At 70.1% G+C, this 114,711-nt stretch carries 103 protein-coding genes, 4 tRNA genes and 1 riboswitch (2 of these 108 cut by a window edge); of the genes, 68 read left to right on the top strand and 39 right to left on the bottom strand.

Annotated elements, in window-relative coordinates; all coding sequences use genetic code 11:
- The 3 genes in view from QQX02_RS04205 to QQX02_RS04195 are tightly spaced (at most 26 nt apart) and all read left to right on the top strand, a layout consistent with a single transcriptional unit that may run on beyond the window.
- Positions 1 to 31: the 3' portion of a hypothetical protein gene (locus tag QQX02_RS04205; RefSeq protein ID WP_301141423.1), read on the top strand. The gene continues 374 nt to the left of window position 1, outside the view; 31 of the gene's 405 nt are visible here — the last part of the coding sequence; the start codon falls outside the window, past its left edge; the stop codon is at positions 29 to 31.
- Positions 32 to 57: 26 nt separating this feature from the next.
- On the top strand, positions 58 to 663 hold the full coding sequence (locus QQX02_RS04200; protein ID WP_301141421.1) for a signal peptidase I: 606 nt from the start codon (positions 58 to 60) through the stop codon (positions 661 to 663).
- Complete coding sequence (locus tag QQX02_RS04195; RefSeq protein WP_301141419.1) at positions 660 to 1,484, top strand: hypothetical protein; 825 nt, start codon at positions 660 to 662, stop codon at positions 1,482 to 1,484. Before QQX02_RS04200 ends, QQX02_RS04195 begins: the two co-directional genes overlap by 4 nt.
- Here the strand turns inward: QQX02_RS04195 and QQX02_RS04190 are convergent.
- On the bottom strand, positions 1,481 to 2,152 hold the full coding sequence (locus QQX02_RS04190) for a uracil-DNA glycosylase (RefSeq protein WP_301141417.1): 672 nt from the start codon (positions 2,150 to 2,152) through the stop codon (positions 1,481 to 1,483). The two genes, QQX02_RS04195 and QQX02_RS04190, sit on opposite strands and share 4 nt — an antisense overlap.
- A 104-nt stretch (positions 2,153 to 2,256) precedes the next feature.
- Here QQX02_RS04190 and QQX02_RS04185 point away from each other — a divergent pair, with 104 nt between their 5' ends.
- From QQX02_RS04185 to groL, 3 genes are all read left to right on the top strand, one after another.
- On the top strand, positions 2,257 to 2,553 hold the full coding sequence (locus QQX02_RS04185; protein WP_301141415.1) for a DUF3263 domain-containing protein: 297 nt from the start codon (positions 2,257 to 2,259) through the stop codon (positions 2,551 to 2,553).
- A 9-nt stretch (positions 2,554 to 2,562) separates the two neighbouring features.
- Positions 2,563 to 3,189 (top strand): LytR C-terminal domain-containing protein, encoded by a 627-nt coding sequence (locus QQX02_RS04180; RefSeq protein ID WP_301141414.1) that lies wholly within the window; start codon positions 2,563 to 2,565, stop codon positions 3,187 to 3,189.
- A gap of 270 nt (positions 3,190 to 3,459) precedes the next feature.
- Entirely contained in the window at positions 3,460 to 5,085 is a 1,626-nt protein-coding gene (gene groL, locus QQX02_RS04175; RefSeq protein WP_301141413.1) for a chaperonin GroEL, read from the top strand.
- Positions 5,086 to 5,268: 183 nt separating this feature from the next.
- Here the strand turns inward: groL and QQX02_RS04170 are convergent, their stop codons facing one another.
- From QQX02_RS04170 to QQX02_RS04160, 3 genes are all read right to left on the bottom strand, one after another.
- Entirely contained in the window at positions 5,269 to 5,544 is a 276-nt protein-coding gene (locus QQX02_RS04170; RefSeq protein ID WP_301141411.1) for a DUF4031 domain-containing protein, read from the bottom strand.
- A 40-nt stretch (positions 5,545 to 5,584) separates the two neighbouring features.
- Entirely contained in the window at positions 5,585 to 5,878 is a 294-nt protein-coding gene (locus QQX02_RS04165) for a WXG100 family type VII secretion target (protein ID WP_301141409.1), read from the bottom strand.
- Positions 5,879 to 6,028: 150 nt separating this feature from the next.
- The gene (locus tag QQX02_RS04160; RefSeq protein ID WP_301141407.1) at positions 6,029 to 6,748 is read right to left on the bottom strand and encodes an HD domain-containing protein; all 720 of its coding nucleotides are present in this window, start codon (positions 6,746 to 6,748) and stop codon (positions 6,029 to 6,031) included.
- A gap of 160 nt (positions 6,749 to 6,908) precedes the next feature.
- On the opposite strand from QQX02_RS04160, the gene QQX02_RS04155 reads away from it, so the two are divergent.
- Both QQX02_RS04155 and QQX02_RS04150 read left to right on the top strand, forming a co-directional pair.
- On the top strand, positions 6,909 to 7,292 hold the full coding sequence (locus tag QQX02_RS04155; protein WP_301141406.1) for a cold-shock protein: 384 nt from the start codon (positions 6,909 to 6,911) through the stop codon (positions 7,290 to 7,292).
- An 8-nt stretch (positions 7,293 to 7,300) separates the two neighbouring features.
- Entirely contained in the window at positions 7,301 to 8,311 is a 1,011-nt protein-coding gene (locus tag QQX02_RS04150) for a DUF3027 domain-containing protein (RefSeq protein ID WP_301141404.1), read from the top strand.
- Positions 8,312 to 8,355: 44 nt separating this feature from the next.
- On the opposite strand, the gene QQX02_RS04145 is transcribed toward QQX02_RS04150, so the two are convergent.
- Positions 8,356 to 9,192: a CAP domain-containing protein gene (locus QQX02_RS04145; RefSeq protein ID WP_301141402.1), complete on the bottom strand. Its 837-nt coding sequence runs from the start codon at positions 9,190 to 9,192 to the stop codon at positions 8,356 to 8,358.
- A complete protein-coding gene (gene serC / locus QQX02_RS04140; RefSeq protein ID WP_301141400.1) occupies positions 9,189 to 10,313 on the bottom strand; it encodes a phosphoserine transaminase in 1,125 nt (374 codons plus the stop codon). The genes QQX02_RS04145 and serC overlap by 4 nt, the downstream gene beginning before the upstream one ends.
- Positions 10,314 to 10,355: 42 nt before the next feature.
- Between serC and manA the strand changes: the two genes are divergently transcribed.
- The 11 genes from manA (at position 10,356) to QQX02_RS04085 (ending at position 25,716) form a co-directional block, all read left to right on the top strand.
- Positions 10,356 to 11,522 (top strand): mannose-6-phosphate isomerase, class I, encoded by a 1,167-nt coding sequence (gene manA / locus QQX02_RS04135; RefSeq protein WP_301141398.1) that lies wholly within the window; start codon positions 10,356 to 10,358, stop codon positions 11,520 to 11,522.
- 5 nt (positions 11,523 to 11,527) lie between these two features.
- The gene (locus QQX02_RS04130; RefSeq protein ID WP_301141396.1) at positions 11,528 to 12,862 is read left to right on the top strand and encodes a UDP-glucose dehydrogenase family protein; all 1,335 of its coding nucleotides are present in this window, start codon (positions 11,528 to 11,530) and stop codon (positions 12,860 to 12,862) included.
- Positions 12,859 to 13,581: an iron dependent repressor, metal binding and dimerization domain protein gene (locus tag QQX02_RS04125; protein ID WP_301141394.1), complete on the top strand. Its 723-nt coding sequence runs from the start codon at positions 12,859 to 12,861 to the stop codon at positions 13,579 to 13,581. The genes QQX02_RS04130 and QQX02_RS04125 overlap by 4 nt, the downstream gene beginning before the upstream one ends.
- A 150-nt stretch (positions 13,582 to 13,731) precedes the next feature.
- A complete protein-coding gene (locus tag QQX02_RS04120) occupies positions 13,732 to 14,397 on the top strand; it encodes a C40 family peptidase (RefSeq protein ID WP_301141392.1) in 666 nt (221 codons plus the stop codon).
- Positions 14,398 to 14,509: 112 nt separating this feature from the next.
- A complete protein-coding gene (locus QQX02_RS04115; RefSeq protein ID WP_301141390.1) occupies positions 14,510 to 15,493 on the top strand; it encodes an aldo/keto reductase in 984 nt (327 codons plus the stop codon).
- A gap of 46 nt (positions 15,494 to 15,539) precedes the next feature.
- Positions 15,540 to 15,612, top strand: a tRNA-Arg gene (locus QQX02_RS04110).
- Positions 15,613 to 15,714: 102 nt separating this feature from the next.
- The gene (locus QQX02_RS04105; protein WP_301141388.1) at positions 15,715 to 17,007 is read left to right on the top strand and encodes a lycopene cyclase family protein; all 1,293 of its coding nucleotides are present in this window, start codon (positions 15,715 to 15,717) and stop codon (positions 17,005 to 17,007) included.
- Between the two features lie 53 nt (positions 17,008 to 17,060).
- Positions 17,061 to 17,135, top strand: a riboswitch (cyclic di-GMP riboswitch).
- Between the two features lie 72 nt (positions 17,136 to 17,207).
- The gene (locus QQX02_RS04100; RefSeq protein ID WP_301141387.1) at positions 17,208 to 17,594 is read left to right on the top strand and encodes a DUF7793 family protein; all 387 of its coding nucleotides are present in this window, start codon (positions 17,208 to 17,210) and stop codon (positions 17,592 to 17,594) included.
- Positions 17,591 to 18,361, top strand: coding sequence for a diguanylate cyclase domain-containing protein (locus QQX02_RS04095; protein WP_301141386.1), 771 nt, complete (start codon positions 17,591 to 17,593; stop codon positions 18,359 to 18,361). Before QQX02_RS04100 ends, QQX02_RS04095 begins: the two co-directional genes overlap by 4 nt.
- A gap of 443 nt (positions 18,362 to 18,804) precedes the next feature.
- Positions 18,805 to 20,973 carry a DEAD/DEAH box helicase gene (locus QQX02_RS04090; RefSeq protein ID WP_301141385.1) on the top strand — a complete coding sequence of 723 codons (2,169 nt, stop codon included), beginning with the start codon at positions 18,805 to 18,807 and terminating at the stop codon, positions 20,971 to 20,973.
- Between the two features lie 210 nt (positions 20,974 to 21,183).
- Positions 21,184 to 25,716: a PDDEXK-like endonuclease domain-containing protein gene (locus QQX02_RS04085; RefSeq protein ID WP_301141384.1), complete on the top strand. Its 4,533-nt coding sequence runs from the start codon at positions 21,184 to 21,186 to the stop codon at positions 25,714 to 25,716.
- 34 nt (positions 25,717 to 25,750) lie between these two features.
- Here QQX02_RS04085 and QQX02_RS04080 read toward each other — a convergent pair whose 3' ends face one another.
- Complete coding sequence (locus tag QQX02_RS04080; RefSeq protein ID WP_436968499.1) at positions 25,751 to 25,957, bottom strand: FmdB family zinc ribbon protein; 207 nt, start codon at positions 25,955 to 25,957, stop codon at positions 25,751 to 25,753.
- A gap of 9 nt (positions 25,958 to 25,966) precedes the next feature.
- A complete protein-coding gene (locus QQX02_RS04075) occupies positions 25,967 to 26,593 on the bottom strand; it encodes a 5-formyltetrahydrofolate cyclo-ligase (RefSeq protein ID WP_301141383.1) in 627 nt (208 codons plus the stop codon).
- Between the two features lie 110 nt (positions 26,594 to 26,703).
- Between QQX02_RS04075 and QQX02_RS04070 the strand changes: the two genes are divergently transcribed.
- Genes QQX02_RS04070 through QQX02_RS04060 form a run of 3 tightly spaced genes read left to right on the top strand, consistent with a single transcriptional unit; the run spans position 26,704 to position 29,590 of the window.
- Entirely contained in the window at positions 26,704 to 27,930 is a 1,227-nt protein-coding gene (locus QQX02_RS04070; protein WP_301141382.1) for a molybdopterin molybdotransferase MoeA, read from the top strand.
- 3 nt (positions 27,931 to 27,933) lie between these two features.
- Positions 27,934 to 28,509, top strand: a complete 576-nt coding sequence (locus QQX02_RS04065) for a GNAT family N-acetyltransferase (protein WP_301141381.1) — start codon at positions 27,934 to 27,936, stop codon at positions 28,507 to 28,509.
- Positions 28,510 to 28,561: 52 nt separating this feature from the next.
- Positions 28,562 to 29,590, top strand: coding sequence for a hypothetical protein (locus QQX02_RS04060; protein WP_301141380.1), 1,029 nt, complete (start codon positions 28,562 to 28,564; stop codon positions 29,588 to 29,590).
- Between the two features lie 60 nt (positions 29,591 to 29,650).
- On the opposite strand, the gene QQX02_RS04055 is transcribed toward QQX02_RS04060, so the two are convergent.
- From QQX02_RS04055 to QQX02_RS04045, 3 genes are all read right to left on the bottom strand, one after another.
- Complete coding sequence (locus QQX02_RS04055; protein ID WP_301141379.1) at positions 29,651 to 30,931, bottom strand: glycosyltransferase; 1,281 nt, start codon at positions 30,929 to 30,931, stop codon at positions 29,651 to 29,653.
- Positions 30,928 to 33,183, bottom strand: coding sequence for a glycoside hydrolase domain-containing protein (locus QQX02_RS04050; protein WP_301141378.1), 2,256 nt, complete (start codon positions 33,181 to 33,183; stop codon positions 30,928 to 30,930). The genes QQX02_RS04055 and QQX02_RS04050 overlap by 4 nt, the downstream gene beginning before the upstream one ends.
- A 122-nt stretch (positions 33,184 to 33,305) precedes the next feature.
- A complete protein-coding gene (locus QQX02_RS04045; RefSeq protein ID WP_301141377.1) occupies positions 33,306 to 33,944 on the bottom strand; it encodes a DUF308 domain-containing protein in 639 nt (212 codons plus the stop codon).
- A 172-nt stretch (positions 33,945 to 34,116) separates the two neighbouring features.
- Here QQX02_RS04045 and QQX02_RS04040 point away from each other — a divergent pair.
- A tRNA-Ala gene (locus QQX02_RS04040) sits at positions 34,117 to 34,192 on the top strand.
- Positions 34,193 to 34,290: 98 nt separating this feature from the next.
- Here QQX02_RS04040 and QQX02_RS04035 read toward each other — a convergent pair.
- Entirely contained in the window at positions 34,291 to 34,647 is a 357-nt protein-coding gene (locus QQX02_RS04035; RefSeq protein WP_301141376.1) for a GntR family transcriptional regulator, read from the bottom strand.
- Between the two features lie 178 nt (positions 34,648 to 34,825).
- Between QQX02_RS04035 and QQX02_RS04030 the strand changes: the two genes are divergently transcribed.
- The 5 genes from QQX02_RS04030 (at position 34,826) to QQX02_RS04010 (ending at position 40,734) form a co-directional block, all read left to right on the top strand.
- Complete coding sequence (locus QQX02_RS04030; protein WP_301141374.1) at positions 34,826 to 36,412, top strand: HNH endonuclease signature motif containing protein; 1,587 nt, start codon at positions 34,826 to 34,828, stop codon at positions 36,410 to 36,412.
- A gap of 91 nt (positions 36,413 to 36,503) precedes the next feature.
- Positions 36,504 to 37,295: a transglutaminase-like domain-containing protein gene (locus QQX02_RS04025; protein WP_301141373.1), complete on the top strand. Its 792-nt coding sequence runs from the start codon at positions 36,504 to 36,506 to the stop codon at positions 37,293 to 37,295.
- Positions 37,296 to 37,322: 27 nt separating this feature from the next.
- Complete coding sequence (locus tag QQX02_RS04020) at positions 37,323 to 38,564, top strand: glycosyltransferase (protein WP_301141372.1); 1,242 nt, start codon at positions 37,323 to 37,325, stop codon at positions 38,562 to 38,564.
- Positions 38,561 to 39,727 (top strand): polysaccharide pyruvyl transferase family protein, encoded by a 1,167-nt coding sequence (locus QQX02_RS04015; RefSeq protein ID WP_301141371.1) that lies wholly within the window; start codon positions 38,561 to 38,563, stop codon positions 39,725 to 39,727. The genes QQX02_RS04020 and QQX02_RS04015 overlap by 4 nt, the downstream gene beginning before the upstream one ends.
- Positions 39,724 to 40,734, top strand: a complete 1,011-nt coding sequence (locus QQX02_RS04010) for a lysylphosphatidylglycerol synthase domain-containing protein (RefSeq protein WP_301141370.1) — start codon at positions 39,724 to 39,726, stop codon at positions 40,732 to 40,734. Before QQX02_RS04015 ends, QQX02_RS04010 begins: the two co-directional genes overlap by 4 nt.
- A 49-nt stretch (positions 40,735 to 40,783) precedes the next feature.
- Here the strand turns inward: QQX02_RS04010 and ocd are convergent, their stop codons facing one another.
- Positions 40,784 to 41,815 (bottom strand): ornithine cyclodeaminase, encoded by a 1,032-nt coding sequence (gene ocd, locus QQX02_RS04005; RefSeq protein WP_301141369.1) that lies wholly within the window; start codon positions 41,813 to 41,815, stop codon positions 40,784 to 40,786.
- Positions 41,816 to 41,976: 161 nt separating this feature from the next.
- On the opposite strand from ocd, the gene QQX02_RS04000 reads away from it, so the two are divergent.
- On the top strand, positions 41,977 to 42,423 hold the full coding sequence (locus QQX02_RS04000) for an Lrp/AsnC family transcriptional regulator (protein WP_301141368.1): 447 nt from the start codon (positions 41,977 to 41,979) through the stop codon (positions 42,421 to 42,423).
- Between the two features lie 102 nt (positions 42,424 to 42,525).
- Entirely contained in the window at positions 42,526 to 43,500 is a 975-nt protein-coding gene (locus tag QQX02_RS03995; RefSeq protein ID WP_301141366.1) for an FKBP-type peptidyl-prolyl cis-trans isomerase, read from the top strand.
- A 70-nt stretch (positions 43,501 to 43,570) separates the two neighbouring features.
- Here QQX02_RS03995 and QQX02_RS03990 read toward each other — a convergent pair whose 3' ends face one another.
- Positions 43,571 to 45,088 carry a dolichyl-phosphate-mannose--protein mannosyltransferase gene (locus tag QQX02_RS03990; RefSeq protein ID WP_301141364.1) on the bottom strand — a complete coding sequence of 506 codons (1,518 nt, stop codon included), beginning with the start codon at positions 45,086 to 45,088 and terminating at the stop codon, positions 43,571 to 43,573.
- Between the two features lie 64 nt (positions 45,089 to 45,152).
- Here QQX02_RS03990 and rsmI point away from each other — a divergent pair, with 64 nt between their 5' ends.
- The 7 genes from rsmI (at position 45,153) to QQX02_RS03955 (ending at position 52,304) form a co-directional block, all read left to right on the top strand.
- Positions 45,153 to 46,004: a 16S rRNA (cytidine(1402)-2'-O)-methyltransferase gene (gene rsmI / locus QQX02_RS03985; RefSeq protein ID WP_301141363.1), complete on the top strand. Its 852-nt coding sequence runs from the start codon at positions 45,153 to 45,155 to the stop codon at positions 46,002 to 46,004.
- 109 nt (positions 46,005 to 46,113) lie between these two features.
- Positions 46,114 to 46,890 carry a M15 family metallopeptidase gene (locus QQX02_RS03980; RefSeq protein WP_301141361.1) on the top strand — a complete coding sequence of 259 codons (777 nt, stop codon included), beginning with the start codon at positions 46,114 to 46,116 and terminating at the stop codon, positions 46,888 to 46,890.
- 56 nt (positions 46,891 to 46,946) lie between these two features.
- On the top strand, positions 46,947 to 48,743 hold the full coding sequence (gene metG, locus QQX02_RS03975; RefSeq protein WP_301141359.1) for a methionine--tRNA ligase: 1,797 nt from the start codon (positions 46,947 to 46,949) through the stop codon (positions 48,741 to 48,743).
- On the top strand, positions 48,740 to 49,576 hold the full coding sequence (locus QQX02_RS03970; protein WP_301141357.1) for a TatD family hydrolase: 837 nt from the start codon (positions 48,740 to 48,742) through the stop codon (positions 49,574 to 49,576). The genes metG and QQX02_RS03970 overlap by 4 nt, the downstream gene beginning before the upstream one ends.
- A 125-nt stretch (positions 49,577 to 49,701) precedes the next feature.
- Complete coding sequence (locus QQX02_RS03965) at positions 49,702 to 50,499, top strand: aggregation-promoting factor C-terminal-like domain-containing protein (protein ID WP_301141356.1); 798 nt, start codon at positions 49,702 to 49,704, stop codon at positions 50,497 to 50,499.
- 3 nt (positions 50,500 to 50,502) lie between these two features.
- Entirely contained in the window at positions 50,503 to 51,378 is an 876-nt protein-coding gene (gene rsmA, locus QQX02_RS03960) for a 16S rRNA (adenine(1518)-N(6)/adenine(1519)-N(6))-dimethyltransferase RsmA (protein WP_301141355.1), read from the top strand.
- Positions 51,375 to 52,304, top strand: a complete 930-nt coding sequence (locus tag QQX02_RS03955) for a 4-(cytidine 5'-diphospho)-2-C-methyl-D-erythritol kinase (RefSeq protein WP_301141354.1) — start codon at positions 51,375 to 51,377, stop codon at positions 52,302 to 52,304. Before rsmA ends, QQX02_RS03955 begins: the two co-directional genes overlap by 4 nt.
- Before the next feature lie 159 nt (positions 52,305 to 52,463).
- Here QQX02_RS03955 and mscL read toward each other — a convergent pair whose 3' ends face one another.
- Both mscL and QQX02_RS03945 read right to left on the bottom strand, forming a co-directional pair.
- Positions 52,464 to 52,859 carry a large conductance mechanosensitive channel protein MscL gene (gene mscL / locus QQX02_RS03950; protein ID WP_301141353.1) on the bottom strand — a complete coding sequence of 132 codons (396 nt, stop codon included), beginning with the start codon at positions 52,857 to 52,859 and terminating at the stop codon, positions 52,464 to 52,466.
- A gap of 94 nt (positions 52,860 to 52,953) precedes the next feature.
- Positions 52,954 to 53,568, bottom strand: a complete 615-nt coding sequence (locus QQX02_RS03945; protein ID WP_301143654.1) for a TetR/AcrR family transcriptional regulator — start codon at positions 53,566 to 53,568, stop codon at positions 52,954 to 52,956.
- A gap of 95 nt (positions 53,569 to 53,663) precedes the next feature.
- Between QQX02_RS03945 and QQX02_RS03940 the strand changes: the two genes are divergently transcribed.
- The 3 genes from QQX02_RS03940 (at position 53,664) to QQX02_RS03930 (ending at position 56,528) form a co-directional block, all read left to right on the top strand.
- Positions 53,664 to 53,735, top strand: a tRNA-Gln gene (locus QQX02_RS03940).
- Positions 53,736 to 53,988: 253 nt separating this feature from the next.
- Positions 53,989 to 55,551 carry a bifunctional UDP-N-acetylglucosamine diphosphorylase/glucosamine-1-phosphate N-acetyltransferase GlmU gene (gene glmU, locus QQX02_RS03935; protein WP_301141351.1) on the top strand — a complete coding sequence of 521 codons (1,563 nt, stop codon included), beginning with the start codon at positions 53,989 to 53,991 and terminating at the stop codon, positions 55,549 to 55,551.
- Positions 55,548 to 56,528, top strand: coding sequence for a ribose-phosphate diphosphokinase (locus tag QQX02_RS03930; RefSeq protein WP_301141350.1), 981 nt, complete (start codon positions 55,548 to 55,550; stop codon positions 56,526 to 56,528). Before glmU ends, QQX02_RS03930 begins: the two co-directional genes overlap by 4 nt.
- A gap of 3 nt (positions 56,529 to 56,531) precedes the next feature.
- On the opposite strand, the gene QQX02_RS03925 is transcribed toward QQX02_RS03930, so the two are convergent.
- Both QQX02_RS03925 and QQX02_RS03920 read right to left on the bottom strand, forming a co-directional pair.
- Entirely contained in the window at positions 56,532 to 57,290 is a 759-nt protein-coding gene (locus tag QQX02_RS03925) for a phosphatase PAP2 family protein (protein ID WP_301141349.1), read from the bottom strand.
- 7 nt (positions 57,291 to 57,297) lie between these two features.
- Entirely contained in the window at positions 57,298 to 58,092 is a 795-nt protein-coding gene (locus QQX02_RS03920) for a DUF1206 domain-containing protein (protein WP_301141347.1), read from the bottom strand.
- Positions 58,093 to 58,346: 254 nt separating this feature from the next.
- Here QQX02_RS03920 and QQX02_RS03915 point away from each other — a divergent pair, with 254 nt between their 5' ends.
- The 4 genes from QQX02_RS03915 (at position 58,347) to QQX02_RS03900 (ending at position 63,078) form a co-directional block, all read left to right on the top strand.
- Entirely contained in the window at positions 58,347 to 58,979 is a 633-nt protein-coding gene (locus QQX02_RS03915) for a 50S ribosomal protein L25/general stress protein Ctc (protein ID WP_301141346.1), read from the top strand.
- Positions 58,980 to 59,055: 76 nt separating this feature from the next.
- Positions 59,056 to 59,628, top strand: coding sequence for an aminoacyl-tRNA hydrolase (gene pth, locus QQX02_RS03910; protein WP_301141345.1), 573 nt, complete (start codon positions 59,056 to 59,058; stop codon positions 59,626 to 59,628).
- 148 nt (positions 59,629 to 59,776) lie between these two features.
- A complete protein-coding gene (locus tag QQX02_RS03905) occupies positions 59,777 to 60,520 on the top strand; it encodes an HAD family hydrolase (protein WP_301143652.1) in 744 nt (247 codons plus the stop codon).
- Positions 60,517 to 63,078 (top strand): glycoside hydrolase family 65 protein, encoded by a 2,562-nt coding sequence (locus QQX02_RS03900; protein WP_301141344.1) that lies wholly within the window; start codon positions 60,517 to 60,519, stop codon positions 63,076 to 63,078. The genes QQX02_RS03905 and QQX02_RS03900 overlap by 4 nt, the downstream gene beginning before the upstream one ends.
- An 8-nt stretch (positions 63,079 to 63,086) precedes the next feature.
- Here the strand turns inward: QQX02_RS03900 and QQX02_RS03895 are convergent, their stop codons facing one another.
- The 6 genes from QQX02_RS03895 to QQX02_RS03870 all read right to left on the bottom strand — a co-directional run bounded on the left by QQX02_RS03895 (position 63,087) and on the right by QQX02_RS03870 (position 68,915).
- The gene (locus tag QQX02_RS03895; protein WP_301141343.1) at positions 63,087 to 63,839 is read right to left on the bottom strand and encodes an amino acid ABC transporter ATP-binding protein; all 753 of its coding nucleotides are present in this window, start codon (positions 63,837 to 63,839) and stop codon (positions 63,087 to 63,089) included.
- Entirely contained in the window at positions 63,836 to 64,705 is an 870-nt protein-coding gene (locus QQX02_RS03890; RefSeq protein ID WP_301141342.1) for an amino acid ABC transporter permease, read from the bottom strand. Before QQX02_RS03890 ends, QQX02_RS03895 begins: the two co-directional genes overlap by 4 nt.
- A gap of 12 nt (positions 64,706 to 64,717) precedes the next feature.
- Positions 64,718 to 65,599, bottom strand: coding sequence for an ABC transporter substrate-binding protein (locus tag QQX02_RS03885; protein WP_301141341.1), 882 nt, complete (start codon positions 65,597 to 65,599; stop codon positions 64,718 to 64,720).
- A gap of 66 nt (positions 65,600 to 65,665) precedes the next feature.
- On the bottom strand, positions 65,666 to 66,109 hold the full coding sequence (locus QQX02_RS03880) for a cupin domain-containing protein (protein ID WP_301141340.1): 444 nt from the start codon (positions 66,107 to 66,109) through the stop codon (positions 65,666 to 65,668).
- Positions 66,106 to 67,434 carry an amidohydrolase family protein gene (locus QQX02_RS03875; RefSeq protein ID WP_301141338.1) on the bottom strand — a complete coding sequence of 443 codons (1,329 nt, stop codon included), beginning with the start codon at positions 67,432 to 67,434 and terminating at the stop codon, positions 66,106 to 66,108. Before QQX02_RS03875 ends, QQX02_RS03880 begins: the two co-directional genes overlap by 4 nt.
- Complete coding sequence (locus QQX02_RS03870; RefSeq protein WP_301141337.1) at positions 67,431 to 68,915, bottom strand: adenosylhomocysteinase; 1,485 nt, start codon at positions 68,913 to 68,915, stop codon at positions 67,431 to 67,433. The genes QQX02_RS03875 and QQX02_RS03870 overlap by 4 nt, the downstream gene beginning before the upstream one ends.
- Positions 68,916 to 69,062: 147 nt before the next feature.
- Here QQX02_RS03870 and mfd point away from each other — a divergent pair, with 147 nt between their 5' ends.
- The 10 genes from mfd to QQX02_RS03820 all read left to right on the top strand — a co-directional run bounded on the left by mfd (position 69,063) and on the right by QQX02_RS03820 (position 79,866).
- Complete coding sequence (gene mfd, locus QQX02_RS03865; protein ID WP_301141336.1) at positions 69,063 to 72,542, top strand: transcription-repair coupling factor; 3,480 nt, start codon at positions 69,063 to 69,065, stop codon at positions 72,540 to 72,542.
- 5 nt (positions 72,543 to 72,547) lie between these two features.
- Positions 72,548 to 73,171 (top strand): hypothetical protein, encoded by a 624-nt coding sequence (locus QQX02_RS03860; RefSeq protein WP_301141335.1) that lies wholly within the window; start codon positions 72,548 to 72,550, stop codon positions 73,169 to 73,171.
- Positions 73,168 to 73,827: a nucleoside triphosphate pyrophosphohydrolase gene (locus tag QQX02_RS03855; RefSeq protein ID WP_301141334.1), complete on the top strand. Its 660-nt coding sequence runs from the start codon at positions 73,168 to 73,170 to the stop codon at positions 73,825 to 73,827. The genes QQX02_RS03860 and QQX02_RS03855 overlap by 4 nt, the downstream gene beginning before the upstream one ends.
- A gap of 77 nt (positions 73,828 to 73,904) precedes the next feature.
- Positions 73,905 to 75,188 (top strand): phosphopyruvate hydratase, encoded by a 1,284-nt coding sequence (gene eno, locus QQX02_RS03850; RefSeq protein WP_062136076.1) that lies wholly within the window; start codon positions 73,905 to 73,907, stop codon positions 75,186 to 75,188.
- Between the two features lie 445 nt (positions 75,189 to 75,633).
- The gene (locus QQX02_RS03845; protein ID WP_301141332.1) at positions 75,634 to 76,140 is read left to right on the top strand and encodes an FtsB family cell division protein; all 507 of its coding nucleotides are present in this window, start codon (positions 75,634 to 75,636) and stop codon (positions 76,138 to 76,140) included.
- On the top strand, positions 76,137 to 76,697 hold the full coding sequence (locus QQX02_RS03840; RefSeq protein WP_301141330.1) for a DUF501 domain-containing protein: 561 nt from the start codon (positions 76,137 to 76,139) through the stop codon (positions 76,695 to 76,697). The genes QQX02_RS03845 and QQX02_RS03840 overlap by 4 nt, the downstream gene beginning before the upstream one ends.
- Positions 76,697 to 77,653, top strand: coding sequence for a Ppx/GppA phosphatase family protein (locus tag QQX02_RS03835; protein ID WP_301141329.1), 957 nt, complete (start codon positions 76,697 to 76,699; stop codon positions 77,651 to 77,653). The genes QQX02_RS03840 and QQX02_RS03835 overlap by 1 nt, the downstream gene beginning before the upstream one ends.
- 180 nt (positions 77,654 to 77,833) lie before the next feature.
- Positions 77,834 to 77,910, top strand: a tRNA-Leu gene (locus tag QQX02_RS03830).
- 76 nt (positions 77,911 to 77,986) lie between these two features.
- The gene (locus tag QQX02_RS03825; protein ID WP_301141328.1) at positions 77,987 to 78,799 is read left to right on the top strand and encodes a Bax inhibitor-1/YccA family protein; all 813 of its coding nucleotides are present in this window, start codon (positions 77,987 to 77,989) and stop codon (positions 78,797 to 78,799) included.
- Between the two features lie 80 nt (positions 78,800 to 78,879).
- Complete coding sequence (locus QQX02_RS03820) at positions 78,880 to 79,866, top strand: acetylxylan esterase (protein ID WP_301141327.1); 987 nt, start codon at positions 78,880 to 78,882, stop codon at positions 79,864 to 79,866.
- 80 nt (positions 79,867 to 79,946) lie between these two features.
- On the opposite strand, the gene msrA is transcribed toward QQX02_RS03820, so the two are convergent.
- A complete protein-coding gene (msrA, locus tag QQX02_RS03815; protein WP_301141326.1) occupies positions 79,947 to 80,573 on the bottom strand; it encodes a peptide-methionine (S)-S-oxide reductase MsrA in 627 nt (208 codons plus the stop codon).
- 106 nt (positions 80,574 to 80,679) lie between these two features.
- Here msrA and QQX02_RS03810 point away from each other — a divergent pair, with 106 nt between their 5' ends.
- The gene (locus QQX02_RS03810; RefSeq protein ID WP_301141325.1) at positions 80,680 to 82,026 is read left to right on the top strand and encodes an AI-2E family transporter; all 1,347 of its coding nucleotides are present in this window, start codon (positions 80,680 to 80,682) and stop codon (positions 82,024 to 82,026) included.
- A 2-nt stretch (positions 82,027 to 82,028) separates the two neighbouring features.
- On the top strand, positions 82,029 to 83,228 hold the full coding sequence (rlmC, locus tag QQX02_RS03805) for a 23S rRNA (uracil(747)-C(5))-methyltransferase RlmC (protein ID WP_367304227.1): 1,200 nt from the start codon (positions 82,029 to 82,031) through the stop codon (positions 83,226 to 83,228).
- 83 nt (positions 83,229 to 83,311) lie between these two features.
- On the opposite strand, the gene greA is transcribed toward rlmC, so the two are convergent.
- The gene (gene greA / locus QQX02_RS03800; protein ID WP_301141322.1) at positions 83,312 to 83,794 is read right to left on the bottom strand and encodes a transcription elongation factor GreA; all 483 of its coding nucleotides are present in this window, start codon (positions 83,792 to 83,794) and stop codon (positions 83,312 to 83,314) included.
- A 90-nt stretch (positions 83,795 to 83,884) separates the two neighbouring features.
- Positions 83,885 to 84,283, bottom strand: a complete 399-nt coding sequence (locus tag QQX02_RS03795; RefSeq protein WP_301141320.1) for a DUF4307 domain-containing protein — start codon at positions 84,281 to 84,283, stop codon at positions 83,885 to 83,887.
- Positions 84,284 to 84,321: 38 nt separating this feature from the next.
- Here QQX02_RS03795 and QQX02_RS03790 point away from each other — a divergent pair, with 38 nt between their 5' ends.
- Entirely contained in the window at positions 84,322 to 84,525 is a 204-nt protein-coding gene (locus QQX02_RS03790) for a hypothetical protein (RefSeq protein WP_301141319.1), read from the top strand.
- Between the two features lie 31 nt (positions 84,526 to 84,556).
- Positions 84,557 to 84,745, top strand: a complete 189-nt coding sequence (locus QQX02_RS03785) for a hypothetical protein (RefSeq protein WP_301141318.1) — start codon at positions 84,557 to 84,559, stop codon at positions 84,743 to 84,745.
- Positions 84,746 to 84,791: 46 nt separating this feature from the next.
- On the opposite strand, the gene trhA is transcribed toward QQX02_RS03785, so the two are convergent.
- Complete coding sequence (gene trhA, locus QQX02_RS03780) at positions 84,792 to 85,451, bottom strand: PAQR family membrane homeostasis protein TrhA (protein ID WP_301141317.1); 660 nt, start codon at positions 85,449 to 85,451, stop codon at positions 84,792 to 84,794.
- 84 nt (positions 85,452 to 85,535) lie between these two features.
- On the opposite strand from trhA, the gene QQX02_RS03775 reads away from it, so the two are divergent.
- Positions 85,536 to 86,300, top strand: a complete 765-nt coding sequence (locus QQX02_RS03775) for an isoprenyl transferase (protein WP_301141315.1) — start codon at positions 85,536 to 85,538, stop codon at positions 86,298 to 86,300.
- Between the two features lie 193 nt (positions 86,301 to 86,493).
- Positions 86,494 to 87,852, top strand: coding sequence for an RNA 5'-3' helicase PhoH2 (phoH2, locus tag QQX02_RS03770; RefSeq protein ID WP_301143648.1), 1,359 nt, complete (start codon positions 86,494 to 86,496; stop codon positions 87,850 to 87,852).
- Between the two features lie 77 nt (positions 87,853 to 87,929).
- Here the strand turns inward: phoH2 and QQX02_RS03765 are convergent, their stop codons facing one another.
- The 6 genes from QQX02_RS03765 to QQX02_RS03740 form a co-directional block, all read right to left on the bottom strand.
- Entirely contained in the window at positions 87,930 to 88,769 is an 840-nt protein-coding gene (locus QQX02_RS03765) for a siderophore-interacting protein (RefSeq protein WP_301141313.1), read from the bottom strand.
- 76 nt (positions 88,770 to 88,845) lie between these two features.
- Positions 88,846 to 89,946: an ABC transporter substrate-binding protein gene (locus tag QQX02_RS03760; protein ID WP_301141311.1), complete on the bottom strand. Its 1,101-nt coding sequence runs from the start codon at positions 89,944 to 89,946 to the stop codon at positions 88,846 to 88,848.
- Positions 89,947 to 90,018: 72 nt separating this feature from the next.
- On the bottom strand, positions 90,019 to 90,813 hold the full coding sequence (locus tag QQX02_RS03755; RefSeq protein WP_301141309.1) for an ABC transporter ATP-binding protein: 795 nt from the start codon (positions 90,811 to 90,813) through the stop codon (positions 90,019 to 90,021).
- Positions 90,810 to 91,841 (bottom strand): FecCD family ABC transporter permease, encoded by a 1,032-nt coding sequence (locus QQX02_RS03750; RefSeq protein WP_301141307.1) that lies wholly within the window; start codon positions 91,839 to 91,841, stop codon positions 90,810 to 90,812. The genes QQX02_RS03755 and QQX02_RS03750 overlap by 4 nt, the downstream gene beginning before the upstream one ends.
- A complete protein-coding gene (locus QQX02_RS03745; protein ID WP_301141305.1) occupies positions 91,838 to 92,833 on the bottom strand; it encodes a FecCD family ABC transporter permease in 996 nt (331 codons plus the stop codon). The genes QQX02_RS03750 and QQX02_RS03745 overlap by 4 nt, the downstream gene beginning before the upstream one ends.
- Positions 92,834 to 93,009: 176 nt before the next feature.
- Positions 93,010 to 94,326, bottom strand: coding sequence for a glutamyl-tRNA reductase (locus tag QQX02_RS03740; RefSeq protein ID WP_301143646.1), 1,317 nt, complete (start codon positions 94,324 to 94,326; stop codon positions 93,010 to 93,012).
- Between the two features lie 52 nt (positions 94,327 to 94,378).
- Here QQX02_RS03740 and hemE point away from each other — a divergent pair, with 52 nt between their 5' ends.
- From hemE to QQX02_RS03720, 4 genes are all read left to right on the top strand, one after another.
- On the top strand, positions 94,379 to 95,470 hold the full coding sequence (gene hemE, locus QQX02_RS03735) for a uroporphyrinogen decarboxylase (RefSeq protein ID WP_301141304.1): 1,092 nt from the start codon (positions 94,379 to 94,381) through the stop codon (positions 95,468 to 95,470).
- Positions 95,463 to 96,767, top strand: coding sequence for a protoporphyrinogen/coproporphyrinogen oxidase (locus tag QQX02_RS03730; protein ID WP_301141302.1), 1,305 nt, complete (start codon positions 95,463 to 95,465; stop codon positions 96,765 to 96,767). The genes hemE and QQX02_RS03730 overlap by 8 nt, the downstream gene beginning before the upstream one ends.
- A gap of 62 nt (positions 96,768 to 96,829) precedes the next feature.
- Complete coding sequence (gene hemQ, locus QQX02_RS03725; RefSeq protein WP_301141301.1) at positions 96,830 to 97,504, top strand: hydrogen peroxide-dependent heme synthase; 675 nt, start codon at positions 96,830 to 96,832, stop codon at positions 97,502 to 97,504.
- Between the two features lie 8 nt (positions 97,505 to 97,512).
- Positions 97,513 to 98,685, top strand: a complete 1,173-nt coding sequence (locus QQX02_RS03720) for a ferrochelatase (RefSeq protein WP_301143644.1) — start codon at positions 97,513 to 97,515, stop codon at positions 98,683 to 98,685.
- A gap of 155 nt (positions 98,686 to 98,840) precedes the next feature.
- Here the strand turns inward: QQX02_RS03720 and QQX02_RS03715 are convergent, their stop codons facing one another.
- Positions 98,841 to 100,508, bottom strand: coding sequence for an FAD-dependent oxidoreductase (locus QQX02_RS03715; RefSeq protein ID WP_301141300.1), 1,668 nt, complete (start codon positions 100,506 to 100,508; stop codon positions 98,841 to 98,843).
- A gap of 110 nt (positions 100,509 to 100,618) precedes the next feature.
- Between QQX02_RS03715 and QQX02_RS13445 the strand changes: the two genes are divergently transcribed.
- Positions 100,619 to 100,777, top strand: a complete 159-nt coding sequence (locus QQX02_RS13445; RefSeq protein WP_496111626.1) for a DUF8730 family Cys-rich protein — start codon at positions 100,619 to 100,621, stop codon at positions 100,775 to 100,777.
- Between the two features lie 26 nt (positions 100,778 to 100,803).
- Positions 100,804 to 101,067, top strand: a complete 264-nt coding sequence (locus QQX02_RS03710; protein ID WP_301141298.1) for a metal-sensitive transcriptional regulator — start codon at positions 100,804 to 100,806, stop codon at positions 101,065 to 101,067.
- Positions 101,068 to 101,183: 116 nt separating this feature from the next.
- Here QQX02_RS03710 and QQX02_RS03705 read toward each other — a convergent pair whose 3' ends face one another.
- Positions 101,184 to 102,494, bottom strand: a complete 1,311-nt coding sequence (locus QQX02_RS03705) for an NAD(P)/FAD-dependent oxidoreductase (protein ID WP_301141297.1) — start codon at positions 102,492 to 102,494, stop codon at positions 101,184 to 101,186.
- A gap of 194 nt (positions 102,495 to 102,688) precedes the next feature.
- Here QQX02_RS03705 and QQX02_RS03700 point away from each other — a divergent pair, with 194 nt between their 5' ends.
- Entirely contained in the window at positions 102,689 to 111,430 is an 8,742-nt protein-coding gene (locus tag QQX02_RS03700; RefSeq protein WP_301141295.1) for a family 43 glycosylhydrolase, read from the top strand.
- Positions 111,431 to 111,526: 96 nt separating this feature from the next.
- Here QQX02_RS03700 and QQX02_RS03695 read toward each other — a convergent pair whose 3' ends face one another.
- The 3 genes from QQX02_RS03695 to QQX02_RS03685 form a co-directional block, all read right to left on the bottom strand.
- Positions 111,527 to 112,939, bottom strand: a complete 1,413-nt coding sequence (locus tag QQX02_RS03695) for a class II fumarate hydratase (RefSeq protein WP_301141294.1) — start codon at positions 112,937 to 112,939, stop codon at positions 111,527 to 111,529.
- A 75-nt stretch (positions 112,940 to 113,014) separates the two neighbouring features.
- Positions 113,015 to 113,947, bottom strand: a complete 933-nt coding sequence (locus QQX02_RS03690; protein ID WP_301141293.1) for a carbohydrate kinase family protein — start codon at positions 113,945 to 113,947, stop codon at positions 113,015 to 113,017.
- Positions 113,944 to 114,261 carry an exodeoxyribonuclease VII small subunit gene (locus QQX02_RS03685; protein WP_301141292.1) on the bottom strand — a complete coding sequence of 106 codons (318 nt, stop codon included), beginning with the start codon at positions 114,259 to 114,261 and terminating at the stop codon, positions 113,944 to 113,946. The genes QQX02_RS03690 and QQX02_RS03685 overlap by 4 nt, the downstream gene beginning before the upstream one ends.
- A 90-nt stretch (positions 114,262 to 114,351) precedes the next feature.
- On the opposite strand from QQX02_RS03685, the gene QQX02_RS03680 reads away from it, so the two are divergent.
- A protein-coding gene (locus QQX02_RS03680; protein WP_301141290.1) for a hypothetical protein crosses the window boundary here: on the top strand, positions 114,352 to 114,711 show its 5' portion. The gene runs 81 nt beyond the window's last position; only the first 360 of its 441 coding nucleotides appear in the window; the start codon lies at positions 114,352 to 114,354; the stop codon falls past the right edge of the window.

Below are 114,711 nucleotides of genomic sequence, written 5' to 3'. Positions count from 1 at the left end.
CCTCGGCGACGTCGTCGTCATCATCGGCTAGCAGACCGTCGCAGAAGACGGGCTCTGATGGCAGCCATGCTCGACGCCAGTACCGACGCCACTCGTGTGCGTCGGTACTGGCGCGTGCTGGTGCAGGGCCTCTCATGGGTCCTCCTCGCCATCGCCGTCTATGCTCTGTGGCCCGCGTCGTTGGGTGGCGGCACCTCGCTCGTGATCGTCTCGGGCCAGTCGATGGAACCCACGTACTCGTCGGGCGATCTCGTGGTGGCGCGCAAGGGTGACCCGCAGATCGGGGACGTCATCATCTACGCCCCTGAGGACCTGGGAGGCGCCCAGGTGGTTCACCGCATCATCGGTGGTGACGCCGCCTCGGGGTGGGTGCTCCAGGGCGACAACAACGACTTCATCGACCCCTTCTATCCCGCGGGCGCCGAGGTGCGCGGGATCGTGCACCTGCACGTCCCGAACGCCGGCGTCGTCACCATGTGGCTGCTCAACCCGCTGCTGTGGTGCGGCGTCATCCTGCTCGCGATGGTGATTGCGCTGTGGCCGTCTGCGGGCGACGAGGACGACGACGAGCCTGAGGACGGCGCAGAGGACGGCGCGGACGACGAGGCGGCAGACCAGGCAGCGCCGGTGACGCTCAACGACGCGAAGACGAGCGGCGCGTGATGCGCAGAATCCTGGCAGCGGCCACCGCGATCCTCGCGATGGCGGTGGGTCTCAGCGTCACGTCGGCGAGCGCCGCGCAGATGCCGGTGTTCGCCGGCCTGCAGACCTCATTCGCCGACGCATCGGCATGCGCCCCCGCGAACGAAGGCGGCGTGCCCGTCGTGAAGACGACCGCGTCGAGCTCGGGCTCTGCGTCAGCGGTGGCCCTGAGCGGCATTCCTGCCGGATGCCACGATCTTAGCCTCGAGGTGTTCGTTCACGACGCGTCGGGGACGATCATCGCCTCGGGCGCTGGCACGGCCGCAGGCAGCTTGGCGATCGGGGTCGGGACGTACGCCACCACCTCAGTCGCCACAGTGATCGCGCGCATCGGCGGCTGGATCTTCCCGACGGAATGGACCGCGCCGCCTCCCGCCACAGGCCCAGCGGCCACCTGCCAGGCGATCAACCCGGGCGGCCAGGTCAGAGACACGGCGACGTGCTCCGTGACCCTGTCGCCGAACGGGGGCCCGCCATGGGGCCACCAGGGCTCGCAGCTGTGGAACTTCACCTTCAATGTCACGTGGGACACGCAGCCGCCCAACAGCAACTGGACGTGGCGCGTCACCTTCGACCTGGCGCAGCCGCCATTCCCGGGATTCACGCCGCAGTGGGTGGGCACCTACAGCAACTCCGGGATCGGCCTCGCGCCCGGCTACTCGTGCGCTCAGCTGCCCACGCTGACCATGCAGAGCACGTCGCAGAACGTGTGGGGCGGAACGCTCGAGATCTCGGACGGCCCGGCTCCGGGCTACTTCTCCGGTCAGAGCTTCTGCAACTAGCTCGGCTCGCCCCACCGAATGGGACGTGCGCCTTGCTGCTCCAAGAGCGTGTTCACCTGCGAGAACGGCCGTGAGCCGAAGAATCCACGCGAGGCGCTGAGCGGGCTCGGGTGGGCGCTCGCGACCTGCGGCACGCCGTCGAGCATCGGAGCGAGCGACTGGGCGTCGCGTCCCCAGAGGACCGCCACGAGCGGTGCCGGCCTCTCCGCCAGCACCCGGATCGCGTGCTCGGTCACCTCCTCCCACCCGCGACGGCGGTGTGAGCCGGCAGCGCCGGGCGAGACGGTCAGCACCCGGTTGAGCAGCATCACGCCCTGATCGGCCCAGTGAGAGAGGTCGCCGTCGGTCAGGGTCTCACCCGTGTCCTGCTGGAGTTCGCGAGCGATGTTGACCAGTGACCGCGGCATCGGCCTGCCCGGCGCGACTGAGAAGCTGAGGCCGACCGCGTCGCCCGGCGTCGGGTAGGGGTCCTGCCCGACGACCAGCACGCGCACCTCGGCGAGCGGAGCCTCGAACGCCCGGAGGACTGCGTGTGCGTCGGGGAGGTAGCCTCGGTCAGCGGCGATCTCGTTCCTCAAGAAGTCGCCGATGCGTGCGAGACGCGGTGCCACGGGCGCCAGGGCCTCGGCCCAGTCGCCCGCGACCTGAGTGCGCCACGCCTCCGACATACGCGTCACTGTAGCGACGTGCTCGCGGCCGATGCGTCTGAATGACATCTGTGTAGTTCGCCGGTAGTCTGATGGACACGTCAACGAGCAGGAGGAGGCCGCCCATGGGTGAAGTCGCACGCGTGGATGACGCGCCAGTCGTCGACCAGCTGTCCGAGCGCGACGCCGAGATCCTCCGCTTCGAACGCAAGTGGTGGAAGTTCGCAGGTGCCAAGGAAGACGCCATCCGCGACATGTTCGGCATGAGCAGCACGCAGTACTACCAGGTGCTGGGCGCGCTGATCGACGATCAGGCCGCGTTGGCGTTCGACCCGATGCTCGTGAAGCGACTGCGCCGCATGCGGTCGGCCCGCCAGCGCGGACGCGCCACGCGCGCGTTCGATGCGGCCGCGCTTCGCTAGAGTGACCCCGTGCCCCAGCAATATGAGCGCGACGAGTTCGACGAGATAGCCGCCGAGGGCGGCCCCGTCGGCGTGCACCGCGCCCCCCGCCCATGGTGGACCCGCGTGCTCCCGCCGCTCCTGGCCTTCATCATCGCCGGCGCCGTCGCCTTCGGCATCGCCACACTGCTCTGGAACCGGGACATCGTGGGAGGGGCTGACCCATCGCCCACTCCGACCGTCACCGTGGCTCCCACGGACGAGCCGTCCGGCACGCCGAGCCCCACGGCCACTGCTCAGCCGCCCGTCGAGTCTGAGGCCCCGGAGCCTTCTCCCACGCCGAGCGAGACGGAGGAACCCGAGCCCGCGATCCTGTTCGACGCACAGGTGCACGTGCGCAACGGGGCCGGCGTTCAGGGCCTGGCAGGCGACCAGCAGGCGATTCTGGTGGACGGCGGCTACACCAACACCGAGGCGAACAACATTTCGTCGAGCCTGATCCCAGACGACGCGAACATCGTGATCTACTCCGAGGAGCGGCTGGCCGACACGGCCGCTGACGTCGCGGAGCGACTGGGCATCGACCGGGTCGAGATGGATGACACCCCTGGCGGTGCGGAGATCGAAGTGCTGCTCGCGTCAGAACCGGGCGCCTGACCTCCTCCCCGCTGCCACGAGTAGCCTCGCCGCCGCGCGCCCGACTGGGTGAGCGCATCGGCGCTATGCCTCACGCGAAACCGCCGGGGCAGGGTTTGCACTCGGAGGGGGAGAGTGCCAGAATCGCACTTAGCACTCTCGACATGAGAGTGCTAAAAATCGGCTCCCGGGTCGAGGTGCAGGTTCGTGGCGTGAAGGGAACGCTTCGAGCGGCATCGTCCGTCGCGGGCGACTCGGAGCCACCACGCATCGAAAGAGGACTACTGACCCATGGCAAAGATTATTGCCTTCGATGAGGAGGCCCGCCGCGGCATGGAGCGGGGCATGAATGCCCTCGCCGACGCCGTCAAGGTGACCCTCGGCCCCAAGGGCCGCAACGTCGTGCTTGAGAAGAAGTGGGGAGCCCCCACGATCACCAACGACGGCGTCTCGATCGCCAAGGAGATCGAGCTCGAGGAGCCGTTCGAGAAGATCGGTGCCGAGCTCGTCAAGGAGGTCGCCAAGAAGACGGACGACGTCGCTGGCGACGGCACCACCACCGCCACCGTGCTCGCTCAGGCGCTCGTCCGCGAGGGCCTGCGCAACGTCTCGGCCGGCGCCAACCCGATCGCACTCAAGAAGGGCATCGAGAAGGCGGTCGCGGCCGTGACCGAGGAGCTTCTCGCTTCCGCTGTGGAGATCGAGACCAAGGAGCAGATCGCGGCCACCGCCGGCATCTCCGCCGGTGACCCCGACATTGGCAACCTCATCGCCGAGGCGATGGACAAGGTTGGCAAGGAAGGCGTCATCACCGTCGAGGAGGCCTACCAGTTCGGACTCGAGCTGGAGCTGACCGAGGGCATGCGCTTCGACAAGGGCTACCTCAACCCGTACTTCGTCACTGACGCCGAGCGCCAGGAAGCCGTGCTCGAGGATTCCTACGTGCTGCTGGTCGAGTCGAAGATCTCGTCGCTCAAGGACCTGCTGCCCATCCTCGAGAAGACGATGCAGGCGGGCAAGCCGCTCACCATCGTCGCCGAGGACGTGGATGGCGAGGCCCTCGCGGCGCTCGTGGTCAACAAGCTGCGCGGCAACCTCAAGGTCGTCGCCGTCAAGGCTCCCGGCTTTGGCGACCGCCGCAAGGCGATGCTGCAGGACATGGCGGTCCTTACGGGCGGCCAGGTCATCTCGGAGTCCGTCGGCCTGTCGCTGGAGAGCGCTGGTCTCGACATGCTCGGCCAGGCCCGCAAGGTCGTCGTCACCAAGGACGACACGACCATGGTGGACGGCGCTGGTGCAGAGGACCAGGTCGAGGGGCGGGTCAACCAGATCCGCGCCGAGATCGAGAACTCGGACTCGGACTACGACCGTGAGAAGCTCCAGGAGCGTCTCGCCAAGCTCGCCGGCGGCGTCGCCGTCATCAAGGCGGGCGCGGCCACCGAGGTCGAGCTCAAGGAGCGCAAGCACCGCATCGAGGACGCCGTGCGCAACGCCAAGGCGGCTGTCGAAGAGGGCATCGTCGCCGGTGGTGGCGTGGCCCTGATTCAGGCAGGCACCAAGGCGCTCGCCGGCCTGCACCTCGAGGGTGACGAGGCCACCGGTGTTCGCATCGTGGAGCTCGCCATCACCGCACCGCTGCGCCAGATCGCCGTGAACGCCGGCCTCGAGGGCGGCGTCGTGGTCGAGAAGGTCAAGGGACTGCCGATCGGTCACGGCCTCAACGCCGCGACCGGCGTCTACGAGGACCTGCTCGCTGCGGGCGTCAACGACCCGGTCAAGGTCACGCGGTCTGCTCTGCAGAACGCCGCGTCGATCGCCGGCCTGTTCCTGACCACCGAGGTGGTCGTCGCGGACAAGCCCGAGCCGGAGCCGTCAATGCCCTCCGGCGGCGGCGACATGGGCGGCATGGGCTTCTAAGCTCGTCCGCACGCGCTGTACTCGAAGGCCCCCGGGAGCGATCCCGGGGGCCTTCGTGCGTCTGGCGTGAGGCCAGGCGGCCGATGCGCGGCACACGGATGGTTGACGCCCGCGGGTGCCCTCTTCTGCGCTGTCCGGCGCTGTCCCGTGTCCGCCGCGCGATCGCCGTCAGGCAGTCGTCCCTCAGCTGCGACCGTGCCTCTCGGCTGCCGTCACCCGCAGCCCCGACGCGCGCAGGCGACGGACCAGCTCGCGCGAGTCCACCGGCACCGCACCCATCTCGACCAGACGCGGGTACATCTCTGCGGGCACGTCGACATGATCTCTGTCGAACGCTCGTTCAGGTATCCCAGCCCTCGCCGCGAACGCGAGCAACTCGTCGACAGAGGAGTCGGATACCAGGTGCCCCCACACCTTTCCGTGGCGGGGCCACAGCGGCGGATCGAGGTAGATGGCCATCCGGCGAGAGTACGCCCACGACCCGGCGCCTGACGGCTCGCTACCGTGCAGTGAACAGCCGTGCCGCGGTGTCCTCGGCGGTCTGATACTGCTCCGCGGCCTGGGACAACGCGACGGTGAGCGCATCGAGCGCCTGCTCGACCTGCACCTGGGCGCCCCGCCACTGGTCGAGAACTCCGGCGAAGGCCGCCGCCGCGCCGCCCTGCCAGGAGCCCTCGAGGGCGGTCAGGTGGCCCATCATGGCGGCCACTTCGCCACGGATGCTCTCGGCGGAGCCGGAGGCGAGGGCCGATGCGGCGGCCACCTCGGCGGCGTCGACGTGATAGCGGGTCATGGGGCGTCCTCCTCGGGTCGAAGCGCGACGGTCGTCGCGACTGGACCCGACGCTAGGGGAGCCCGCGGATGCGCGAGAGGGCGGGGACCCAGGCCTGTGGACAACGCCCGGACCCTGGGCGCGGTGACGCACCGGGGCTCGGCAGGCGCGCTAGGTGGCGCGCGAGGAGGTTGCCATCTCGCGGTCGATGCGCGTCAACTCCGCCGTCAGGTTCTCTCTGGCCTGACGCTCCCACCCGCGACCGAGCGGGCTCGTGTAGAGCGGCGACCGGGAGAGGAGGCGGCCCACGATCGCCCGTCGGGCCTCGAGATAGTCGTGCGCGGGGATGTGCGCATACTCCTCGCGCACCTTGTTCAGGTACTGCCGGTAGCGCTGGGGATCCGACGCGAGAATCGCGAGATCTGCGTCCGACAGCACCGCGCTGTCGCTGCCGTCGCCCGGTGCGGAGTGGCGGGCCAGCCCCTCCACCATGGTGGCGACGGCCTCGACGGCCGCCGCGGGCACTCCGAGACCTGCCAGCTCGGTTCGTGCCAGCTCGGCGCTCGCGGCCTCGTCCTCTCCTCCGCGGTGCGCGTAGGCCGCGGACTCGGCGGCGTCGAAGATTGCGCCGTGGTACCACGCAGCCAGCCGGACGGCGTCAAGGTTGTGGGTCTCCTGCTTGAGCTCGTCGACATGCTGCAGGAGGTCGACCAGGTGAGCGACGCCGTGGTAGCTCCGCTCGGGCTCGCTCCATCGCTCGAGCAGGCGGCGCGCGGCAGCCTCGACCTCGTGCAGCGGGGCGGTGCCGCCCGCGCCGGTCACCGAGCGCGCAAAGGATGGGACGAGCCACGAGGAGACCTCGGACGGGGACATGTGAACCTCAGTTGCCATCGACGTGCATGATCCCCTCAGTGTGGCCCCGACCGCCCGTGCTGGCAACGCACGCCGCGGCGCGCCTCAGTGGCGCCTCCGCGCATCGGGCGTCTGGCCGCCCATGGGTAGACTGGGAGTGCGCCGAATTCGCGGCGCCTGAGCAATACGCGAGGTTGATGTGCCCACCGGCAAAGTGAAGTGGTTCGACACCGACAAGGGGTTCGGCTTCATCGCGAGCGACGACGGCGATGAGGTCTTTCTGCACGCCTCGGCGCTGCCGGCCGGAGTGACCGCACCCCGCCCCGGCTCCCGCGTCGACTACTCGGTCGCCGACGGCAAGCGCGGTCCGTCCGCCATGACCGTCACGATCCTCGAGTCGGCTCCCACCGTGTCTCAGGGCATGCGCAAGAGCCCCGATGACATGACGGTGATCGTGGAGGATCTCATCAAGATGCTCGACGGCGTCTCGACGGCGCTTCGCACGGGCCGCTATCCCGACCAGGCCAAGGGGCAGAAGGTCGCATCCGTGCTGCGCGCCGTCGCCGACCAGTTGGAGGCTTGAGCCCGCCGATGGATGCTGTGCTGGAGAAGGCCGTCGACCTCGCCTATGACGCCGCAGTCGAGGCTGCGGGGGACCGTGACGCCGTGGGGGCGCACGTGTCGGCCTCTGACGACGCCGACCGGCTCCTGACTCACCTCTTCGCGTGCACCCTTCCGGGGTACCGCGGCTGGGTCTGGGCCGTGACGCTCGCCCGCCCCCCGCGCGGCCGGGACGCGACCGTCTGCGAGGCTCACCTGATCCCTGCGGACGACGCGTTGCTCGCACCGTCATGGGTGCCGTGGGCCGATCGCGTGCGCCCGGGGGACCTCGAGCCCTCCATGGTCCTGCCGATGATCATCGAGGACCAGCGACTGATGCCGGGCTACGAAGCGACCGGCGAGGACGCCGACGCACTCGAGATCTGGGAGCTGGGACTCGGCCGCGAGCGGGTGCTCGCCCCCGAAGGTCGCGACAGCGCTGTGGAGCGCTGGTACCGCGGATCGCACGGCCCCACCGCGGCATCGGCGATCGCCTCGACCGCGCCCTGCTCGACGTGCGCCTTCTTCGTTCCGCTGTCAGGCGCGATGCGTGTGGCCTTCGGAGCATGCGCGAACGAGTGGTCGCCGTCGGACGGCCGAGTGGTATCCATCGACCACGGCTGTGGAGCCCACTCGCAGACGGATGTCGAGAAGCAGGTCTCGAAGTGGCCGGCGCCCGATCCCGTGATCGACACCGACGCGGCGGATGCGGTCCGCTTGGACGAGGCAGACAACGCAGGCGAGGCAGACGAGCCCGAGCAGTCGGAGCAGCCGGAGCCGACAGATCAGTCGGACGAAGCCCCGCAGCCGGAGTCGAGCCCGACTGATGGCGTTGTCCCGGGCGACGATGCTGGCGCCCGCGAGGCCTCGCAGGCTGCAGGGGAGTCGCTCGACCAGACGGATCATGCACCCGAGGCGCAGTCAGAGCCCGATGCGCACGGTGCTGGTGTCGATGACGTGGACAGCCCCATCGACGATGAGGCTCAGCGCGACGATCGCTGATCCGTTCCGATCGTGACGCGCAGGCGACAGGTGCGCGCGTCAGGTCAGCGGAAGTTCGCGGTGGTGTAGACGGCGTTGCCGTTCGCCGTCGTCGCGGTGCCCGCGCCCATGGTGGAGTAGCTCGGGTTCATGATGTTGCGGCAGTGGCCGCCTGAGTACATCCACCCCGCGTGGGCCTTGTTGACGGCGGTGCCCACCGAGATCCCGCCCGAGGAGCCGCTGACGGCGACGTTCTCCGCACCGGGACGGTTCGGGTTGTGCGCCAACGCGCCGCCGGTGCCCGAATCGTCACGGCCCGCCATCGACTGCGACCAGCTGGTCGCGGCGGACGCGAGGCTTCCCGACCAGGACATGGCGCTCACGCCGATGCGCGCGCGCTCCTTGTTGGCAGCGGTCAGCAGGCCCTTGACCGAGCCGCCTGCGGAGTAGGGCGACGAGGGCGAGGCGCAGTACGCGTCGGAGGACTGGCGCGGGGCCGGCTTCGAGGCCGACCCGGACCCGGACGAGGCGGAGGTGGAACCGGACGATGCGGAAGCGGAGCCGCCCCCGGACCGCGTTGCTGCGGCCTGCGCGACGGGCGCCGGCTCGGGTTCGGGCGCGAACGACACAGAGATCTGCGGAACGGCGTCCGCCGCGCTCGACTCGACCTGCGGCGCGACGACTGCGGGGAGCACGTCGCTGGTGTCCTCGAACACCGCCACCTCTTGTGCGGTCTGGTCGGCGGGCGCAGTGGCGGGGGTGGTCACCGTGTCGGGCGCGAAGTTCGCGGCGAGCGTTCCACCGACGCCGGCGATGACGAGCGGAACGGCCGCCAGCAGGAAGGTCGAGAGGGGTCGAAGACGGGGTCGTCCGGTCCCTGGGACCTCCTGCGGTGCGCTCATGTCCTCAATCTCTCCACTATCCAGTCGATGCTGCTCGTGAGCGCGGAGACGTCGTCCGGATCGACGGCCGGGAACATTCCGACACGGATCTGGTTGCGCCCGAGCTTGCGGTACGGATCGATATCCACGACCCCCTGACGGCGGAGAATCGTGCGCAGAACGGACGAATCCACCGAGGGGAGCAGGTCGACAGTAGCCACGACGGAGGAGCGTGCAGAAGTCCTTGTGACAAAGGTCTCAGCGTATTCAGCGGCATCCGCCCACTGATAAATGCGGCGAGCCGACTCGCTGGTGCGTCCGGTGGCGAACGCCATGCCGCCGTTCTCATTCAGCCACCGGAGCTGCTCAGCCATCATGACCAGCGTGGCGACGGCGGGGGTGTTGAGGGTCTGGTTGGCGCGGGAGTTCTCCAGCGCGGTGGCGAGGTCCAGCGTCGCGGGGATCCAGCGGTCGGACGCGGCGATCCGTCCGATGCGCTCGATGGCAGCGGGTGACACCAGAGCGAGCCACAGCCCACCGTCGGAGCCGAAGCTCTTCTGGGGGGCGAAGTAGTAGACGTCGGCCTGGGTCACGTCGAGCGTCAGTCCGCCCGCCGCCGATGTGCCGTCGATCACGGTGAGAGCGTCGCCGATTCCGTCCGGACGCACGGCCGGTGCCATGGCGCCTGTGGAGGTCTCGTTATGGGGCCATGCGTAGACGTCGATCCCCTCGGAGGGTCGGGGAACGGCGATGTCGCCCGCAGGAGCCTCGATCACATCGGAGTCCTCCAAGAAGGGCGCGGACGCGGTGGCCTTGGCGAACTTCGCGCCGAACTCTCCGAAGGCGCAGTGCTGGGCACGCCTCTCGACCAACGAGAACGTGGCCGCATCCCAGAACGATGTCGAGCCGCCATTGCCGAGGATCACCTCGTAGCCGTCGGGCAGCGAGTAGAACGCGCTCAGACCGGCGCGCACCGCACCGACGAGGTCTTTGACCGGCGCCTGGCGGTGTGAGGTGCCGAGTATGCGCGGCTGCGAGTCGACGATGGCCTGGACCTGTGCGTCTCGCACGCGCGACGGGCCCGACCCGAAGCGGCCGTCGCGAGGCAGGAGGTCGGCGGGAATGACGAGTTCTGGCGACATGGGCTCAGAGTAGTGGCGGTCACGCCTGGCACACTGTCGTGCATGCACCGAATCACGCCTGCACTCCGCGATTACGCCTGGGGAACGACAGACGACATTCCGCGCCTCCTGGGCATCGATCCGACAGGCGGGCCCGTGGCAGAGGCGTGGTGGGGCGGGCACCGAGACGCGCCCTCGTTGGCGAATGTCGGGGGAGACCTGATCGGCCTCGACTCGCTCATCGCGGCCGACCGTGACTCGTGGCTCGGCACTGACGCGGCATCCCGATGGGACGGGCGCCTGCCGTTCCTCCTGAAGGTCCTGGCGATCGCGCGGCCATTGTCGATCCAGGTGCATCCCGACCTCGAGCAGGCACGGGCCGGCTTCGAGCGCGAGCGCACCCGCGATTCCGATGCCCCACGGGACTTCCATGACGCATGGCACAAGCCGGAGATGGTCGTCGCGCTCACGCCGATGACGGTGCTTGCCGGCGTACGCCCGATCGACGACCTTCGCGCGGATCTCGACGCGCTCGGCACGGCTGGTGCGGCTCGGCTCGCCGCGGCGCTCTCCGGCGATGTGTCGGACTTCATCTCTCTCGCGCTCACCGGAGGCGGGGATGAGGAGACGCTCGCCGCTCTCGCAGCACGCGGCCGCTCGGCGCCTGCGGGTTCGTCCTTGCGCGTGAGCGCCGATGCGCTGGGCGAGTTCCCCGGTGATGCCGGTGCGCTCGTGGCGCTCGCACTCAATGTCGTCCAGCTGCGTCCGGGGGACGCCGCCTACACCGGAGCGGGAGTTCTTCACAGCTACCAGTCGGGCGTAGGGATCGAGGTCATGGCGAACTCCGACAACGTGGTTCGCGCCGGGCTCACTCCCAAGCACGTCGACGTCCCGCTCCTCCTCGAGCTCGCGTCGACGTCTCCTGCGCCCGTCGCACGCCCCCAGGTGATGCAGGACGGGCCCGTGACCACCTACCTGACCCAGTCGGACGAGTTCGCGCTCACGGTGGTCAGCGACGGTCGGGTGGAGATCCCCGCAGGTCCGCGCGTCGCGCTCGTGGTCGAGGGGGAGGCGTCCATCTCATGCGACGACGCGAGCGAACGGCTGGCGTGCGGGCAGGCCGTCGTCGCGGGCCACAGCGACGGGACGATGCGCGTGAGCGGCCATGGAATGACAGTGATCGCGCACCTTCCCCAGAGTTCACCAAGACTCGGTGCGGCGGTATCGTAGGCGGCATGTCAGAACGCATCTCCGTCATTGGCACCGGCTACCTCGGAGCCACCCACGCCGCAGGAATGGCCGAGTTGGGTCATGAGGTGATCGGGGTCGACGTCGACGCCGAGAAGATCGAGCGGCTGAGTCGCGGCGAGGTGCCGTTCTATGAGCCTGGCCTGCCCGAGCTGCTCCGCAAGCACGTCGAGTCCGGGAGGCTGCGCTTCACGACGGACATCCGCGAGGCCGCGGAGTTCGCCGACGTCCACTTCATCGGCGTCGGCACCCCGCAGCTCAAGAGCGGCTACGGCGCGGACATGGTCTATGTCGATGCAGCGATCGACGCTCTCGCGCCGCTGCTCACGCGACCCTCCGTCATCCTGGGCAAGTCGACCGTGCCCGTGGGAACGGCCGCACGGCTCGCCGCACGGGTGCGTGAGTTGGCTCCCGTCGGCGATGACGCCCAGCTGGGGTGGAACCCGGAGTTCCTGCGCGAGGGGTTCGCCGTCGAGGACACTCTGCGTCCCGACCGGCTCGTCCTGGGAGTGGACCCGGTCCAGCCTGGGCGGATCGAAGAGGTGGCCCGACGCGTGTATGCGGACGCCCTCGCACGGGAGACGCCGATCGTCGTGACGGATCTGGCGACTGCCGAACTCGTGAAGGTCTCCGCGAACGCCTTCCTCGCGACCAAGATCTCGTTCATCAACGCCGTCGCCGAGGTATGCGATGCGACCGGCGCGGATGTGAAGGACCTGGCGGACGCGATCGGATACGACGACCGCATCGGCCGGAAGTTCCTGGGCGCCGGTCTGGGTTTCGGAGGCGGCTGCCTGCCGAAGGACATCCGGGCCTTCATGGCGCGCGCAGGCGAACTCGGGGTCGATCAGGCGCTGACGTTCCTGCGCGAGGTGGACGCCGTCAATCTGCGGCGTCGCCAGCACGTGGTCGAGCTCGCGGAGCGGGAAGTCGGCGGAAGCCTGGTCGGCGCGCGCATCGCGGTCCTGGGTGCGGCCTTCAAGCCCGACAGCGACGATGTGCGGGACTCGCCGGCTCTCGACGTCGCCGGCCAGCTGCACCTCGCTGGGGCACACGTCCGGGTCCATGACCCCGAGGGCATGGTCAACGCCGCGCGCGTGTGGCCCACGCTCGACTTCGCTGAGTCGCCGCAAGGCGCGGTCCAGGACGCCGACCTGGTGATCCTCGCGACCGAGTGGCGCCAGTTCCGCGACCTCGATCCCGAGGAGGTGGGACGCCTGGTGGCTCACCGCCGCATCATCGACGGCCGCAACTGCCTCCCCGCTGAGCGATGGATTGCGGCAGGCTGGACGTACCGGGGGTTGGGACGGCACTCGGGTTGAGCGACCTGATCGACACCACCGAGATGTATCTGAGGACCATCTACGAGCTCATCGAGGATGGTGTGACGCCGATGCGCGCACGCATCGCGGAGCAGCTCGGGCACTCGGGGCCGACGGTGTCGCAGACCATCGCGCGGATGGAGAGGGACGGACTCGTGGTCGTCTCGTCGGACCGCCGCCTCGAGCTCACCGATGTGGGGCTGCAGACGGCCGTGCGGGTGATGCGCAAGCACCGCCTCGCCGAGCGCCTGCTCATCGACGTCATCGGGCTCGAGCTGCCGTACGTCCACGAGGAGGCCTGCCGGTGGGAGCACGTGATGAGCGACCGGGTGGAGCGCCGGCTGCTCGAGCTGCTGGACACCCCGAGGTTCTCGCCGTACGGCAACCCCATCCCTGCACTGGGCGAGTTGGGGGTCATGGATGACCCTGATGGGCCTCCAGCGGCCGAAATCTCGCTCGATTCGGCCGCAGAATCGGGAATTTTCGAACTGACTGTGACGCGCATCGGCGAGAACCCGCAGGCTGCTGACGGGTTCCTCGTCGAAGCGATCAGAGCTGGACTGGTACCAGGGGCGACGGTGCGAATCATCCTTGAGGATGATGCGGTGCTGGTGACCACCCTGACGGGGTCGGTGGCAGTGTCGAGGGAGGCCGCGCGGCACCTCTTCGGCCATCCTCGACTTGGCGAATCATCACGAATTGGTAACATGGACGTCTAGTACATAGAAGAGCACGCACCCGCGGGCCCCGGAGATGGCATTGGAACTGACGAAAAGTTTCACTCGCTGGGCCTCGGAACATCAACGCACGGACTGTGCGGAAGGAACGTGATTTTGAAGTACGGATACATGCGCGCCAAGACGCGCGCGGTGGCTGCAGCAGCAGGCGCCGCACTTGTGGTGGTTCCCCTGACGGGTGCCGCAGCGGCCGCTCTGGTCGCCCAGGACATGACGGTCGACTCCGTCACCCCCGACACTCTCGCGATCGAGACTCAGGCAGAGGCCGCGTCCGCGGACCTTGCCGCAGTCTCGGGAACTGTCACCGCGTCTGACGACGCCGAATTCGAGCTTCACACGCCCGAGATCGACGTCGAGGCGGACCCCGAGCCCGTCGTCGTGGCCCCCGCTCCGGCGGCGAACACGTCCAGCTCGTCGAGCTCCGGCGCACGGCCCGTCGCCCAGTCCACCAACGTCAAGGCCGCGATCTCCGGCTCGGCGATCATCGCTGAAGCCGCGAAGCACGTGGGCGACCCCTACGTCTCCGGTGGATCCGCTCCGGGCGGCTTCGACTGCTCGGGCTTCACGTCCTACGTGTATGGGCAGTTCGGCATCTCGCTTCCGCGGTCGTCGGGCGCCTACTACAACGTGGGCACCCGCGTGTCGTCGCCGCAGGCCGGCGACATCATCGTGTCTCCTGGCCACGTCGGCATCTACGCCGGCCCGAACCTGCAGATCGACGCGCCGACCCACGGCAAGACGATCCAGTTCCGTGGCATCTGGCAGAACAACCCCACGTACGTGCGCGTCACGGGCTAGTCCCCAGCGCTTCGCGAGAGCCGCCGCCGCCTTCGGGCCGCGGCGGCTCTTCGCATGTGAGGCTCCGTCACCCGAGTCGCTCGGCTCCCCGGGCGCGCATAGGGTGGGGGGCATGCGCACTTCATTCGTACCGCGGCTCGGCCGCGAGATCTCGCTCATCGGACAGGGCTGCTGGCAGCTCGGCGCGGACTGGTCGCACGTGGCCGACGACACGGCGCAGGACATCCTGCGTGCGGCGGCCGATGCGGGCGTCACCTTCTTCGACACCGCGGACGTCTACGGGGACGGGCGCTCGGAACGAGCGCTGCGCGACTTTGTGGCCGACCGCGGGGCAGAGGGCATCACCATTGCCACCAAGATGGGTCGGCGCGCCGATCCCCACGAGGCGTCGCAGTACACCCTCGACAACTACCGACGCTGGACTGACCGTTCGCGCGAGAATCTGGGCGTCGACACACTGGACCTGGTGCAGTTGCACTGCCCTCCGTCTGAGGTGTTCGCGAACCCGCAGACCTACGACGACCTCCGCACGCTCCAGCAGGAGGGTCGTATCGCGCACTACGGCGTCTCTGTCGAGACGTGCGACGAGGCGCTCGACGCACTGCGGGACCCCGACATCGCGACCGTCCAGATCATCCTCAACGTGTTCCGACGCAAGCCGCTCGAGCACGTCCTGGGCACCGCCCGCGAGAACGGCGTGGGCATCATCGCTCGCGTCCCGCTGGCCTCCGGATTGCTGACCGGCAAGTACGACGAGCACACGACGTTCGGTGAGAAGGACCACCGCCACTTCAACCGCGACGGCGCCGCCTTCGATGTAGGCGAGACCTTCGCGGGCGTGCCGTACGAGGTTGGAGTCGAGGCTGCACGCGAGGTGGCCGCGCTGACCCCTGAAGGCTGGACCACGGCGCAGTTCGCGCTGGCGTGGATCGGCGCTGTAGGCGCCTCCACCATCATCCCCGGTGCGTCGCGGCCAGAGCAGGCGCAGGCGAACGCTGCGGCCGCAGACATGCCTCCCTTCGACGAGGAGACCCTCGCCGCTCTCGCACACGTCTACAACGAGCGGATTCGCGAGCACGTCCACGCCAAGTGGTGAGATTCCGGTGACAGGCGCGGTGCGGGTACCCTCGTAGGTGCCCCACGCGCCTGTAGCTCAGGGGATAGAGCACCGCTCTCCTAAAGCGGGTGTCGGCAGTTCGAATCTGCCCAGGCGCACGACGTCTCGGAGCGCGCCCGTCCTGCTGCGCGGGACCATCGTCCTCGCCGTTCGGTGCGAACGCGGTGCCACACTGGCGGAGGATGTCCAGGAGGCCCGCGATGGACGACACAGGTGCGCACCCGCTGGATACTCGCCCTGCGGACACGCACCCCGTCCCCACCTCAGCAGCTTCCGCTCCGGCGCCTCGGGGAACGTTCGACGCCGTGATCGCGGGGGCCGGCGCCGCGGGCCTCTCGCTCGCGTGTCACCTTGCCAACGCGGGGTGGGGCGACCGGGTCCTGCTCGTCGACGACGGATCTCATCCCTTGGAGCATCGCTCGTGGGCATGGTGGAGCACCGGAGCGGAACTGCTCGCACCCTTCGCGTCGTCTGCTGTGGAGCATCTGTGGCTGGCTGGTGAGGGGTGGCGGCGGCGGGTGGCGCTCGAGCCCTATGCCTACCGCCGCATCACCGGACCTCAACTCTCCGCTGCGACCGACCGACTCATCGGCGGACGTCAGGGGTACCGCCGCGTGGTGGGGTCCGTGCGGTCGGCCTCCCGAGACGGGACCGGCTGCCGCGTCGAGATCGAGCTGACGGAACCCGACGGCAACCGTACGGTCGAGGTGACTGCCCGCTGGGTCTTCGACAGTGTGGGGCTGGGAGCTCAGGCGCAGTCACGCTCGCCGGAGGCCTATCTGGACTTCTACGGATTGCACGTCGAGTGCGAGACGGATGCATTCGACCCGGGCACGGCCACGCTCATGGACTTCCGCACCGACCAATCTGCCGGGGCGGCGTTCGTGTACGTGCTGCCCACCTCGGCCCGCCGTGCGCTGGTGGAGCGGACGGTCTTCGCGTTCTCCGACACCTATGACCGCGACGCCGAGATCACCCGCCACGAGGACCGTGTCCGTGAGTACGTGCGTGCGCACGTGAACACGCTTGACTATCGGGTCACCGGGCGGGAGATCGGCACCATCGCGCTCCCGCGCGGCCCGGCCGCGACGCCCGCAGGGCCGGTGATCCCCATCGGGGCGAGGGCGGGCATGGTGAAGGCGAGCACGGGGTACGGCTTCGAGAGGATTCAGCGTCACAGCGCCGCCATCGCTGGGTGTCTGGATCGGGGCGTGAGCCCGGGCAGCGCCGCGAGAGACCACCGATGGAGCCGCGCCCTGGACCACGCGCTGCTCCGCGTCATCCGCCACGACCCGACCACCGCTGTCGAGATCTTCGCGGCGCTGCTGACGCGCAACTCGGGGCCTCGCATCCTTGCCTTCCTCGACGAGGACGCCTCGCTGATCGCCCAGCTCCGGCTGTTCGCCACTCTTCCGTTGGCCCCCTTCGCCCGCGCTCACGCGCACCTGCTGAGCGGTGGCCGCCCGCGAGGTGCGCCAGCGCACCGCATTTGACGCCACTCACAGCACGTCATGGCGGCACTGCTGCGAGCGTAGACTTCCCAGTGTTACGAAAAGGGCAAACCCGTCGCGAGGCGGGGACGCAAAGCCACGGGACCCACGAGGTCAGCCGAGCCACCGAGCAAGGGAACGCCGATGTTCAGCACTGAGCCGATCCGCCCCACCCCCGCCGCGCTTCTCACGGTGGTGACGAGGTGAGCGCCCCCGGCCCTGAGATCACTCACGAGAAGTTCCGGATCTGGCTGCGCCCCGATGGGCTGGTGGAGATCGCCTGGGTTCCTCATGTTCCGTCGGGTCTCGCGGACGCTGTCGCATCCATCGACGCGATGACCGAGCTCACGGGAGGGAAGCCCGCTCCGCTCCTGGTGGACACCACACACGCGGGGCCGCAGGACCGTGAGGCGCGGATGGAGTACATCCGTCGGCAGGGGATCGTGACGGCGGTCGCCTTGATCGTCGGCAACCCGCTGAGCCGGATGATGGCGACCTTCTTCATCAACGTGAGCAGGCCCGAGGTGCCGGTAAGGCTGTTCGAGGACGAGGCCCGTGCTGTCGCCTGGCTCAAGGAACACCTGGTGTGACGGTGCCCGGCGCGCACGCGAACGCAGACCACGCTCCGGACCTGGAGCGCCGGCTCGAAGAGGTGGTGGGCGTCATCCAGGAACTTGCCGCGCTCCGCTTCGACGCGCGCGCCACCGTGGGCACCGCCGGCGACATCGTCGACGCCGTGGCGGCCGGGGTGAACTCTCTCGGCGAGGAGCTCGAGGCGTCCTATCAAGAGATCGAGCGTCGCGTCGCCGACCGCACCGCCGAGCTCGCGATCGCCACCCGGGAGCTGAGCCGGCGTGCGCTGCATGACGACCTCACCGGACTCGCGAACCGTGCGGCATTCTGGGACCGGCTGTCCCAGCGACTGCACGCGGCGGACAGGCGCGCGACCAGCTTCGCGATCCTCTTTCTCGACCTCGACGACTTCAAGGCCGTGAACGACACGCTCGGCCACGCCGCCGGCGACCAGCTGCTGATCGATGCTGCGCGCCGCCTCCGCGGCGAGCTCAGAGCAGGCGACACCGCCGCGCGCGTGGGCGGAGACGAGTTCGTCGTCCTGCTGGACGAGGTCGCTTCCCCTGAGGCTGCGCTCGCGACGGCCCGCCGCATCGGCGACACGCTCCGGCTCCCGTACGACTTCGGGGGCCACCGATACGCCACCTCAAGCAGCATCGGAGTGGCAGTGCACTCTGACCGGCCGACGACCCCCGACGCGATCGTGGCTGCGGCGGACGCCGCGATGTACGACGCGAAGCGCAGTGGTCGGGGGGTGTGCGTGCTCTCCAGCGGCGACCGCTAGGGCCACGGGTCGCACTGCTCATGGGCGAGCGTGCCCTGGAGGACGGCCTGGTCGCAAGGGTCGCTCGGGCGACAGTGGGGTGCCATCGCACCCCGAGGTGGTCACGCACCCGTCGCTCCGCATGGGGCAGTACGATGGTCGTCAGACGAGCTCTCCTCGTACGGGCGCCGGCAGGTCGAACCTGCGCGGGTGCACGGATATCTTCGCGGCCAGACCGATGCGCCAGTACGGGCACGGGGGGCGCAGGAGCCGGAGCAGCGTGAGCGGGGCTCGTGATCAGCAGCCGTTCGCACAAGGTGGACGGCCCGCCGCACGGCGAGAGCAGCCGGACCGGCCTCGGGCGAGTGCTCGTCGGGCGGCCGCAGTCGTCGTGGGCGTGGAACCAGGCACGCAGGCGCGGCGCATCCGTGTCTCGTCGTGTCGAACGTGCTCTCGGAGGATATGTGGCAAGAGCAGGCCAGCGCCGATCCGGTCGAGCGCGCGCGGATTCGGGAGGTCAGCGACGGCGCACGCCCCGCGCCCAGGAGCAGGGCCTGATCCCGGTGCTGGCGGGTATCGCCCGCGAGGTGGACGGCACGGTCAAGCGCCCCCCGGCGCGGTCACCGGCCCGCAACAAGTTCCAGGTCGTCGCACTTCTCGTCCAGGAGGAGCGGGCCCGGCTGATGGCCGATGCCACATTGAGCTCGGCCAAGAGGTCGCAGGAGTTGCGCCGGCTCGACGGCGTGGCCACTCAACTCGCCAGGATCGCAGCCCGCGACACGTCGCTCCTTCAACTGCTGGCCGAGGACGCTCAGCTGTCCGAATCGGCCCGCGAATACAAGGCGACGGTCATGCGCGCCGCAGGTCTCGAGCCGCCGGAGGAGCCTGAGCCCGTCGCTCCGGAGCCCGTCGTCGAGAAGAAGGTCGTCCCGCAGTCGGTGATCTCACGGCAGATGGCGAATCCCTTCCTGGCTCCGGAGTTCGCGAAGGCGAGCGAGCGGAGCACCCCACGATCCCAGCGCCTGGTGGGATGGGAACTGCTCGAGCCGCTGTTCCGGGCCTTCGAGAAGAGCTCTCCGGGCACGCCTGCGTGCATGCCGTTGCCCGAGCCGGGGCCTGCGCGAGTCTTCCACGGCGACACCCTGATGCCGCACCAGGCCCAGGTCGTCGCGGCTGCGGCGCGCGGACATCGGACCTTCCTGCTCGCTGACGAGCCTGGTCTGGGCAAGACTGCGCAGGCATTGCTCGCCGCGCAGGCGGCCGATGCCTATCCCTTGCTGGTCGTGGTGCCCAACGTCGTCAAGGCGAACTGGGCGCACGAGGTGGGCCTGTGGACCCCGCAGCGTCGGGCGACGGTCGTGCATGGCGATGGTGAGCGTGTGGACGGGTTCGCGGACGTCGTGATCGTGAACTACGAGCTCTTGGATCGGCACATCGGCTGGCTCGGGGACCTGGGTTTCCGCGGCATGGTCGTCGACGAGGCGCACTTCATCAAGAACAAGGGCTCCAGACGCTCGCAGCACGTGCTGGCGATCGCCGACGAGATTCGTGCCCGCGCCCCGCGTGCCTTGATGATGGCGTTGACCGGCACGCCGCTCATCAACGACATCGAAGATTTTCGCGCGATCTGGCAGTTCCTCGGCTGGATCGACGACGACAAGCCGCTGCGAACCCTGATGGAGGCCCTCGAAGAGACCGGGCTCACGCCGGTGGACCGGGGCTTTGACATCGCCGCGCGGTCCGCGGTCATCAACATGGGCATCGTGCGTCGCCGCAAGGTCGACGTGGTGGCAGATCTGCCCGCCCGCCGCGTGGCGGACCTGCCGGTCGAACTCGACGGGGCGGCGGGGCGCTCGATCCGCGCGGCGGAGGCCGCGCTCGCGCGCCGACTGGTCGCTCGCTACCACGCCGCCATGGCTGCGCGCCCGGACCACGACGTCGCCGCAGGCCTGGACCTCGACCTCGCGCGTCGGGTGGCTGCGGGAGAGCTCAAGGACTCAGGGCAGAAGGTGGGGGGCGAGAACGTCTTCACCATGGTCCGGAAGATCGGCCAGGCCAAGGCCGGCCCGGCCGCGGACTACGCCGCGCAGCTGGCGCGCAACGTCGGCAAGGTGGTGTTCTTCGCCAAGCACATCGACGTGCTGGATCAGGCGGAGCAGATCTTCGCGGAGCGAGGCATTCGCTTCGCCTCGATCCGCGGCGATCAGACGAGCGCGACACGGGAGAAGCACGTCGCCGCGTTCACCCACGACCCGGATGTCTCCATCGCGGTGTGCTCCTTGATCACGGCCGGCGTGGGGCTGAACCTGCAGGTCGCCTCCAACCTCGTGCTCGCGGAGCTGTCCTGGACTGACGCCGAGCAGACTCAGGCCATCGACCGGATCCACCGCATCGGCCAGGCCGAGCCGGTCACGGCGTGGCGGGTGATCGCCGCGCAGACCATCGACTCGACGATCGCTCAGCTGATCGACAGCAAGGCGGGACTGGCTGCCCGTGCACTGGACGGGGCGGCCGAGGAGGATGGGTCGGCGTCGAAGGATGTTCAAGTGGACGCCCTGGTCGGCCTGCTTGCCGACGCGCTCGCCGCCGACGGCGTGATCCCGGACGCCACGGCCCACGACTTCGGACGCTGACCCGCGGGCTTGCCAGCGGCGCAGAGGAATGACCTCGCCTGAGTTGACGCCGAGAGCCCTCGAGGTCCAGAATCCGCATGACGGTGCGCGTCGGCTGTGCAAGCGGGCGCGCACTGTTCTTGTCTCTGTGGAGGCTTTCGGCCGGCTCCACAGCCCGGTGAGGCGGCGTGGTGGCGAGGCATCCCGCACCCCGACGTATACCGTGGGGGAGTGGTGGATTACATCGGGCGCGCGCTCGTGGCCGACGCCCTCCGCGAGTGGCGCGATCAGCTCCAGGACCGGGCGACCGTGTCGCCCCTCAGGGACCTGGCAGCGACCCAGGCGAGCCTCGTCGACCTTCGTGGGGGCCACCCCTCGGGGCTCGCGCAGCTCTTTGCGAACCGCCCCACCGCCATCTCCGCCCTCTTGCGTGATCCGCACGTGCGCGAGGCGGGCCTGCATCGCGGTCGGCTCATCCTTGACGAAGCCGAGCGCGTTCGCGCCGCGACGGGCGCATGGACGGCGGCGCTCGTGGTGGGCACCGTCGCATGGTCAGACCGTGGTGACCGCGTAGAGATGCCGCTGCTCATGCGTCCCGTGGGACTCGAGCGCCACCGCACCGACGACGTGCAGATCACGCTGCGCGACGACGTTCACGTCAATCCGGTCTTCACGACTCTCGTGCGCGAGCGCGCCGCAGCCGCCGGCCTGGATGGCGCCCTGCCCGCAGTCGCCAGCGGGCGGGAGTTCGATCCGCGACCGCTGTGGGACCACGTCCGGGGTCTCACGGCACTGTTCGGTGACGGCCTCGAGGTGGTCGATCGTCTCCTTCTGGGAGCCTTCGACGACCCCGAGCAGCGCCTGCTCGACGACCTCGACGACTGCGACCCGGTGATCGCGGGCTCGACCGTGCTCGCAGCGGCAGCCGGCGATCACGATGCGCAGGCGCAATTGAACGAGCCGTTGCCTGCCTTCCCCCGCGGCGACCGCGACCCGTTTGCGGAGCGCGGGATCGGCGAGCTCGACGACGTTCAGTTCGGCGCGCTCGATCTCATCGCCACCGGGCGCGACGTCTTCCTTCAGGCGCCGCCTGGCTCCGACGTCATCGGCACCGCCGCCGCGATTGCGGCCGACGGTGCCGCGTCGGGCAAGACGGTCGCGGTCGTGGGAGGGCAGGAACGCGCGCTCCGCGCCATCACCGACCGCATGCGCGGGCTCGGTGCGAAGGACCTGGTGATCGACGGCACCGTGCGCGCGTGGAACGCCGATGCGCGGGCACGCCTGCTCGAGTCCATCACCATGGGAACCCCGCAGTTCGACGACGCACGTCTGCGCACCGCAGGGGACACCTTGCTGCGGGCGCGGGTGGACCTGCACCGCCGATTCGATGCGCTGCACCGGTCGCACCGGCCGTGGGGCGTGAGTGTCTTCGAGGCCGTCCAGGCGATCGTCCGCCTCACCACCTCAGAGGTCGTCCCCGGCACGTCGCTGCGCCTGAGCGCCGACGCTGGCGCGGTGGTCGCTGAGCACGGCTTCGCCTCCGTCGCCGCGGCGATCGTCGCCGCGCTGCGGCCCACGGCAGCCGAGCAGGCGGCCGCGCCGGTCGAGGAGGCAGCGCCCACGACCGAGGTCGACTCGTGGTGGGCGGAGCATGCGGATGCGGAGACCGGCGCCGCTCTCGATGAGGCGCTGGCGACCCTGCTCGGGCGCGCGATCCCGAAGATGCGCGCCGAGGCTGCGATCGCCGCGCACGAGACGGGTGTGGACGAGGCCGACTCGATGGCGACCTGGTTCGACCAGGTGCGCATGTTCGAGTCGCTGCGGGAGGTCCTGGAGACCTTCTCGCCCGCGGTCTTCCATCGATCGCTGCACGACCTGGTCGCCGCCACGGCGCCCCACGGGTCCTCCCGCTATGTGGAGCTCCCGCGCCGCGATCGACGTGCCTTGATGCGCCGCGCGGTCGAGTTGCTCCGCCCCGGGCGGGGCAAGGAGACCTTGCACGCCGATCTGGTGCGCGCTCACGACCTCGCGCTGCGGTGGAGGGCGCACTGCTCCGCCGGTGGATGGCCGACGGTGCCCGACGACTACGACGTGTTCGCCGACCGCGTGGCCGACGCCGCAGAGATGTGGGACACCCTCGCGCCGACGATCCATCTGGTGGTCGAGGATGAGAATCTCGCCACCGTGCCATGGGACGAGATGGTGGGCGAGCTGGACCGGCTCGCGCAGGGGCTTCCCGGGACCATCGACACTGCCGCTGGCGACCCCCTCGAGATCGATCCGGTCGCGGCCGGGTTCGGGCCGCTGATCGATGACCTGCGCGATCGGGACGCGACTGACGCGCAGGTGCGGCGCGACCTCGAGTTCTCGTGGTGGGCCGCGGCGTTCGATGCGATTGTGCGAACCGACCCCACGCTCACGGACTACGGGGCACTTGGCGAGGCAGTCGAGCACTTCCGCACGTCGGACAAGACCTTCTCGGATGCGCGCATCGGGCCGCTGATGCGCGCCGCAGCCGAGCGCAGGCGCTCCGCAATCGCGCGTCACCCGGAGCTCGCACGGGACCTCTTCGCCGCTCTCGTGGAAGGCGCAGACGCGTCGATCAAGGAATTGTGGCGAGACTTCGGCCCGCTGTCGACGGCGCTGCGGCCCGTGGTCGTCGCCAAGGCTGAGCAGGTGTCGAGGCTCGCGCCTCCCACGCGCGCCTTCGACGTGGCATTGGTGGTCGCGTCCGAATCGCTGGCCCTCGCCGAACTGGTGCCCACCCTTGCACGCGCCAAGCAGGTGGTGGTGGTGGGCGATGCGCATGCGGCCACGCGATCTGCCGTCGCGGCGCTCGCAGCGCTCTTGCCGCAGGTGACCCTGCACGCGTCGCCTCAGGGCAGAGATGTGCGCGTGACAGCGGTCCTCGCACGCGCGGCGTACGGGCGCAGCATTGAGGCGTTGCCGGCGCCCGGGGACGATCTCCGGTTCGCGGTGCGCACCGTCGATGGCGTGGGGTCTCCGGTCGCGGGGGCCGATGCGGTCGAGTCCACCCGCGCCGAGGTCGCCGCCGTGGTCGAGCACGTGGCACACGCATTCGACTCGTTGCCCAGGCGCGACCTGGTCGTCGTGGCGGGCAACGCCCTTCACGCGGCCCGCATCGCCGAGGCGCTGCGCGAGCGCAGTGTGCGGCTCGCCGCCGCGGTCCCCGTCGAAGTGCTGGGCGACGCCGCGGGCCACTCCGTCGACGAAGTGGTCATCTCGCTCGGCTTCGCGCGAGACTCGCGCGGCACCGTGCCCGAGCGACTTGGCGCGCTGTCGGAGTCCTGGGGCCGCCAGGCGCTCGTGCAGGCACTGGTGGCGTCGCGCATTCACGTCACGGTCTTCTCTGCGATCGCTCCTGACAAGCTCCCCTCGGGAGGCGATGAGGGCGACGGCGTCGAGGACCTGCGTGATCTGCTGCAGGCGGGCGCGGAGCGCGCCATCGCCCCCGAGCGGCCCGAGCCGGCGCCGAGCGACTGGCTGCTGGCGGACGTCGCCGGGCGCCTGCGGTTCGATGGCTACGGCGTCCACGTGCGCTACGGCAACGGGCCCGATGCGGTGCCGATGGCGGTCGGCGGTCGCCGCGACCGCGGATATCGCGTCGCGGTGGTGACGGACGAGGCGGCGCCCGCCGGTTCCGCATCTCTGCGGGACCGCGTCCGGTGGCAGCGCGCGTCGCTCGAGGCGCTCGGGTGGACGGTGGTCCCGCTGTGGACGCTCGACGTGTTCATGGACCCCGATGCCGCCGCCGACCAGGTGCGAGCCGCCCTCGAGACAGGAAGCCCGGCTCACGTGCAGGAGGCGCTCGAGATCGACATCACCGCCCCTGCCGCCGTACCCGACGAGTCCGAGGAACTGTTCGACCAGAGCACCGCGGGCACTCTCACCGAACCGGGCGAGGCCGACGCCACGACGTCGTCCCTGCGCGTGGCGCCGGAGCCCGAGGTCGGTGGGACCACGGGCGACGAGGCCGAGCCCGAGGTGCCGGCTCCCGCGACGCCGGTCGACGCGGCGCCCCCGGTCGAGGTGGTGGGGCTCTTCGACCTCGACGACGAGGCTGCTGAGGGCGAGCAGGCCGCAGACGAAGCTGTCGACGACGCCGAGCAGGATGACGACGCCGAGCAGGATGACGACGCCGAGCAGGATGATGACGCCGAGCAGGATGATGACGCCGAGCAGGATGACGACGCCGAGCACGACGAGGACGCAGAGCAGGACGAGCACGCCGAGCAGCCCCAGGCCGCCGCAGAGTCCGCCGGCGAGCGCGAGCCGGAGCATCGATCCCCAGACGAGGCATCCGCAGACGAGGCATCCGACCCCCAGGACGAAGCGGTCGACGAGGCCGAGCCATCGACCGTTGACGACGACGCAACTGCTGACGACGCAACTGCTGACGACGCAACTGCTGACGACGCAACTGCTGACGACGCAACTGCTGACGACGCAACTGCTGACGACGATGCAGCGGGAGGCGTTCAGGAAGAAGAAGAAGAGCTCGAGGAGCCGGAGGATGCGCCCGAGCCCGCTGGGACGCCCTCGCTGGGCTTCGGCGTGCCCAAGCTGGCGACGACCACGCCTGCGCCGTCGACGCGACCGCGCACCGCGAAGGACCGCTCACGAGGGACGGACCGGCCGCTCATTCCCACGCGCGCGTCAGAGGACCGCGACGAAGGCTGGGGAGGGTCCTACGGCGATTCGCGCGAAGAGGAGATCAAGCGGGAGCGTCCGCCCCACTGGTGAGCGACGCCGACGGAGCGGGGCTGGACGAGGGCCGTCAGGAGCCTGACGACTCCTTGGCGGCAGCGGCACGCGAGTCGGTCCGGTAGAAGCCGGAGCCCTTGAAGGTCACGCCGACGCTTCCGAAGACACGTCGAAGGGAGCCGGTGCACTCGGGGCATGCCTCGAGTGAATCATCGTGGATCGACTGGACCGCGTCGAAGCGGTGGCCGCAGGCGCGGCACGCGTAGACGTAAGTGGGCATGGGCGTATTCTACGCGGGAAGCGGAGTGGTCCCCTCCGGCGTGATCACCGCGTGCACGGGGACGTCGTGATCCTCGCGCGGCAGGCGCATCTCGCCGGGCCCGCGGAACTCCGCCGCGAAGGTCATCGCAATGATGGGGACGCCCTCCCGGACCTCCTCCAGCGCCCGGTCGTACCAGCCCCCGCCCTGTCCCAGGCGAGTCCCATCGGCGTCGACGGCGAGGGCGGGCACCACGATCGCATCGGCCTCCTGGATCGCAGCGGCGGGCAGGAAGGTGCCGGACGGCTCCGGCGGCCGGCCAGGGGCGCGCTCGATGAGGTCCTCGGCGCCTTGATAGAGCGACCACCCTCGCTGCAGGCCATCGCCGAGCGTGGGGATCAGCACCCGCACTCCGCGGTCGTGCAGGGCGGAGATCAGGGGAAGCGAGCCGGGCTCATGCGGACGTGACGCGTAGACGGATACGCACGAGGCCTCGGCGATCGCCGGCACTTGGAGCGCAAGATCCCGCAGCGTCTCGGCCAGGTCCGCCCGTCGCCGCTCCGACCGATGAAGCCGCGCCTTGCGGATGGAGGTGCGCAACTGCGCCTTCACATCTTCTGGGGCGGGCGCTCGAGTGGTGTGGGACTGCGGCGTCATGCTCCCCATTGTGGCAAACAAACGTGAACGCGCCGTGTCGACTCCCTCACAGGCCCACATCCCGCGCGCGGCGTTTGCGGGTCGTCGCCGACGCAGGACACAATGCGGGAGTGACAGTTCGGAGCCTTGCCGGCCATCGCACCGCGGTAGCCGAGGCCCTCCCGCCCGGCCCGGTCCTCGACGTCCTGCTGGGCGACACGGCCGGCGCGACCATCGCGGAGGACCTCGTGGCCTCCGCGTCGATGCCCGCCGTGCCCATCGCCGCCAGAGACGGATACGCCGTGCTCAGTGCGGACGCCGTCGATGCCCACCCGGATTCTCCGGTGTCCCTCCCCGTGTCCCACGACGTGAGCTTCGACTCCCGCGCTCCGCGGCGGCACGTGCCTCGCGCCGCCGCGCGCATTCCTTCCGGCGCTCCGGTCCCGCTCGGGGCCGATGCGGTGGTGGCGCTCGCGGACACCGACCAGGGGGTGGCGCGCGTGGGCATCCGCCGGGCCGTGCAGCCGGGCGACGGGGTGAGGCCGGCAGGATTCGATGCCGTCGCGGGTGACGTCATCGTCCGCGCAGGAACGCGCATCGGCCCTCGCCAGATCGCCGTCGCGGCCGCGCTGGGCCGATCCCGGCTCCATGTGCGGCCAGTGCCGCGCGTGGTCATCATGGCCGTCGGGGACGAGCTCATCGAGCCCGGAGCCGTGCGGCCAGGCGGCGGCGTCCCCGAGTCCACCACGCACATGCTGGCGGCGCTGGTGCTCGAGGCCGGCGCCAAGCCCTACCGCGTGGGCGCGGTGCCGGACGACCCGCTGCGCCTGCGAGCGACGCTCGAGGACCAGCTGGTGCGCGCCGACGTGGTCATCACCACCGGCGGGTTGTCGGACGGTGTGCACGACACCGTCGCGGACGTGCTGGCGCGCATGGGTGGCTTCGAGGCGGTCGATCTGCAGCTGCGCCCCGTGGGCCGGCATGGCCTGGGATCGATCGCGGCGGGAGACCGGGACATCCCGGTGATCGCGCTCCCGGGTTCTCCCGCCGGCGCCGCGCTCGCCTTCGAGGCATACGTGCGTCAGGCGCTGCGGGTGCTGTGCGGCCACCCCGATGTCGAACGGCCGGTGTTCCGCGCGCGGGTCCGCACGCGGTGGATCGTGCCACCGGGCGTGGTCACCGCGATGCCGGTCGTGGTCGACAGCGACGACAGCGACCTCCCGGCAGTCACTCCCGTGGGCGCCGATGCGCTGGCACTCACCGACCTCGCGAGGGCCGACGCCCTGGTCTGGTCGGGTCCCGACGCGGGCGTCATCCACCCAGGGGACGTCGTCGAGTGCACCTCGTGGGGCGGCTAGCGCGTGCGCCCTCCGGAGATCGTCTCGGGCGCGCTGACGCTGCGCACGCTCGGGCGCCACGAAGAGTACGCATGGCGTCAGCTGCGTCAGGCGAACCGCGCGTGGCTCGAGCCGTGGGAGGCCACCGCGCCACCGGGTCGAACGGAGCCGCCGGTGACCTTCCGCAGCCTGGTGCGTCGCGAACGACGGCAGTGGCGTGACGAGTCCGCGTACCCCTTCGTGATCCTCCACTACGACCAGATCGTGGGACGTGTCTCCGTCGCCGGCGTCCGCTGGGGCGCCGAGAGGGGCGCGTCGATCGGGTATTGGATCGCGGAGTCGCACGCGGGCAAGGGCATCATGCCGCGAGCGGTCGCGATGGCCACGGAGTTCTCGTTCTACCGCGGCCTGCACCGGGTCGAGATCGCGGTGCGTCCCGAGAACGTGGCGAGCCTTCGCGTGGTCGAGAAGCTGAACTTCCGTGAGGAGGGTCTGCGCCGCTCCTATCTCCACATCGATCGCGCCTGGCGGGACCACCGCGTGTACGCATTGACTCAAGAAGAGCCCCGCATCGGCCGATATTGGTCGGAGGGTCCCTGACACGCCGCGCGCCATGCGGGGCTTCGGACCTCCACGGCCGTACCGTCGTGCCATGGTTGCAGGACTCCTGGCGATAGTCGCTCTCGGCATCGTGGTCGCGTATGTCCTGCCACAGCGCATCAAGGAGCGAGGCGAGTACGCCCTCGTCCGCGTCGACGACCGCTACTCCTCGGACATGCGGGTCGTGAAGTCCACTGCGGAGCGCATGGAGAAGGCGGCCGCGCGGCCGTCCAGCGACTCAGGCGAGGTGCCGCTCCTGCGCACCGGCAGCCAGCGGGCCACTCGGCTCAGCGACCGCGCAGAGTCGATGTCCCGTCCCGCCACTCCGCTTGACCGCGCCGCAGTCCACGCGCAGCGCGAGCGCGACGCGCTCCGGCGTGACCGCGCCGTCGTTCTCGCCGAGCGCGCCGCGCAGGCACGCCGACGCGCCACCGTCGCATTCGTCGCGATGATGGTTGCGACCGCGACCTGGATCGCGGTGGCCTTCACCACGCTGACGCCAGTGGTGGGCGCGGTCGCCACCGCCGCCTTCGCTGGCATCATCGTCACCGGTTCCCGTGCCGCGGCAGCCCAGCGCCGCGCCGACGAGTCGATCCGCGCCGTCGCGCGCGAAGTCGAGGCCGCGGCCACGGCCACGCAGGCGCTCCGCACGGTGACGCGTGAGCGGGCCGCGGGTCACGAGGTCCAGCCCTCCGATGTGGCGACGCAGGCGATCCGCGTCCTGACGACCGAAGACCTCGCTCCCTTGGCCGCCCCGGCGCCCGTGCCGTCCCCCGAGCTTCCCCTGGAGCGCAGCACCGAGCGCACCGAGGAGCGCACGGAGGAGCCCACGCCCTGGACCCCGCAGGACATGCCGGCACCGGCGTACACCCTCAAGTCCTCGGTGCGGCCTCGCCAGGCGCGTCCCATCTCGGACGAGGACTACGACGTCGCCAAGGCACGCGCCGCCCGCTGGGGCGACCTGCGGGCGGACGACGCCCCGGCGCAGTCCACCAACGGCCAGCACGTCGCCGAGGAGCCCGCCTCGACCACGGCGGCACTGGACCAGATCCTGGCTCGACGTCGGCGCGCGAGCGCCTGAGCCTGCCCCGGCCGACGCCGGCGAGGCGCCACCGCAGCGCCCGGCGCTACGGCCGCAGCGTCACCTGACCGTCGCTGCCACCTTCGCGAACAGCCGGTCGAACACGACGGCCCTGTCGAACTGCAGCGCGTAGGCACGCGCACGGTCACGATGGGTCACCCGTGCCGCGCCGTCCATGCCCAGCACTGCGGTATCGATCGCGCCTGCGATCGCGCTCGGGTCGTCCACCGGCACGGTGAACGCGGTGTTCCCCACCGCCTCCGGGATGCCGCCCGTCTCGGTGGTGATCACGGGGCCTCCACCGGAGAGCATCTGCTCGACCAGCGCGATGCCGAACGTCTCGGTGAACTCCGGGCGCGGCTTCGACGGCAGTGCGTAGACGGCACATCCCGCCATGAGGTGAGGCTTCTCCTCGTCGCCCACGTCGTCCAGGAAGACGATGCGTTCTGCCGCGGTCGACGACGCGGCGTGGCGATGGAGATCGGCGGCGTCGGGGCCGCGCCCGGCGATCACCAGCGTCAGCGAATGACCAGCCATGGAGGCCGCGAATCCGTCGATCAGGTCGTCGACCCCCTTGGCTGCGCCGAGCCGGGACAGGTACAGCACGTAGCCGTCCTGCTCGAGGCCACGCGACGCCAGTACCTGAGCGGTGCGGTCCGGGTCGAGATGCAGATACGCGGCGGTGTCGATCGCGGGGTACGAGATGTCGATGCGCTCTCGGCACTGCGAGGCGAACGAGGTGCCGTGCCTCACGTCGATCTGGGCGGCGGCCTCGACGATGACGTGCTTGGTGTAGTCGGAGACGGCGACGCAGACATCCTGGCTGAGGTAGCTGGACAGCACGTGTGCGGCGGCGCCGAACCGGTCCTCCTCGACGCACGCCCGCACGACGTCGGTGACGTCGGAGCCGACGGCCTCCGCGATGGTGGTGACGTGCACGGGCAGGCCGGTGGAGCGCGCCGTCCGGACCGCATCCGCCACGGCCGTGGTGTGCGGCGAGAGGTACAGCGACATGCACACGGTCGGGACGCCGTCGGTGAACAGTTCGACCAGCCGTCCGGTGAGCCCGGCGAGGTAGCGGCCGTCCGGGATCTTGTAGCCGCCCACCGGTTCGGGGCGCTCCACGACGATCCCGGGACTGTAGGGCATCACCGTGTCGAGGGGCTTGAGCGGCAGGCCCGTCTCCTCGAGCCGTTCGAGCGGCCACGTGAGGATGCGCACGTCGTCGTAGCCCCGTGTCAGCGCGATCTCCGCCAGGTTGCGGGCCTCTCCCGAGTGTCCGCAGATCACCGGATCCGCGCGCACCACGATCACGAGCCGGCGGGATGGGATGGCGTTCATGGTGCCTCCTGCATGGAGTCGGTGTCGGCGGGGGAGGGCAGCGGTCGGAACGAGGGAGGGCGCTCGGCACGGCCCCACTCGCTCGGTTCGGTGCCGAGAGAGATGTGGAGCCGCCCGCCCTCATGGAGCTCCGTGCCGCTCATCCACGATGTGGTCACGGGCACGCCGTTGAAGCTGACGGCCTGGACGTAGCGCACCGGACCGTCGGGCGTCGGCTCGTCGAATCCGGAGGTGTCGATGGTGAGCGTGCCCCGGGCCATGGGCATGGATGCGTAGCGGAAGGACGGCGGGTGGATGAGGAAGATGTTCTGCCCCGCGACGGGGAACAGCCCCAGCGACGCCCACACGTACCAGCTCGACAGGCCGCCCGAGTCGTCGTTGCCGGGCAGGCCGCCCCGGCCGGTGCCGAACTGCTGGTGGATGACGGCGTGCACCACCTCAGCCGTGCGGTCGGGACGGCCAGCGTAGTAATAGGCCCACGGGGCGTCCATGTCGGGCTCGTTGTTGAGGCCCTCGAACCGGCCCAGGGCGTACCCCGCCGCCATCTCCTCCGACCCGGGCGCAAGACCCGGCTGGACCACCGCATCGGCGCCATACCCGAAGAACTCGTCGAGCATCGAGACGAACCTCTCGTCGCCGCCCGCCAGCGCGATGCGGCCCTCCATGTCGTGCTGAATGCGGAACGAGTAGTTGTGGCGCGTGCCCTCGTAGAACGTGGAGTCCTTGAGCAGACCCGTGGTGGGGTCGTACGCGTTGACCCAGCGGGTCGCGAGCTGCTCGTACTCCGCCGCGAGGTCGTGATCCTCGACGAGCGTGGCGACGTGACGCGTGCACCAGTACCCGAACGCCAGGTCCAGCGTGTGGCTGATGGGGTGGGCGTATCCCTGCTGCAGGAAGTCCTCGCCGTAGATGCGACGCAGGTCCGTCTGCATATGCACCAGCGCCCAGTCCCAATCCATGCCCGGCAGCCCCAGCTGGCAGATGTCGGCGAGCAGGGTGTGGGCGAGGGCACTGCCCTGTCGTCCGAACCGGTCGGAGCCGCGGGCCATCCGGTAGCCGATGGGCAGATTGCCTTCCTGCTCGCAGACGGTCAGCAGGGCGTTGGCGAGTTCGACGCTGCGCTCCGGGGCCAGCGCGGTCAGTAGCGGCAGCTGGGTCCGATAGATGTCCCACATCGTCGAGACGTCGAACACCCACGGGCCCTTCGACGGCCAGAACGGGCTCTCGTCTGCGGCGAAGCAGGGCTTGATGAGCGAGTGGTAGAGCGCGGTCGCGAACACGGTGCGGCGGTCCTCGTCGGACGTCTCGATGCGGATGGCGTCGAGACGCTCCCTCCACGACTCTCGGGTGCGCTCGCGGCGGGTGTCGAATGCGGGGGATCGGTCGTCGCAGTCGCGACGCAGGTTCGCGCGTGCCTGGTCGACGCCGCGCAGCGAGAAGCCGATCCGCACCTCGACGGTCTGGCCCGCGACCGCGGGGCCGGCCCACATGAGCCCGAACGGCCGCAGCGTCGTGGGGCGGATGTGGTCGAGGTCGAGGCGGGTGCCGCCGGGCATGAGCCGCCGGTCGTACCAGAGCATCTGACGCCACGACTCGGCGTCGCACTCGATGTGGAGAGCCAGGGGTGCGCCCTCCACGACGATCTCGCCCTGCGCGACTCCGGGCTGCACCGACTCGAGGCGGGCGCGCAGCGGCACCGTGGCGCCGTACGGGATCGCAAGGCCGCCCATGGACATGTCCACCACGACGCGCGCGTCGTGATGCTCGGGGAACGTGTAGCGGTGGACGGCGCTCTTGGGCCCCACCGTGATCTCGGCGCGCACGCCGTTGTCGAGCGTGGCGGCGTAGTACCCCGGCGTCGCCTCCTCGTCGCTGATGCCCCAGTCCCGTCCCAGCACGTCGAGCGGCTCGAGCATGGGGGTCACGCGGAAGTAGTTGTAGTACTTGCGGATCGCGCCGGTGCCGGACTGCTGGAAGTGCGTGAAGCCGGAGGCGCGCTGGCCCGTCTCGACCGCATCGGCCGCACGGGGAAGGGAGGGCGGAAGGCCCTCCGTGGACAGGTCGAAGTTGCCGTAGCCCGTGGGGTAGCCGCCCGAGTAGGCGCACGCGGACACCATGCCGAGCGGGAACGTCGCGCCGGGGTGCGTGTTGCCCACCTGCGGCTTGGGCCACCACCATGTCGCGGCAAGCCCCGACTGCTCAGGGAGGTCAGTCTGGTCCACGCCGATGAAGGGGTCCACGTTGTCGATCACGGGCACCTCCTCGTACGGCCTCGAGCGCCGATGCGGGGGGATCCGGCGCCTCTAGACCGACGGTAGGCCGCCGTCATTCCGAATGCATTGCGGAAATGTGACGATTGCTTTAATGGCTGTCGTCAGGCGTCGCGGGCTGCGGCACCTGCCGGGAGGTCCTTGCCCAGCGCGAATGCCTGGACGAGTCCGGCAAGGCCCAGGGCGACGAGGGTCGCGCCCACCACGATGACGAGCGCCACCGCGCTCCAGGTGGGGACCACGAGCACCACCACGCCGGCGAGGACGCTCAGCGCGCCGCGCAGGTACCCCCACGCCGAGCCGCGCGTGCGCCCCGTCTCGGCGAGCGTGGCGATGCCGTCGATGATCCACCCGATGCCGATCATCACCACCACCACGATGGTGAGCACGGCCGTCGCGACCGTGAGGTTCTTGAGCGAGACGATGCCGCCCAGGAGCAGCACCAGGCCGAGGATGATGTTGAGCACGCGGAACCCGGTGGGAAGCCCGCGGGCGAAGGCTCCCACGGCGGTGCGCATGACGCCGGTCATGACGAAGAACACGCCGGCGAGCGCACCCACGACCACCAGCGACTTGCCCGGCCAGACGAGCAGCGCGATGCCGATCACGAGCGCGACGCCTGCGGTCGCGCCGATCATGGTGCGGGCCAGCGAGAGCGCGGCGCGGCCCAACTGGTCGGCGTCGAGAGCGAGGCCGTCGGGGACGTCTCGTGAGAGCCGGGAGGTGGGTTCGTGATGAGTCATGGTGTCCCTGCGCTTCCTCGTGAGCCGCTGCCGTCAGCGTGATTCGAGAGTAGTGCGCGGGGTTTCGGCGCGCGCGGCGAGTGAGCACGCGGGGTGCGGCCGATGTGGTGGCGCAGTGGGGAGGCCGGGTTTGCGGGCCATGGTGCGACAGGTGGTAATCTGTCTGAGCCTTGGGGCTGTGGCGCAGTTGGTAGCGCGTCTCGTTCGCAATGAGAAGGTCAGGGGTTCGATTCCCCTCAGCTCCACCACCGAAGAGGGCCGTCCCGTGAGGGGCGGCCCTTTCGTCTGCCCGGGTGCGATCGCTCGTGCTGACCGCGGGTCGTGAGCTGTCGGAGCGACGGGCCGGTCAGGCGCGGAGCGCATCGTCGACGAGGGCACGCGACTCGTCGTCAGGGAGCCCCAGGCGGCGCACGGTCGCGACGTACGCCAGTGCCGCCTGCTGCGCGGCACGTGCCGTGGCGTCACCGTGGGGGGACACGACGGTGCCGTTGCGGCCGCGCGTCTCGACGACCCCGTCCGCCTCGAGTTCACGGTAGGCGCGTGCGACGGTGTTGACCGCGAGGCCGAGCTCCTGCGCCAGGCGGCGGACGGGCGGCAACTTGGCTCCCGGCGCGAGCGTTCCCGCCTGAACGGCTGCGATCACTTGTCCACGGATCTGCTCATACGGCGGCGTCCCCGAGTCGGCGCTGAGGGTGACGAGCATGGTGTGAGACTACTGCGCGACTGGCATGACGTGCAGGGCGGCCTCGCGGGGGCGACGGCATGCGGACCAGGGTGGTCCGTTGGCTTGCGGTTGTCCCCAAGTCCCGATGCGCTTTGTCTCTCCACATATATCTGCCAGGCATTGTGGTGTGTCAGAGGGCGCTGGTTGACTTGTCTGCATGACCTCGACCGGGCAGCTTCCCGTCCAGTCGGCCGATGCGCCGGCGGGGCTCGAGGACGCCCTCGCGCAGGCGCGCACAGCGTTGAGCACGGTACGTGCGCTGGTGGCAGGCGAGGCGGCCTCTGGTCTCTCGGAGCGGGTGCTGCTCGACGTGCAGGCGGCGGCGACCGACGTCAAGCGCGACTCGGATCTGCTGTTGGCGGCGGCGTGCGCGGAGATCGCACGGCGGTCCTCGATCGATCTGGGTGCGACGGGTCTTGCTCGCAAGCAGGGGTTCTCGGAGCCGACCAAGCAGATTGCTGCGATCACCGGGGGGTCAAGGCGCGAGGCGGACCGGTTGATCCGTGCCGGGCGGGTGATGGCTGAGGCCGAGGAGCGGGCCCGACGTGCAGAGCAGGCAGTCGCCGCGGGGGAGGAGGCGACTGAACCTGACGAACCGACGTATCCGGTGGTGGCGGGGGCGCTCAGCGCGGGGCGGATCAGTGTGGATCATGCGGCGCAGGTCACCCGGATGCTCGACTCCGTGTCCGACGCCGCGACTCGTGACCAGGTGGCGCTTGCCGAGCGGAGATTGGTGGAGAGGGCGCCGGGGCTGAGCGCCGAGCAGTTCGCGCCGATCGTGATGCGCTGGCGTGACGGCCTTGTCGAGAAGGACGCCACGGAGAGGCAGCGGCGGCTCGCGAAGGAACGCTTCGTAGTGATCAAGGACCAGCCTGACGGTGCGGTGCGGATCTCCGGCATTCTCGACCCCGTCACCGCTGTGCCGATCCGTGCCGCACTGGAAGGGGTGGTCAAGGACGCTCTGCGGCGGCGCCGTGATGGCGACCCGTTGGCGGACGACGACCGGAGGCCCGGCCAGATCCGTGCCGACGCCCTGGCGACGTTTGCACGTCACATGCTCGGCTGCGACCAGGCGCCGATCGCGCATGCGACGACCAAGGTCATCGTCCGCATGACGCTCGATCAGCTGCTGGGGCTGGACCCTGAGGGTGCAGCGACGGTTGACGGCGCGGGGAGTGCGATCCCGGTCGGTGAGCTCCGGCGCGCCTCCGTCGATGCTGGCTACCTGCCGCTGGTCCTCGGTGGAGACGACGAGAAGCTCAACGTGGGTCGCGAGAAGCGCCTCTTCAGCCCCGCGCAATGCGTCGCACTTCTGGAGCGCGACGGAGGGTGTGCGATGTGTGGGGCACCGCCCAGCCATTGCGAGGCGCATCACATTGAGTGGTGGGACCGAGACCGCGGCGTCACGGACCTGTCGAACGGCGTGATGCTCTGCGTCGCCTGTCACCACACCATCCACCGCGACAGGTGGGGCGCGTGGGACATTCGTGCGAGCAACGAGGAGGTGTGGTTCACACCACCTGCCTCCGTCGACCCGGCACGGACGCCACGACTCGGAGGGAAGGCACGGTTCGGCATCACGGAACGAGACCGGCGGCAGCTCGACGCTGCCGGCGCCACCGAGTCGCCACCCCGGGAACACGGTCCTCCGAGCATCGAACCGCGGGCCGGGGACTCGCCCCTGGAGGAACCGCCATCGGTCGTCCGGCCGGATCCCGAGCTAGAGATCCTGCTGTTGTCGTGAGCGTCGCGCGCAGTGCCGGCACGAAGGATTCGTGCGGTGCCGGCAGGAGAGCAGTGTGCACGCCGTCACCGGCAAGTGAGACGATGCAGGCATGCGACGCGACGTGACCTCCTCCCTCAGCCTCTCCGCCTCCGGACCCGCACGCCTGGTGCTGTCCATCGCGGTGGCGGACAAGGAACGAGCCGAGGAGTCGCTAGTGGTGACCCAGGGGGGCCGGGAGCTCGCGATCACCGAGCTGTCGGACGAGCACGGCACGCGCCTGCACACGTGCGATGTCTCCGGGGGCGGCGTCGAGGTGAACTATCGCGCCACCGTTCACGGTCGGTCCGAGCCCGCTCAGGTCACCGAGATGGACCTCATCGAATACCTGCGGCCCAGCCGGTACTGCGAGTCGGACACCCTCACGCCCACGGCCGTGGCCGAGGCGGGTGGGCGCTCAGGGCTGGATCTCGTGTCCTTCGTGGGCAGCTGGGTGGGCACGCAGCTCGCGTACATCTCCGGCTCCTCCCGCCCCACCGATGGTGCGGCCGAGACGTACATGACCCGCCGTGGCGTGTGTCGCGACTTCGCCCACCTCGTGGTCGCGATGCTGCGCGCCATGGACGTGCCTGCCCGGCTGGTGTCGGTGTACGCGCCCGGACTGTCGCCGATGGACTTCCACGCGGTCGCCGAGGCCCTCGTCGACGGCGAGTGGTGGGCCGTGGATGCCACGACCCTCGCGCCGCGCCAGACCATGGTGCGCATCGCGACCGGCCGCGACGCCGCTGACACGGCCTTCCTCACGACGATCGGGGAGCCGCTCGACCTCGAGTCGATGGAGGTCACGGCCACGGCCGATGCGCTGCCCACCGACGACGTGCGCGAGCTCGTCCGTCTGGGCTGAGACGCCCCACCCACTAGCGTGGGCACCGTGGACGTCCTGGTGGTGGCATCGACCGTGCCCGCGCACGGTGAGGACGCCGTCCCGCGCTTCGTCCTCGATCAGGCGCTGTCGCTTGCGGCCGCCGACCCCACGCTGACGGTTCGCGTCCTCGCGCCTCATACGCCGTCCTCTCGGCCGCTGTCCTGGCCGCGGGCAGAATCGGCGGACGGCCGCGTCACCCAGGACCGGTTCCGCTACGCCCCCGCTCGGTTCGAGGTGCTCACCGCTCGCGGGATCATGCCGGCGATCGCGGCCCGTCGATCACTCGCTGCGGTGATTCCGACGCTCATCGCCGGCGAGCGCCGCGCCCTCCGCCGGGCCGTCGCCGCAAGGCGCCCCGACGTCATTTACGCCCACTGGTTCACGCCGCAGGCGATCGTCGCAGCCTCGGTCGCGCGCCGGGCCGGCGTGCCGTTCCTCTTCACCACGCACGCCTCCGACGTGGCGGTGATGCGCAGGCTCGGTCCGCTCGGCACGGCCATCGTGCGTCGCGTCACGCGCCGGGCGGCCGCGGTCACCGCCGTGAGCCGGCAGACCGCCGCCAAGCTGTTGGCGTTCTTCGACGGTGCGGAGCGCGAAGCCCTCGAGCGCGACATCGTGCTGTCGCCCATGGGCATCGTCACGCCGCCGCCCCCTGCGGCCGATGCGTCTGTCGCCGACCCTCACACCGTTGCCGTCGTCGCGCGCCTCGTCGAGAAGAAGGGCGTCCACGTCCTCCTCGACGCGTGGCCCGCTGTCCGTGCCGCGGTGCCCGATGCGCGTCTGCTGATCGGCGGCGACGGCCCGTGGCGGGAACGTCTCGAGCGGCAGGCAGCGAGCCTTCCCGGCGTGGAGTTCCGGGGGTATGTGACAGGAGACGCCAAGGCCGCGCTCGAGTCCGAAGCCGGGGTGGCTGCGGTGCCGTCAGTCGTCGCGGCGGACGGCGACGCCGATGGCCTGCCGGTCGCGGCACTCGAAGCGCTCGGTCGGGGCGCGGCCCTCGTGGTCAGCGATGCCTCGGGCGCTCACGAGCTGCTCGCCGCCACTCAGGCGGGCACCGTGGTTCCCGCGGGGGATGCCCCCGCCCTCGCGACCGCGCTCGTCGACGTGATGACGCGCACCGATCCAGAGCGTGAACAGGCGAGCACAGCTGCCCGCGACGTGGCTCGTGGCCTCACGTGGGAGGCGCTCGCGCCCGCCATGGTCGGCAGGCTGCAGGCCGCGGCGCGCGTGGGAGGATGGCGCGCGTGAACGTGCTGGTCGTGAACTCGGACCTGGCGGCGAACCGCGGGGACCGCGCGATCGCCGCCGGCCTGGTCGCGCTCGTGCGCGCACTCGAACCCGGCGCCCGCATCACTCTGATCTCCCAGCACGCGGACCGCGACCGCGACTGGTACGGCGTCGACGTGCTGCCGCAGAACATCCACTCGTTGAACCCCCTCGACCTGCTGCGCCTGATGAGGGCTGCACGCCGAGCGGACGTCGTGCTCTGGGGCGGCGGCGAGCTGCTGAAGGACTACACGAACCGTCTGGGCGTCTGGTACTGGGCCGTGAAGATGCGCTGCGTGAGCGCCGCCAACCCGCGCGTCGTCGGCACCTTTCAGGGCATCGGGCGCACGCGAGCGCGCTCCAGCCGTCGCCTGATCGCCCGCACCGTGTCCCGCACTCGCACGTTCCTGACCCGCGACGCGCAGTCGCGGGAGCTGCTCGAGTCCTGGGGAGTGCGGCCCGGCATCGTGACGGCGAGCTACGACTGCGCCGTCTATGCGGCCGATGCGCGGCCGGAGTCGGCGAGCGACGTCCCCTTCGAGCGCTTCGCGGTGGTCGCGCCCCGGCAGTGGTTCCACTACCGCGAGGGCGGGTGGCTGCCTCACCGGTGGCGCAGGGGACAAGGGCCGTCGGCGCAGTCTCGGTCGCTCGCGACCACCGTGGTGAGCATGGTCGACGCACTGGTGGAATCGCACGGCGCCGTGGTGCTGGCCCCCATGCACATGGGCGAGGACCCCGCCTATGCGCGCGAGCTGCGGGACCGGGCGGCGAGACCCGACCGGGTCCATGTGCTCGATGGCGACGAGCTGGGTCCGGAGGCGCTGCGGTCGGTGATCGCGCGAGCCGACGTGATGGTCGCCCTGCGCCTGCACGCCGGGATCGTCGCCACCTCCGTGGGCGTTCCCACGGTGACGTACTACTACGTGGACAAGGGCCGCCTGTACGCCGAGCAGCTGGGCGCGCAGGAGTACACGCGCCCCATCGAACGACTGCTCGAGCCCGATGCGCTCGCCGACCTCACGGCCATGGTCGCCGCGGTCGAGGCGGACGGCGAGCAGCGCGCCCGCACCCATGAGCGCATCGGCGCCATGCGAGAGCACCTGCGTGACGACCTTGCGGCGGCGCTCGCGGCGGCGAGGTCATGACCGGGGACATGGACGCCGACTCGGCGCCGATGGCCGACCGCGCGTCGAGCACCCCCGGTCGTCCTCGACGCCCGGCGGTCACCGTGGTCAAGGCGCTGTTCTACGCAGCGATCGTCGTGGCGTTCGGGTGGTTCGTGTGGGCCATCGACTGGGCGGAACTGGACGGCATCAGCCTCGGCTGGGGCTGGATCGCCGCGGCGACCGCGCTCGCGCTCGCGTTCCGTTACCTCGGCGTGGTCGTGTGGCGGGTGGTGCTGTCGCGTCTGGGCGCTCGCCAGCTGCCGCCGATGCGGGTGCTCTCCGACATCTATGCGCGGGCGTGGCTCGCCCGCTACATCCCTGGCACGGTGCCGTGGATCGCGAGCAAGATCTATCTCGCGGCGGAGCAGGGCATCTCGAAGTCGCGACTGGCGGTGTCGACGCTCGTGGAGGCCGCGGCGCAGGTGGTCGCGGTCGGGACGGTGTCGCTCGCGCTGCTCGCTCTCGACCCGCGCATCGGCGAGGTCTCCTCCGCGCTCCGGCTGGTCGTCGCACTGTGCGCGATCGCCGGGTTCGTCGCGATGACGCCTCCGGTGTTCAACCGTCTGCTCGCGCTCGGCTTCCGCCTGCTGCGTCGCGGCACGCCGTCCCCCGTGGGGTGGCCAGTCGTGCGCGATTCTCTGGCACTGTATGGCGGCGGCGCCCTGCTCTCCGGACTCGCGTACGCGCTGCTGATGCGTTCGGTCGTCCCCGAGGTGGGCGCGGCGGACCTGATGTTCCTCGTGGGCGCGTTCGGGTTCGCCGGAGTGGTCGGCATCCTCACGCCGCTGGTGCCCAGCGGACTGGGAACCAGGGACGCCACGCAGCTGGTGCTCCTGCTGATCGTGCTGCCTGCGCCCACGGCAGCTCTCGTGGTGCTGCTGAGCCGGGTGTGGTCGGCTGCGGTGGACCTGCTGTTCTGGGGGATCGCGGCGCTGGCGGCGCGAACCGGCCGGCCCACGCCGCCAGCGGCGACCCCTCAGAACTGACTCAGCAGCTGAGGCTCAGCACAGGTGCAACCTCAGCGCAGGGTGCGCCTCAGTGCGTGAGGATCGGCGCGACGGCGAGCGAGAAGAGGTCCTTGGGGTCCTCCGGCTCGGCCACGATGTCGATCTCCTCGACCCAGTGCGTGCCGGCGACGGAATCGCGCAGGTACCGCAGCGCTGAGAAGTCCTCCATCGCGAAGCCCACCGAGTCGAACACCGTGATGTCCGCATCGGCGGTACGGCCTGCGGCAGCCCCTGCGAGCACGTCCCACAGGGCCGAGACCGGGTGGTTCGGCGACAGCTGCTGAATCTCGCCCTCGATGCGCGTCTGCGGCTCGAACTCGACGGCGATCACCGCGGCGCGGCGCAGGATCTCAGGGTCGAGCTCGGTCTTGCCGGGGCAGTCGCCGCCGATCGCGTTGATGTGGGTGCCGGGCGCGACCATGGAGGCCTCAAGCACGTGGGCGTTCGACTTGTCGGCCGTGCACGTGGTGACGATGTCGGCTCCTGCGAGGGCGTCCGCCGCCGACGACGCCAGGTGAACGTCGAAGCCCAGGGCGCGGGCATTGCGCTCGAACTTCGCGAGTGCCGCCGGGTCGGTGTCCCACACGCGCACCGTGTCGATGCCCAGCGCGGCACGGACCGCGATCGCCTGGAACTCCGACTGGCTGCCGGCTCCGATCAGTGCGTGCACTCGGGAGTCCGGTCGCGCCAGAGCGCGGGCCGCGACGGCGGAAGTGGCCGCCGTGCGCAGGGCCGTCAGCACCGTCATCTCGGAGATCAGCAGCGGGTATCCCGTCGCGACGTCCGCAAGCATCCCGAAAGCGGTCACGGTCTGCAGGCCTCGCGACGGGTTGGACGGGTGCCCGTTGACGTACTTGAACGCGTAGAGGGAGCCGTCGGACGTCGGCATGAGCTCGATGACGCCCACGGGGGAGTGGGAGGCGACCCTGGGGATCTTGTCGAACCGACGCCAATGCAGCAGGTCCTGCTCGACCGCCTCGGTCAGCCCGGCGATGATCCGCTCCGGTCCCGCCTCGGATACCCACGCCCGCATCTGCGGAACCCCTACGAACTGCACCATGTCGCCCTCCCAGACGTCGCAATCAGGCCTCGACCCCTTCGTCTAGTCGCCTCGTCACCCCAGTGTGTCAACCAGATCGTGCGAAAGTCTTGACTCAGGCGCGGGTCACATGCGTATTCTCAAGGCTACGCGCAGGAATCCGGCGAAGCAGGGAGGCCTTGATGGCCATCGATGACCTCGACAGGAGCATCCTCGCACTTCTGAGGGACGATGCTCGGGCCAGTTATGCGGAGATGGGCGACCGGGTGGGGCTGTCGCCTTCCGCGGTGAAGCGCCGCATGGATCGGATGATCGCCGACGATGTGATCCAGGGCTTCACGGTGCTCATCGACCCCGAGATCGACGGTCGCTCGACAGAGGCCTATGTGGAGCTGTTCTGCCGCGGCACGGTGGCTCCGCATGAACTGCGACGAGTCCTCAGCGGGATCCCCGACGTCGACGAGGCGTTCACGGTCACGGGCAGCGCCGACGCGATCGTCCGCATCCGCGCGCGCAATCCTCCTCACCTCGAGGTGGCACTCGAGAAGGTGCGCCTCGCCCCCCAGGTGGATTCGACGCGTTCCGCGATCGTGCTGTCCCGCCTGTTCGGGCCTCGCGGCGTGGATTGAACCCGGGAACGATTCGCGCGCCCCAGGGGTTGACCGAGTGCGTCCCGGCCGTGGGATACGGTGGCGGACGGCTTTTTTCCCCCAATCGAGGAGTACTTCAGCGTGAAGAAGCACCTGCCCATCGCCGCCGTCGCAGCGGCCACGCTCGTCCTGGCGGGCTGCGCCTCCGGGACTGACGACGAGGCGAGCGCGTCTCCCAGCCCCACTGACGGGGCCGGCGGCACCGAGACCACCGAGTTCGGGAACGCCCAGGACGTCGCGATGCTCGACGAGATCACGTGGGAGGAAGACGGTGACGGCATCCCGACCCTGACGGTCGAGACCCCCAGCACGATCTCCGGCACCGCGACCCGCATCGTCGAGGACGGCGACGGCGCCGCCGTCGAGTCCGGCCAGGTCGTGACCGTCGACTACACCATCACCTCCGGCACCGATGGCTCTCAGCTGTTCTCGACCTACGAGTCCGACGCACCTGAGTCCCTGCTCGTCTCGGAGACGTCCCTGGAGCCCGCGCTGTACAACGCGCTGGCTGGATCGTCGGTCGGCTCGGACGTCATCTTCGCCACGATCGACCAGACCGCCACGGACACTCCGAACGCGGCGATCTATATGGCGATGACCATCACGGATGTGATCGATCCTCTCGACCGCGCCGAGGGCGAGGCTGTGGACCCCGCCGAGGGCCTTCCGACCGTCACGCTCGACGAGGCGGGCGTGCCGTCCGTCGAGGTCGGCGACGCCGAGATGCCCACCGAGCTGGAGGTCCAGCAGCTCATCGAGGGGCCGGCCGATGGCGAGGTCGTCGAGCTCGGGGACACCGTCATCGCGCACTACACCGGATGGATCTGGGACGGCGAGCAGTTCGACTCGTCCTGGGACCGCGGCGAGCCCACGCTGTTCGCGTTCCAGGAGGGCCAGCTCATCGAGGGCTGGACCCAGGGCCTCGCGGGCCAGACCGTCGGCAGCCAGGTACTGCTGGTGATCCCGCCGGAGCTCGGCTACGGAGAGCAGGAGTCCGAGGCGATTCCCGCCGACTCCACGCTCGTGTTCGTGGTCGACATCCTCGCGGTGGCGTAGCCCCGCACCACGACGAACGCCAGCACGCCGGCGACCGCCCCACACGGGTGGTCGCCGGCGTTCTGCGTTGTCACACCCAGCTGGGCAGCCACATGTGGAGCTGCCAGTACTCGAACGGGATGGGCACGCCCGTCCAGATGGGCGTGAAGAAGCCGGCCATGAGGAGAGCGGCCGCGACGAACGCGCCCACCAGCAGCGAGCCGCGCCGTGACCACTCCCCGCCCAGCCGTTCCGGCCGTGCCACGCGCGCAAGCCCCCACACCAGCAGCAGCACCATGAACGGCGCGATCGACACGGTGTAGAACCCGAAGATGGTGCGGTGCGCGTAGGGCAGCCACGGCAGCCATCCGGCGAGCACGCCGACGGCAAGCGTCGCGGCGAGCATGTCGCGGCGGCGCACGACTCGCCACAGCGCGTACAGCAGGACGAGGACGCCCGCCCACCAGATCATCGGGTGCCCGATCGCGTGGATGGCGGTCACGCACCGCTCGGCACCGCAGGCGGCGTCAGGAGCATCGTCGAAGTGAAACGCCGTGGGACGCCACTGGAGCAGCCACAGGAAGGGGTTCGACTCGTAGTTGTGCGGGGAGTCGAGGGTGCGGTGGAAGTCCCACATCTGGTGGTGGTACTGCACGAGGGACCGGAGCGAGTCCGGCAGCCAGGTGACGCCTTCCCCCGGGTGCTCCTCCGCCCACCGGCGCCCGTAGGACTCCTCCGCACGGAACCAGGGCAGCCAGGAGGCCAGGTAGACCGCAGGCAGCACCGTCACCGTCACCAGGAAGGCGGGGACGGCGCGGATGAAGCCACCCACGAACCAGCGCTCGACGCCTGCCTCGCGCCGGTCCACCATGTCGCTCACCACGGACATCACCAGGAAGGCCGCCATGAACCACAGGCCCGACCACTTGACGCCCACCGACAGCGACAGCGCCACGATCGCGGCGAGCCGCCACCACCGGATTCCCGTGCGTGGTCCCGCACCGGCGAGCAGGCTTCCTGGTGCCTGGCCCCGCTCGGCTCGTGCCGCATCGGCTCTCGCCGCGAGGCGTTGTCGGGTGCGGCTGCGGTCCACGACCAGCAGTGCGAAGCCGACCACCACGAAGAACGTGAGGTAAATGTCGAGCAGCGCGGCTCGCGACAGCACCACGTGGACGCCATCGATGGCCAGCAGCACGCCCGCGACCGCGCCCCACAGGGTCGAGTGCAGGAGGTGCCGCGCCACCAGCGCCACGATGACCACCGTCGCAGTTCCGAGCAGCGCGCCCATGAACCGCCACCCGAAGGGAGTCGGCCCGAACAGCTCGATCCCGACCCCGATCAGGAGCTTGCCGATCAGTGGGTGCACCACGTAGTCGCCCGCGGGCGACAGCTGCGAATAGTCGCCGTTGGCGAAGTCCTGGTTGTCGCCACCCCAATCGCCCTCGAACCCCAGGGTCACCAGGGAGTACGCGCCGCGGGCGTAGAACACCTCGTCGAACACCAGATCGGTGGGGAAGCCCAGGCCGAGGAATCGCATCATGGCGGCCAGCAGGCCCACGCCTGTGGCCATGAGCGCGACGCGCCAGCGCCACAGGGTCTCGAGAATCACAGGCGTCAGCCTAATTGGGCGGGGGCGCACGGGAGCGATGTGCGCGCTGTGGGACTCTGGAGCCATGACTGGACGGATCGTGCTCGCGGCGACGCCCATCGGCAATTCCGAGGACGCCTCGTCACGACTGCGCGACGCTCTCGCCCACGCGGACCTGATCGCGGCCGAGGACACCAGGCGCCTGCGCGACCTGGCCCGCCGGCTCGGCGTCGGGCTGACCGCGGAGCTCGTCGCGGTGCACGATCACAACGAGGCGGACCGCGCGGCGATGCTGGTCCAGCGTGCGCGCGAGGGCGCGGCGGTGCTGGTGGTGTCCGATGCGGGCATGCCCACGGTGTCCGACCCCGGTTTCAGAGTGGTCGAGGCCGCGGCGGCCGCCGGCGTCGAGGTGACGGTGCTGCCCGGTCCGAGCGCGGTGCTCACAGCCCTCGCGCTGTCCGGGCTTCCCACCGACCGCTTCTGCTTCGAGGGCTTCCTGCCCCGCAAGGCAGGGGAGCGCTCGCGGTCGCTGGCGGCGCTCGCGACCGAGCCGCGCACCATGATCTTCTTCGAGGCGCCGCACCGGCTCGAGGAGACGCTCGCCGCGATGGCGCAGCAGTGGGGGGACGAGCGTCCTGCCGCGGTGTCCCGTGAGCTCACCAAGACATACGAGGAGACACGCCGCGGGTCCCTCGCGGAGCTCGTGGCGTGGGCGAGCGCCGACGCACCGCGCGGCGAGATCGTGATCACGGTGGCCGGGCGACCGGCACGCGCCGCGTCGATGGACGAGCTGGTCGCCGAGGCGCTCGTGCGAGTCGCCGCCGGCGAGCGTGCGAAGGACGCGGTCGCGGACCTTGCCTCCACCGGTGGCGTGCCCCGCCGGGAGCTCTATGCGGCCGTGCTCGCGGCGCGAGCCGAGGACGCCCGTGGGACGTGACCGCCCGGCTCGGCGCAGCCGTCCCGCACGCGCGAGGCCGCGGAACCGTCGCCCGGCCACCACTGTCGCGGTCATCGCCCTCCTCGCAGTCGCGGGGGCGGCGGCCGGCGTGAGCCTCGCCTCCGCAGACGTGAGAGACGCGGCGATGTCCGCCCTGGGCGTCAGCGCCGCCGAGACCAGCCCTAGCCCCGGCGACGTCTCTGAGGCCGCCGCCCGCGCATCGGCCGCCATCGACCCCATCACGGCGCCTTCCCAGGCCCAGGACGTCCCCACGCCGCGCGTCTCGGTGTCGCCCGGCCTCGACATGGACCTGCATTCCCTCGACGACCCCGCGTCCCCGTGGGTCGTGGTGAACAAGTCGCGCGCCATCGATCCCCTGACATGGGCGCCACCCGAGCTGGACTCCGACGGCGGCGCGCCCATGGTTCCCGAGGCGTCGGCGGCACTCGGCGAGATGAGAGCGGCGGCGGCCGATGCGGGCGTCCCTCTGGCGGTCGGCACGGGCTACCGCGCCCACGGCTTCCAGGAGTACCTCTACGGCGACTACGTGGCGCGATGGGGACGCGACCGCGCCGATCGATTCTCGGCCAGGCCCGGCTACTCCGAGCATCAGACCGGGTGGGCCGTCGATGTCTACGGCAGCGCGGCATGCCGGTTGAAGGCCTGCTTCGCCGACGAGCCCGCGGGCGAATGGGTGGCGGCCCATGGCCACGAGTACGGATTCATCGAGCGGTACCCGCAAGCCACCGAGGACGTCACCGGATACAAGCACGAACCGTGGCACCTGCGGTACGTGGGAGTCGAGCTCGCCACCGAGATGCGCGAGCGCGAGATCGCGACCATGGAGGAGTTCTTCTCTCTCGACCCGGCGCCCGAGTACGGGTAGCGCGCGCCCCCGGGCCCCCGCATCGGCCCCTCTGAGCGGTCACTAGGATGGGCGCCATGTCTCACATCCTCTCTGCAGTCGCATGGCCGTATGCCAACGGTCCGCGCCACATCGGCCACGTGGCCGGATTCGGCGTGCCCTCCGATGTGTTCAGCCGGTACATGCGCATGGCAGGCGAGGACGTGCTGATGGTGTCGGGCACCGACGAGCACGGCACCCCCATCCTGGTGCAGGCCGAGGGCGAGGGCGTGAGCGCGCTGGAGCTCGCCGACCGCTACAACCGGGTGATCGTCGAGGACCTGGTGTCGCTGGGGCTCAGCTACGACCTGTTCACCCGCACCACGACGGGCAACCACTACAAGGTCGCGCAGGCGATGTTCAAGGCCGTCCACTCGAACGGCTACATGATCGAGCAGACCACGCGCGGCGCCATCTCGCCGTCCACCGGCCGCACCCTGCCCGACCGCTACATCGAGGGCACCTGCCCCATCTGCGGCTACGACGGCGCGCGCGGCGACCAGTGCGACAGCTGCGGCAACCAGCTCGACCCCGTCGACCTCAAGAACCCCGTGAGCCGCATCAACGGCGAGACCCCTCAGTTCGTCGAGACCGAGCACTTCTTCCTCGACCTGCCGGCCGTCTCCGAGCAGCTCTCCGAGTGGCTGGGGGCTCGCAGCGGCTGGCGTCCCAACGTGCTCAACTTCTCCAAGAACCTGCTCGCCGACGTGCGCCCGCGAGCCATGACGCGGGACATCGACTGGGGCATCCCCGTGCCGCTCGAGGGCTGGGAGGGCAACCCCAACAAGCGCCTGTACGTGTGGTTCGACGCCGTGATCGGCTATCTCAGCGCGTCCATCGAGTGGGCGCGCCGCGAAGGCGAGCCCGACGCCTGGCGCCAGTGGTGGAACGACCCCGAGGCGCTGTCGTACTACTTCATGGGCAAGGACAACATCACCTTCCACTCGCAGATCTGGCCCGGCGAGCTGCTCGCCGCGAACGGACGCGGGGCCAAGGGCGGTTCGCTCTCCGAGTTCGGCGACCTGCAGCTGCCCACCGAGGTGGTGTCGAGCGAGTTCCTCACCATGGAGTCGAACAAGTTCTCGTCCTCGCGCGGCCACGTCATCTACGTGCGGGACATGCTGTCGCGGTACCAGCCCGATGCGCTGCGCTACTTCATCGCGATCGCCGGACCGGAAACGTCGGACGCGGACTTCACGTGGGCCGAGTTCAAGCGCCGCACGAACGACGAGCTGGTGGCCGGCTGGGGCAACCTCGTCAACCGCACCGCGTCGCTGCTCAACAAGAACGTGGGCTCGATCCCCGCGCTCGACGATCTGCAGGACATCGACCGCGCCGCGCTCGCAGCCTCCGAGGCCGCCTTCGCGCCGATCGGCGAGCTGGTCCGTCACCACCGCCAGCGCCAGGCCGTGTCCGAGGCCATGCGCGTGGTGGGGGACGCCAACAAGTACCTTGCGGACACCGCGCCGTGGAAGCTCAAGACGGAGGACCCCGCGCGCATGAAGACCGTGCTGGGCGTCGCCGCTCAGCTGGTGTCCGACGCGAACACCATGCTCGCGCCGTTCCTGCCGCACTCCGCTCAGAAGGTTCACGAGGCCCTCGGCGGCGAGGGCGTGTTCGCGCCCATGCCGCAGATCAACGAGGTCGACGACCTGGACCTGCCCGACCGTCACTACCCGGTGATCCAGGGCGACTACTCGGCGCAGCAGGGCACGTGGGGCCGACGCATCGTCCAGGCGGGGACCGCGATCCCCGCGCCGTCGCCCATCTTCACCAAGCTGGATGACGACATCGTCGAGGCGGAGCTGGAGCGCATGCGCTCCGGCGAGGCGTGACCCGCAGAGGGGTCTGGCCCGCGGCGCCTGCGCCGCTGCCTGGGCCCATCGTCGACAACCACTGCCACCTGGACTTTCCCGCGGGGGATGAACCGCGCTCGGTCGAGGACCGGCTTGCGGAGGCGGATGCCGCTGGCGTGACGCGCGTGGTGCAGATCGGCTGCGACCTCGAGTCGGCCCGGTGGACGGCCGATGCGGTCGCGCGCTTTCCGCAGATGGTCGGGGGGGTGGCGCTGCATCCGAACGACGCGGCGGTGCTCGCGGCCGAGGGAGCCTACGACGAGGCCTTCGCCGAGATCTCCGAGCTGGCGCGGGGAGAGCGCATCCGGGTGGTGGGGGAGACCGGCCTGGATTACTACCGCACGGGTCCCGAGGGCCGCGGCGCACAGTTGCAGGCATTCCGTGACCACATCGCGCTGGCCAAGGAGCTGAACAAGCCTCTGCAGATCCACGACCGCGACGCGCATGCGGACGTCATTGACGTGCTCATGGCCGACGGAGCTCCGGAGACCACGGTGTTCCACTGCTTCTCGGGGGACGCTGCGATGGCGCGCCTGTGCGCCGACCGCGGGTGGTACCTGAGCTTCGCGGGGACCGTCACCTTCAAGAACGCCTCACTGCTCCAGGCAGCCGCGGCGGTGACACCGCTGTCGCTGACGCTGATCGAGACCGACTCGCCGTTCCTGACTCCCCACCCGCATCGGGGCGCGCCCAACTCGCCCGCCCACGCGGCGCATACCGTCCGGGAGATCGCGCGACTGCATGATCGGCCGCTGGAGGAGATCTGCGCCGCAGTGTGGGACACGTCGCATGAACTGTATGGTCCCTGGTAAGTGTGGGTGGAATGTCCCGTTTTGGGACCATTCTGTGACAGTCCGGCTGGCATCTGAGCACCCGGATGTGAGATAACAGTCTGGTAACGCACGCGACGCGCGCGTATGAAAGGACCTTCTCTCCTGTGAGCTACCGACGCACGACGCCCGCTGAGGGCGGACGCCGCGACCGCCGCGAGCGCACCGCCGTCCGCATGCGCCGCACCCACGCCGCTGCCGCGACCCTTGCCCTGGGAGCCTTCGCCGTGGGCTCGTTCGCCTCCGTGGGCGTGAATGCCTGGGCTGCCGACGAGGACGCCTCCGCGAGCCAGGCAGTGGCCAACGAGTCGATCGCCCCCGTCTCCGCTGCGGCCGCCGACCTCGAGGTGGTCGTGCGCACCGAGGAGGTCGAGCTCGACCACGGGTCGGTCGAGGAGAAGGACTTCGACGAGATGGAGGGCACCTCCACCGTCGTCACCGAGGGCAAGGAAGGGACCGCCCTCGTGAGCTACACCGTGACCCTGAAGGACGGCGTCGAGGTCGAGCGCGACGAGGACATGCGCGTGGTCGTCGAAGAGCCGGTCGATGAGGTCGTCGCAGTGGGTGCCCGCACCGCACCGACGATTCCGACCACGACCAACGCAGGCGCCAACCGTGCCCTCGGCCGTGAGCTCGCCGCTCAGCGAGGGTGGACGGGCGATGAGTGGAACTGCCTCAACGCGCTGTTCACCAAGGAGTCGAACTGGCGCCACAACGCCCAGAACCCCTCCTCGAGCGCCTACGGCATTCCGCAGTCGCTGCCCGGTTCCAAGATGGCCTCGGTCGGCTCCGACTGGCGCACGAACCCCGCGACGCAGATCACGTGGGGCCTGAACTACATCAGCGGCCGCTACGGCACCCCCTGTGGCGCCTGGGGCCACTCCCAGTCCCGCGGCTGGTACTAGCGCGTGGCGGACCTGCTCGGCCCGTCTGATATCCGCACCCTCGCCGAGACCCTCGGCACGTCCCCCGCGAAGAAGTGGGGCCAGAACTTCGTCGTCGACGCCGGTACGGTGCGCCGCATCGCTCGCATCGCCGCTCTGGGATCCGAGGACCACGTGGTCGAGGTCGGTCCAGGCCTCGGCTCCCTGACGCTCGCCCTCCTCGAGACGGGCGCGACCGTCACCGCCGTCGAGATCGACCCGATCCTCGCGGAAGCGCTGCCGCGCACCGTGGCTGAGCGCGCATCGGCCGAGTCCACTCGATTGACCGTGCTGCAGGCCGATGCCCTGATCGTCACCGATCTCCCCTTGCCGCCGACCGCGCTCGTGGCGAACCTGCCGTACAACGTGTCGGTGCCGGTGATCCTTCACCTGCTCGAGCACTTCCCGTCGATCGAACGGGTGCTGGTGATGGTGCAGTCGGAGGTCGCTGACCGGCTCGCTGCCCCGCCAGGATCCCGGACCTACGGCATCCCGTCCGCGAAGGCCGCGTGGTACGGGGCCACCCGACGTGCCGGCGGAGTGGGGCGCGCCGTCTTCTGGCCCGTGCCCCGCGTGGACAGCGCCCTGGTGCTCATCGAGCGACGGGAGCCGCCGGAGACCACGGCGACCCGACGAGAGGTCTTCGCGGTGATCGACGCGGCGTTCGCCCAGCGCCGCAAGGGGCTGCGTGGCGCGCTCTCCGGCATCGCCGGGTCGGCGGCCGCCGCCGAGGCTGCGCTGCGTTCCGTCGGGATCGAGCCCCTCACGCGAGGGGAGCAGCTCGATATCGTGGCGTTCGCCCGCATCGCCGAGGCCCTGGCCGCCACTGACCCGCCCACCTCTGACATGGTGGAGGCATGACCCGCTCCGTCACCGTACGCGCCCCAGGCAAGGTCAACCTGCAGCTGTCGGTCGGGCCCGTCCAGGTCGATGGGTATCACCCGCTCGCCACGGTCTTCCAGGCAGTCGACCTGTACGAGACGGTGACGGCGACCCCACGCGAGGACGACGCGATCGTGCTGACGGTCGGAGCCGCGAGGGGCGCGGACGTAGACCTCACGGCGGTCCCCCTCGACGCCACCAACATCGCTGCGCGCGCCGCACTGGCGCTCCGGGAGGCCTTTGGCGTCAGTGAGGGCGTCGACCTCGACATCGTCAAGGGCGTGCCGGTGGCCGGCGGGATGGCGGGCGGCAGCGCCGATGCGGCGGCCACGCTGCTCGCCTGCGCCGAGGTCTGGGACCTCGGGGTGTCGCGCGCTCAGCTCGACGAGATCGCGGCCGGGCTGGGGGCGGACGTGCCCTTCGTGCTTCACGGGCACACCGCTGTCGGCCTCGGTCGCGGCGATGACATCACTCCCGCCATGTCGCGGGGCCGGTTCCACTGGGTGCTCGCCACCCAGGCGCAGGGGCTCTCGACGGCCGAGGTCTACCGGGAGTTCGATCGCATGGTGGCCGACGGCGAGCGCGAGGCGGCCACCCCGGCCATCAGCGATGCCATCATGGTGGCGCTCGTGGCCGGCAACGCGGAGGCGTTGGGGGACGCTCTCGTCAACGACCTTCAGCCCGCGGCACTGTCGCTCGCTCCGCACCTGCAGTCCGTCATGGACGCGGCGCTCGAGGCGGACGCCCTGGGCGTGATGGTCTCCGGCTCAGGTCCCACCGTCGCCGCGCTCGCGCGGTCGCGACAGCACGCGCTCGCGATCGCGGCGCACCTCACGGTCTCCGATACGGCCGATGCGGTGGTCGCCGCCTCCGGGCCCGCGCCCGGCGCAGTCCTGGTGACATAGCGCTGTCTTGGTGACATAGCGCTGTGCTGGTGACATAGCGCTGTGCTGGTGACATAGCGCTGTGCTGGTGACATAGCGCTGTGCCGGTGACATAGCGCTGTACTGGTGACGCAGCGCTGCACGCGTGACGTCGCATCGGCGCCGTGCCGCTGCGGCGACCTACGGCTGCTTGCGAACCTCGAGCGCGTCCCTGATCTCGGTGAGCAGTTGGATCTCGGTGGGGCTGACGGGCTCGTCGGGAGCAGCCTCGCCCCGCTTGCGGCGCTCGGCGAGCTTGTTGAGCGGCACCACCACCAGGAAGTAGATCGCGGCGGCGACGGCCAGGAAGTTGAAGAGCGCGTCCAGCACGAGGCCGAGGCTGAACACTGCGCCGTTGACCTCGAAGGTGGCGACGCTCGTGAGGTCCGGCTCGCCGAAGATCGCGGCGATGAGCGGCGTGATGAGGCCGTCGACGATGGCGCTGATGACCATGGCGAAGGCGGCGCCGATGACTACGGCGACGGCGAGGTCGACCACATTGCCGCGTGCGATGAAGTCCTTGAATCCCTTGACCATGAGAAGGCTCCTGACCTGTCGTGGGTGGAGTGACACCACCGACAATAGGGCTGTCGGGGCATCCGCGCCCGCGCTGCGGCCCGGAGTGCCGGAGTCAGTCGACGGTGGGAGTGCGCCCAACGTTCTCCCTGTGCACGCTCTCGAAGTTGCTGAGTCCGTTCCACGCGAGATTCACCAGGTGCGCGGCAACCTCGTCCTTGGAAGGCTCGCGCACCTCGGCCCAGTGCTGACCGGTGAGCGCGACCATGCCCACCAGCATCTGCGAGTAGATGGGCGCGCTCGACGGGTCGAGTCCGCGCTTGGAGAACTGGTGCGCGAGCAGGTGCTCGACCTGCGCGGCCACATCGCCGATGAGCGAGGAGAACGTCCCGGTGCCCTGGGCCACGGGGGAGTCGCGCACGAGCATGCGGAAGCCGTCGGGCGAGGACTCGATGTAGTCGAGCAGCGCCATCGCGGCGCGCTCCACGAGCTGGCGGGGATGGCCACGCTCGTCGAGGGCTCCGGTGAGCGATCCGAGCAGCGCCTGGACCTCGCGGTCGACGATGACGGCGTAGACGCCCTCCTTGCCACCGAAGTGCTCGTAGACCACGGGCTTCGAGACGTCGGCGCGGGCCGCGATCTCCTCCACGGACGTGCCCTCGAACCCTCGCTCCGCGAACAGCGTGCGGGCGACGGCGAGCAGCTGCTCGCGCCGCTCACGGGCGGTCATGCGGGCGCGGGGCGTCTTCCGGGGCAGGTCTGTCACGTCCCCAGTGTGCCGCGAATCCTGGCAGACTGGGCCACCCGGGGGCGCGAGCCCCCTGTTCCGCCCTGGTGTAATGGCAGCACTCAGGCCTTTGGAGCCTTGGAGTACAGGTTCGAATCCTGTGGGCGGAGCCCTCGCCACCACCCCACCACCTCCCTCCAGCCGTGGCCCCGCTTTCACTGCGAACCACTTCTCCGTGCGACACCCGGTGCAGAGGGCCGAGAAGGGGCCATTCCCGGCGTGTCGCGGGCATATGTGGTTCGCAGTTCACGGAGGGATGGGCAGAGGCGACGGCCGATGCGCGTGGGACGCATGGTCCGGCCGCCGGTAGAGTGGTGCCCGCAGCAGTTGAACGCCCCGTGAGGGGCAGCAGAAGGGAGCCCGGTGAGCCGCACGCGACCCGCCGCCGTGATGATCCTCGCCGCCGGCGCAGGCACCCGCATGAAGTCGGCCACTCCCAAGGTGCTGCACTCGATCGCCGGGCGCTCGCTCGTGGGCCACGCGCTCACGGCCGCCGCCGCATTGGAGCCGCACCGGGTGGCCGTCGTCGTCCGTCATGATCGTGAACGCGTCGCGGCTCACATCCGTGAGATCGCGCCGCACGCGCTGCTGGCGGACCAGGACGAGATCCCCGGAACGGGCCGCGCGGTGTACTGCGGGCTCTCGACCCTTGACGCCACTGCCGTCGCGGCGCGCGTCGCGGGCGGAGAGGTGGGCGACATCTCGGTGCTCGACACTCAGCTCGACGGCGCCGTGGTCGTCACCAGCGGCGATGTGCCGCTCGTCGACGGCGATCTCCTGGGCGCGCTGGTTGATGCTCATGATGAGTCCGGCGCTGCCGTGACGCTCCTGACCGCGCGCGTCGACGACCCCACCGGGTATGGGCGCGTGGTGCGCGACGCCGGCACCGACGAGGTGGTCGAGATCGTCGAGCACAAGGACGCAAGCGCGGAGCAGCGCGCGATCACCGAGATCAACGCCGGCATCTATGTGTTCGATGCGGCGGTGCTGCGCGACGCGCTCGCGCGCCTGGGCCAGGACAACGCGCAGGGCGAGATGTATCTCACCGACGTGGTGGCGATCGCCCGGGGCGACGGCGGTCACGTGTTCCCGTTCGTGGCGCCCGACGCCAGGGCGACCGAGGGCGTGAACGACCGAGTTCAGCTCGCGGCGGCGGGCAAGGCGCTCAACGACCGGATCCTGCAGCGATGGATGCGCGAGGGCGTCAGCATCGTGGACCCCGCGACCACCTGGATCGACGCAGACGCGACCCTCGCGCCAGACGCCACCATCCTTCCCGGCACGCAGCTGCACGGGCAGACGGAGATCGCCACCGGCGCGACGGTCGGTCCCGACTGCACGCTGACGGACGTTCTCGTGGGTCCCGGCGCCGTCGTGGTGCGCACTCACGCCGAGCGCGCGCAGATCGGTGCGGGCGCGACCGTAGGTCCGTTCGCCCACCTGCGGCCCGGCAGCGTCGTCGGCGAGGGCGGCAAGGTCGGAGAGTTCGTGGGCGTCAAGAACTCGGTCATCGGCCCGAACGCCAAGGTGCCTCACCTCAGCTACGTCGGCGACGCGGAGATCGGCGAGGGCACGAACGTGGGGGCCGGCACCATCTTCGTCAACTACGACGGCGTCAACAAGCACCGCTCCACCGTCGGATCGCACGTGCGGATCGGCTCGGACAACACCTTGATCGCGCCGCTCACCATCGGCGACGGCGCCTACACCGGCGCGGGCACGACGGTGCGCCACGACGTGCCACCAGGCGCGCTCGCCATCAACTCGTCACCGCAGCAGACCGTCGAGGGATGGGTCGCGCGGCGTCGCGCCGGCACGACCTCGGCCGAGGCGGCCAAGCGGGCAACAGATGCTGACGACAACGCCGACGGGCTATCGTCGACTTCACCGGCCGCGACGGCCGACGACTCCAAGGGAGACGCATGAGCGCAGAGATCTCGCACGCGAGTGAGCGACGGATGGTGGTGGCGGGAGGCCGTGCGCACCCTGATCTTGCGACGGCAGTCGCGCGTGACCTCGAAATCGAGCTCCTTCCGACCACCGCGTACACCTTCGCCAACGGCGAGCTGTACGTCCGGTTCGGCGAGAGCGTGCGCGGGGCCGATGCGTTCGTGATCCAGTCGCACGCGGCGCCGATCAACGAGGCGATCATGGAGCAGCTGATCATGGTCGACGCGCTCAAGCGCGCCTCGGCCAAGCAGATCACCGTCGTGATCCCTTGCTACGGCTACGCCCGGCAGGACAAGAAGCACAAGGGCCGCGAGCCCATCTCCGCGCGCCTCATGGCCGACCTGTTCAAGACCGCTGGCGCCGACCGCATCATGTCGATCGACCTGCACACTGCGCAGATTCAGGGATTCTTCGACGGCCCTGTCGACCACCTGTGGGCCATGCCGCTGCTCGCTCAGTACGTGCGCACCAGGGTCTCGCCCGACAACCTCACCATCGTGTCCCCGGATGCGGGGCGCGTGCGCCTCGCCGACCAGTGGTCGGATCACCTGGGGGCTCCGCTCGCGATCATTCACAAGCGTCGCGACCCGTCGGTGCCCAACCAGGTCAAGGTCCACGAACTCGTGGGTCAGGTCAAGGGCCGGACGTGCGTGCTCGTGGACGACATGATCGACACGGGCGGCACCATCGTCCAGGCGGCCGAAGCGCTGTTCGAGAACGGCGCCAAGGACGTGATCGTGGCGTCGACGCACGGGCTGCTGTCCGGACCGGCCATGGAGCGCCTGCGCGACTCGCAGATCTCGGAGGTCGTGGTGACCGATACCCTGCCGATCTCCGAAGAGAAGCAGTTCGACAAGCTCACCGTGCTGTCGATCGCGCCGCTCATCGCTCGGGCGGTGCGAGAAGTCTTCGACGACGGCTCGGTCACGAGCCTCTTCCAGGGCAACGTCTAGGCGTCAGCCCGTCGTCGTCCCGTCGCGCTCGCTCGGCATGCGGGCCGATGCGCGGGCGGAGTCGTCTGCGGCGGTCGCCTCGATCACTCGCTCCGCGGCGTCCCTGGTGGGAAGCCAGTTCCACGCGATGAGGGCGCACGTCGCCCCCACGATGAGACCCATGATGACGTCCGTCGGATGGTGCATGCCGCGGTAGATGCGGGACACGGCCATCGCGATGGGCATCACCACGCACAGCACCTGAATGGTGATGCGCAGGCCCGTGTGGCGGATGCGGGTCGCGCAGAGCGCGAACGCCAGATAGGCGGCGGCCGTCGCACCCGTGTGACCGCTCGGGAAGCTCGACGTGGGAGGCGCGTGACTCAGGGGCTCGACCTCGGGTCGCGAGCGCCCCACCACGATCGACGAGGTGATGAAGACGAGCGCCTGGAGTCCGAGCGCCAGCACGGGCACCATCGCGAACCACCATTGACGCGACTGCCACCAGATGAAGGCCGCCACCAGCAGGCACGTGGCGATGAGCACCTCCGTGTCGCCGAGCCGCGACACGACAGCCGAGACGTCGTTGAGCGCAGGGGTGCGCGCGTCCTCGAACGCCGCATTGATCGCGCGCTCATCGAGAGCGAGCACGTCGACGACGAGGAATCCGGCGCCGACGACGGCGACCCACAGTGCCGCGGTGGGCACCAGGACTCGCGTCGCGAGGGCGCGGCCCGCCATCCGGGCGGTGGGCGCAGTCGTCCCAGGTCCGTGACCGATCATCGTCGCCTCACATGCGCGCGTAGCGCGCCCTTGCGAACGAGTACAGGCCGTAGGCGCCGAAGCCCACGCCGACGAGCACGACGATCAGCTGGCCGCCAGGGGCTCCCAGGAGGCTCTCGATCGCGCCGTCGATTCCCTGCGCCTTCTCGGGGTCGGCCGTGACGGCGGCGAAGGCGAACAGCCCGCCGACCACTCCCAGGGCGACGCCCTTGGCGATGTAGCCCACCGTGCCGGTGACGGTCACGCCCTTCGACACTTCGGATCCCCCAGTTGCCCGCAGGTCCTCGCGGAACTTCTGGGTCCAGCCCTTGTAGACGTGGAACGCGGCGCCGGCGATGATGCCGAGGCCGACGGCCCCGACGAGCACACGCCCTGCGGGGGCCGCCATGAGGTCGCCGGCGAATCCCTGAGCCTGCGAGTCGCCACTGGAACCGCCTCCGGAGCCTATCGCGACCGATCCGGCGGTGAAGGCGAGCGCTGCATACAGGACTGCCTTGCCCGCCGACTTGAGCCGGTCGGACTTGTCGGAGCCGCGTAGCGCATCGGCTGCCTGCCACGCGCCGAGCGCCACGAACGCGGCGACGGCGAACCACAGCACGACGCCCCCGAACGCGTTCTCGCTGATGCTGGCCAGCGCGGTGGACTGGTCGGCCTCTTCTCCGCTGCCGAAAGCGATGCGCGCGATGAGCACTCCCAGCACGATGTGAAGGACGCCCGAGACGGCATAGCCCGCGCGGGCCGCCTTCTCCCACGCGTCGCCGGAGGTGCCGCTGCGGGCACTGGAGGAATGTGTCGAGGTCATGGTGCTCCAACGTCGAAGGGATCGTCTGCCATTCCCCCTGAGAGTGCCAGAGGGCCGGGGTGCGCGCACGTGCGGCCGATGCGCGCATCGGCCGTCAGCGCCAGGGCGCCCCCAGGTGCGGGGCGCTCAGGTATGATGGGCGAGTTCCTCGGCGAGGGAGGCCTCCGGGCTCTCCGTGATCGACGCGGCAGATGCTTCATGAGAGCCTGCCTTGCCTTGGCGCCCAGCATCTGACCGAATCCGAGGAGAACCCCATGGCTGACAAACTGACGCTCGTCGCCGAGCACCGCACCGAGTTCGGCAAGGGCTTCGCCCGCCGCATCCGTGCCACCGACAAGATCCCGGCCGTGCTCTACGGCCACGGCACCGCCCCCGATCACATCGTGCTGCCGGGTCACGAGACCATGATGGCGCTCAAGAACCCGAACGCGCTCCTGAGCATCGACATCGATGGCAAGAAGACGCTGTCGATCGCGAAGGACGTTCAGCGCGATCCGATCAAGCGCACCATCGTCCACGTCGACCTGCTCATCGTGAAGAAGGGCGAGAAGATCACGGTCGACGTGCCCGTGCACCTCGAGGGCGAGTCCGCCCCCGGCACCATCCACGTGCTCGAGATCAACTCGCTGGAGATCCTCGCCGAGGCGACGCACCTTCCGGAGTACATCACCGTGTCGATCGACGGCATGGAGGAGGGCGACAAGCTGCTGGCCGGCGACATCACGCTGCCCCAGGGCTCGGAGCTCGAGGGCGACCCCGAGCAGCTGATCGTCCACATCTCCGTGCCGCGCACCGCTGCCGAGGAGGAGGCCGACGAGGCCGCCGCCGCTGGTGGCGACGACGAGGGCTCCTCCGACGAGTCCGCGTCCGAGGACGACGAGAACTGACATCTCTGACATGCGAGACGCCCGTCACCCTTGGTGGCGGGCGTTTCGCGTCCGAGGCACGCAGACGGGGGAGGCCATGAGCGCGCTCGTGATCGGCCTGGGAAATCCGGGCGAGGAGTACGCCGCCACGCGTCACAACGTGGGCCAGATGGTCGTGGACGAGCTCGCCCGCCGGGGCGCCGCTTCGCTGTCGGTGCACAAGAAGACGCGCACCCGGACGGCGACAGTGCGCCTCGCGGGGACGCCGGTGGTGCTGGGCGTCCCGATGTCGTACATGAACATCAGCGGCGGGCCGGTCTCGTCCCTCGCGAAGTACCACTCGGTCGACCCGACGTCCGTGATCGTCGTTCACGACGAGCTCGACCTCCCCTTCGGGACCCTGCGTCTCAAGCGCGGCGGGGGCACCGGAGGGCACAACGGTCTCAAGGATGTGGCGAAGGCGCTGGACACTCCTGACTACGTGCGGGTGCGTGTGGGCATCGGGCGTCCACCCGGGCGGATGGATCCGGCCGCGTACGTGCTCAAACCGTTCTCGTCGACGGAGCGCAAGGAGCTGCCGCTGCTGATCGACGACGCGGCCGATGCGGTCGAGGCGATCCTCGGCGACGGCCTCGAGTCCGCTCAGCAGCGCTTCCACACCCGATCGTGACCTCGGCCCATCGGGCGTCCTCCTTGCGCGGAGTATGGACAGACCCCCCGCCTGCGTCACTACTATCGAGAGTGCCGGTGGCAGGCCTTCCGTCGTGCCTGTGCGCCACCACACCAGAGGAACGCATGAGGGAGGACCTGTGACCACGATGCACACTGCCTGGGCCATCCCCCAATGGGAGGACCGCCGCTTCGGCGCGGCGCTGTTCGACCTCGACGGCGTGCTGACGCCCACCGCCGAGGTGCACATGAAGGCGTGGAATCGCATGTTCACGGACTACTTCACCGCTCACGGCATCACGCCGGAGTACACCGACGACGACTACTTCGCGTACGTCGACGGCAAGCCCCGCTACGACGGCGTCCGGGCCTGCCTGGCCTCCCGCGGCGTGGTGCTGCCCGAGGGCACGCCGGCGGATGCGCCTGGCACGGAGACCATCTGCGGAGTCGGAAACGTCAAGAACGATGCCTTCGAGGCCATCCTCCACGAGGAAGGGGTCGAGGCGTATCCGGGCTCAGTTGCCCTCCTCGATCATCTTGAGGCGCTCGGCGTCCCGATGGCAGTCGTGTCCAGCTCGCGCAATGCGCCCGCCGTCCTCGCCGCCGCGGGCCTCGCGCCCCGCTTCGACGTCGTGGTCGACGGCAACGTGGTCGCGACCGAGGGCATCGCAGGCAAGCCCGCCCCCGACATGTTCTCTCTCGCAGCGCGTCGGCTCGGCGTCACCGATGAGGTGTCGGTGGTCGTCGAGGACGCCCTGTCCGGCGTCCAGGCGGGCGCGGCCGGCGACTTCGGTCTCGTGGTCGGAGTCGATCGCGGTGCGGGAGCGCAGACGCTGATCGACAACGGCGCGGACGTCGTCGTGGACGACCTTGAGGAGCTGATCGACCAGTGAAGGCTGCGCACCGCCCGTTCGGGGACAACAGCGCCCCGGACTACTTGGACCGGCTCCGGTTCCCCGTCGACCCATGGCGCCTGGTGGAGACCGAGTTCTCCCGCAAGGACATCGGCGTCACGGAGACGTTGTTCGCGGTCGGCAACGGCTACCTGGGACTGCGAGGAAACGTCGAGGACGGGCACGATGCGCATGCGCACGGCACCTTCATCAACGGCTTCCACGAGACCTGGAAGATCCTGCACGCGGAGGAGGCGTACGGCTTCGCGCGCACGGGCCAGACCATCGTCAACGTGCCCGATCCCAAGATCATCCGCCTCTACGTCAACGACGAGCCGCTGCTGCTGTCCATCGCCGACCTCGTGAGCTATTCGCGCGTCCTGGACATGCGCGACGGAGTGCTGTCCCGTGATCTGCTGTGGCGCACGCCGTCGGGCAACCGCGTGCGGGTGCGATCCAAGCGCATGGTGTCCTTCGCGCAGCGCCACCTCGCGCTCATGACGTTCGAGGTCACGCTGCTCGACGAGGAGGCGCCCATCGCCATCTCGTCGCAGCTCCTCAATCGTCAGGCGGGTCTCGACGAGTACCGCGCCAACCCGTCTCCCGACGTCATCGCCGACCCGCGCAAGGCGGAGCGCCTCGAGACCCGCGTGCTCGAGCCGCGCCTCCACCACGCCGAGGGCGACCGCGTGGTCCTGGGGTACCAGGCGGCCAGCTCCGACATGACCCTCGCGACGGCGATGGAGCACTGGGTCGACTTCGAGGACGACTACGACCGGGTCACCGAGGTGGAGCAGGACTACGCCAAGCACGTGTTCCGAGCGCGCGCCAAGCCGGGCCAGACCTTCTCGCTCACCAAGGTGGTCAGCTATCACACGTCGCGGGCCGTGCCCGCGCGCGAGCTGGCCGACCGCTGCAACCGCACTCTCGACCGCGTGCGCTCCGAGGGCATCAGCACTCAGTTTGAGGACCAGCGCCAGTGGCTCGCGGACTTCTGGGACCGTTCCGACGTGGAGATCGAGGGGCACGACAGCGTCCAGCAGGCGGTGCGGTGGAACCTCTTCCAGCTGGCCCAGGCGGCCGCGCGTGGCGATGGCCACGGCATCGCGGCCAAGGGCGTCACCGGGTCCGGCTACGGGGGTCACTACTTCTGGGACTCCGAGATCTACGCCCTGCCCTTCTTCACCTACACCTCCCCGGTGATCGCGCGCAACGCGCTGCGGTACCGCTACCGCATGCTCGGTGCGGCCGAGAGGCGCGCGGGGGAGCTGGCGCAGAACGGCGCGCTGTTCCCATGGCGCACCATCAACGGCGAAGAGGCCTCCGCGTACTACGCGGCCGGCACCGCGCAGTATCACATCGACGCCGACATCGCCTATGCGATCGACAAGTACGTGCGCGCCACCGGCGACGACGACTTCCTGGCGCGGGAGGGCATCGACATCCTGGTGCAGACCGCCCGCATGTGGGCGGATCTGGGCTTCTGGCGCCGCGTGGCAGGCAACGGGGAGTCGTTCCGCATCCACGGCGTCACCGGTCCGGACGAGTACACCACGGTGGTCAACGACAACCTGTACACGAACGTGATGGCGCGGTTCAACCTCCGGTGCGCAGCCGAGAGCGTGCGCAAGCTCCAGGACCGCTGGCCCGACCAGTTCTCGCGGCTCGTGTCGCGCCTCGAGGTCACCGAGCAGGAGATCCAGGAATGGGAGCGCGCTGCCGACGGGATGGCTATCCTCTGGGACGAGCAGCTCGGCATCCACCCGCAGGACGCGCTGTTCAACGAGCGCGAGGTGTGGGATCTCGCGAACACGCCGGCCGAGAAGCGCCCGCTGCTGCTGCACTTCCATCCGCTGGTCATCTACCGCTTCCAGGTCCTCAAGCAGGCGGATGTGGTGCTCGCGCTGTTCCTGCAGGGCGAGGACTTCACCGCCGAGCAGAAGAAGGCGGACTTCGACTACTACGACCCGATCACGACGGGCGACTCGACGCTCTCCGGCGTGGTGCAGTCGATCATCGCGGCCGAGGTGGGCTACCACGAACTCGCGCTGCGCTACTTCTGGGACAGTCTCTACGTCGACCTCGGAGACCTGCACTCGAACGCCTCTGACGGCGTGCACGTCGCCTCCACCGGCGGCGTGTGGTCGGCTCTCGTGTACGGGTTCGGCGGCTTCCGCGACCAGAACGACGTGCTCAAGTTCGACCCACGTCTGCCCGACGGGTGGGACTCGCTGACGTTCCGTCTCAGCCAGCGCGGCACGCGCGTCAAGGTCGTGGTGCGCCCCGAGGACGTCACGTTCTCCATCGAGGAGGGACCGGGACTCTCGGTCGAGGTGCGCGGCGCGCGGTTCTCGCTCACGCAGCTGCAGCCGCTGACGGTTCCTCTCGACGGTCAGGGACCGCGTCTTGCTGGAGCGCCCGACGCCACGGCGTTCCACGGCACGGTGCGCGCGGATGGCACCGTCATCCGCCCGTCTCTGCCGGCGAATGTGAACGACGATGTGGCGCCCACGCACGAGATCGACCTCGAGGCGGTGGCCGAGCGCGTCCAGGAGTGACGGTCGCGCTAGCGGTGCATCACGCGCGACAGGAACTCGCGCGTGGCCTCCTCGCGGGGGTGGTCGAGAATCTCCTCAGGCGAGCCCTGTTCGAGGATGCGTCCCTGATGCATGAACACGATGCGGTCGGCCACGCCGCGCGCGAACGACATCTCGTGCGTGGCCATGAGGATCGTGGATCCTGCGTCCTTGAGCGACCTCACCAGGTCCAGCACCTCGCCCACCAGCTGCGGGTCGAGCGCCGAGGTGATCTCGTCCAGGAGCAGCAGCTCCGGGTCCGTGAGGATCGCACGGACGATCGCGACGCGCTGCTGCTGTCCCCCTGACAGGCGGTCGGGATAGTCGTCGACCTTGTCGCCCAGCCCGAAGCGGGTGAGCAGGTCCACCCCGCGAGCCCGCGCATCGGCCGCTGGGATCTTGTGCACGCGCCTGGCCGCCAGCGTGACGTTGTCGATGACGCGCATGTGGGGAAACAGGTTGAAGTGCTGGAACACGACGCCGATGCGCGACCTGACCTTGTCGACGTCGGCCCGGGGGTCGGTGATGTCGTCGCCGGACAGCAGGATGCGGCCGTCGTCGACCTGCTCGATCAGGTTGATGGTGCGCATCAGGGTCGACTTGCCTGACCCGGACGCGCCGATGACCACGACGACCTCGTGGCTGGCGACCTCGAGGTCCACGCCCTTGAGGACATGGTTGTCGCCGAACAGTTTGTGGACATCCTGCAGCTGGAGGACGGCGTGTGGGTCGAGGACGCTCATACGGTGCCTCCCGCCTGCTCCCGGCGGGCCATGCGTGCCGAGATGTGGTCGGTGAGCCGGATCATCGGGAAGCTCATGGCGACGAACAGGAGGCCGGCGACGACGTAGGGCGTGAAGTTGTACGTGGTCGCCTGGGTGATCTGCGCCGCCCGGATCGCGTCCACCGCGCCCAGGACGGAGATCAGTCCCACGTCCTTCTGCATCGATACGAAGTCATTCATCAGCGCCGGAACGACCTTGCGCAGTCCTTGCGGGATCACCACGAGCCGCAGCGTCTCTCCATGGGACAGGCCGAGGGAGCGCGCCGCGATGCGCTGCGAGGGGTGTACGGCGTCCATCCCGGCGCGCAGCACCTCGGCGACGTAGGCCGCGTAGCACAGCGTGATGCCGATGGTGCCGAGCACGGCCGCGGGGTAGCGCTGGGTGGGGTCGAGCGCGGGGATCCCGAAGCCGACGAGGTACAGCACGATGAGCACGGGAAGGCCGCGGAACAGGTCGGTGTACCCCGCGGCGAGTGCTCGCACGGGGAAGAACACCGGGCCGCGCAGCGACCGCATCACCGCGAGCAGCGTGCCCAGCACCGCGACGCCGATCGCGGCGAAGAACAGCACGCGGATGTTGAGCCACAGCCCCTCGAGGATGCGTGGCAGCGAATCCGCCGCCACCTCGAGGTTGAAGAACGTCTCGCGCACGGAGTCCCAGCCGGGGGACGAGAGCACGAGGGTTCCCACCACGACGGCGAAGATCACCGTCGAGACGAGCGCGATGAGGACGGAGCGCCCCGAGGTCCTGCGCCGATGCGCGCGCCGGTCGACCTCGAGCGCGCTGGGCTGCCAGGTGATCTGGGGCGCCCCGCCTGTCGTCACGGGTGGCGGGTCCTACTCGATGACCGGCACGTCGACCGCGTCGGACAGCCACTGCAGCTCCAGGGCTGCGAGCGTGCCGTCCTCACGAAGCGCGTCGACGGCGGCCGTCACGGCCTCCGTGTTGGGCGAGTCCTTGGGGAGCACGAAGCCGAACTCGTCTCCACCCTCCGAGCCGGCGAACTGACCCAGGATCACGCCGCCCTCGACCTCGACGGCTGCCGAGTAGAAGGCCCCCGGAAGGTCGGTCACGAACGCGTCGATCTGGCCGGCGTTGAGGGCGCCCACGACGTCGCCCACCGAGTTGAAGACCTGCAGGTTGTCCTCGCCGAACGCCTCGGCGGCGACGGTGTACGAGGTGGTGCCCACGGCCACGCCCACGGCGGAGCCTTCGAGCTCGGCGGCCGACGTGGCCTCGGCCGCATCGTTGCCCTCGACGGTGACGATGGCCTGAGTCGTCGTGTAGTACGGCGACGAGAAGTCGACGGCGTTGCGGCGCTCCTCCGTGATGGAGAACTGCTGCAGGTTGAGGTCCCAGTCCTTGGCGCCGGGCGCGATGGCGGCGTCGAAGGTGGTGCGCACCCACTCGACGTCCTCGGGGCTGTAGCCGAGCTCGGCGGCGACCGCGTAGGCTACGGCGGCCTCGAAGCCCTCTCCGGACTCGGGGTCATCGTTCAGGACCCACGGCTCGTACGCGGGCTCACCGGTGGCGATCGTGAGCGTGCCGTCGGTCACGGTGTCGAGGGCCGCGGACTCAGCAGTGGGCGTGGGCGACGTTCCGCCCGTGGGCGTCGTCGACGCCTCCGGGTCGGCGTCGCTCGAGCAGCCAGCGAGTGCGAGGGCGGTGAGCGCGACGGCCGCGGCTGATGCGCGACGCAGGGTGGTGCTGGTGATCATCGGTTCTCCCGGAAGTGGGGGTGGAGCGGGGATCGACGCTGATCGCTCGCGGTACGAGCGCACATTCTACTCGCGCCCGTGCGCGAGCCTCCAATCAGCGAAATCGAAGCCCGGCGACACCACGCAGCTCACGAGCGCCTCACGGTCCGTGACGAGTGTGGCCGACTGCCACACGCCCGCTGGCACCACGCACTGCGCCGCGTCGCCAGCGTCGCGGTCCGGTCCCAGCCTCACGGCGACCGTCTGGTCCCGGTCGGCCGGCGCGTCGCCGCTGCCCCCGAGCCTCAGCTCGAGCGCCCCGGGTCCGTGCCAGAGCCAGATCTCGTCCGAGCTCACGACGTGCCAGGCGGAGCGCTCGCCGGGAGTGAGCAGGTAGTGGATGCACGTCGCGGCGGGTCGCACTCCGCCCGGGGTCTCGACGGCGACGTCGGAGGTCCAGGTGCGACGGAACCATCCGCCCTCGGGATGCGGCTCGAGCCCCAGGGTCTGAGCGGTGGCGGGAGTGGTCATGCGTGCTCCTGGGGGAGGGCGGCGCGTCCGGTGGCCGCGACGAAGCTCGGCGTGGAGTGGCGCACCCGGCCGGCCACGACGGTCGCGGCGGCCCGGCCCTCGCCGGATTCGACGAGAGTGGTGAGCGTCTCGGTCACGTCGGTGACGGGGACGTCGAAGAAGGCCAGATCCGCCACGGCGCCCACGGCGAGGTAGCCGCGGCGCCCTTCGCCCTCGTCGATGCCCATGGCATGCGCCCCGCCGAGCGTCGCCGCCCTCAGCAGCCGCTCCGCGAGGTCCTCGTGCGAGTAGCCCTGGTTCCGCGCGATGCGCATCAGCTCGGCGACGTCGCCCATGAGGTCCAGCGAGGGAGCCGACGAGAGCGAGTCGGTGCCCACCGCGATGGGGCTGCCCTCGCGCAGGTAGGCGGCGACCGGGGGAGCGTCGAGACCGATGACCGCATTCGAGCGCGGGCACAGCGCCACCGTGGTGCCGCGCGCCCGCAGGATCCCGCGATCGCGGGCGGACATGTAGACGCCATGCGCGATGTGGCAGTCCGGACCGAGCACGCCCAGGTGATCCACGTAGTCCGTGGCCGACGTGCCGAAGCCGGCCTGGCGCAGCTCCGCGAGGCTGCCCATGCCGTGGGTGTGCCAGGGCTCGGCATGGTCGTGGTCGAACTCCTGCTCGATGCCCGACTCGCCCAGGTGGATGTGGATGCGGCTGCCCCGCTCGCGCACGATGTCCGGGATCTCGAGCAGCGGCACGATCTCGAGCGAATAGGGCGCGTGCGGGCTGAGCCCGGTGCCCGGCCGCGACGGGAGAGAATCGAGTGCCGCCTCCACCTCGGCGCGGCCGCGCGCCACCCAGTCGGCATTGGACCAGTCGATGACTTCCCAGTACGCGATGCCCGCGAGATCGGCATCCTGCAGCGCGCGCGCCGCCTCGTGGTTGGTGACCACGTCCGCAGCGGCCGTGGTGCCGGACGCGATCAGCATCGCGGCCCCCGCGGCGGCATCGGCCGCCCAGTCGTGGGGCTGCGCGTACACGGGGTTGAAGGACTGCGCCCAGTCCTCGAATCCCCGATACGAACCGCGCCCCACCTCGTCCATGCCGGTGTACTGCAGGTGGGTATGGGCGTTGACGAGACCGGGCATCAGCACTCCTGGCCAGCGCACGTGCTCGACGGGCACGCCGCGCTCGGCCAGCGACCTCTCGACCCAGACGCGCTCGCCCACATGCAGGATCTTCTCTCCGCGCACGGCGATCGCGCCGTCCAGGATGGGCGGCGCCGTGATCGGCAGCACGAGGTCGGCCGAGTACAGGGTGACGGGGAACGAGGTCACGAGTCCTCCGGACTCTTCGAGGGGTCGGCCGAGGCGGGGGCCGTGGTCGAGCGATCGCGGTAGCGAGCAGAGCGCCAGTCGTGGTCGGGGGCCGACGCTGCCGGCGATGGCGCGACGGCGACGCCGCGCGCGTGCGTCGCGGCGCGTGCGACCCGGTCCACCGCCGCGTCGGACAGGGCGTGGACGCCGATGCCGGGACGGGTGGTGACGAGCTCGCCGATGGCGGCCAGCTGGGTGGCGAAGGACAGGTCCATGATCTCGATGGGGTTGCCCTCGGCGGCCGTGACGTTGATGCAGCCGCCGCGGTCCAGCACCACGGTGCCCGTGCCGGCGAGACGGTCCACGTGCGGCGCGATCGGCGACAGCGCGGCCGAGCCGCCCGCGCCCTCCAGGTCGATCTCGCCCGGCACTCCGCCCGCGACCGCGACCGCGCGTGCCGCACGGATCATCGCGGACGGGACCGTGCCGGCGACACCCGTCGCCGAGATCACGAGCGCATCGGCCGCCATCGCGTCCGCCGCACCTGTCACGTATCCGTCGTGCGCGGCCAGCAGCGCGCGCACGGGATCGGCCTCGGCGACGCGCACCTCGGCGCCCAGGGCGCGCAGGTGCGCCGCGACCCCCGCGCCGACGGGCCCGTAGCCGATCACGAGCGCGGGCTGGTCGCGCACCGTCACACCAGCGGAGTCCAGCAGGTCCGCGATCGCCAGGACGCACGACTGCCCTGTGCCGTAGCGGTTGTCGAATCCGGTCTTGGTGGCCGCGTCGTTCACGGCCATGATGGGCGTCGCCAGAGCGCCTGCCGCATGCATGCGCCGCAGGGGAGTCAGCCCGCTGGTGGTCTCCTCCGTGGCTCCGATCCACGCACCGGCGAGGCCCTCCTCGTGCGCGAGTCGCGTCAGGTGGCTGCCGTCGTCGACGAGCACATCGAAGCCGCGGCGCAGGAATCCGAGCGCGACGGCCCGCTCCTGCTCAGGCGCGAGCGACGCGTCGGCGTCCACCTCGATGCCGCGCTCGCGGAGCGCCCTCGCCACCTCGGGGTCCGTCTCGTCAGGGTGCGCGTACACGGCGACCGTGGCACCGGCCCTGGTCAGCTCGATCGCGAGGTTGGCGGTCTTGGGCTCGAGCGTCAGCGAGACCCCGATCGACAGGCCTCGCACGGTGCCGGAGGTCGCGAGCTCGTCGGCGATCGCGCGCGTGACGGGCATGTGGGCACCGGCGAAGTCGACTCGTCCGGCCGCATCGCCGCGATCGGGCAGCGGCGAGCCGCCGAGCGTGATCGCCCCCGACTCGACGTCGAACGAGACCGTGCCGCCCGCATCGGCGGTATTCAGGCGCGCACCCATCCCCGCGAGCATGGCGACGAGCGCCTCCGCGACGGGCCCGTGGCCTTCCACCCGCATCGGCCGCCCGGCGATCATCAGGTTGGTGTCGCGGGCGAACCGGCGCAGCAGGCGCTCGGCCTCGCGGGTGGGATCCATGCCTCAAGTCTAGATTCGCGCCCGCCGCCGCCCTCCCACTCACTCTGGAGGAAGGTTCTGTACACCGGTCGTCTTCGGGGAGCGTGCTGGAGGAACGTAAGATGCAGTGCCGGAGATTCCGGTCGTTTGGCATGCCCTGGAGGCCTCGTGACCCGCCCATTGACCCGTCTGCTGAGCGACATCGACCTGCCCGCGATCGCGGCGGGTCACCTCGTCGCCCCGACGGCGGCGGCACCTGCGCTGGTCGCGGGCACGGCGGCCGATGCGGACGCTCCCGTGGTGGTCGTGACCGCCACCTCAGGCGACGCGGACACGTTCGCCGCGGCGGTCGGCGCCTTCATCGATCCCGCCTCCGTGACGGTGCTCCCGGCGTGGGAGACGCTTCCGCACGAGCGGTTGAGCCCGCGTTCGGACACGGTCGCGCGCCGCCTGGCCACGCTGCGGCGGCTGGTGCACCCCGAGCTGGTCGAGCGGGAGGCCGGGCTGCCCCCCGTCGCCGTGGTGGTGGCCCCACTGCGCGCGCTGCTCCAGCCCGTGATCCCGGATCTCGCCGAGCTCGAGCCCGTCTCCTTGCGAGTCGGCGACGTCGCCGACCTCACGGCACTGACCGACGCGCTCGGCGACGCCGCATACACCCGCGTCGACATGGTCGAGCGCCGCGGCGAGTTCGCCGTGCGTGGCGGCATCGTCGACGTCTTCGCGCCCACCGACCCCCACCCGGTGCGGATCGAGTTCTTCGGTGACGAGGTGGACTCGATGCGGTCCTTCTCGGTCGCGGACCAGCGCTCTCTCGCCGACGTTCCCCTGCTGTGCGCGCCGCCATGTCGCGAGCTGCTGATCACCGAGGACGTGCGCCGCCGTGCGGGCTCGCTCGTCGAGGAGATCCCCGCGGCGGCAGAGATGCTGGGCCGCATCGCCGCAGGCGTCGCCGTCGAAGGCATGGAGAGCCTGATCCCGGTGCTCGTCGACCGCCTGGTCCCGATCACCGAGTCCTTCCCGAGGTCGACCCGCGTCGTCGCCGTCGAGCCCGAGCGTCTGGCTCGTCGCGCGGAGGACCTCACCCGCACGGCCGACGAGTTCCGCGCGGCAGCCTGGGTGAGCGCGAGCGCGGGAGCGGAGGCGCCGATCGAGGCCGCCGCAGCGACCTTCCTATCGCTCGACGAGATCCGCGACGCGTCGGAGGCACGCGGACTGGACTGGGCGACCATCGGGCCATTCGGCGCGGCCGATGCGGTGGCGGCGTCGCTGTCCGACGTCGAGGACTACCGCGGTCAGCTCGAGAAGGCGCTGGTCGCGGTGCGTGCGCGGGTGGCCGACGGGTGGCGCGTGGTGATCACGGCCGCGGGGACCGGGTCCGCGCATCGGCTCGCGGAGCAGTGCGCCGAGCTCGACATCGCCGCGCGAGTGATGGACGAGTACGAGCCCGTCGACGGGGTGGTCGCGATCGTCCCGCACATCACGGGCGCGGGCTTCCAGTCCGACGAGCGCCACGTGCTCGTCCTGCACGAATCGGACCTGACGGGTCGAGCGGCGGCGGCTGCGGGGCCCAAGGTCAAGGTGCCCAGCAGGCGCCGCAACGTGGTCGACCCGCTGCAGCTGCGCACGGGCGACTTCGTGGTCCACGAGAGTCACGGCGTCGGCCGGTTCGTCGAGCTCACCAAGCGCACCGTGCGCGGCGTCGAGCGCGAGTACCTGGTCATCGAATACGCGCCCTCCAAGCGCGGCGGGCCGTCAGATCGGTTGTCCGTGCCCACGGACCAGCTCGACCTCGTCACCAAGTACGTGGGCGGCGAGGCGCCGTCGGTCAACAAGATGGGCGGCTCCGACTGGGCCAAGACCAAGAGCCGCGCACGCAAGGCGGTCAAGGAGATCGCCGGCGAGCTCATCCGCCTGTACTCGGCGCGCATGGCGTCGCAGGGCCGCCAGTTCGGCCCCGACACCCCGTGGCAGCGCGAGCTGGAAGAGGCCTTCGCGTATGTCGAGACGCCGGATCAGCTCAGCAGCATCGACGAGGTCAAGGCCGACATGGAGAAGGCCGTGCCGATGGACCGGCTGGTGTGCGGTGACGTCGGCTTCGGCAAGACCGAGATCGCGCTGAGGGCCGCCTTCAAGGCCATCCAGGACGGCGCCCAGGTCGCGGTGCTGTGCCCCACCACGCTGCTGGTCAAGCAGCACGTCGACACCTTCACGGAGCGTTTCGCGCAGTTCCCGGTGAAGGTGGCGTCACTGTCGCGCTTCCAGAGCGACAAGGAAGCCAAGGCGGTCATCGAGGGGCTGTCCGACGGCACGATCGATCTGGTGATCGGCACCCATCGGCTCATCACGGGCCAGGTGCGCTTCAAGGACCTGGGGCTCATCATCATCGACGAGGAGCAGCGGTTCGGCGTCGAGCACAAGGAGACGCTGAAGGCCATGCGCACGGACGTCGACGTGCTGTCGATGTCCGCCACCCCCATCCCGCGCACGCTCGAGATGGCGGTCACGGGGATCCGTGAGATGTCGACGCTCGCGACCCCGCCGGAGGAGCGCCACCCGATCCTCACCTATGTGGGACCCAACGAGAACCCCCAGGTCGCGGCCGCGATCCGCCGCGAGCTCATGCGCGACGGCCAGGTCTTCTACATTCACAACTCGGTCAAGACCATCACCTCGGCTGCCACACGGCTCTCGGAGCTGGTGCCCGAGGCGCGCATCGCGGTCGCGCACGGCCAGATGAGCGAGAAGCAGCTCGAACAGGTGATCGTCGACTACTACGACCGCAAGTACGACGTCCTGGTCTGCACCACGATCGTGGAGACCGGGCTCGACATCCCCAACGCCAACACGCTGATCGTCGAGCGCGCGGACAAGTTCGGGCTGTCGCAGCTGCATCAGCTGCGCGGGCGAGTGGGACGGGCCCGAGAACGGGCCTACGCCTACTTCCTGTACCCCGCGGATCGCACCCTCACGGAGACCGCGCACGACCGCCTGCAGACCATCGCCGCCAACACCGACCTCGGCTCCGGCATGGCGGTGGCCATGAAGGACCTCGAGATTCGCGGCGCCGGCAACCTGCTGGGCGGCGAGCAGTCGGGACACATCGAGGGCGTGGGCTTCGACCTGTACATCCGCCTCGTGGGCGAGGCGGTCGCGGACTTCCGCGGCGAGGGCGAGCCCGAGCGTGCGCCGATGACGATCGACCTGCCCATCGACGCTCACCTGCCGACGGAGTACATCGAGCACGAGCGGCTGCGCCTGGAGGCGTACCGCAAGATCGCCGATGCGGCCGACGAACCCGCGCTCGCGGCGATCGAGGACGAGTTGCGCGACCGGTACGGCAACCTTCCCGAGCCGGTCGAGAACCTGTTCGCGGTCGCGCGCCTCAGGATCGACGTGCGCGAGGCCGGCATCGCCGACGTGGTCGCCCAGGGCAAGTACGTGCGCTTCAGCCCGGTCGAGCTTCCCGATTCCGCCGCGATGCGGATCAGTCGCCTCTACCCGGGCACATTGATCAAGCCCGCCGTCCGACAGGTCCTGGTGCCGGCGCCTCTCACCGCCCGGATCGGGGGCTCTCCCGTGGAGGGCTTGGAGGTGCTCGAGTGGGTCCGCGAGGTGATTCGGGTGACGAGCCCCGCGCCCGTAGGATGAGGGCCATGAAGATGAGCGTTCGTCATCGTGCCCTGAGCGGCGTCCTCGCGGGGGCCGCAGTGCTTCTGGCTGGATGCGCAGTGCCAGGGCAGCCCGCCGCACCTGGCGCGGCAGCCGCCCTCGAGGGGGAGGCCCTCACCAACGAGCGGGTGACGACCCTGCAGACGGCGTGGAGCGACGAGGCCGCGGAGCCCGCCGGCCGCCGCAACGTCATCACCCTCGAACTGATGCGTGAGCCGCTGCTGGCCGCCACGGACCAGATCGACTACGAGTATCACCGCTCCCAGGCGGAGCAGCAGGCTCAGCTGGTGCTGCGGGTGCAGGGCATCGAGAGCGAGCCCAGCGAGGCGCTGGTCGACGCGATCGAGGCGAGCTTCCTCCTGGCCGCGTTCACGCTGCTGCCGGAGGACACGAGCGTGCTGCAGTCGGTCGCCGAGCAGGTCGAGGCTGAGGCCGTGACGAACTCCCGCACGGGCGACTTCAGCGCTGCCGCCTTCATGGAGTCAGCCGCGACCGCCGTGCAGATCGCGACGGACGAGGCGAACCAGGGCTCTCCGGTGTGGTTCGTGAACTTCAACAACGTCAACGGCCTCACCGCTACCGACGCGCCCTGGCTCGCCACCGAGTGACGTCCGCCACCGAGGGTGAGGGGCTCGCCCGACTCGTCACGGTGATGGACCGTCTGCGTTCGCCGGGCGGGTGCCCGTGGGACGCCGAACAGACTCACCTGTCGCTCGCGCCGTACGCGCTCGAAGAGGTGCACGAGCTCCTCGAGGCGATCGAGACCGGCAGCCGCGCGGACCTGCGCGAAGAGCTGGGCGATGTGCTGCTGCAGGTCGTCTTCCACGCGCGAGTCGCCGCCGACCACCCGGACGATCCGTTCGACATCGACGACGTCGCGACCGCCGTCGCGGACAAGCTGGTCGAGCGTCACCCCCACGTCTTCGCGGGGGCCGATGCGACCACGGCTGAGCAGGTCAACGCCAGCTGGGAGCGCATCAAGAAGGAGTCGAAGGGCCGCGAGTCGGTCATGGATGGCATCCCCGCCGCTCAGCCCGCCCTCGCGCGCGCCCAGAAGGTCATCTCCCGCGCCTCCCGCGCGAGCTTGGACGTCCGTGATCCGGCCGGTGTGGGCATCGGCCCTCAGCTGCTGGCGCTGGTCGCACGCGCCCACGCCGAGGGCGTGGATGCCGAGGCCGAGCTGAGGCAGGCGACCCGCGACTACGAGGCGTCTGCGCGCGAGGCTGAGCGCGCATCGGCCGCCACCGAACGTTCATCGACCTAGGACCTACGTCGGTGCGCGAGCAGAATCGCCCGCCGATACACTCAGAAAAGAAACCCCCAGCAAACTGAAGGAGCAACATGGCCACCATTGAGGCTATTGGCGCCCGCGAGATTCTTGACTCGCGCGGCAACCCCACCGTCGAGGTCGAGGTCGCGCTGGAGGACGGGACGTTCTCGCGTGCCGCAGTGCCCTCGGGCGCCTCCACCGGTGCATTCGAGGCCGTCGAGCGTCGCGACGGCGACAAGAACCGCTACCTGGGCAAGGGCGTCGAGCAGGCCGTGGACGCGGTCATCGACGAGATCGCGCCGGAGATCGTGGGCCTTGACGCCACCGAGCAGCGCATCGTGGACCAGACCATGCTCGACCTGGATGGCACCGACAACAAGGGCAAGCTCGGCGCGAACGCGATCCTGGGCGTCTCGCTCGCGGTCGCCAAGGCCGCAGCCGACTCGGCAGACCTGGCGCTGTTCCGCTACATCGGCGGCCCCAACGCGCACCTGCTGCCCGTCCCCATGATGAACATCCTGAACGGCGGCTCGCACGCTGACTCGAACGTCGACATCCAGGAGTTCATGATTGCTCCCGTCGGCGCCCCGACCTTCCGTGAGGCCTACCGCTACGGCGCCGAGGTCTACCACGCCCTCAAGTCCGTGCTCAAGGAGCGCGGTCTCGCCACCGGGCTGGGCGACGAGGGCGGCTTCGCGCCGAACCTCGCGTCCAACCGTGAGGCGCTCGACCTCATCCTGGTCGCGATCGAGAAGGCTGGACTGCGACCCGGTGACGACGTCGCGCTCGCGCTCGACGTGGCCGCCACCGAGTTCTACGAGGAGGGCCACTACAACTGGGAGGGCGGACAGAAGTCCCCCGACGAGATGGCCGACTTCTACGAGCAGCTCGTCGCGGACTACCCGCTGGTGTCCATCGAGGACCCGCTGGACGAGGACGACTGGTCGGGCTGGACGGGCCTCACCGCCCGCATCGGCGACAAGGTGCAGATCGTGGGAGACGACCTGTTCGTCACCAACCCCACGCGTCTCAAGCGCGGCATCGACGAGCGCTCGGCCAACGCGCTGCTCGTGAAGCTGAACCAGATCGGCACCCTGACCGAGACCATCGACGCCGTGTCGATGGCGACCCGTGCGGGCTTCACCTCGATGGTGTCGCACCGCTCCGGCGAGACCGAGGACGTGTCGATCGCTGACCTCTCGGTCGCACTGAACACCGGACAGATCAAGACGGGCGCTCCCGCCCGCGGCGAGCGCATCGCCAAGTACAACCAGCTGATGCGCATCGAAGAGGAGCTGGACGACGCCGCTGCGTACGCCGGCACCTCGGCGTTCCCGCGCCGCTACTCGGCGTAACCGCCAGGGGCACACTGCCCCGCTCGCGAAGGCCGCGAGTCGCTGATCGACGCGACTCGCGGCCTTCGTGCTGTCCGGGCGCCCCGTCAGACGTCCTGCACTCGCCACCGCCATCCGTGGCGCGCGTCGCCCTGGCCGCCGTGTGCGTGCCGCGCGCTTCCCTCGTACCGATCCGGGTGTGCCTCGCGCGTGCCTGCCGCAGTTCGCGCGCGCCGCTGAGAGAATCGGGCACGTGAGTGCCCCGACCCGTCCCGGCGCGCCGCGGTCCGGCCCACGGACCCCGCGGCGCACTCCTGACGCGCGCGCTCCGCGACGCCAGGGGCCGTCGACCGGCGCAGTGCGGCGGCCGCAGACCCGTCCGGGAGGTCCGTCGGGCCCCGGGCGCACGGCGCCCACTCCCGCTCCCGGCATCGACCCCGCACGACCCCGCGGCTCGTGGACTGCGATGCTGACGTGGCGCACGGCGGTGATCCTGCTCGTGGTCGCTCTGGCGATCGCAGTGGTGGCGCCGACCGTGCGTGCCTACATGGACCAGCAGGCGAACCTCTCCGAGCTCCGGGTCGAGGCCGAGGCGGCCCGAGCCGAGGTGGATGCCCTGAACGCCGAGGTCGCCAGATGGGACGACCCGGCCTTCATCGTCGCTCAGGCGCGCGAGCGGCTGGCCTACGTGTTCCCGGGCGAGACTCCGTACCGCGTCATCGACGCCGAGTCCGTCGACGGTCCGGCGGAGGGCTCGCCTGCGGCCGAGCGCGCGCCGGAGGTGGCCGCCGGGGCGCCCTGGTACGACAAGCTCTGGGACTCGTTCGAGGTCGCCGGGGGCGAGGACCCCACGGCCGATGCGGGCGCAGGGGGCGGCGCGGATGGTGCGGGCGAGACCGGCCAGCCGGACGACGCCACCGACGAGGAGCCCGCCGAATCGGAGCAGCTCACGGACGTAGACTTCGGAGGGTGACTGACACCCCCGCCACCGAGACCGACCTGACCGTTCTCGCTTCACAGTTGGGGCGCGAGCCGCGCGGAGTGGTCGCGATCGCCGCGCGATGCGTGTGCGGCAACCCGACCGTGGTGCACACCGCGCCGCGACTGCCGGACGGCACCCCGTTCCCCACGCAGTACTACCTCACCCATCCCGAGGCGGTTGCCGCCGTGTCGACGCTGGAGGCTCGTGGCGTGATGCGCGAGCTGACCGACCGGCTGGCCGAGGAGCCCGCGCTCGCCCTGCACTACCGCGAGGCGCACGAGTCGTACCTCGCGGAGCGAGTGGAGCTTGAGGATGTGCCCGAGATCCGCGGCATCTCCGCCGGGGGGATGCCCGACCGCGTCAAGTGCCTGCACGTGCTCGTGGGCCACGCGCTGGCGGCCGGTCCCGGCGTGAACCCCCTCGGCGACGAGGCACTCGCGATGATCCGCGGCCATTGGCGCCCGGACCGCTGCACGTGCCCGGCGACCGAAGCCGACCCTGAGAAGCCACTGTCCGTCGACCCCGATGCCTACTCCCAGGAGAGCTGATGCCACGCGTTGCCGCCATCGACTGCGGAACCAACTCGATCCGCCTGCTCATCGCCGACGTGGACCTCGACTCGGGGACGCTCACCGACGTGGTGCGTCGCATGCTCGTGGTGCGACTCGGCCAAGGGGTCGACCGGACGGGAGAGTTCGCCCCTGAGGCACTCGAGCGCACCCTCGCCGCGACGGACGAGTACGCGGCGCAATGCCGCGAGCACGGTGTCGAGGCGATTCGTTTCGTGGCGACCTCTGCGACCCGCGACGCGCGCAACCGTGATGAGTTCATCGACGGCGTGCGCGAGCGACTGGGCGTGGCACCCGAGGTGATCTCAGGCACCGAGGAGGCGGAGCTGTCGTTCCGCGGGGCGCTGAGCACACTCGACGCCTCCCGGCCCGGACCGTACCTCGTGGTGGACCTGGGCGGGGGGTCGACCGAACTCGTCTTGGGCGACCTGGTGCCCGAGGCCGCACACTCGATGGACGTGGGCTGCGTCCGCATGACGGAACGCCACCTCGACTCGGATCCGCCCACCGTCGCGCAGGTCGCGGCGGCGCAGCAGGACGTGAGGGCCGCGCTGGACGCCGCGATGACCGAGGTGCCCCTGGGTGGCACACGCACCCTCGTGGGCCTCGCCGGCACCATCACCACCGTCACGGCGAATGCCCTCGGTCTGCCCGAGTACTCGCGCGAGGCCATCAATGGCGCCGAGCTCTCGATCGACGATGCGGCCCGCTCGTGCGAGGAGCTGCTCGCGGCGAGCCACGCCGAGCGGACCGCGATGCCCTTCATGCACCCGGGGCGCGTGGACGTCATCGGTGCAGGCGCGCTCGTGTGGCGGGAGGTCATGCTGCGGGTGCGGGCCGAGGTGTCCGCGCACGGCGGCACGCTCGACACGACCGTCACCAGCGAGCACGACATCCTCGACGGGATTGCGTTCTCTGCCGCCGAACGGCTCTAGGCGCACCCCACTCCTCACCCGACCCGCGCATCGGCCCGGTGCAGTCCCCTCGAACTCCGCACCACTTCTCGCGACGACACCCCGGAGACCTGGCCCAAGGGCGGCGTGCCATCGGGGTGTCGAGCCCAGGATGGGTTCGCAGTTCAAGGGGGAGAGGCAGATGCGGAACACTGGTCCCACGCCCCCGTAGCCCAACTGGCAGAGGCAGCCGGCTTAAACCCGGTCCAGTGCGGGTTCGATCCCCGCCGGGGGCACCAGACTCGTCCGTGCGGACGATGCCGGGGCGTCAAACGGCGCAGGTATGATGAATCGGACCCAATCGAGGAGGACCTTGTGGCCAGCCCCGCCTTCAGCTCCAACAGCGCTTTCAAGCCTGGAGCCACGTACACCCAGAACGGCCAGCCCGTCTCTGCCGAGGACCTGCAGCACCAGTTCGACCAGCCGTCCGCCGGCCCGATCGACACCGGCCGCATGAGCTACGAAGGCGTGATCACCAAGACCGCGGGCATGGTCGTGCTCGCGGGCCTGCTCGCGATCCCCGGCTACATGTTCCCGAACCTCGCCCTGACCATCGGCGCGGCGCTCATCGGCTTCGTCCTCAGCCTCGTGCTCATCTTCAAGAAGGTGACGCCCCCCGCGCTCGCGATCGCCTATGCGGCGGTCGAAGGCTACTTCCTGGGCGGCATCACGACCTTCATCGAGACCTCACAGAATGTGCCGGGCGCCGGCCTGCAGGCCCTCATCGCGACGGCCTGCACGTTCGCCGTGTGCCTGTGGCTCTACCACTCCGGCCGCGTGCGCTACACGCCCAAGCTGCAGAAGTTCCTGATGATCGGCGGCATCTCGTACATCGCATTCTCGCTGGTGAACGTGGGAATGATGATCTTCGGCGGCACGGACTCCGCATGGGGCCTGCGCACCGACGTCGAGATCTTCGGCATCCCGCTCGGCGTGCTGATCGGCGCCTTCGCGGTGATCCTGGCCTGCGTCTCGCTCATCGGTGACTTCGACTTCGTCGAGAACGGCGTCAAGAACGGCCTCCCCGCGCACTACGACTGGAAAGCCGCCTTCGGCATCGTCCTGACGCTGGTGTGGCTGTACATCGAGTTCCTGCGCATCATCGCGATCCTGCAGGGCCGCGACTAGCTCCTCACGTCCGCGGGCGGAGGTCGGCGGACACGACCGACCCCGCCGCGTGTGCGGCTCCGACTGCGCATGGAGGCGCGATGGCACTGTTCGATCTGCCCCAGCACGAGCTCGAGTCGTATCGACCCGAGGTTCGTGAGCCCGCGGACTTTGACGCGTTCTGGGGCGAGACCCTCGAACGGACGCGCGGACACGAGCTGAGCGTCGCGCTCGCACCGGCCCCCATCACGCTGGCGGGTGTCGAGATCCAGGACGTCACGTATCCAGGCTTCGGTGGTCACCCCATCAAGGCCTGGTACGCGCGCCCCGCAGGGGTCGACGGCCCCCTGCCGTGCGTGGTCGAGGTCAACGGCTACGGCGGCGGGCGCGGGCTCCCGATCGAGCGCACCATGTGGGCTGCGGCCGGCTACGCGTACTTCTACATGGACACGCGCGGCCAGGGAGCGGGCTGGGGCAACGGTGGCGACACCGCCGACCCCGTGGGATCGACGCCGTCGACGCCGGGCTTCATGACGCGCGGCATCACCGACCCGTTCGACTACTACTACCGCCGGGTCTTCACCGATGCGGTGCGGGCCGTCGAGTCCGCGAGGAGTCTGCCCGGCGTGGACGCCGAGCGGGTGGCGTTCGTCGGCGGCTCCCAGGGCGGCGGCATCGCTCTCGCGGTCGCGGGACTGGTGCCGGACCTGGCCGGCGTCGTTGCCGACGTGCCGTTCCTGTGCCACTTCGAGCGTTCACTCGAGCTGACGAACGAGTTCCCCTACGGCGAGGTCGTGAAGTATCTGTCGATCTTCCGCGGCGAGCGCGAACGCACGCTCGACACGCTGGCGTACTTCGACGGGGTGAATCACGCGAAGCGCGCGACGGCGCCCACGCTGATGTCCGTCGCGCTGATGGACATGGTGTGCCCGCCGTCCACGGGGTATGCGGCCTTCAACTGGTACGGCGACCGCTCCGCACCGGACGTGCGCAAGGAGATGGTCGTGTACCCGTACAACGGGCACGAGGGCGGCCATGCGCACCAGACCACGCGCCAGCTGGAGTTCGTGCAGTCGCTGTTCGGCTGAGCCCTCGAGGCGAGTTCGGACAAGCCATGCGGCCAATGCGCGGGTCACCCGCGCATCGGCCGCTTGCCGTTCGCTGGGGGTCAGGCGGGGGAGTAGCCCACCTGGCAGAAACCGTGGTTGCAGTAGCCGCCCGGGTTCTTGTGTAGATAGCCCTGGTGGTAGTCCTCCGCGTAGTAGAAGACGCCGTCGCCCGCCTGCGTGTCGCGAGCGATCTGCGTGGTCACCTCGCCGTAGCCCTTGTCCCGCAGGAGCGCCGCGTACCGATCGCGCGAGGCCTCGGCGGCCGCGAGCTGCGCATCCGTCGTGGCGAAGATCGCGCTGCGGTACTGAGTCCCCACGTCGTTGCCCTGGCGGTTCAGCGTCGTCGGGTCGTGGTTCTCCCAGAACGCGGCGAACAGCTCGTCGAGGGTGACGGCGGTCGGGTCGTAGACCACTTGCACCGCCTCGGCGTGGCCGGTGCGGGCCGTGCAGGTCTCGTCGTACGTGGGGTTCGGCGTCCAGCCTCCCATGTACCCCGCGGCAGTCGAGTACACGCCCGGCATCTGCCAGAACACGCGCTCGGTGCCCCAGAAGCAACCCATCGCGACGTAGATCACCTCGTGGCCCTCCGGCCACGGACCCGTGAGCGGGGTGTCGAGCACGACGTGTCGGTTCGTCACCTCGATGGGCTCGTCGCGGCCGGGCAGCGCCTCGTCCTTAGTGATCATGCTGGTCTTGGTGTGTCCAAACATTGGTGGCTCCTCTCCGAGCAGAGAACGCTGGCCGACACCTGCATGTTCCGTGTGCGTCCGACACCCAGGCTAGGCTCGCATCATGCCTGAGAACCCGCCCGAGAAGCGACCGAAGTCGAGCGTGCTCTACACGAGCGAGGCCTCGGTGCTGGACAAGGTGCCGCTGTCGCTGCGCGTCGCCGGCGCGTGGGCCTGGCGCATCGTCGTCGTCGGCATCATCCTCATCGCCGGCATCTGGGCGTTCACCAGCCTGACCGCGCTGTTCGTGCCGCTCGTGATCGCGCTCATCATCGCCGCGCCGCTCGAGCGCCTGGTCACCCTCATGGAGAAGATCAAGTTCCCGAGGGCGCTCGGCTCGCTGATCGCGATCGTGATCCTGATTCTGATCGTGGCGGGGCTGGGGACGGTCGCCTCCGCTGCGTTCATGTCCGAGTACGACGATCTCCGCGATGCCACGGTCGAGGGCTTCGACACGTTCGTCGACTGGCTCGTGACCGGGCCCATCAGCCTCGACCAGACCCAGGTCGACGAGGTCGTGGGCAACCTGCAGTCCTTCTTCGAGGACAACGCCCAGGGGCTCGCCTCGGGTGCCCTGTCCGTGGGCTCTGCGATCGGCACGGTGTTCGCCGGCATCGTGATCGCCCTGGTGGCGCTGTTCTTCTTCATGCGCGACGGACGCCAGATCTGGCACTGGACCGCGGGCCTGGTCCCCGATGAGGCCGTCGACCGTGTCGAGAAGGCTGGTCTGCACTCGTGGATCACGCTTCGCCGGTACACGCAGACCACCGTGTTCGTCGCGTTCATCGACGCGGTGGGGATCGGTGCTGCCGCGTGGATCCTGGGCGTGCCTCTCGCGCTTCCCATCGCGATTCTCGTGTTCCTGTTCTCGTTCATCCCGCTGATCGGTGCGACCCTCTCCGGCGTCATCGCCGCTCTGGTCGCGCTGGTCGATGGCGGGTGGACCACGGCGCTGCTGATGCTCGCCGCCGTGCTCATCGTCCAGCAGATCGAGGGCAACGTTCTCTACCCGTGGCTGTTCGGCAAGGCGGCCTCCATCCACCCGCTCGCGGTGCTGCTCACCATCTCGGCCGGCACGCTCACGCTTGGCCTCATCGGCGCGGTCATCGCCGTGCCTGTGGTCGCCACCCTCTACGCCTTCAAGCGCGGGCTGCGACGCGACGCCGACTTCTCCGACGATGACAGACCCCCCATCACCTCGCAGATCCCCGTCCTCGCGGAGCGTTCGAAGGACGCGGTCCGCCGTGCTCGTGGCGCGATCTCCCGCACCGGAGAGCTGCACGTGAGTCGCGATGCCGCCGCCGATGGTGCTGCGCCGGACAGCGCCGCCCCTCGCGAGCGGGGAACGTCAGAGGTCGAGCCTCACAGCGAGCAGATCCCCACGCGAGGGTCCGACTCGCCCGAGCGCTGACCATGCCCACGTTCCGTGGCGGATCCCGTCATGGGACGGTGCTCGAGGACGGATCGCTGTTCTGCGAGTACTACGACTCGGGGCGGTGCGGGTCGTGCACCATCATCGAGACTCCGTACCCGCAGCAGCTCGCCCACAAGCAGGCACGGGTCGCCGCATTGCTCGAGCCGCTGGCGCCGGGACTGACGTGGCTGCCGAGCGTCGCGAGCCGTCCGACGGAATTTCGCACCAAGGCGAAGATGGTCGTCGCGGGCACGATCGACGCCCCGACGATCGGCATCCTCGATGCGCAGGGCGAGGGTCAAGACCTTCGTGAGTGCCCGCTCTACCCAGCCGGGCTCGCCGCAGCCTTCCCGCACCTCGCGACCTTCGTGACGCTCGCTCGACTCGAGCCGTACTCAGTGCCGCATCGGCGCGGCGAGCTCAAGCATGTGCTCGTGACCCTTGCGCCGAATGGCGACCTGATGGTGCGTTGGGTGCTGCGCTCGACCGAGGCGCTGGCACGCATCCGCAAACACCTGCCGTGGCTCATGGAGCAGCTGCCGCGACTCACGGTGGCCTCGGTGAACGTGCAGGCAGAGCACAAGGCGATCCTCGAGGGCGACACGGAGACGGTGCTCACCGATCGGGAGACGCTCACGATGACCGTCAACGGGGTCGACCTCCACCTGCGCCCGCAGAGCTTCTTCCAGACCAACACCGACGTCGCCGCGTCGCTGTACCGGCAGGCCTCGACCTGGATCGACGAGGCAGCGCCTGCGAGTCTGTGGGACCTCTACTGCGGTGTGGGTGGCTTCGCCCTCCACGGCGCGGCTCCCGGCCGGCCGGTCACGGGGGTGGAGACCAGCGCACAGGCCGTGGCCTCGGCGCGGCGCACGCGGGACGACCGCCTCGCGGGCGGAGACTCGGCGATGGAACAGGTCTCGTTCGTGACCGACGATGCCGTCGCGTGGGCCGTGCGGCAGGCCGATGCGGCCCAGGCGATCGTGGTCAACCCCCCGAGGCGGGGCTTGGGTGAGGAACTCTCACGCTGGCTCGACGGGTCCGGCGCATCCACCGTGATTTACTCGAGCTGCAACCCTGACACGCTCGCGCGCGACATGGCATGGATGCCGTCGCTCACCGCGCGCGAGGCGCGCCTGTTCGACATGTTCCCGCACACGACCCACGGCGAGGCGGCAGTGGTGCTCCAGCGGCGCTGAGTGCCCACCACGATTCACGTCGGCCCTGAGACCGACACTCACCGCCCGACAGCGCGCTAAGGCGGGGGAGGGGGCAGGCCGGGCTAGCCCGAGAAGGGCTCCACGGCGATGACCTTGACGGCGATCTCGTTGCCGTTGGGGGCCTGGTACGTGGTCTCGTCGCCGGGCGCCAGGCCCATCAGCGACTCACCCAGCGGCGACTGCGCGCTGAAGACCTGAATGTCCGTGCCGCCTGCGACCTCTCGCGAGCCCACGAGGAACTTCATCTCGTTCCCGCCGACCTCGGCGGTCACGACCGTGCCGGACGAGACCTCGGCGGCGGTGGAGGACTCGCCGACGGTCGCGGTCTGCAGGATGTGGCGGAGCTGCTCGATGCGAGCCTCCTGCTTCGCCTGCTCTTCGCGTGCCGCGTGGTAACCGCCGTTCTCCTTGAGGTCGCCCTCTTGGCGGCGCTCGTCGATCTCCTTGGCGATGGCCGAGCGGCCTTCGGTCACGAGGTGGTCGTACTCGGTCTGCAGGCGGTCGTATGCCTCCTGGGTGAGCCAGGTGCCGGTCGTCTCAGTCACGGGTGCCTCCTTGTGGACAGAATGTGTCAGCCTACCAAGCAGCCGACCACGGGTGAAATCCCCCGTATGTCAGGTGCGACTCGTGATCGACTACTGGGGCGCGCACCCGCGAACGAGTGCAGTGTTGGCCTCCTCGACCGTGGGGACGGCGAGCGTGAAGCGCTGCTCGTCCCCGTCGGCGGGATCCACCGCGACCTCGGCGACGCCCACCTCGGCGTACTGCACGTTCATCGCGTGCACGTAGCAGGTGACCGGCTCGTCGGCATAGAGGAACACGTCGAAGGTGACCTCCGCCTCGGTGGGTGAGATCACCTCGAATCCCACGTCCTGCCAGCGTGCGGGCTGGGAGGAGACGCCCCATGCGAACCAGGCGGTGATTCCAGTGAGAACCACGAGGCCCACGACGACGAGCGCCCATCGCCCCCGTGAGAGCCGCGGGCGCGCGCCGCCGCCGTCGTCATCGCGGGTCTCGGCCATGGGAGTGCTCATGATGAGGCAGGATAGTTCACTGACGAGAGGGAGTGGACGTGGCGGACTTCACCGGCGGACCCGGACTGCTGGCATTCATCGCGACCTTCACCATGGTGCTGGCCGCGGTCCTGCTGTTCCGGTCGCTCAGCAAGCACCTGCGCAAGGTGCGGACGCACCCTCCCGAGGGCGACTCTCGCGTGGAGCGCCGAGCTGACGAGCCGCCACGCCCGGATGACGCTGACACGGGCGAGCGCGACTGAGCGCTCGCCGCTCGAGTGTTCTGGGGGGAACATGATTCAGGATTCCGCAGATTCGACCGCCATCGGCGGGCTGTGGTTCACCATGGCGCTGCTCGCGGGCGGACTGGCCCGGACTCGCGGTCGCTCGGGCCTTGCGTGGTTCTTTCTCACGTTGTTCCTCGGCCCCTTCGGCGCACTGTTCCTCGTGCTCCTGCCCATGGGGCCCCGCGCCCCGCGGTAGCCGGGCGACGACCGCCCCCCGCATCGGCGCTGCTGAGAGACGGCCGCTACTGCGAGACGGTGAAGATCACCAGGGCTACGGCGATGTAGGTGCAGGTGAAACCGGCGATCGTGAGCGCGTGGAAGATCTCGTGGAAGCCGAAGTACCGTGTCGACCCGCGCGGCCACTTGGTGCCGTAGATCACCGCGCCTGCCGTGTATGCGACGCCGCCGGCGATGATCAGGCCGACCACGGTCGCGCCGCCTGCAGAGTAGAACGGGCCGATGAACCCCACCGCCACCCAGCCGAGCGCAAGGTAGAGAGGCACGTACGCCCAGCGGGGTGCTCCCAGCCAGAACACGCGCAACAGCGTCCCCACGATCGCTCCCGACCACACGAGCACCAGGACCAAGGTGCGGGTGTTTCCCTCGAGCAGCATCACCGTCAGCGGCGTGTAGGTGCCCGCGATGATCAGGAAGATGTTGGCGTGGTCCATGCGTCGCAGCACCGCCAGCGCGCGGGGCGACCAGTCGCCGCGGTGGTACACGGCCGACGTGCCGAACATCATGACGGCTGTCAGCGTGAAGATGGCGGTCGAAGCGCGTCCCGCGAGCGTGGGAGCGAACACCACGAGCGCCAGGCCTGCGATGAGCACGATCGGAGCGGCCCCAACATGCAGCCACCCTCTCAGGAGCGGTTTGCCCGGCACGGGCAGGTTTTCAGACATGAACCTACGATACCGTAGGTTACGGCTTTCCCTCGCGAGGCGAGTAGCGTATGCGCAGATGGTGTCCCCACTGGGAGGAGACGGATGGGCCTGCGCAGCCTGCTCTATGGGCCGTACGAACGTCAGCTGTCTCGCACCCTCCGCGAGCAGGGCAACCCGCCGCGGCACATCGGCGTCATCCTGGACGGCAACCGCCGCTGGGCGCGGCAGTCCGGCGCACCCACCGCGCACGGACACCAGCGCGGCGCGGACAAGATCACCGAGGTGCTCGGGTGGTCGGAGGACGCGGGCGTCGAGGTCGTCACGCTGTGGATGCTCTCGACCGACAATCTCGCACGCGAATCGGACGAGCTGAACGCCCTCCTCGAGATCATCTGCTGCACGGTCGAGCGCCTCGCCGATGACGGCCGGTGGCGGCTCCAGCACGTGGGGTCGACCGACATGCTCCCCGACGACGCCGCCCGGCGCATCGCCGCGGCGGTCGAGCGCACGGCCGATGCCGACGGGCTCCACGTCAACGTCGCCGTGGGGTACGGCGGCAGGCACGAGATCGCCGACGCGGTGCGGTCGATCCTGCGAGCCGGCGTCGATGCGGGCCACTCGCTCGAGGAGGTCGCGGAGTCGTTCGCGGTCGAGCACATCGCGGAGCACCTCTACACGAAGGGTCAGCCGGACCCGGACCTCGTGATCCGCACCTCTGGCGAACAGCGGTTGTCCGGCTTCCTCATGTGGCAGTCCGCCCACTCGGAGTTCTACTTCTGCGACGCGTACTGGCCGGACTTCCGCCGCGTGGACTTCCTGCGTGCCCTGCGTGCGTTCTCCCAGCGCGAGCGGCGCCACGGGCGCTAGATCGAGCGTCGGCCCTCCCCAAGATGACGGATATGTGACACGCGGCGTGTCGCTCCCCGCCCCGCGTGGCCGGGCGTAGCGTCAGCAACGTGGGAAGAGCAACGCGCCGAACCGACCCGGTTCCGGCCTGAATCGAACGCCAAGGGGCGTATCGAGCGCCCTGCGGCTTGAGACGCGGGGAGCACCTGTGACCATCACTCAGCCTGACACCACCCCCTCCATCAACGCGACCACGGCCACCGAGCTCCGCACGTTCGTGCTGGACACCTCGGTGCTGCTGTCGGATCCACGGGCCCTCAAGCGGTTCGCGGAGCACGCGGTGGTGCTGCCAGTGGTGGTGATCACCGAGCTGGAGGCCAAGCGTCACCACCCTGAGCTGGGCTACTTCGCCCGCTCGGCGCTGCGGATGCTCGACGACCTGCGCATCGTGCACGGCAAGCTCGACCAGCCGGTTGCCGCGAACGAGGTGGGCGGCACCGTCCGCGTCGAGCTCAACCACAGTGACCAGAACGTGCTGCCGAGCGGCTTCCGCCTGGGCGACAACGACACCCGCATCCTGGCCGTGGCGGCCAACCTCAAGGCCGAGGGCCATGCCGTCGTCGTGGTCTCCAAGGACCTGCCGATGCGCGTGAAGGCGTCGGCGCTCGGCATCGAGGCCGAGGAGTACAAGGCCGAGCTGGCCGTCGACTCGGGCTGGACCGGGATGCGCGAGATCCAGCTGACGGACGAGCAGATGTCGACCCTGTACGACGACTCGACGCTCGCGGCCCCGTCGGCGGAGGACTGCGGCGAGGACGTTGCGACCCTGCCCGTGCACACGGGCCTGGTGATCCACTCCGGACGCGGAGGAGCGCTGGGTCGGGTCACGAACGACGGCGCGATCCGGGTGGTGCGGGGCGACCAGGAGGTGTTCGGCCTCCACGGCCGCAGCGCCGAGCAGCGCATCGCGATCGATCTGCTGCTCGACGAGACGGTGGGCATCGTGTCCATGGGTGGCCGGGCCGGCACCGGCAAGAGCGCGCTCGCCCTGTGCGCCGGTCTCGAGGCCGTGATGGAGCGACGCCAGCACAAGAAGATCATGGTGTTCCGCCCCCTGTTCGCGGTGGGCGGCCAGGAGCTCGGCTACCTGCCCGGCTCCGAGGCCGAGAAGATGAACCCCTGGGCGCAGGCGGTGTTCGACACCCTGGGGGCGATCGTCAGCTCCGAGGTGGTCGAGGAGGTCATGGCCCGCGGCATGCTCGAGGTGCTGCCGCTCACGCACATCCGCGGGCGCAGCCTGCATGACGCGTTCGTGATCGTCGATGAGGCGCAGTCGCTCGAGCGCAACGTGCTGCTTACGATGCTCAGCCGCATCGGCCAGGACTCGCGCGTGATCCTCACCCACGACGTCGCCCAGCGCGACAACCTGCGCGTGGGCCGCCACGACGGCATCGCGGCGGTGATCGAGGCGCTCAAGGGTCACGACCTCTTCGCGCACGTCACGCTCGAGCGCTCGGAGCGCTCCGCGGTCGCGGCGCTGGTGACGGACATGCTGGAGCGGCTGGACCTCTAGCTCCCTGAGCCCGAGAACAGCGAAGGGCCGATGCGCGCGCCACCCGCGCATCGGCCCTTCGCTGTGGGCAGGGTGGGCTAGAGGCCCAGTTCCTGCAGGTATGGCTCGAGCTCGAGCCAGTTGATCTCGTCGGGACGCGACTCGTCCCAGATCTCCATGTACCTGGCCTGCTGCTCCGGAGTGAGGGCGTTCCACTTGCGCATCTGCTCCTCCTGGTCCACGTGCCAGTAGCCGACGATGCGATACAGCGTGTGGTGCCGTGTCCACTCCCGGCGCACGAAGCCGCGCGCCTTGCGTGACTCGGCGGACTCGCACGCGAGCCACACGTAGGTGTCGCCGTCTGGCACGGGCAGGCGCTCCATGCAGGACAGCAGCGCGGACGGCCCGCGGCCGTTGCCGGAGACCTTCCATTCGACGCTGACGCTTGCGGGCGAGGGCAGCGCGATGGCGTCGTCCGCGGTGATCAGCTCGACGATCACGTCGAAGTGCTCCTCGGGGCTGGCCTCCTCGAGGATCCGTGCGACCGCGGGCAGCCCCGTGGCGTCGGCGAGGAGGAGCCGGCGGGCCGAGCCGTCGGGCGCCTTGTAGTAGCCGTGGGCGTCGCTGATCGCGACGGCGTCGCCCGGCTGGGCATCGCGCGCCCAGGTCGCTCCGCGCCCGTGTCCGTGGGTGACGACGTCGATCTCGACGCTCGGGACCTCGGGGTTCCAGCGGCGGATCGTGTAGTGGCGCGCGATGTCGTGGTCGTCCTCCCACCCGGGCACCGGATCGGCGTCGGGGATGTGGACGTGCACGAACTCGTCGGGCTGACCGGTGGTCTCCCACGTGCGCAGGGAGTCGCCGGTGAGCGTCACGCGGCGAAGGTTGGGGCTGATCTGCTCTGCTGCGGCCACGTGGACCAGGAAAGAGTCGGACATGCGTGTCTCCTGAGGGTGGAGGGGGAGGGGCCGATGCGAGAGGCGCCGAGGGCGAGCCCGGCGCCTCCCCACCGGGTCAGCCCGCGTCGGTCGAGGTGGGGACCTCGGTGGCGGGGTCGCCGTCGAGCGCGGCCTCGAGCAGCGGCACGAAGCCCTCGAGCGTGTAGTGGACGGACGACGGCGAGTTCGCGAAGAACGCGCCCTCGAGGACGGGGTCGCCCAGCCAGATGTTGCCGCCGGTCTGCGTCGCGGTCAGCGACTCGAACAGGGGCAGGCCCTCGAGCTCGGCCTTGGCCTCCGGCGTGGTGGCGACCTGCCACACGACGGAGTCGAGGTCGTTCAGCACGTCGAGCTGCTCGGCGCTGATCTGCAGCCACGCCTCGTCAGTGTTCTCGATCGCCGAGACGTCCAGGCCCACGTTCGCGAGGAACTGGTTGCGGGTGTCGTTGACGGCGTAGACGAACGCCTGGCCTTCGTAGAAGCCGCCGACCTGGGACGTCATGCCTTCCCACTCGGGGTGAGCGTCGCGGACCTCGGCGTAGGCGGCGTCGATCTCGGTGGTGATCTCCTCGGCCTTCTCGGTGGTGCCGGTGGCCTGCGCGAGGATGGTCAGCTCGTCGGCGAGCGAGACGCCCCACTCGGTGGTCTCGTTGCCCTCGGAGTCGGTCGCGGGGCGTGTGACGACGGGCGCGATCCCGGAGAGCAGGTCGAACTCCTCCTGCGTCATGGTGTGGTTCGGGTAGGTCGCCACGATGAGGTCGGGCTCGAAGGCTGCGATCGCCTCGGCGTCGTAGGTGGTGGAACCGGGCTCGAACGTCTCGGGCTCGGCGCCGGCAGCGACGCGGTCCTCCTCGGCCCACGGGCCGGTGCCCAGGTCGTATCCCTGCCAGCTCACGGGGACGGCCACCGGGGCCACGCCGAGGGCGTACAGGTACTCGTGCTCGTGCGAGCCGAGGGTGACGACCCGCTCGGGCTCGGCCTCCACGACGACATCGCCCATGACGGTGTCGAGGGTGACGGGGAAGGCCTCGGTGGTCTCCTCCGTCGCGGCGGTGGCGCCGTCGGTGGGCTCGTCGGTGGACTCGGCCTCGGCTCCGGACGAGCATGCGGCGAGCAGGAGCGCCGTCGCTGCCACGAGGCCCGTGGCGCCTGCACGGCGCTTGGTGAGGGTGAACATGGGGAGTTCCTTTCGTAGGGTGACGTCAGACTTGCGGGGGAGTGGACAGGTGCTGGGTGCCCAGGAGTGGAGTCATCGCACCCCTCCGGGGCCGTGGGCGGGGACCACCATGGGGGTCCCGGTGACCGGGTCGGTGAGCACGCGCGCCTCGAGCGAGAACACGCGCCGGATGAGGTCCTCCGTGAAGACGTCGGCGGGCGCACCCGCGGCCGCGACCTGGCCGTCGTGCATGGCGATCACGTGGTGTGCGTAACGGGCGGCCTGGTGGAGGTCGTGGACCACCATCACGATGGTGCGCTGCTGACGGGTGTGGAGTCGGTGCAGCAGGTCCATCACGTCGTACTGGTGCGCGATGTCCAGATAGGTCGTGGGCTCGTCCAGCAGCATCAGCGGCGTGTCCTGCGCGAGCGCCATCGCGATCCAGGCGCGCTGACGCTGGCCGCCGGACAGCTCATCCACGATCGAGTCCTGGATGTCGGTCAGGGCGGTGGAGTGAAGAGCCGAGAGGACGGCGGTCTCATCCGTGTCGCTCCACGGGCGCAGCAGCTTCTGATGCGGGGTGCGACCGCGGGCCACGAGCTCCTTGACCGTGATGCCGGCAGGAGCGATCGGTGACTGCGGCAGCAGTCCCACGCGGCGCGCCACCTCCTTGGTGTGGGTGCGGTGGATGTCCTCGCCGTCGAGCAGCACCGTGCCGGAGCGGGGTGACAGCAGGCGCACGAGGGACCGCAGCAGCGTGGACTTGCCGCAGCCGTTCGGGCCCACGATGGCGGTGATCTGACCGTCGGGGATCGCGACGTCGACGCCACGCACCACCACGTGATCGCCGTAGCCGAGCACGACCTCGCGTGCCTCGAGCCTGCTCATGAGTGTCCTCCTCGGGATGCGCGCCACACCAGCCACAGCAGGTACGGTGCGCCGACGGCGGCGGTGAAGATGCCTACGGGAAACTGCAGCTCCTGCGGCATGAGTTGTGAGGCCTGGTCTGCGGCAAGCAGCAGCGCCGCGCCCATCAGCGCGGAGGGGATGAGCGCGACGCCCGCCGAGCGGGTGATGCGCACCGCGAGTGCAGGGGCGACCAGGGCGATGAAGCCGATCGGGCCCGTCACCGCGGTCGCCGCCGCGGCGAGCAGCACGGAGCACACCGCGAGCACGGCGCGCGAACGTCCCACCGAGATGCCGAGCGCCTGCGCGGCATCGTCGCCCATCTCCATCGTGCGGAGCGCACGCGCGAACCCCAGCAGCACCGGAACCAGCACGGCGAGCACGACGGCGGCGAAGACGACGTGTGTCCACGTCCGTCCGGTGGTGGAGCCGACGAGCCAGCCCAACGCGTTGCCCGCATCATGCACGTCCATGCGAGTGAGCAGGTACTGCGTGGTGGCCTGGGCGACGAACCCCACGCCGATGCCGGCGAGGATCAGCCGCAGCGGCACGATCACACGGCGCCAGGCGAGCGCCAGGATGAGGGCGGAGGTGACGAGCGCACCGGCCGCGGCTCCCGCTGCCGTGATCCACAGCGATGACGCAGTGATGAGCCAAAGCGTCAGGACGGCTCCCGTGCCGGCGCCCATGGTGATGCCGATGAAATCGGGGGAGGCGAGGGGATTGCGGGTGAGGGACTGCAGCACCGCGCCGGACAGCCCCAGCATCGCGCCGACGAGGATCGCGGTGAGGGCGCGCGGCGCACGGACCTGGCCCACGATGAAGTCGGCGGGAGCCCCCACCGGGATCCCTGCTGCGGCGCGGACGGCGTCCCAGACGGTGACGTCCGCCTTGCCGACGACGAGCGCGAACAGCAGCAGACCCGTGAGGACCACCAGCAGGAGCACGCCCACGGCGAACGTGCGCCGATGGGTCGTGACGCCCAGCTGGCCGATGCGCAGCACTCTCACAGCTCCACCACCTTCATGCGGCGGGCCATGAGCGCGAAGATGAGGCCGCCGATCATGGCGGTGGTGATGCCGACGCCGATCTCGGATGGCGGCGCGATGAGGCGTCCGACTACGTCGCACACGAGCACGAGTGCCGCACCCCCCAGGGCGCTCACCACGAGGAGCCAGGGCAGGGATGCGCCCACGAGGGTGCGTGCAAGGTGCGGCACGGCGAGGCCGACGAAGACCAGGGGACCGGCGGCGGCCGTGGCGGATGCCGCCAGCAGGGTGACGATGACGATGGTCAGCGTGCGGATGCCGCCGATGCTGATGCCGAGAGCGCGCGCTGCATCCTCGCCGAGCGCCACGGCCTGCAGCTGTCGTGAGGCCAGCAGCGCGACGGCGATCGCGACCAGCACGATCGGAATGAGGGCGGTGACGTCCTCGGACTGGCGTCCGGTGAGCGAGCCCGCGACCCACAGTCGGTACTGCTCGAGAGTGGCGTCGTCGACGAGAAGCACGGCGTACGTCACCGAGGTGATGAGCGCGGTGAGGGCGACTCCGGCGAGCGCCAACCGGACGGGTGCGCCCGCCGCGGCGCCGCGCGCGCCGATCGCGTAGACCACGACCGCGGCGATGCCCGCGCCGACGAACGCGATCGGCACCTGCGCGGCGAAGCCGCCGCCCAGGCCGGCGGTGAGGGCGATGACGACGGCGAGCGACGCGCCCGCGTTGATGCCGAGCAGGCCGGGGTCGGCAAAGGGGTTGCGGGTGAGCGACTGCATCAGTGCTCCCGCGACGCCGAGGGCCGCGCCGGCGAGCACTCCGATGAGCGTCCGCGACGCGCGCAGCTCGCGCACGATCAGCTGCTCCGGGTCTTCTGGATCCAGATCCACCAGCGCGTTCCACACCGTCCCGAGGTCGATCCCGCGTGACCCCAGCGCCAACGACAGCGCGACGGTCACGACCAGCGCCGCTGCTGCGGCGATGGCGATGAGGGCGCGCTGGCGCATCGGTCTCCCAGGATGGTGTGGTCCGCGCACATCCGAGTGCGGCGAGTGAGGCTTGCCTAACCTAGCCCAAAGACACGGATTTATCCAACGCCTCTATGACGTAATTGGGAGAGCCTGCGGCCGATGCGCGGGCAGGCTCGTTCTGGCCACCTGAGGGGGCAGACCGTCAGCGGCGATCAGTGGTGCGTCGTGGTGTCCGCGTCGGACTCGGCCGCGGCGTCCATCTCGGGAGCGGGGCAAGCGTCGTCCTGAATGCCCACGTCGATGCCGTACAGCGCGCGGATGGCGCCCAGGTAGCGATCGGACTCGCCCGCCTGCGCATGTTCGCGAGCGCGGACCGTCGGGATGTGGAGAAGCGTCTTCGCGAACCGCCGCAGCGCCTGCTCGGTGGCGTCGGCCTGGGCGACCGTCTGCTCCGAGGCGCCGGCGGCGGGCTGAACCCGGGCGAGCTCGCGCTCCAGCAGGCCGAACACGTGCTCGCGGAGCGCCACGACCGCCGGGTCGAGAGAGCGCGCATGCTCGCCATCGCCGAAGCGGGCGACGGCGTGCGCCACGATGGACCGCGCGGCGTCGATGGCTCCCACCGACTCCTCGGGGGCGCGCGCCCCCACGGACTCGAGGTTGACGACGGTCACGCCGCGCATCTGGGCGACGCCGGGCGCGACGTCGCGGTGCAGGGCGAGATCCACGATGGTGAGGGGGTTGTCGCCGTCGGGCCGCGCCGCCGCCACCATGGCCGGCGTCAGCACGATCGATTCCCCGCCCGAGCAGGCGAGCACCAGGTCGACCTCGCTCAGTGCGGTCCGCAGGCCTTCGCGGTCGAGCGCGCGGATGCCATGCCGCGCTCCGAACTCATCGGCACGACCGGAGGGGGAGAACACGCCCTCGATCATGACGCCTCGCGCGAGCAGCGATCCCACTCCCGTCTCGGCGAGAGCGCCGGTGCCGATCACGAGGGCGCGTGCGCCTGACCAGGTGACGGTCTCGGACGCCAGATCGAAGGCGACGGACACCACGGACCGTCCCGAGGTGCCCAGGCCCGTCGACGAGGCGACCACGCGTGATGTGCGCAGCGCGGACTGGAAGAGCCGGTCGAGCAGAGGGGACAGGTGGGCCCCGGCCTGCGCGTCGATGTGCGCACGGCGCACCTGGCCCGAGATCTCTCGCTCGCCCACCACCATCGAGTCGAGCCCGGTGGCGACGGAGAGCAGGTGCTGGACGGCGTCATCGCCTTCGTAGGTGGCCAGGGCCGCCTCGATCGTGTCGCGTTCCAGCGCCGTGGCGCGCTCGATCTGGTCGATGACGGCCGCCCGGCCCGCGACCGGATCATCGGTCTCGAGGTACACCTCGAAGCGGTTGCACGTGGGGAGCACCACGGCACCGCGCACGGGGGACCCGCCGCCTGCAACCGCGGCGCCCAGCGCGTCGGATCCGACGCTCAGCTGCTCGAGCAGCGTGAGGTCGCGGTTGCGGTGGCTGGCCACGAGAGACATGAGCACCACCCCTCCATTCTGACACGGGGCGGGAACAAGGCAGAATCGATGCATGACCACTACCGCGCTGCCCGCCTCCCACCCGCTCACCGATGGCAGGACGGCAGACTCCGCGCTCGTCGCGGCGCTGCGCGGCCGCCGACCTGCGCATCGGCCGGTGTGGTTCATGAGGCAGGCCGGCCGGTCCCTTCCGGAGTACCTCGAGGCGCGGGCCGGCACCGGCATGCTCGAGTCGTGTCTGACCCCGGCTCTCGCGTCGGAGATCACGCTGCAGCCCGTGCGCCGGTACGGGGTCGACGCGGCAATCCTGTTCTCCGACATCGTGGTGCCGATGCGCATCGCGGGCGTGGACGTGGACATCCAGCCGGGAGTCGGTCCAGTGTTCGGGCGGCCCGTGCGCACCATGGCGGACGTCGAGGCGCTGCCCGCGCTCGGCACCGCGGGAGACCGCGGATTCTTCGACTCGGGCCTGGACGCGATCCGCGCCGCGGTCACGATCACCGCCGACGAGCTCGGACACGTCCCGCTCATCGGCTTCGCGGGCGCGCCGTTTACTCTCGCCGCCTACATGGTCGATGGGCGCCCCTCACGCGACCACATGGGCGCTCGCGAACTCATGCACTCCTCGCCCGAGGTGTGGGACGCGCTCGTGTCCTGGACGTCGCGCGCCGCAGGCCTCTTCCTGCGTGCGCAGGTGCTCGCTGGGGCATCGGCGGTGCAGCTCTTCGATTCGTGGGCCGGGTCGCTGTCCGAGGCCGACTACGTCGCGCACTGCGCCGCGGGCTCTCGCACCGCGCTCATGTCGGTCGCCGACCTCGACGTGCCCCGCATCCACTTCGCGGCCAACGCCGGCCACCTCCTGGACGCCATGGGCTCCGCAGGCGCGACCGCGCTGGGCGTGGACTACCGGATGCCCCTGGACGCCGCTGCCCGCTCCACCGGCGGCCGCTTCCCGCTGCAGGGCAACATCGATCCGGCGATGCTCGCCGCGCCGGCCGATGCGCTCACACGCCACGTCAAGGACGTGCTGGCGCGCGGAGGGGAGGCGCCCGGGCACGTCGTGAACCTGGGGCACGGCATGCCGCCGCACGCGAATCCCGACGTGGTCAAGCGCATCGTCGACGTGGTGCATGAGCGTGGCTGAGCAGCAGCGCTGGATCGTCGTCGGCGGTGGAGTGGGCGGACTTCTCGCCGCGCGCCGGCTCGCCTCCGCGGGCCACGACGTCACGGTGATGGAGGCTGACGATCATCCGGGAGGGCGCATCTCGAGAGTCACCGTCGACGGCCTGGCGCTGGACGCAGGCGCGGAGTCCTTCGCGACGCGCGGCGGCCACGTGGCCGCCCTGCTGTCCGAGCTCGGACTCGCCGAGAGCATCGTCTTCCCCGAGCGCCGCCCCGCGTGGGTGGTGACGTCGGAGGCGGCCTATCCGCTGCCCGCCACCGGCTGGCTCGGCGTCCCGACCACCGTCTTCACGCGGGAGCTCCGGCGCGCGCTCGGCTGGCGAGGCACGGCCCGCCTCCTGAGCGATCGCTTCACTCGGGTGCGCGATGTGGACGACTCGACCAGTCTGGGCGAGCTCGCCCGCGACCGCCTCGGCGACCGGGCCACCGAGCGGCTCGTCGCACCGGTGGTGCAGGGCATCTATTCCCGGCCGCTCGACGACATCGCACTCGGGGACGTCGCCCCGGGCCTGGCGGCCGAGGTGGTCCGCAAGGGCGGCCTGGTCCGCGCGGCGGCCGCGCGGCGTGCCGCCTCCCCGGCGGGGTCGGCGGTGCAGGGGCTGGTGGGCGGCATGGCGACGCTCATCGACGCGCTCGCAGCCGATGCGCGCTCACGCGGGGCAGAGATCGCCCTGGAGACTCCGGTGGGCGCGCTCGAGAAGGCCGGGTCCGGCTGGACCGTGTGGTCCGGCGGGACGTCGCATCGTGCCGATGGGGTGGTGCTGGCCGTCCCGCGGCCGGTGGTGTCGGCACTGGTGCCCCACGTGGCGTGGGCCGAGGACCGCCAGGTGGCGATCGTGACCCTGGTGCTGGACGCCCCTGAGCTCGACTCGGCTCCACGCGGCACCGGCGTGCTCGCGGTGGGCAACGTCTCGGGCGCGAAGGCGCTGACCCACTCGACGGCGAAGTGGCGATGGCTCGCCGACCGCACCGGGGGACGCCACGTGGTGAGGCTGTCGTATGGCATCGACAACGCCAGGGATGCTCGTGCGCACGCGCTGTCCGACGCATCGACCCTTCTTGGGGTGGCGCTGAAGGAGGCCCAGGTGCGCGACATCGAGCGCGTGCAGTGGGCCGATTCCGCCCCGGCCGCGGTCGAGGACCGCGAGCCCGTGCCGGGCCTTCACCTCGTCGGCTCGGCGGCCGGGCTGAGCGGCATCGCGGCGATCGTCGCGGCCGATGCGGGCTCTCGCCTGGGAGAGCCGGCTCCTCAGTCCTAGGGGCCATTGTCGGCTGCGGGAACGGATTTCCTTTCCGACCTCTCGGGGACGAGAATGGCAGCATGACCGACCAACCGCACGGATTCACTCTTTTCTCTGTTCTCGATGGGCTGCTCGACGCCCCCGATGAGGACCTTCCGGAGGTCGTCGAGCACTTCGATGCCGCCGTCGAGGAGCTCGCGGATCACGACGTCACCCTGCGGGGCATCTACGACGTCTCGGGTCTGCGCGCCGACGGCACGGTGATGCTGTGGCTGCACGGCCCGGACCTCGCGGACCTGCAGCTCGCGCTCCGCGAGCTGCGCGCAACCGAACTGCTCGCGGACACGACGCTGACGTGGTCGGCCGCAGGCGTGCACCGCCCCGCCGAGTTCAACAAGGCGCACGTGCCGGGGTTCCTCCGAGACGAGCGGCCCCGGGACTGGCTGACGGTCTATCCGTTCGTCCGCAGCTACGAGTGGTACCTGCTGTCCGACGAGGAGCGCGGCCAGATGCTGCGCGAGCACGGCATCAAGGGCTCGGCCTTCAAGGGAGTGGTCGCCAACACTGTCGCGGCCTTCGCGCTGGGCGATTACGAGTGGCTGCTGCCCATGGAGGCCGACGAGGTCACCGACCTCGTCGACATGATGCGCGAGCTGCGCTACACCGAGGCGCGTCGCCACGTCCGCGAAGAGGTGCCGTTCTACACCGGCCGTCGCGTCGAGACCGCTGAGGCCGTCGAGGTGCTCGCATCGTGACCGATCAGATGCCTGCGCTCGCGGCGTCCACGCGCACCCGCCCCGCGACCACGTACGACTGCATCCTGCTCGCCGGCTTCGGCGGGCCCGAGGGGCAGGACGACGTCATCCCGTTCCTGCGCAACGTCACGGCGGGACGCGGAGTGCCGGACGAGCGCCTCGAAGAGGTCTCGCACCACTACCGCCACTTCGGCGGCGTGAGCCCCATCAACCAGCAGAACCGCGACCTCAAGGCCGCGCTCGAGGGCGAGATCGCAAGCCGCGGGCTGGGCCTGCCCGTGTACTGGGGCAACCGCTTCTGGGCGCCCTACTTCGCCGATGCGCTGAGGGAGCTGCACGCCGACGGTCACCGCAAGGTGCTGGTGCTGGTGACGACGGCCTTCTCGTCGTACTCCGGCTGCCGCGCGTACCGCGAGGACCTCGCGACCGCTCTCGACGAGGCCGGGCTGACCGGCGAGCTCGAGCTCGACAAGATCCGCCAGTACTTCGACCACCCCGGCTTCGTGGAGCCCAATGTCGACGCCGTCCGCGCCGGCCTGCGCGAGCTCGAGGCCGCGGGCAAGGGCGAGGCGCCGCATGTGATGTTCGCGACGCACTCGATTCCGTCGTCGGCCGCCGACGCGTCGGGTCCGCGCGAGACGCTGCCCGACGGCACCCCCGTGCCCGCCGGCGGCGGCGAGGAGTGGCACGCGGGCGGCGGCTGGTACGCCGCGCAGCAGCGCGCCGTCTCCGCCCTCATCATGGAGCGCATCGCGGACGAGTTCCCGGATGTCCCGTGGAGCCTGGTCTACCAGTCCCGTTCGGGCGACCCGTCGGTGCCGTGGCTCGAGCCGGACATCAACCTCGCGATCGAGGCGCTGCCCGAGAGCGTGACCGGGCTCGTCGTGTCCCCGGTCGGGTTCGTCTCCGACCACATGGAGGTGGCCTGGGACCTCGACAACGAGGCGCTCGAGACCGCCGAGGGTCGCGGACTGCCGATGGTGCGCGTGCCCACGGTGGGCGTCGACCCCGCGTTCGTGTCGGGCCTCATCGACCTGGTCGAGGAGCGTCACGTGACGAACGCCGGCGACGTGCCGCGGGCTCGTCCGGCGCTGACCGAGATCGGCCCGTGGCAGGACGTGTGCCCCACGGACTGCTGCCTGGGCCGGACCGCCAAGCCCACCATCGCATCGGCCGGCTGACCCCCGCCGCACGCCGGGCCCCCGCCCCCGGCGACAGTTTGAACCAATCTGGAGTCGACACGCCGCGCGCGACCGCGCAAACACGGGCGACACGCGGCGCCGCCGATGCGTTTCGGTTCAAACTGTCGGTGGGCGGGTACGTGGGTGGGAAGGTGTCAGACGGAGGCGGTCGCCGGTGCCAGCGAGCGCAGGCCGTCGCGCCACGTGAGGTACCCGCCGTCCAGGTTGACGGCGTCGTAGCCCAGCTGACGCAGCAGACGCGTGGCCGTGTGGCCGCGCTGTCCCACCTGGCAGTGGACCACGATGCGGCGGTCGCGGGGCAGCTCTCCGTGGCGCGCGCGCAGGTCGTCCACGGGGATGTTGACGGGCTCCTGTCCCCACGGCGGCACCACGGTGCCGCGGGAGTGCTCGGCTCGGGAGCGAACGTCGACCACCAAGGGCGCCTCGTCGCCGGACTCGGCCAGCTCGTGCCACTGGACCGACGGGCTGTCGCCCAGCAGCGCGTTCTCCGCGACGTACCCGAGCATGTTCACGGGGTCCTTGGCGGAGCCGTAGGCCGGTGCGTACGCGAGTTCGAGATCGGCGAGCTCAGACGCGGTGATCCCGCCGTGGATCGCGGTGGCGATCACGTCGATGCGCTTGTCGACGCCCCCTTCGCCGATGGCCTGGGCGCCCAGGATGGCGTCCGTCTCGGGGTCGACGAGCAGCTTGAGCGCCATCGCCGATGCGCCCGGGTAGTACCCGGCGTGGTCCATCGGGTGGGTGTGGAGGGCTCGGTAAGCGCGGCCTTCGCCGCGCAGGCGGCGCTCCGTGCGGCCCGTGACCGCGGCGGTGAGTCCGAACACGCCGACGACGGCGGTGCCGATGCTCGGGCGGCCACGCCCGGTGGTGCCGGTGATGACGTCGGCCACGCGCCGTCCATGCCGGTTCGCGAGGTTCGCCAGCGGGATGAGCGTGGGGTCCTCCGAGAACGCGTCGTGCTTGGCGGCGGCGTCGCCCACGGCGTAGATGCCGGGGACGGAGGTGCGCATGTCGTCGTCGACGAGGATGGCCCCACGGGGACCCAGGTCGGCGCCGGCGGCGCGCGCGAGCGTCGAGTCGGGGATCACGCCGATCGACGCCACCACCATGTCGGCGGGGATGGTCTCGTCGCCATCCGGACCGCTCACCAGCGCGGAGTCCGCGGTGATCTCGGTGACCTGCGCGCCGGTCATGACGCGCACGCCGTGCTGCTCGAGCCGGTCCTGAATGCGGACCGCGAGCTCAGCGTCCAACGCGCTCAGGACCTGGGGGGCGAGCTCCACGACGGTCACGTCGAGGCCGCGGTGGCGCAGGTTCTCTGCCACCTCGAGCCCCACGAAGCCGCCGCCGATCACGACCGCGGTGCGCGCATCGGCCGTGTGCGCTGCCATCGTGTCCACATCCGCCACGTCCCGCAGCACGAGCGCGCGCTCGGCGCCCGGCACGTCGGGGACGATGGGGCGCGCACCGGGGGAGAGCACCAGGTGGTCGTAGGTCTCGAGATAGGTGTCGCCGGCCGCAGTGCGGACCGTGACGGTGCGCGCCTGCGCATCGACGTCGACGACACGGCTGTGCGTGCGCACGTCGAGGGCGAACCTCGCGTGCAGCGATTCCGGCGTCTGCAGCAGCAGCGATTCGCGGTCGGTGATGACTCCGCCCACGTAGTACGGCAGACCGCAGTTGGCGAACGAGACGTGCTCCCCGGCCTCCAGTACTACGATCTCGGCGTGCTCGTCGCGACGACGCAGGCGGGTGGCGGCGGACATTCCGGCGGCAACAGCCCCGACGATGACGACCTTCATACGTAACCTCCATGAGTGTGATGTGTTGCAACCACGATACCCCCCGGGGTATAGTTTTGTCATCCGGACGCGACAAGGGGTCGCGTTCAACATCATGAAAGGGACGCCCTATGTGCTCACCGATGACGTGCCGCGAGTGCGGCAAGACCACCTGGACCGGCTGCGGACAGCACATCGACTCCGTCAAGGCGCAGGTGCCCGCCAGTCAGTGGTGCGAGGGCCATGACGCCCCCGCTGGACGTAGCATCTTCCCGTGGCTGCGTCGCTAGTACCGGCCCCGACGATCGGAGCGATCATGGCAGACCCCGAGGCCGCACGCGCGGCCATCAACCGTCTCAAGCGCGCCCGCGGGCAGCTCGACGCGGTGATCCGCATGGTGGAGGAGGGCCAGACCTGCGAGTCCACGGTCACCCAGCTCGCCGCGGTATCCAAAGCGCTCGATCGCGCGGGGTTCACCCTGATCTCCTCGGGGCTCCGCGAGTGCCTCGACACCACCGAAGGGGACGCCCGCGACGACAGTCTGCGACGCCTCGAGAAGGTGTTCCTGTCGCTCGCGTGACCTCCCTTCATCGGCCGCGCTGACGACACTCGCGCGGACCGCCCCGCGGGGTGTGCGATACCCATGCGCACCCCCGGGGCGGGATGAGCGCGGCTCCCGTGGCGGGCGGCGGGCCGCTAACTGTCCGCGGCTTCCTTGAAGGCGCGCCGCGGCTCGTGCAGCCGCCCCATCGAGACGAGGTCCCGACGGAAGAACAGCGCCGCCGTCCAGTCGAGGACCACGCGGGACTTGCGGTTGAAGCTGGGAATCTGCGCCATGTGATAGGTCCGGTGCATGAACCACGCGGGCCAGCCGCGCAGCTTCACTCCCATGACCTGCGCCACGCCCTTGTGGAGGCCGAGCGAGGCCACGGTCCCCAGGTTCTTGTGCCGATACTCCTTGGGCGCGCGCCCGTCGATGTGCGCCGCGAGGTTGGCTCCGAGCAGGCGCGCCTGGCGGACCGCGTGCTGGGCTGACGGGGCACACCACGCGCCGTCGCCCTTGGCGAGGTCCGGCACCTGAGCGCAGTCGCCCGCGGCCCACGCGCCGTCGACGACGGCTCCGTCCTCGTCGGCGACCTGCAGCGTGGGCAGCGCGTTGACGTGTCCCTTGGGGCCCGTCGGAAGGTCCGACGATCCGATGACGGGGTTCGGCTTGACGCCGGCTGTCCACACCAGCGTGTCGGCCTCGTAGGTCTCGCCATTGGACAGCTCGATGACGCCATCGACTGCCGATTCCAGTCTGGTCTCCAGGTGGACCACCATGCCGCGGCGGCGCAGCTCCTTCAGCGTGTACTCGCCCATCTCGGGCCCCATCTCCGGGAGGATGCCCGGCGCCATCTCGACCATCACGAAGTGGAGATCGGACGGGGACAGTTCGGGGTAGTACCGCAGGGCCGCGCGGGCCATGTCCTCGGTCTCGGCGAAGGCCTCGATGCCGGCGAAGCCGCCTCCCACGAACACGAACGTGAGGAGCCGCTGCCGGGTGCGGGCATCCTCGGTGGACGCGGCGCGCGCGATCCTGCCCAGCACGATGTTGCGGAGATTGATGGCCTCTTCGACCCACTTGAAGCCGATGCCGTTCTCCGCGAGTCCAGGGATGGGAAGCGTCCGAGGCACGGAGCCCAGCGCCACCACTACTTCGTCGTACTCCAGGTCCAAGGTGTCGCCGAAGTCGGTCTCCACCCGCGCCCGCCGTTCGGCGTGCGCGATCTGCGAGACCTTTCCTTGGACGATCCGGGCGCCCGAGAGCTCGCGACGGAGCGGCACCACGACGTGGCGCGCCTCGATCGATCCGGCGGCCGCCTCGGGGAGGAAGGGCTGGTAGGTCATGTAGGGGCGACGGTCCACCACGGTGATGTCGACCTTGCCGCGGGCCTTGCGCTGGAGCGTGAGCGCGGTGTAGAGGCCGACGTAGCCGCCGCCCAGGATGAGAACTCGAGTGGTCATGCGAAGGCTCCCTGCGGTTGGGGACCGCCGTCCGACGGGCCCACTCATGGGACAAGCGCGACGTCGTTTTGATTCCCGGGCGGGCGGTGACGCGGGCCACCGACCCCACTCTGCAAGGGGGGTTGGCATGTTATCGCTCACATGTTATCGTTCACACGGTTTCACATTCAGCACCTCACAATGGAGTGACGCGCATGCATCGCAACCTGTCTCAGAGCCGCCCTGCCCGAGCCGCCGTCGTGGCCCTCATCGGAGCCGTGGCCGCCACGTCCCTCGCGGGAGTCTCCGCCGCCTCGGCCTCTCCTCTCGAGTCGATCGAGAGCGACCTGGCACTTCACTACGACTTCGCCGCTCCCCTCGATGCCGCGACCGTGGTCGATGCGTCAGGCGGAGGCCATGACGGCACGGTGGTCGGGAGCGGAGCGTCCGTCGTCGACGGCGCGCTCGAGCTGACCGACGACACCTTCGTGGAGATCCCGGGCGAGGTGGTCGAAGGCAACGACGCCCTCACCATCTCGGCCTGGCTGCGCAACGACATGGCGAACGGCGATTACGCCGCGCTGTACTTCGGCAACCAGACCACTCCGCCCACGCAGTACTGGCTGCTCAACCCCGCCAACCCGCAGGGCAACGTGAAGTCGGTGATGACCAACGGTGTGAACGCGACACAGCCCTGGATGACAGAGGCGGGCGTCGTCGGCCCTGCCGCCGTGGACGCGCTCGCGCTGTACACGACCGTGATCCGGCCCACCTCGATCACCAGCTATGTCAATGGCGAGCGCATCGGTTCGGTGCCGGTCACCCGCACGGTCACGGACTTCGGCACCGACCTCATCGGCTACATCGGGAACTCGCCCTACGCGGATCCGATCTGGGATGGCGCGGTGGCGGACCTCAAGGTCTACACCGCCGCGATGACCGATCAGCAGGCCGCTGCGCAGTACTACGAGGAGCTCGGCGACTCCGGCGCGGCGCAGGCCGCCGTCGACGCAGATGCCGCGTCCATCTCTGTCTCCTCCACGGTGGCCACCGACATCGAGCTGCCGACGGCGGGAGCCAACGGCTCCGAGATCTCGTGGTCGAGCTCCGACCCCGCGATCATCGGCACCGATGGCACGGTCACGCCGCCCCCTGCGACCGATGCCGTGGTCACCTTGACGGCCGACCTCGCCCTGGCCGGAGCGACGGCGCAGCGCACGTTCGACGTGACGGTGACGTCGGATGCCTCGTCCACGCTGCTGGCGCACTACGACTTCTCCGACTCGATCGACGACGGGGTGGTCTCCGACGTCTCCGGCAACGGCAACGACGCGGAGGTGCTGGGGACGGGTGCCACGGTCGACACAGTCGCCGGGCACCTCACCCTGCCCGGAGGCGCGAGCGGCTCCGGAGCGGGCTACGTCGAGATGCCCACCGGCATGGTCGACGGCCAGAACACCCTGACCATCTCGGCGTGGCTGCGCAACCGGACCGGTGCGGGCAACTACGCGGCGATGTTCTTCGGCACCGCGCAGTCGCCGCCCCTGCAGTACTGGCTGCTCAACCCCCAGAACGGCAGCGGTCGCTTCAAGTCCGTGATCGTCGACGGCAACCCGAGCTCGAACCCGTGGTCGCTCGAATCCGGCATCAGCCCCACCAGCGCTGCGCGTGGCATCGCGGGTCCCCTCACCGACGCGGACGAGTGGGGCCTCTACACCACGGTCATCACGCCCTCCTCGATCACCGGGTACTACAACGATCAGCGCATCGGCACGGTCTCGACGGCGCGCACCATCACTCAGTTCGGCTCTGACCTCGTGGGCTACATCGGCCGCTCCTCCTACGCGGACGAGTTCTACGAAGGTGACGTGCGGGACGTGCAGATCTACACCTCCGCGCTCACGTCGGCTCAGATCGTCGACGCCTACTACGGCGGCGTCGACGACCCCGCCGTCATCACCGCGGCACTCACCGAGGACGCGGATGCGCTGAGCTTCGACGCGCTCACCGTCGCGGACGACCTGTCGCTCGCGACCGCCGGAGCACGCGGGTCGCAGATCTCGTGGGCCTCGACCGATCCGGGCGTGATCGCCGAGGACGGCACGGTCACGCGGCCGACCACGGACAACGCCGAGGTCACGCTCACCGCCACGCTCACTCTTGCGGGCGAGAGCACCACTCGCGACTTCACCTTCACCGTGGTCGCCGACAGCCCCCAGGCGAACCTTGACTACGCCGCCTCCCAATTCGATCTGGGAGTCTCCGTGGCGTGGACGGACATCGTGCTGACCGACGAGTTCTCCGGGTACGCAGTCTCCTGGGAGACGTCGAACGCCGCCGCGGTGACGGCCGCAGGCGCCGTCTCGCGAGGCGCCGCCGAGGCGAGCGCTCGGCTCACGGCGACGCTCACGGATGGCACCCTCACGGCGCAGCGCGAGTTCGATGTGACCGTGCTCGCGGAGGACGTGGGATGGATCGGCACCGCCATCGGCACCGGCAACACGGACGACACCGACAACCTGCGCCTGTCCGCGTCCACCGACGGCACCGACTTCGCCGCTCTCAACGACGGCCAAGGGATCCTCTTCCCGGAGCTCGGATCACGCAAGATGGGATCGCCCAGCGCCTTCCGCACGCCCGACGGCGCGTTCGGCCTGGTGTCGACCCTCGACTCCAACTCGAACCAGATCTTCGTCTTCGACTCCGAGAACCTGCGCGCGTACTCCCACGAGCGCCTGGTGCAGTTCGCCCCCACGGCTCACCGCACGGCCCGGGTGGCGGTCGAGTACGACAACGGCATCGCCGCGTACCGACTGCACTACACGAACACCCCCGACGGTCTGCACTACGAGGTCACCACTCCCGACTTCGCGGAGTTCTCCGCACCGACGGAGGTCGCGACCGCGCCCTCGTTCGTCTCCGCCACCTTCCCCTCCGGCATGATCGAGACGGATGCGATCGCGGTGACTGCTGCCGAGTACGACGACGTGGTCGACCGGCTCAGCCGCATCTCGAGCACTGGCGTCGAGTCCTTCGCGGACCTGGTCGTCGCCAAGGGCGAGGACCCGGCGCTTCCCGAGGCCGCCACGGTCGAGTACTCGAACGGCACCACCACCCGCATGCCAGTGGAATGGGACACGGCGGGTGTCGACTTCGACACCCCCGGCGTGTACACGATCGACGGCGCCATCGCGGACCCGCAGTACCCGAGCCCGCTCGTCGAGCGCCGGGCCGATCCCGACGCGACCATCGGCGACGACGGCTACTACTACTTCACCGGCTCGTACCCGATGACGTACAGCGGTGACCCGAACGGCTACGACCGCATCGTGCTGCGCCGCTCCGCGACCCTCGAGGGCCTCTCGACGGCCCCGGAGGTCGAGATCTGGAACGAGTCCAGCGAGGCCGGACTCAACAGCTACATCTGGGCCCCGGAGCTCGTCGAGATCGCTGGCGAGTGGTACGTGCTGTTCACCGCCGCCCGCAGCGGCGGGTTCGACATTCGTCCCGCCCTGCTCAAGTACACCGGCGGCGACCTGGCAGGCGAGGCCGCGCTCGACCCCGCCAACTGGGAGACCGTGGGCTATCACCTGCCCGCTCCCGGCGACGACATCGCGTTCAGCTCCTTCTCGCTCGACATGACGCACTTCGAGCACAACGGTGTGGACTACGGGATCTGGGCGCAGTCCGACGCTGAAGGCTTCTCGACCATGCGCATGGCGCCGATGGATTCCGCGAACCCGCAGCAGATGGCGGGCGAATCGATCCAGATCACGCGCCCCACCCGGGCCTGGGAGCAGGCGTCCGGCGTCGAGGTCAACGAGGGCGCCGCGGTGATCAAGAACGACGGCAAGATCATCGTCGCGTTCTCCTCCGCCTCCGTCGACGTGAGCTACAACATCTCGGTCCTGTGGGCCGACGAGAACGCGGACCTCATGGACCCGGCGTCGTGGAACAAGCGGGGATACCCGCTGCTCACCACGGACGACGTGCCGGGCATGTATGGGCCAGGCCACAACTCGTTCACGGTGGACGCGCTGGGCAACCCGGTGATGGTCTACCACGCGCGCAGCTACGACGACCCGGCCAACCCGGGCGAGGCGACCGACGGCGGCCTGTTCGATCCCCGTCGCAACGCTCACGCCAAGATCGTGAACTTCGACGTGGACGGTCTCCCGGTCCTCGACCTCACCCCTGACGAGCAGCTCGACCCTGCCCTGCGGGACGTCCAGGTCACGGTGACCGTGGAGCCCGAGGAGGGGCTGGTCGCGCACTACCAGCTCGACGAGACCTCCGGCACGGTGGCGGAGGACAGCTCCGGCAACGACCTCGACGGCACCTACGTGGGCGACCCGACGCTTGGCGGCGACGCCGGCGCACGCCTCGACGGCGCGGGCGACCACGTCGCCTTGCCCGATGACCTGGTGGGCGGGCTCGACTCGATCACCATCTCCACCGAGGTCCTCGTCCGCTCCACGCAGGGCGGCGCGTACTTCATCTACGGCTTCGGCAACGCCGATGCGGGCGGAGTGGGCGACGGATACCTCATGGCGACGGGCAACCCGACGCTGCGAGGGAACATCGCGAGCGGCAACTGGAGCACCGAGCAGCGCGTGGACGCCGGCGCGGCGCTGTCACGCGACGTCTGGCGCACGGTCACCTACACGCTGGACGATGCGACCGACACGTCCCGCCTGTACCTGGACGGCGTCGAGGTCGCAGTGAATGACGCCACGACCCTCCGTCCTTCGGACATCGGCGGTGGCGCCACCGCGCTGAACTTCATCGGCCGTTCCATGTACACCGCGGACGGCACGATGGCCGGATCCGTGCGCGACTTCCGCATCTACGACTCGGCTCTGGACGCATCGGCCGTCGCCGCCCTGGTGCCGACCGATGCGGAGCGGGTCGCCCGCGACGCAGCCGCACTGTCCATCAGCGGTGCCATGGCGATCACCGACGACATCGACCTGCCCGGCGCGGGCGCGAATGGCTCGGCCATCAGCTGGTCCTCGTCCGACCCGGCAGTGGTGGGCGACGACGGCACCGTCACTCGCCCCGGCTACGCGGAGGGCGACGCGGACGTGACGCTCACCGCGACCGTCACGCTGGGGGACGAGACCGTCACCCGCCTGCTCGTGGTGACCGTGCTCGCGGTGGCGGACGACCAGTCCATCGCCGATGCGGGCGCCGCCGCCTTGTCGGTGACCAACATCGACGACGTGCGCGGGAATCTCACGCTCCCCACCGAGATCGACGGCCTCCCCGTCACGTGGAGCAGCGCTGACGCGGCGATCATCACGACGGACGGAATCGTCGACCGCCCAGGATCGGACACCGAGGTCACTCTGACCGCCACCGTGACCAAGGGCGAAGCGACGGCCACCCGCGAGTTCGCGGCGCAGGTGCGCGCGGCCGTCGAGCTCGACGCCTTCGAGGGCTATGCGTTCTCGTACTTCACCGGCGACTCGCTTGCGGGCGAGAAGATCTACTTCGCAGCGTCCGATGGCAACGATGCACTGTCCTGGGACGAGCTCAACGGCGGCGAGCCGGTGCTCGAGTCCGAGTACGGCACCGGCGGTCTGCGTGACCCGTTCATCATTCGCTCGCCCGAGGGCGACACGTTCTACATGATCGCCACGGACCTGTCGATCGGTTCTGGCGGCGGCTGGGATGCGTCCCAACGTCAGGGCTCTCAGTACCTCGAGGTGTGGGAGTCTCACGACCTCGTGAACTGGAGCGAGCAGCGTCACGTCAAGGTCGCGCCCGACAACGCCGGCAACCTGTGGGCGCCCGAGGCCTACTACGACGAGTCGATCGGCGAGTACGTGGTGTTCTGGGCCTCGAAGCTCTACCCGGAGGACGACCCGGGCCACACCGCCAACGGCATCCCCAACGAGATGCTGTACTCGACCACGCGAGACTTCGTGACGTTCTCGGAGCCGCAGGGATGGCAGACCGGGATCTCGCGCATCGACTCCACCGTGCTCGAGGTGGACGGCACGTACCACCGCTTCACCAAGGACGAGGGCGCCGGCACCACCGGCTGCTCGGACATCATCCACGAGTACTCAGATCAGTTGCGTGCTCCGTTGGCGGACTGGGATCTGGTGGCGAGCTGCATCGGCCGTGAAGCCGGAACGGGCGCGGTCGAGGGGCCGTCGATCTTCACGTCGAACCCCGGAGACGTGAGCGGCGACTACTACTACCTCTTCGTCGACGAGTACGGCGGCCGCGGGTACATCCCGCTGCGCACCGAGGACATCGCGAACCCGGACTGGCAGGTCGCGCCCGACTACGACCTCCCCGCCAGCCCGCGCCACGGCACGGTGATTCCGATCACGGCGACCGAGCTCGCGGCGCTCCGCGAAGGCGTCATCGAAGCAGAGCCCGTCACGGCCGATGCGGACGGACAGGTGCTGCGGTACGACTTCGAGACGGGCGACGGCACGACGCTCACCGATGTCACCGGCAACGGATACGACGGCACCATCGTCGGCGGCTCCGCGCTGGCCGGCGGAGAGATGGCCTTCGACGGGGCGGACGACTACGTCGACCTTCCCGACAACATCCTTGCTGGCATCGAGGACATCACGATCGAGGCCGAGGTCTATCTCGATGCGGGGATGACCGGGAACTACTTCCTCTACGGACTTGGCAACACGACGGATGGCGTGGGTGACGGCTATCTCTTCACCACCGGCAACGCGCAGTACCGGACCAGCATCGCGACCGGCAACTGGTCGACGGAGCAGTCCGTGGGCACGGGACAGGCCTTGCCCCGCGGCGAGTGGGTCCAGCTGGTGTACACGCTGAGTGGCAACACCGCAACGCTGTACCTGAACGGCGTCGAGGTCGCGACGGGCACCGTCACCACGGACCCGGGCGACATCGGCAGCGGCTTCACCACCGCCAACCACCTGGGCCGCTCGAACTACGACGCCGACGGGCTATTCGAAGGCGCGTATCGCGAGTTCGCGCTGTACAACCGGGCGCTCAGCGCGGAGGAGGTGCTCGCCGCCTCCGGCGAGACGGACCTGCTGCTGGGCGTCACGCTCGCGGACGCGTCGGTGCTGAAGGTCGATCCCATCGTGGACCAGACCGAGCGCACCGTGGTGTTCCCGGTCGAGCCGGGCACGGACCTTACTCAGCTCGCACCGGTGTTCACCACCGTGGCGGGCGTCACGTCCGACCCCGCGTCGGGGACCGTGCGCGACCTGAGTGCGCCGGCGACCTACCAACTGGGTGGCGACTCGACGGCGACCTGGACCATGGAGGCGGTGGAGATGCGTTCTCCCGTGCTGCCTGGTCTCTACGCCGATCCGAACATCATCGCGTTCGGCGGCACGTACTACATCTACGCCACCTCCGACGGGTACCCGGGCTGGGGCGGCAACGAGTTCTACGTGTGGAAGTCCACCAACCTGGTGGATTGGGAGCGCTCGGACGAGCCGTTCCTGACGCTCGACGGCGAGGACGGCGACGTGCCGTGGGCCACGGGCAACGCGTGGGCCCCCACCGCGATCGAACGCGACGGTAAGTACTACTTCTACTTCTCCGGGCACAATGCCGATCTGAACCGCAAGACCATCGGCGTCGCCGTGGCGGACCACCCCGAGGGTCCGTTCGTGGCCGAGCCCGAGGCGATGATCCTCAACAACGAGGCGGTCACCTCAGGCCAGGCGATCGATCCGCACGCGTACATGGATCCCCAGACCGGCACGTACTACCTCTACTGGGGCAACGGGTCACCCGTGATGGCCGAGCTCGCTGACGACATGGTGTCGCTCGAACCCGGCACCATCCAGGCGATGACAGGCCTGACCGGATATCGCGAGGGATCGTTCATGGCGTACCGAGACGGCATCTACCACCTCACGTACTCGATCGACGACACGGGAAGCGAGAACTACCGGGTGGGCTACGCGACCTCCGACAATGCCGAGGGCCCGTGGACGTACCGTGGCGTGATCCTGGAGAAGGATGCCTCGCTGGGCATTCTCGGAACCGGCCATAACTCGGTGCTGAACGTGCCGGGCACGGACGACTGGTACATCGCGTATCACCGGTTCGCGATCCCTGACGGCAATGGCACGAACCGGGAGACCACCATCGACCGGCTCACGTTCGACGAGCAGACGGGCCTCATCGAGACGGTGACGCCCACCCTGTCCGCGGTCGACGCTCAGGAGATCGTCGATCAGGAGCCGCTGAGCGTGAGCATCTCCGGCACTGCGGAATCGGGAGAGCAGCTCGACGCCGTTCTCTCGCAGCCGTGGACCGCCGAGTCCTACCAGTGGCTGCGCGACGGCGAGCCGATCATCGGCGCGACCGCGGCGGGCCTGGTGCTCGCCGACACCGACGCCGGTACCGACATCTCAGTCGAGGTGACGGCGTCTAAGCCGCTGTGGGCCGATGCGACGGTGACCTCGGACGCGGTCACGGTCGCGGAGCTCGACGGCGGCGGTCCCGGTGGCGAGAACCCTGGTGGCGAGAATCCTGGTGGTGAGACGCCTGGCGGCGAGAACCCCGGTGGTGAGACGCCTGGTGGTGAGACGCCTGGCGGTGAGACTCCGGAGGGCGTTCTCGGCGTCAGCGCCGGCACGGTGCGGCCGGGAGACACCATCGCGATCTGGGGAGCGGGCTTCACGCCTGGCGAGGACGTCACGGTGACGCTCTACTCGACGCCCACGGAGCTGGGCACGGTGCAGGCCGGGGTCAACGGCGACATCGCGACCACGGTCACGATCCCGCTGGACGTCGCTCCCGGTGACCACACGCTGGAGGCCGTGGGCGCTCAGTCGGGCACCACCCTGAGCGCTGAGCTCACGGTGCTCGATGCCGGCGAGCTCTCGACGACCGGCCCTGAGGGACAGTGGCCGCTCGCGCTGCTGATCGCCGCACTGCTGATGGGCCTCGGCGTCACGATGACGATGCGGCAGGTGAACCGGCGCTAGTCCGTGCTGCCGCCGGGACCTGCGCCGCGAGGCGTGGGTCCCGGCAGCCGCATCGGCCGGGCTCACCCGCCCGATCGATGACAGAAGCGGTGTGGGTCAGCGGTCCCCGGTCATGGTGGTGACGTCCAGCAGCGCGTCGAGCTGTGCGACGGTGATGTCGCCGCGCTCCACGAAGCCCAGCGCGAGAGTGGCCTCGCGGACCGTGAGGCCCTCGGCCACGGCGTGCTTGGCGATCTTCGCGGCGTTCTCGTAGCCGATGACGCGGTTCAGCGGGGTCACGATGCTGGGGGAGGCCTCGGCGAAGCGCCGGGCGCGGTCGCGGTTGGCGACGATGCCGTCCACGGTGCGCTCCGCAAGAAGCTCCGAGGCGTTGCCGAGCAGTCGCATCGACTCGAGGACGCCCAGCGCCATGACGGGGATCTGGACGTTGAGCTCGAACGATCCGGACGCGCCCGCCCAGGCGACGGTCGCATCGTTGCCCACCACGCGGGCGCACACCATCAGCACGGCCTCGGGAATGACGGGATTGACCTTGCCCGGCATGATCGAGGACCCGGGCTGCAGGTCGGGCAGCTGAATCTCGCCGAGCCCGGTGTTGGGGCCCGAGCCCATCCACCGCAGGTCGTTGCAGACCTTGGTGAGCGAGACCGCGATCACCTTGAGCGCCCCGGAGACCTCGACCAGGCCGTCGCGGGCGGACTGCGCCTCGAAGTGGTCGCGCGCCTCGGTGATGGGCAGCCCGGTGTCCTCCGCGAGCAGCGCGATCACGCGCTCGGGGAAGCCGTCGGGGGTGTTGATCCCGGTGCCCACCGCGGTGCCACCGAGCGGCACCTCGGCCAGCCTCGGGAGGGCGGCGTCGAGCCGTTCCATGCCCCGGCGCACGGCCGCCGCGTAGCCGCCGAACTCCTGGCCCAAGGTCACCGGCGTGGCGTCCATGAGGTGCGTGCGCCCCGACTTGTAGACGTCGGAGAATTCGCTGGCCTTCGCCTCGAGCGACTGCGCGAGCCGCTCGAGCTGCGGCATGAGGTCGTTCACGAGCGTCGAGGTCGCCGCCACGTGCACCGAGGTGGGGAACACGTCGTTGGAGGACTGCGACGCGTTCACGTGGTCGTTGGGGTGGACGTCGTCGCCGAGCAGGCGGGTGGCCAGGGTCGCGATCACCTCGTTGGTGTTCATGTTGGAGCTGGTGCCCGAGCCGGTCTGGAACACATCGACAGGGAAGTGGGCGTCGTGCTCGCCTGAGGCGACCTGGTCCGCCGCGGCGATGATCGCATCGGCGATCGAGCCGGGCAGTACGCCCAGTTCCGCATTCGCCTGCGCTGCCGCCTTCTTGACCCGCGCGAGCGCCTCGATGTGACGGCGCTCGAGCGTGATCCCCGAGATCGGGAAGTTCTCGACGGCGCGCTGCGTCTGCGCTCGGTAGAGGGCGTGCGCGGGAACGCGCACCTCGCCCATCGTGTCGTGCTCGATGCGGTAGTCGGACGTGGCGTCGTTGCTCAGCTCGCTCATGGAGACATTGTCGCAGGAACGCGAGGCCGAATGGCCTCCCCTGCGGTGGTGTGGCGCCGTGACCGGCGCTGTCCGTCAGCCTTCGCCGAGCTCCGCTCGCGTGGGCGGGTTCGCGCCCGCCCGCGACACGGTGATCGCGCCGATTCGCGCGCACCGGTCGAGCACCCGCGCGAGGGTGGCATCGTCGATCGCGCGCAAGGCGTCGCGGCGCTCCGCTCCGAGCAGGCCAGCGCCCCACAGGCCGTCGATGAGCCCGCCCATGAACGAGTCCCCGGCTCCGACCGTGTCGGCCACCTCGACTCGAGGGGCACTCACGCTGACGCTTCTGCCGTCACTGAGGTAGGCGGTGGCGCCGTCGCCCCCAGTGGTGACGACCACGAGGCCCGGTCCGCTCGATGCCCATTCGCGCGCGAGGGTCTCGACCGTGGCGTCCGGGCGGCCGGTGAGCAGCCAGTCGAGGTCCTCGTCGGATGCCTTGACGACGTCGGAGAGGGCGATGACGCGTTCGATCGCGGCCAACGCGGCGGCCGGCTCGCCCATGAGGGCAGGGCGTGCGTTCGGGTCGTAGGTGATGGTCGCGTGGGTGCGTGCCCTCTCCAGGATGTCCAGCACCGCCGTGCCACCGGGGGAGAGCACCGCGCCGATGGAGCCGGTGTGGACCACGAGCGCGTCCACGTCGGCCACGGAGCCCGCGTCGATGTCCCAGGTCAGGTCGAACTCGTACGTCGCCGCGCCGGTGTCATCGAGCGTCGCGGCCGCGACCGACGTGCGGGGAGCATCGGCCGATCCCTCGACCAGAGTCACATCGGAGGCCTCGAGGTGTGCGCGCACCATCTCACCGTGCGGGTCCTGGGCGAGGCACGTCAGCAGAGAGACGTCGCGGCCCAGCCGCCCCAGACCGATCGCGACGTTCGCGGGCGACCCTCCCGGGTGAGTCTCGACCGTGCCATCCGGTCGACGCACGACGTCGACGAGGGCCTCGCCGATGACGAGGGCGGTGTCGGTCATGAGTGGTCCTCCTCGGGCCGCGCGGCGGCGTCGTCTGCGGTGTCGTCCGCGCCGGCGTCGTCCGCCGGAACGAAGCCGACGATACCGGCGTCGGCATCGTCATCCTGCTCCGTCTCGCCGCGCGCGTCGGTGATCCGGTCCCGGGCGCCCTCGAGGAGCTCCTGGCAGCGGGCGGCGAGCGCCTCGCCCCGTTCCCATAGGCCCACGGACTCGTCGAGCGTGGCGGCACCGGCTTCGAGCTTCGCCACGATGGCGATCAGCTCGTCGCGGGCCTGCTCGTAGGTGAGGGAAGAGACATCGTCGGCGTGAGACATATGCCACACGGTATCGCGTCATCATTGGGCCCCACGGCACTCTCATCACGTACCTAAGTGCAATCTCTCATCACAATGGGGTGACGACTGATGTTCAGTGAGAACTATTCGCGCCAAACCGCGCTCGCGAGCGTGGAGAAGGCGCTCGACCCGAATCTGACCGATGCGGAGCTCGCCACGCTGGCGAGGTCCGAGGAGGCGAAGGTGCGTGCGGCCGTGGCCCAGCGCCCTGCGACGCCGCTGACGACGCTCCTCAAGCTCGCGTCCGACGAATCTCCGACGGTGCGTGTCGGTGTGGCGCGCAACCAGCGGCCCAACATCCCGGAGGACCTTCACGACCAGCTCGCGCACGACAAGGTCGCCGACGTGGTCTACGCGCTCATCGAGAACCCGACCGTGCCTGACGCCGTGATCGGTCGTCTCGCGCGGCAGTTCCACAAGGAGTACGCG

Source organism: Demequina muriae (assembly GCF_030418295.1).
Lineage (GTDB): Bacteria > Actinomycetota > Actinomycetes > Actinomycetales > Demequinaceae > Demequina > Demequina muriae.
The sequence above is the reverse complement of the archived record's forward strand: the minus strand, read 5'-3'. Positions and strand labels throughout refer to the sequence as shown.

Bases quoted from the DNA above. Each gene is read 5' to 3' on its own strand.
- QQX02_RS03700 (WP_301141295.1), top strand. From the start codon at position 102,689: ATGCATCGCAACCTGTCTCAGAGCCGCCCTGCCCGAGCCGCCGTCGTG.
- eno (WP_062136076.1), top strand. From the start codon at position 73,905: ATGGCCACCATTGAGGCTATTGGCGCCCGCGAGATTCTTGACTCGCGC.
- metG (WP_301141359.1), top strand. From the start codon at position 46,947: ATGTCTCACATCCTCTCTGCAGTCGCATGGCCGTATGCCAACGGTCCG.
- QQX02_RS04105 (WP_301141388.1), top strand. From the start codon at position 15,715: ATGGACGACACAGGTGCGCACCCGCTGGATACTCGCCCTGCGGACACG.
- QQX02_RS03795 (WP_301141320.1), bottom strand. From the start codon at position 84,283: ATGAGCACTCCCATGGCCGAGACCCGCGATGACGACGGCGGCGGCGCG.
- QQX02_RS04190 (WP_301141417.1), bottom strand. From the start codon at position 2,152: ATGTCGGAGGCGTGGCGCACTCAGGTCGCGGGCGACTGGGCCGAGGCC.
- QQX02_RS04035 (WP_301141376.1), bottom strand. From the start codon at position 34,647: ATGCTCGTCACCCTCAGCGCCGACTCGGGGACGCCGCCGTATGAGCAG.
- QQX02_RS03905 (WP_301143652.1), top strand. From the start codon at position 59,777: ATGCACACTGCCTGGGCCATCCCCCAATGGGAGGACCGCCGCTTCGGC.
- QQX02_RS03745 (WP_301141305.1), bottom strand. From the start codon at position 92,833: ATGCGCCAGCGCGCCCTCATCGCCATCGCCGCAGCAGCGGCGCTGGTC.
- hemQ (WP_301141301.1), top strand. From the start codon at position 96,830: ATGACCGACCAACCGCACGGATTCACTCTTTTCTCTGTTCTCGATGGG.
- QQX02_RS04080 (WP_436968499.1), bottom strand. From the start codon at position 25,957: ATGCCCACTTACGTCTACGCGTGCCGCGCCTGCGGCCACCGCTTCGAC.
- QQX02_RS03760 (WP_301141311.1), bottom strand. From the start codon at position 89,946: ATGTTCACCCTCACCAAGCGCCGTGCAGGCGCCACGGGCCTCGTGGCA.
- QQX02_RS03705 (WP_301141297.1), bottom strand. From the start codon at position 102,494: ATGACCACTCGAGTTCTCATCCTGGGCGGCGGCTACGTCGGCCTCTAC.
- QQX02_RS03765 (WP_301141313.1), bottom strand. From the start codon at position 88,769: ATGTCCGACTCTTTCCTGGTCCACGTGGCCGCAGCAGAGCAGATCAGC.
- QQX02_RS04075 (WP_301141383.1), bottom strand. From the start codon at position 26,593: ATGACGCCGCAGTCCCACACCACTCGAGCGCCCGCCCCAGAAGATGTG.
- QQX02_RS13445 (WP_496111626.1), top strand. From the start codon at position 100,619: ATGTGCTCACCGATGACGTGCCGCGAGTGCGGCAAGACCACCTGGACC.
- QQX02_RS03835 (WP_301141329.1), top strand. From the start codon at position 76,697: ATGCCACGCGTTGCCGCCATCGACTGCGGAACCAACTCGATCCGCCTG.
- QQX02_RS03820 (WP_301141327.1), top strand. From the start codon at position 78,880: ATGGCACTGTTCGATCTGCCCCAGCACGAGCTCGAGTCGTATCGACCC.
- trhA (WP_301141317.1), bottom strand. From the start codon at position 85,451: ATGTCTGAAAACCTGCCCGTGCCGGGCAAACCGCTCCTGAGAGGGTGG.
- QQX02_RS03775 (WP_301141315.1), top strand. From the start codon at position 85,536: ATGGGCCTGCGCAGCCTGCTCTATGGGCCGTACGAACGTCAGCTGTCT.
- QQX02_RS03695 (WP_301141294.1), bottom strand. From the start codon at position 112,939: ATGAGCGAGCTGAGCAACGACGCCACGTCCGACTACCGCATCGAGCAC.
- QQX02_RS03860 (WP_301141335.1), top strand. From the start codon at position 72,548: ATGAAGATGAGCGTTCGTCATCGTGCCCTGAGCGGCGTCCTCGCGGGG.
- hemE (WP_301141304.1), top strand. From the start codon at position 94,379: ATGACCACTACCGCGCTGCCCGCCTCCCACCCGCTCACCGATGGCAGG.
- msrA (WP_301141326.1), bottom strand. From the start codon at position 80,573: ATGATCACTAAGGACGAGGCGCTGCCCGGCCGCGACGAGCCCATCGAG.
- QQX02_RS04165 (WP_301141409.1), bottom strand. From the start codon at position 5,878: ATGACCCGCTATCACGTCGACGCCGCCGAGGTGGCCGCCGCATCGGCC.
- QQX02_RS03870 (WP_301141337.1), bottom strand. From the start codon at position 68,915: ATGGATCCCACCCGCGAGGCCGAGCGCCTGCTGCGCCGGTTCGCCCGC.
- QQX02_RS03740 (WP_301143646.1), bottom strand. From the start codon at position 94,326: ATGTCTCTCGTGGCCAGCCACCGCAACCGCGACCTCACGCTGCTCGAG.
- QQX02_RS04185 (WP_301141415.1), top strand. From the start codon at position 2,257: ATGGGTGAAGTCGCACGCGTGGATGACGCGCCAGTCGTCGACCAGCTG.
- QQX02_RS03715 (WP_301141300.1), bottom strand. From the start codon at position 100,508: ATGAAGGTCGTCATCGTCGGGGCTGTTGCCGCCGGAATGTCCGCCGCC.
- ocd (WP_301141369.1), bottom strand. From the start codon at position 41,815: ATGGTGCAGTTCGTAGGGGTTCCGCAGATGCGGGCGTGGGTATCCGAG.
- QQX02_RS03755 (WP_301141309.1), bottom strand. From the start codon at position 90,813: ATGAGCAGGCTCGAGGCACGCGAGGTCGTGCTCGGCTACGGCGATCAC.
- QQX02_RS03955 (WP_301141354.1), top strand. From the start codon at position 51,375: ATGACCCGCTCCGTCACCGTACGCGCCCCAGGCAAGGTCAACCTGCAG.
- QQX02_RS03845 (WP_301141332.1), top strand. From the start codon at position 75,634: ATGCTGACGTGGCGCACGGCGGTGATCCTGCTCGTGGTCGCTCTGGCG.
- QQX02_RS04025 (WP_301141373.1), top strand. From the start codon at position 36,504: ATGCGACGCGACGTGACCTCCTCCCTCAGCCTCTCCGCCTCCGGACCC.
- manA (WP_301141398.1), top strand. From the start codon at position 10,356: ATGCACCGAATCACGCCTGCACTCCGCGATTACGCCTGGGGAACGACA.
- QQX02_RS03710 (WP_301141298.1), top strand. From the start codon at position 100,804: ATGGCAGACCCCGAGGCCGCACGCGCGGCCATCAACCGTCTCAAGCGC.
- QQX02_RS03895 (WP_301141343.1), bottom strand. From the start codon at position 63,839: ATGAGCGTCCTCGACCCACACGCCGTCCTCCAGCTGCAGGATGTCCAC.
- QQX02_RS04000 (WP_301141368.1), top strand. From the start codon at position 41,977: ATGGCCATCGATGACCTCGACAGGAGCATCCTCGCACTTCTGAGGGAC.
- QQX02_RS04115 (WP_301141390.1), top strand. From the start codon at position 14,510: ATGCGCACTTCATTCGTACCGCGGCTCGGCCGCGAGATCTCGCTCATC.
- serC (WP_301141400.1), bottom strand. From the start codon at position 10,313: ATGTCGCCAGAACTCGTCATTCCCGCCGACCTCCTGCCTCGCGACGGC.
- QQX02_RS03880 (WP_301141340.1), bottom strand. From the start codon at position 66,109: ATGACCACTCCCGCCACCGCTCAGACCCTGGGGCTCGAGCCGCATCCC.
- rlmC (WP_367304227.1), top strand. From the start codon at position 82,029: ATGCCCACGTTCCGTGGCGGATCCCGTCATGGGACGGTGCTCGAGGAC.
- QQX02_RS03945 (WP_301143654.1), bottom strand. From the start codon at position 53,568: ATGACCGCCCGTGAGCGGCGCGAGCAGCTGCTCGCCGTCGCCCGCACG.
- QQX02_RS04045 (WP_301141377.1), bottom strand. From the start codon at position 33,944: ATGACTCATCACGAACCCACCTCCCGGCTCTCACGAGACGTCCCCGAC.
- QQX02_RS04145 (WP_301141402.1), bottom strand. From the start codon at position 9,192: ATGAGCGCACCGCAGGAGGTCCCAGGGACCGGACGACCCCGTCTTCGA.
- QQX02_RS04200 (WP_301141421.1), top strand. From the start codon at position 58: ATGGCAGCCATGCTCGACGCCAGTACCGACGCCACTCGTGTGCGTCGG.
- QQX02_RS03915 (WP_301141346.1), top strand. From the start codon at position 58,347: ATGGCTGACAAACTGACGCTCGTCGCCGAGCACCGCACCGAGTTCGGC.
- QQX02_RS04130 (WP_301141396.1), top strand. From the start codon at position 11,528: ATGTCAGAACGCATCTCCGTCATTGGCACCGGCTACCTCGGAGCCACC.
- QQX02_RS04060 (WP_301141380.1), top strand. From the start codon at position 28,562: ATGGTTGCAGGACTCCTGGCGATAGTCGCTCTCGGCATCGTGGTCGCG.
- rsmI (WP_301141363.1), top strand. From the start codon at position 45,153: ATGACTGGACGGATCGTGCTCGCGGCGACGCCCATCGGCAATTCCGAG.
- QQX02_RS03925 (WP_301141349.1), bottom strand. From the start codon at position 57,290: ATGATCGGTCACGGACCTGGGACGACTGCGCCCACCGCCCGGATGGCG.
- QQX02_RS03720 (WP_301143644.1), top strand. From the start codon at position 97,513: ATGCCTGCGCTCGCGGCGTCCACGCGCACCCGCCCCGCGACCACGTAC.
- QQX02_RS04055 (WP_301141379.1), bottom strand. From the start codon at position 30,931: ATGAACGCCATCCCATCCCGCCGGCTCGTGATCGTGGTGCGCGCGGAT.
- QQX02_RS04150 (WP_301141404.1), top strand. From the start codon at position 7,301: ATGGATGCTGTGCTGGAGAAGGCCGTCGACCTCGCCTATGACGCCGCA.
- QQX02_RS03810 (WP_301141325.1), top strand. From the start codon at position 80,680: ATGCCTGAGAACCCGCCCGAGAAGCGACCGAAGTCGAGCGTGCTCTAC.
- QQX02_RS04030 (WP_301141374.1), top strand. From the start codon at position 34,826: ATGACCTCGACCGGGCAGCTTCCCGTCCAGTCGGCCGATGCGCCGGCG.
- QQX02_RS03930 (WP_301141350.1), top strand. From the start codon at position 55,548: ATGAGCGCAGAGATCTCGCACGCGAGTGAGCGACGGATGGTGGTGGCG.
- QQX02_RS04160 (WP_301141407.1), bottom strand. From the start codon at position 6,748: ATGGCAACTGAGGTTCACATGTCCCCGTCCGAGGTCTCCTCGTGGCTC.
- QQX02_RS04010 (WP_301141370.1), top strand. From the start codon at position 39,724: ATGACCGGGGACATGGACGCCGACTCGGCGCCGATGGCCGACCGCGCG.
- QQX02_RS04170 (WP_301141411.1), bottom strand. From the start codon at position 5,544: ATGGCCATCTACCTCGATCCGCCGCTGTGGCCCCGCCACGGAAAGGTG.
- QQX02_RS03690 (WP_301141293.1), bottom strand. From the start codon at position 113,947: ATGACCGACACCGCCCTCGTCATCGGCGAGGCCCTCGTCGACGTCGTG.
- QQX02_RS03685 (WP_301141292.1), bottom strand. From the start codon at position 114,261: ATGTCTCACGCCGACGATGTCTCTTCCCTCACCTACGAGCAGGCCCGC.
- QQX02_RS03885 (WP_301141341.1), bottom strand. From the start codon at position 65,599: ATGATCACCAGCACCACCCTGCGTCGCGCATCAGCCGCGGCCGTCGCG.
- QQX02_RS03920 (WP_301141347.1), bottom strand. From the start codon at position 58,092: ATGACCTCGACACATTCCTCCAGTGCCCGCAGCGGCACCTCCGGCGAC.
- pth (WP_301141345.1), top strand. From the start codon at position 59,056: ATGAGCGCGCTCGTGATCGGCCTGGGAAATCCGGGCGAGGAGTACGCC.
- mscL (WP_301141353.1), bottom strand. From the start codon at position 52,859: ATGGTCAAGGGATTCAAGGACTTCATCGCACGCGGCAATGTGGTCGAC.
- groL (WP_301141413.1), top strand. From the start codon at position 3,460: ATGGCAAAGATTATTGCCTTCGATGAGGAGGCCCGCCGCGGCATGGAG.
- QQX02_RS03785 (WP_301141318.1), top strand. From the start codon at position 84,557: ATGATTCAGGATTCCGCAGATTCGACCGCCATCGGCGGGCTGTGGTTC.